We start from the raw sequence: 115,343 nt of genomic DNA, 5'->3' as shown, positions 1-115,343 counted from the left end.
AAGAATAACGGGACGGACCCCGTCCTCATGGCCGGTGCGGCCGAGTCTCCGGCCTACAAGTGGATCCACGCGGACTTTGGCAGCAACGCACGGATGACCGAAGTACAAAGTGCCATCGGGCGTAGGCAGTTGAAGAAGCTGCCCTCGTGGGCGGCGGTCCGGGCACGAAACGCCGACTACCTCATGGACCGATTTCGTCAAATAGCTGGGCTTCGTGTTCCGAACCCGCCGGCGCACGTCGGGCCCGCGTGGTACAAGCTGCACGTCTATCTAGACCCAAGCGCGCTCAGGCCGGGCTGGGATCGCGACCGGGTCCTTCAGGGCGTCAAAGACAGGAACGCACCTTGTTTCGGCGGGAGTTGTCCGGAGATCTACCGCGAGCCTGCCTTTGCGGCGCGCGGGTGGTCCTTGCCGGATCCGCTTCCCGTCGCCGCCGAGCTTGGACGCACGAGCTTGATGTTCCAGGTGGATCACACGCTCGACTTGGATGACATGGCATACGTCGCAGATCACGTCGAAGCCGTGATGGTGGAAGCGACGGAGTCCTAGGCTTTCAACCAAAGAAGGAAGCCCGCCAACTCGTCCGGCGCGGTGTAAGCGCCTGGGAGCGAGATGACTTCGGGAAGGTGCGCTCCAGGCCTTCCTGGGCGTCTTAGCGGACTACCCGTACTTCGCTGACGTCCACAACAATGCCGTCTCGCCATCACACACGCGCACTTAGGGGACCTCTACCCAGGGGGCGGTCCGAGCGTGGAAGCAGTGTGCCGCGGAAGATCCCGAGGATGTGCTCCCCCGCGCTTACCTGGCATCTGCGGGGGTCAGCTTTCCGTGCGTCCACGAGTCCGAGGCCAGCAAAGAGGCAGGGTAGGCCCGATCCTTGCTACTATTATTCTGAACTTAGGCCTGCGGGCCGCTGATCTCCCCCCGATTGTTTGAAGCCTACCATGCGTAAACTCCTCTTGATGGCTGTTCTGGCCACCGCCACCGTGGGTGCGTGCACCACACGTGGGACGGAGGAAACCGCCGTAAGGCGTGGTGACGAGGCTTTCGCCATGGGGAATTACGACGAGGCGTTGGCTGAGTACCGCCTCGCTGTGCGGCAGGGCGCGGAAGATCCCCTAGTCGTGGCACGGGTTGCGCACACGTATGCGACGATGGGCCGCGTGGACGACGCAGGCGACTTCTACGAAGAAGCTGCGTCGAAGGACCCTGGCTTGGTCGACCAAGCCGTCTCGGACCTCATGTACTTGGCCCGTGACGCTCAGTCCACCGACGATCGATTCGCGATGGCTACGGCGGTCGAGACGGCCCTTCGCCTGCGGGCAGGAATCGGCGTCGGCACGATGTCACTGCCGCTTGCCCGCCACTATTTCGAGAACGGCGAATACGGTCGGGCGCTGCCTTTTTATCAGAAGGCGATGGCCGAGGCAACGGATTCGGCACCTGAGATCGTCTTCGAAGTGGGGAACGCATACGAGGAGATCGGTGATTGTCAGCATGCACTCATCTACTTCGAACGTTTCCGTGAGATGGTTCGCCCGTGGCAGCGAGGAGAGGTCGATTGGTACATCGGGACGTGTGCGTTTACGCGAGCCCGAGACCTGCGCAGTCGGTCCTCTCTTGAGCCGGAAGAGCTCGAAGAAGCGCTCTTGTTGATCACGCGAGCCGTCGAAGTCGGGGAGCCCCGTAACATCCAAGGTCAGGCCTGGTTCGAGAAAGGCGAGATTCTCGCTGAGATGGGCGAGTGCGAACGGTCCATGGAGGCGTACGCTCAGGTGCGTTATGCAGATCAGGCCGGTTCGCTGGTGGACCGAGCACAGGCTCGCTTCGATGAAATTCGCTTCGGCCGAGGCCTAGAACGGCTTCGTGATGGCCGGTGCAGGTAATAGGAAACCCACAGACACGCGCAGTGTATCCACCGCCGATGCTAAACATGACCCGACGTTTCGGAATTCTCGCCCTTGCCCTCGCGCTGGCCGCGTGCGGTAGCACTGCGTCTCCCTATCAGGGGATGGACGCTGAGGCGCTTTATGCCACGGCGACCCAGGAGTATTCGGAGGGTGGGTACCTCAACGCCGCTGAAGCCCTCGACCGCCTGCTGCTGTCCTTCGGAGATTGGGACCGTGTGCCTGAGGCGCGACTCATGCTCGCCCACGCACACTTCGGTGCCCAGGACTTCCTAACGGCTCGCGCCGAGTACGTCCGTTATTTAGACCGCTATGCAGGTGAGGGTGACGCCCCTGTGGCAGCGCTTGGCGTTTGTCGCTCGCTCGCGTCGTTGTCTCCTGTTATGCCGCGTGATCAGACGTTCACGAACGACGCCATCCTCGTCTGCAGGAACGTGGTGGTCGACTATGCGGGGACGCCTCAGTCTGCTGAAGCGGCTCAGCTATCGAACTCGATGCGCGTGAAGCTTGCCGAGAAAGAGTACATGACCGGAGATTTCTACTTTCGGCGCAAACTCTACGACTCCGCGATCAAATACTTTGAGTTTGTTGCGAATCTCTACACCGAGACTGAGTTCGCGCCGATGGCGCTGGCAGGCGTGTACCATTCGAACGTGGCCATTGGGTACCAGGATCTAGCGGACGAGGCGAAGGAGTTGCTCCTGAGTCGCTATCCCGATTCCGCAGCAGCAACCTTGCTCCAGAGTAGCGGTGGTTCCGGCTCCTAGTAGCGCCGCTGCCGTACCCCTCCGGATCGGTCTTTTTGGGGGCACCTTCGATCCGCCCCACATTGGCCATGCCACGGTTGCGGGCGACGTGGCGGATGTGCTGGCCTTGGATCGAGTGTTGTGGATTCCGGCAGGCGATCCTCCCCATAAGTCGCGTCAGGATCTGACTCCGGCACCGCTCCGCCTCGAGATGGTGCGCGAGGCGATTGTGGACGACGTCCGCTTCGCGGTGAGTGCAACGGAGATCCGCAGGGAAGGTCCTTCGTACACGGTCGACACGGTGAGAGAGATTCGGGAGGTGTACCCTGAGGCGGAGCTCTTCTTGATTCTCGGGGCAGATCAATTCGCGTCGTTCCAGAGTTGGCGCGCGCCGGAAGAGATCTTACGCATGGCGACGCTCGTGGTGATGGACCGGAACGGTGTCGCTGCACCGGACCATGTGCCTGATGTGCCCGGAGCGGAACGCGCCCAATTCGTGCCGGTCACTCGCGTGGACGTTTCCTCTACGCAGATCCGAAATACGATTGCTCAGGGGGGGCATGCTGTCGCCGACCTGCAGCCTGAGGTTGCTGCCTTTATCGATGCCGAGGGGCTGTATCGCAAATGAGAACCGCTAGATTCCGCGGAGCGATTCTGCCCAGCCGCCACCGACACCCAAAGCCATGACGAAGCTTTCCTACAAGTCCTTTCTGGTGACCGGCGGAGCCGGTTTCATCGGATCGAACCTCGTTGAGCGACTTCTCGATGCAGGTGCGAGGGTCCGAGTCATCGACGACTTCTCGACCGGCAAGCGCGAGAACTTGGCAGACTTCGCGGACCGTATCGACCTGCACGAGGCTTCGATCACGGACCGTGCCGCGTGTGACGCGGCGTGTGCCGACATGGATTATGTGCTGCATCAGGCGGCCATCGGCTCTGTCTCTCGCTCAGTTGATGACCCGTTGTTGTCGCACCACGCGGCGGCCACGGGCACGCTCAACATGCTCACGGCGGCGCATGCTGCAGGTGTGAAGCGTTTCGTAGGCGCGGGATCGTCCTCGGCATACGGGAACACGCCGACTCTGCCGAAGGTCGAGACGATGCCGTCGCTGCCGCTCTCACCTTATGCGGTCGCGAAGCTCGCTGGAGAACACTACGCACAGGTCTTCCCGAAGCTATTCGGGCTTGAGACGGTGGTGCTCCGCTACTTCAACGTCTTCGGTCCCCGCCAGGATCCTAAGTCGATCTACTCCGCCGTCATCCCGCTCTTCATCACGGCGGCGCTCGAGGGCCGTGCCCCCGTGATCTACGGGGATGGGGGCCAGACCCGTGACTTCACCTACATCGAGAACGTCGTTCAGGCGAATCTACTCGCAGCGACGGCCCCGGCTGACGGTGTGAGCGGCGAAGTCTTCAATGTGGGATGCGGCGACCGGATCAGCGTGACGGGTCTCTGGGAAGCGATTCGTGAAGCGCTCGGTGTTGAAGGTGAGGCCGAATACGGTCCTGGCCGGGCAGGGGACGTTCGCGACTCGCTGGCGGATCTGACCAAGATCCGGGACCGGCTCGGATATCAGGTGAAGGTCCCGCTCCATGAGGGACTCAGGCTCACAGCCGATTGGCTCAAGGGGTTTCCTGCCAAGGCATGAGGCAGTTCCAGGGATGAGGCTCGACGAAGCCAGCCTCGCGCGTTGGGGGCACCGTATTGGGTCCACGAGCGTGACGCCTATGGTCATCGGGCTCCGCGGTGAGCTCGGGGCGGGGAAGTCGGTCCTGGCCCGAGCGATCGGTGAAGGTGCGGGTGTCTCCCAAGCGATGCCGTCGCCGTCCTACAACCTCCTCTTCCGATACCCGGCGGACGATGGCCTCGAGATCGTACACCTAGACCTTTATCGGTTGGAGTCGCCGGATGAGCTTTGGGAGCTCGGGTGGCAGCAACTCGGCGCCGATCACGAGATCGTGCTGGTCGAGTGGCCGGGCCGTGCCGAAGACCTGATGCCGAAGGACTATTGGATCATCGACCTGACGGTGCCTGACGACGACTACAAGGTCCGAGAAGTCGGAGTCGATCGTGTCGGGTCGCCTCCGGATTTGGCGGCGTTCCCGATGTCGGTATCTGGGTCATGACCTCCTTTCATTTAGATCGGTTCTATCTCGCGTTCGACACCTCGGGCTCCATCGGCTCCGTGGCCGTGGCTCAAGGTGGCGAGGTGATGGCTCGTATAGTCCTCACCGAACGGGCAGCACACGCGTCGCGACTCATTCCGGCGATCGACGAGGTGCTCGAAGAAGCGGGACTCGATCGCGAGGAAGTTGCCGGCATCGTGGTTGGTGAGGGGCCGGGTTCATTCACTGGCGTACGCGTAGCCGCAGCGACGGCGAAAGGGTTGATCTACGGATGGAAGTGCCCGCTCTGGGCCATCTCGAGCTTGGCCGCCACTGCGCTGGCCTTGGATGGCGGGGGCGTTCGCTACGTTTTGTTCGATGCCAGGGGCGACCGGGTGTACGGCGCCTGTTATGGAATCGGGCGCATAGGGGTCGAGACCCTCGTGCCGCCTCACGGCGGTTCGCTTCGAGATGTACTCGACGCTGAAGTACCCCCGGGTTCGATTTTCCTCGGGGACGGGGCGGACCGCCATAGGGCGGCGATCGTTGGCGCGGGATTCGAGGTCGCCCCGGAACCGGCGACGCACCCGACGGCGGATGCGCTACTCCGATATCTGGCCCTGCACCCGGACACTCAAGCTGTCGAGGCAGTGAAGGATTGGGAGCCGAGGTACATCCGCGAATGGCAGCCCGACAAAGCCTGGAAGGGCTGACGTGGCAGATGCCGCGACTTCCGGGGCGCCGCACAACGCCACGATCCGGCCGATGCGCCGGGAGGACATCGACGGTGTCCTAGGCATCGAAGGCCAGCAATTCTCCGTGCCGTGGAGTTCCCGCACGTTCGAGGGGCTCGTGGACCGCCCTGGCGCAGAGCTGTGGGTGGTGGAACATGATGACGCCGGAATCATCGCCTACGGGGTGATGTGGTGCATTCTGGATCAGGGTGAATTGGCCAACGTCGCGGTCCGCCCCGAATTTGCCCGCCAGGGATATGCCCGACGACTCCTGGATCAAATGTTCGCGCTTGCGAAAGACCAGGGTGTCGAGACGGTCTACCTCGAGGTGCGCGCCTCGAACACGGCGGCGGCGGACCTGTACCGGTCCTTCGGCTTCAGTGAAGTCGGTGTGCGGAAGAAGTACTACGAAGCGCCGAAGGAAGACGCTGTTGTGATGCGGATGGTCGTGTAGGTCTCATTCCGCCATGTCAGCGACGGTCGCCTTATGTGATCGTCGTGGGTGCTTACTTCAGACCCTGATCGACCCCGTGAACGTATTCGTTCTCTCGGCCCTCGCGGCCTGACCGTAGCAGAGCTGCTTGCCGCCGTAATCGGGACCGGCACTTCGAGCATGTCAGCTCAAGAGGTGGGAAGGGTTCTCTGGGACCGAGCCGATGGATCGATGAGACGGCTGGCGGCGCTCGATGTCTCAGAACTCGAGGCCATATCAGGCGTGGGACGAGCCACGTCAGCGCGGATTGTGGCGGCGCTAGAACTGGGTCGACGGGCGGCCGCTGAGCCCGACTCCGCGAGCGACCATATCAGAGGCCCCTCAGACGTGTTTCGCAGAATGGGCCCCCGACTGCGTGATTTGTCTCAGGAGGAGTTTCACTCCCTCCTTCTAGACACGCGTCACCGGGTCGTTCGGGAGGTATTGGTCACGCGTGGAATACTGGATGCTTCACTGGTCCACCCTAGGGAGGTGTTCCGAGCGGCGGTCGCTGAAGGTGCGTCAGGGCTCGTGCTGGTTCACAACCATCCTTCGGGAGATCCGACCCCCTCCGCGGAAGACAGGGCTGTTACGAGGCAGCTTGCGGATGCCGGGCGGGTCCTCGGGATTCCTGTGCTGGACCACGTAGTGGTGGGGCGGGGAAGGTGGGCGTCGGCAATGGAGGACCCAAAAGGCGCCACGAGGTAGCGCGGCGCCTTCTTGATTATGTCAGTCGTCCGTAATGCCCCGTTGTCGCAGCGCGGCGTCAGGTCCTCTCCACGGCGGCTCGGCATCGAAGTGGCCGCGGGCTCCCTCTGCGATCGACCCATCGTGCTTAGGGTCGACCGCCGGCAGGTTGGCAACGCTCCAGTCGCTTGCGCCGGAGACCCAACTGCCCTGCGTCGGAAATCCGCCCACGAGGGTCTTGTCTCCCACGGTGGTCGGCAGTGAGTCCAGCAGGTTCACGCTCGTCGCGGTGCCCGCTCCGTTGTTTGTGACGGTGATCTCATGCTGAACCGTCTCGCCTTCCTGAGGAGAAGCGTTCGTAACGGACATCGTGACGTCGACGTAGCCCCCGTAGGTGGGGTTAACCGTCACGCTGTCCATGTTGTTGGTGGTCTGAGCGTCCGTCTGGTCCGGTGAGCCCCACGCCCGGTTCCAAATGGTGGTCCCGCTGGCTCCGATGGCTGGCCTGAGCGTCACGTACAGCCAGGCCGTGTCACCGGGATTAAAGATCGTCGAGCCGAGGTCCCAGAGGCCCGTCGTGTTGTTCCAGTCACCGTGACTCGTCGACCTGGAGACGTAAATCAGACCAGCCGGGATCGAGTCGTAGACGTCCACGTTCTCGAGTTCGGACGGCCCGATGTTCCGGAAGATGACCGTGTAGGTGAAGTCTTCTTCCACGGCCGGGTAGGCGTTGTCTACGGTCTTCGACATCTCGAAGAGGTCCGCGTTGTGCACCGTGACAGCGACCGAGTCCATGTTGTTCGCGGTCTGCCCGTCCGTCTGGTCCGGTGAGCCCCAGGCCCGGTTCCAAATGGTGTCTCCGATCGAGCCCGGATCGGGATCGATCGTCACGTTCAGCCAGGCCGTGTCACCGGGATTAAAGACCGTCGAGCCGAGGTCCCACAGACCCGTCGTGGGGTTCCAGTCACCGTGGCTCGAACTTCTGCTCACATAGCTCAGACCAGCCGGGATCGAGTCGTAGACGTCCACGTTCTCGAGCTCGGACGCACCGATGTTCCGGAAGATGACCGTGTAGGTGAAGTCTTCACCCTCGGACGGCGTGGCGTTGTCTACGGTCTTCGACATCTCGAAGAGGTCCGCGTTGTGCACCGTGACAGCGACACTCGACGTGTCGTTCACGGAGTTCGCGTCCAGCGGGGTCGCCAAGGTCGCTGTGTTCTGGATCGTTGTACCGATCGAGCCCGGATCGGGATCGAGCGTCACGCTCAGCCAGGCCGTGTCACCGGGATTAAAGACTATCGAGCCGAGGTCCCACAGACCCGTCACGTGGTTAAAGGCACCGTGGCTCGAACTTCTGCTCACATAGCTCAACCCGGCAGGAATCGGGTCGTTCAGAACGACATCGCCAACCGGCAGAGTGCCGACATTTCTCATGATGGTCGTGTAGGTGTGGTCCTCACCTTCCGAGGGATTCGTGTTGTCCACGGTCTTCACGACGCTGAGGTCCGCCACCCTTTGTTGGTGCACTACGAACGCGCTAGCAGTGTCGTTGGTGGGATCGGTGTCGAACGCGCCATGGGAAGTCACCACAAAGAAGCTGTTGCGCAGCGTGTCACCGGGGACGGACATACCGACCTGGAGCTCCATCGCCATGAAGAGCGTGTCCGTTCCGCCCGGCACTATGGAGTCGATAGCCCATACCGAGCCGTTCCACGTGCCGGTCGTTGGCGCGTTCGCGTAGGGCTCGCTAAGCGTGCTGTCGTGCGTTTGGCTGATTTGCACGTCCTTTACGACGACGGGGAAGGACCCGTAGTTATGGAGCTCCACGAAGAACGTGACCGTGTCGCCCTCGAACGGCATCGTGTTGCCTACGCCCATGGACAGGGCTAGGTCCGAAGTCTTCTGGCCCACCACGGCGGATGCGCTCGCATAGTCATTCGTGGTATCGGACTCCGCAGCACCGAACAGTGCGGACACACGCGCGTGGTTGACTATAGTGTCCGAGACCGTGCCTGAGTCGATCCGGAACGCGAGCCGGAGAGAATCCGTTTGTCCGGGTGCCAACGGTCCAACGGTCCACACGCTCGTCAGCGTATCGAACGTCCCGTTGGTCAGGGTCCTACTTGTGACCGTGAGGTCACCGTCGAAGAAGGCTTGGAGCGAGTCATAAATCTGTACTGAATCTGCCGTGTGGGTCCCGAAGTTCTGTAGCTCGATGGTGTAGGCGATCGTGTCACCTTCGTACGGCATTGCGTTGTCGACGAACTTGTTTAGCGCGACGTTGGCCACCTTCTGGCCCACCACGGCGGATGCGCTCGCATAGTCATTCGTGGTATCGAACTCCGCAGCACCGAACAGTGCGGACACCCACGCGTAGTTGACTATAGTGTCCGAGACCGTGCCCGAGTCGACCTGGAACGAGAGCCGGAGAGAATCCGTTTGTCCGGGTGCCAACGGTCCAACGGTCCACACGCTCGTCAGCGTATCGAACGTCCCGTTGGTCAGGGTCCTACTTGTGACCGTGAGATCACCGTCGAAGAAGGCTTGGAGCGAGTCATAAATCTGTACTGAATCTGCCGTGTGGGTCCCGAAGTTCTGTAGCTCGATGGTGTAGGTGATCGTGTCACCTTCGTACGGCATTGTGTTGTCGACGAACTTGTTTAGCGCGACGTTGGCCACCTTCTGGTCCACCACGATGAATGCGGAGTCAGCGTCGTTCCAAGATGCGGAGTCGACCTCATCCAAGTGATCGACTAGGACCCGGTTCCAAAGCGGGTCGCCGGCCATCTGCGAATCGGCCATCTGCGAATCCAATTGCATCCGCAGCTGAAGGGTGTCCGCTCCGCCGGAAGGAATCGTCCCCACTGTCCATGTCTCATAGTCTGTCGTGGAACCTTGGGTGGTGGTTACAACGGAAGGTCCGGTTGTTCGAATGCTGTCGGATATGCCTTTCAACCGGACATTGTTCGCATCGTGAGGACCGAAGTTCTCGACCACGATTGTGTAGACGATGGAGTCGCCCTCGGACGGTTCGTTGTCGCTGACGGTCTTCGTGATGTTGAGGTCCGCGTACCGTTGCTGCACGAAGATGAAGGTCGAGTCAGCGTTGTTCGTCGAGTCCGGGTCGATCTCGGTGGTCAGCGGTTGAACGCGCACCCGATTCCAGAGCGTGTCGCCGACTTGTCCCACTTTCGCGACCGATCGCACCAAGAGGGTGTCCGAGCCGCCGTCCGGGATGGACGGGATCGTCCACACCCCGTTCACGGTGTCGACTGTTCCGGACGTGACCGAGAAGGACTCGATCATGATCGAGTCACCCTGGTCCAAGACCGTCACATTCTTCGCCGTGTACGGGCCGAAGTTGTCGATCACGATCATCCAAGTGGTCGTGTCGCCGGGGAAGGGCAGTGTGTTGTCGGCCGTCTTCGTCACGTTGATGTCAGCCGACTGCACGTCCACGGAGAGCCACGCCGACGCCGCGTCGTTCGACGTAACTGTATCGAGCTGTTCCGTGAGACCGACGCTCCACGCGTAGTTCGTGAGCCTCTGTCCGACGGTGCCGGAATCGATCTGGGCGGCCACGACCAACGTGTCGCTCATACCCCCAACGATTGAGTCCAACTCCCACGTGCCGGTGCCGATGTCGACGAGGCCGCGCAGCGGGCTCAGTGACACGAGAGACATTCCCGACCCGAGAGAGTCGCGCAGCGCTAGGAGCGTTGCGGTCGCGGGACCGAAGTTGTCCACGATGACCCTGAACTCTACGGTGTCGCCCTCGAAGTACGTCGCGCTGTTGTCCACCAGAGCTTTCGAGACGTTGAGGTCAGCGTTGGTGTGGCTGACCGAGACCGAGACTGAGTCGGCGTCGTTGGTCGGATCCAGGTCGACCTGGTTCGTGAGCCCCAGGCTCCGTGCCCGATTCCATAACTGCACTCCGGCCGTACCGGAGTCGATCACGGCGAAAAGGCGGAGAGTATCGCTAGCTCCGTTCTCTAGAACCCCCACCGTCCACACGCCGGAAGTGACATCGAACGGAGCGGCGTCTGCGACATGGCTATAGGTCAGGCCCTTGTCTAAGGAATCGAGGGCCTGGACAGCGGTCGCCACTCCGGGACCGAAATTCTCAACGGCAATCATGAACTCAACGGTGTCACCCTCGAAGTAGCTGCGAGTGTCGTCCGCGAGCTGCTTTGTGATGTTCACATCGGCTTCGGGCTCGACGACGTGGATTTCCACGGAGTCGACATCATTGCCGGCAGCCGTATCCACTTGGAGTGGAAGGCCCAGGTGCCGCGCACGATTCCAGAGCGCCTGCTCCACCGTTCCAGCATCCACACGCGCCAACACAACGAGTGTGTCAGTGGCTCCATTGACTATCGAATCGAGCACCCAGACACCCGAGACGACATCGAAGGTCCCCGATGTGACCTGGCCGGACAGGAGCGTCAGCCCAGCATCGGCTGAATCTAGGACTTGGACGTTGGAGGCTGTCAGCGGCCCGAAGTTATCCACCACCACGGTGTAGGAAATTGCGTCGCCTTCGTTGAAGCTCGACTGCTCCTCGTTGGTGAGACGCTTCAGGATGCTCAGGTCTGCGAAACCTTTGAGCACCAAGATGGCGGACGTGTCCGCATGTAGACCTGCTGCGGCGACGATCCGGGCACTCCCGTCGAGGACAGCTGTAACGGTTCCGTTGTCAGAAACCGTGGCGATGGTCGGGTCCAGAGAGCTGAAGAAGATCCTATGAGAATTAGAAGCGTCGGCGGGCGTGGTCGCGGCACTCACACTCGTGGAGCCGCCGATCACGAGGGTATCACCCGTCGGTTCGATCGTGAGGCCCGTTACGCCCAGGTTCTCGATGGTCCCGCGGCCGACCGGAACTTCTCTGGCTTGAGTGGGGGCCCCGGTCGTCAACGAGATCGGCTGCGTCTGGCCGCTGAACTCGACGGTCTCTCCACCATCACTGGCCACGCTCACGAGCTCGATCGTGAGCACGGCCTGTCCACCCGAGGCCGGGACCTGTATCTCAACGGTCAACGTCCACTCGTTGGCGGCAGGGTCCACGTCCTGCGTGAACGTTGCCAGGACCTCCGCGGTACTCTGCAGTCTTGCCGTCACCCGGATCCGGGTGATGTCACCGGCTTGGGCCGCGGAAGAGGCGACGGCGCCCGAAAAGGTCGGCACCACCGCGAAGGTGGCGGTTCCAATTGGCGTCTGTGCCGTCGGCGATACCTCGGCGTCCACACACGAGGATACGAGTGCGATCACCGCGAAGGTGGCGAGGGAAATGAGGCGCCGAGTGCGCATGGGTCTGGTGCGTTCGGGGTGAGTGGTGCCGACAAAGGAGGTTAATGATACTAACAAGAGTTTCCCCTCCAACGGCTCCTCCGCAAGTCGCTTCGCCGCCGCCCGGGTGCCTGTATCCGGTATCAGAAACCCCTTCCGGACTCAGGATTCCGCCTGCGCGCCGGCCTAGTCCCGGCTTCTTCGACTCGATGCGTCAGGGAAACATTTGAAGTCAACTTGAAAAAACGCGTTGACCTCAGACGGTAATGGTGAATATCTTGGGCAAGTATTCACCGGGCGAAAAGCCCCGTACTACTTGCCGAAGGAGCGCATATGGCCCGCTCGGCAGCGGCAGTTCTCGCATTTCTAATTCTGCCTGAAATTGCCCTCGCCCAGCAGGCGCAGGGGACCCATACCGTCGTGGACGGCAACACACTTTGGGACCTGTCGGCGACCTACTATGGGGACCCATTCGACTGGCGTCGGATCTGGGAAGCAAATCAGGCACAAATCGACGATCCGAATCTCATCGAGCCGGGTCAGGTTCTGGTCATACCTGGGAGAGCGCCTGAGGCTCCGGTGACTGAGCATGTAGCGCCGGCCGAGCCTGAGCCGGAGCCCCAACCGACTGGGGACGGCTTAGATATCCGGACGATCTTCTTCCAGGATACAGCTGTTGCTCGTGCCGGTGTGATACGCGGCGTCGAGTCCGATCACATCGCTGTGCCACGTGATCAGGTCTATTCGTCTCCCCGCCTGACGGGATTCGAAGGGGATCCTTGGCATACGGGAACCCTGACCGGCGAAGCTAGTGGCCGGACCCGTGACGCCACCGTTCGCGGACACGCTCGTGTTCATGTGGCCATGGAGACGGCGGCCCGGGTGGGCGACCAGCTTCAGGTCTTCGCGGTGACCCGGACCATCGAGGACGTCGGCCGAGTCGTCGTCCCGACGGGTGTGATCAACGTGTCTGAGATCGTCGAAGATGGGATCATCGGTGTGATCGTGAAGGAATACGGTCGTATCGTCCCAGGTCAGTTCATTGCTCCGTTGCCGGAGTACGACTTCGAAGCGGGTGAGTACGCTCAGCCCGTGTCGAATGGTGCGCTGGCCATGGTGATCGGCACTGCAAACCGGGCCATTCTCCAAGATCTTGGTCACATCGTTTTCCTCGATGTTGGTAGTGAGGACAACGTCGGGCTGGGTGATGAATTCACGTTGTTCAACCAAGTCGACACGGACGCTGCACAAGGACGCCTACAGGTGGTGGGTGCTCAGGCCGGCATGGCCGCTGCACGGGTTGTGCATATCGCGAGCCCGGTGTTCGAACAGGGCGTTGTGGTGCGCCTCACCAAGAAGATGCGATGACGTTTGACGCGACGAGGCTCTTCGCCCCTCGCATCTCCTCTGCAGAATCAGAGTTTCTACCGGCTTCGTCCGGTGGGGACTTTTCGTTGATGATGAGCTTATGAGCGAAATGAAGAAGCGGGTGCTGGTGACCGGCGGGGCAGGTTTTATTGGCAGCCACATCTCCGAGGCGTATCTGGCGAAGGGGTATGACGTCTGGATTGTCGACAATCTCTCGTCGGGCAAGCTGGACAATGTCCCCGACGGGGCATCGTTCGTGGAGTTGGACATCCGAGACGCCGAAGGCGTGCGCAACCTCTTTCGGGAGTTCCGCTTCGATCTCGTGAACCACCACGCCGCGCAGATCGATGTTCGGATCTCGGTCTCTGATCCTGCCAAAGACGCATCAATCAACGTAATGGGGCTCTTGAACCTGACCGAAGCGGCGATTGAGATAGGGACGCAACGCTTTATTTTTGTGAGCAGCGGGGGCGTCGTGTACGGCGAGCCACAGGAGATCCCGACGCCTGAAACCGCCCCCAAGTCACCCCTTTCTCCTTATGGGGTCACGAAGCTGGCGGGCGAGTTCTACCTGGACTATTACCGGCATATTCGAGGAATCGACTACGCAGCCATGCGCTACTCGAATGTGTATGGCCCGCGCCAGGATCCACATGGTGAGGCGGGTGTAGTAGCGATCTTCTCGACCCGGCTCCTAAAAAACCGAGGCCTCACCATTTTCGGCGACGGCGAACAAACCCGAGACTACGTGTACGTGGGTGACGTCGTGGCAGCGAACATGCTCGTATCCGAGATGGAATTGTCGGAGTCTAAGGCGCTCGACGACCGCGCCTTCAATGTGGGCACGAACGTCGGGACGAGCGTCGTCGGTCTCGCGGACGCTCTCGAGTCTGTCGCCGGTGTGTCACCGGGCCGCAAACATGAAGACGAGCGCCCCGGTGAGTTGCGACACAGCACGCTCAATACGGCCAAGCTCCGGTCTCATGGATGGGCTCCTGCCCATTCTTTGGAACAAGGCTTGCACGCTACATACACACATATCAAAAATCAGGCTGCTGGAGCCTCTGAATGACGCCTGCCGTGCTGCTTCTCCAAACTAGAGCGCCGACATCCGTGATGGGCATGATCTTCGGGGGAACGATCTCCACGAAGCTCATTCTGCTCCTTCTCGCGTCGGCTTCGTGCGTGTCTGCTTACATCATCTACCAGAAGTGGAAGCAGTTCCGAGAAGTGCGCCTCCAAGGTGATGAGTTCTTGGAGCATATGGAGCGGGCGCAGCGTCTCGAGGATGCATACAAGGCGATCCTGTCGTTGCCGGAGTCCCCGTACGGACGGGTCTTTCGTCAGGGAGTGAACTTCTTCAGCGAACTTCGCCCTGGAGCACTGCGTGAAGGTTCTCAGAACGCTCCAGGTCTGTCCCTGATGCAGCTGGAGGCCCTGAGGCTGGTGCTGGAGAAATCAGAGGCGGAGGAGCGGGACGAGTTGGCTCAAGGCGTTCAATGGCTGGCCATCATCGGCTCTGTGTCGCCACTTCTCGGGTTGATGGGAACGGTGATCGGAATCATGAACGTCTTCCTCAACATCACGTCCGCGGGCGGCAGCAACATCATGGCCGTGGCTCCGGGTGTGGGTCAGGCGCTCATCACGACGGTGGCGGGCCTCTTTGTCGCCATTCCGGCGGTGATCGCATACAACCACTTCGTGTCCCAGCTGAATCTGGTCAGCGGTGAGCTGGAAGGTTTCTCCAGCGAGTTCATTGGGACGCTCGCTAGGGAAAGCCGCGTCTAGTGTCCCTCGGCACCCGCCGCCGGATGCGCGGTGGCCGCGCAGATCTCCCCCTCAACGCGGAGATCAGCGTCACGAGCCTGGTTGACGTCGCGTTCACGCTGCTCGTCATTTTCATCATCACGGCACCGATCATGCAAGGTGGGATCGAAGTGTCGATCCCGGAGGCCGATGTCCAGCCGCTCACCTCGCAGGACGAGCCGTTCTTCATCACGGTGGCTGCGGACGGGACGATCTACATGGAGGAGACCGTCGTGACGGCTGAAGCGTTGCAGAGCGGATTGGGCCAGCTCCTGGGAGCAGGCACCATCGAGCGTGTGTATATCCGCGGGGACTCGCTCGCGCCGTTCGGACCCGTCGTGCGCGCGATGGCGAGTGCGCAGAACAGTGGCATCAATTGGTCGATCGTCGCCGTGCCGTACCCGGGGAACTGATTTAGATGTCCCGACGGCACGATCCCTTCGACCGCCAGAGCGCTCTTGCGTCCGCGGCGTTTCATGTCACGCTCCTGTTGGTGGCCTGGGTGACCTCGTTGGGCAGCACGCCGCAAATGGAGTTCATCACGTACGAGATCGAGTTGGTTTCGCCGCCGCCGACCCAGCAGGCTGAGGAATTCGCCCCGGCCGTCGAGGAAATGACCGTCGAGACGCCCGATCCGACTCCGCCCAAGCCTGAGCTTCCGGCACCAGAGCCTGAGGAGGAGGTCACGATCGAGCAGGAGGACCCGCCCGAAGACCCTCCCGAGCCAGAAACGGACCCGGTTACTGAAGTGGCGGACGACCCGACACCGGCGACAACCACCGAAGAGCCCGTGGAAGACGCGACGGAGTCCGGAGAGGACATCAACGTCCGAATGGAAGGCGTTCGCCGCGACTACCCGGCATACTACGGCAACATCATCCGACAGATCCAGAACTGCTTCCGGCCTCCACAGGGCCGCAATTTGATGACGACAGTGTTCTTCTACATCGAACGCGACGGCTCCGTGACTGACATGGACTTTGTCGGTCGTTCAGGAAACTCAGATTTCGATTTCAGTGCCTTGGGCGCCGTTGAATGTGCCGGTCGAGGGAGATTCGGACCTCTCCCCGACGACCTGCCATACGAGCGACTCCCGATCCAATTCAAGTTCGAGCCGCGAGGCGAAGTATCATGAGCATGAACGTGTGGAAGGGAATGAGAGGTGGAGCCGCGTTGGTCGTGGGTCTCCTCTCAACGGCGGCTCTCGTCTCAGCCCAGGAGGAAGAATCGATTCCGGGTGTGAGTTTGGGGTTGGTCTACGAGAACCAGCCGCAGCCGGCATTGGCCATCCAACCGTTCACGGGACGGTTCGGCGGTGGGGGCTTGGCCCCTGAAGTAGAGGCCATCATCGGGCGTGACATGCGCAACTCGGATCGTTTCGAGGTGATGGACTCCCTACCGGCCGGCCTCGTGGGCGATGTCGTGGACTACAGGCTCTGGGATCGCCTTGGTGCGGTATGGCTCGTGACCGCCCAGGTCGAAGGCGCAGGTGACGGCTACGTGCTCATCGTGGAGCTCCACGATGTGATCTACGGGCAGGCGAAGGAGAGAGGGCGCTTTCGGCTCCCGGATCCTTCGGACGACGATTTCCGCATGGCGGTGCATCGTATCTCGGACGAAGTCGTACGCTGGGCCACGGGCGACCCGGGCATGGCGGCGACGCGCATCGCGTTCACGATGTTGGACAACGACTACAACAAAGATGTCTACGTCATCGACTCCGACGGTGAGAACCTTCGCAAGGTGACGAACTATAGAAATCTCTTGTTGTCACCGGTTTGGTCGCCAGACGCTAAGAAGATCGCCTTCAATTCCATGAAGTCCGGTGACTGGCGGATCTACCAGCTGGACCTCGCCACCGGCGCGGAGACACAGCTGCCGGACGTGAGAGGCGGTGGCGATTACATGACGCCTGCCTACCACCCGGACGGCCAGACGCTGGCGTTCTCGGTGACCGGTAACGCGCGCAGCGGAATCTTCACATACAACGTTGGGCGGGACTGCTGCCTGGAGTTCCTGACCGGTGGCAACCACTACGACCTGTCACCGTCGTATTCGCCAGACGGCGACTGGATGGCGTTTCAGACCAATCGTTTCGGCTCCTCTGTGCCCCAGATCATGTTGATGCCCTCGGCAGGCGGTGAGGCGGAGACGCTGTCACCGTTCGAATACGGGGGGCGCGGCTACTACACGTCACCGGACTGGTCGCCGGAGGGGGATTTTGTGGCATTCCATGGCCGAATTCGCCGCGGGACGTACCACATTCTGGTGGCAGACATGGCCAACGATGGTCGTCGCCTGCGCCAATTGACATGGGAAGGCACTAATGAAGACCCCAGCTGGGCTCCGGACGGGCGTCACATCGTATTCGTGGGTGAGCGGCGCTGGGGCTTTGGCCTCTTCGTGGTGGACGTGGCCTCCGGCCGCCTCCGGCCTCTCTTGGCGGGCAGGCGGGTCGGCGTTCCAGACTGGTCCCCGTCGGTGGGTACGATCAACTGATCGGCGTTGCGCTCGCTCGGGTTTTGGCCTATATGCCTAAAGGCCTTTCCAAGGTTGGAAAGCGCATTACCTTCGTTGCGACGTCCTAGTTTGCCTGTGGGCGTCGCTCATATTGAGAACTAAAGTTCGTTCTACCCGGGAGCAGGGATGATCGTCCGTCGTTTTGCCGTAGCGGTCTTGGCCGCCACACTAGCCGTGGGAGCCTGTAAGGGTGACCCACCCCCGATGCCTGAGCCGCCTACGGCTGATCAGGACTCACTTCAGGCGTACCGTGACTCCGTAGCCAATGCCGAGCGTATGGCGCGTGAAGCTGCAGCAGCAGCAGCAGCCGAGCGTGCAGCAGCAGCTGCCGAGCGTGCAGCCGCGGCCGCCGCACGCACCACGCTCATGGAGCGGGTCCTCTTTGACTATGACGAGTCGGCGATCCGTATGGATCAGCAGAGCCTTCTGCGTCAGAAAGTCGCGATCCTGCGCGCCAGTCCTCAGGTCCAGATCCGTATTGCTGGTCACGCGGATGAGCGTGGATCGACCGAATACAACCTCGCGCTTGGCACCAGCCGGGCCGCGGCGATTCGGGACTACCTGACCGACTCCGGACTGCCGGCCAGCAGGTTCTCCATCGTTTCGTACGGTGAAGAGCGCCCGTCAAACCGATCCTCGAGTGAGATGGCTTGGTCGCAGAACCGTCGGGCCGAGTTCGAGATCACCGCAGGCTCGAGCGCGATCAACCCGGGCAACTAGCGGCATGACCCTTGCGGGACCCCTCCCCCGGGACAACCGGGGAGGGGTCCATGTATATGATGACTGACAGAGTCAGGTATCCGGCGGCTCGCGCAATCTTTGCGATGGCCGCCCTCGTTGCGCTCGGTGGCTGCGCCACCAAGGGCGACATTCGGAATCTCCAGACAGAGCTCATCGCGCTTTCCGCGCGTCAAGACTCCGTGCTGTATCAGTTGCGTATGCAGGCCATCTCCACGCAGGACACGCTTCGCACCCAGTCGAATCAGATCTTCGACTTTCGGGGTGACATCACGCGCCAGCTGCGCTTGATCGGGGAGAGCCTCAACCAGATAGAAGCTCTGGCTGGCGAGAACCAGCGTGGTATTCGTAGCATACGCGATCAGGTTTCGAACATGCGGACGCAGACGCAGGCCGTGTCTCGCGGCCCTGTTTCGGACTCGTCCGCGGTGGTCGGTGGGACTGCGCCTGGTGGCGGAAACGCCGACCAGTTATACGAGACCGCACGCGATCAAATGAATCGCGGCTCGATGACAACCGCGCGCATGGCGTTCGAGGAGTTCCTGCGAAGCCACCCGAATCACGAGTTGGCGCCGGATGCTCAGTTCAACCTCGCGCACGTGCTCAAGGAACAAGGGGAGTTGGACGAGGCGCTGGCAGCGTTCGGCGAGGTCCAGACACGCCACCCGACGGCTGAGAGAGTGCCCGATGCACTCTATCGTATGGCGCTGATCCATCTCGAACGGGACGATGACGATGAGGCGATCGACCTCTTGGAGCGTGTCATCAACACGTACCCGGATGCTTTGATCGCCGAAATCGCTGCGGAGAAGCTCGCCGAGATCCGATGAAGAATCGGACGCATTCCGGGTACTCTAAACAGGGAGGCTGACGCATGCGTTGCCCGCAGTGCGATGCCACGGAGAACCGTGTGGTCGACACGCGGGCGAGCCGAGGTGGACGTGCGGTTCGCCGCCGTCGTGAGTGCACCGTCTGTGATGCCCGATTCACGACCTATGAATACGTTGAAGAGCGGCCCATTCAGGTGCTCAAACGTTCGGGTGCGGTAGAGGACTTCGACCGCACGAAACTCCTCAGTAGTGTGAAGATCGCTTGTGCGAAGAGGCCGGTGTCGGCCTCACAAATGGAAGCGCTCGTGGACGATATTGAGGACGGACTCTCCCGGCAGGCCGGGCTCGAAGTGCCCAGTGTTCAGTTGGGCGCTCTGGTGATGGAACTCCTCAGTCCAATGGATCGTGTGGCGTATGTCCGCTTCGCGTCCGTGTACCGGAACTTCCAAGACGCCGGTGAGTTCCAAGAGTTCGTCGATGAGATGACCGCGGCTCAGGAGCGTGAAGAGCTCCGCAAGAACCAGGTCGAATTGCTGTTCTGATCTGCCGACCCCATAGATGTCACCTATACGCCAAATCCGCGGAGAAATGCCGTTCCTCGATCACCTCGAGGAGCTTCGTTGGCGCATTCTCTGGTCTGTGCTCTCGATCATCATCGCGGCCATTTTCGGATTCTGGCTCGTGTGGCGATTCAATGTCTTGGAACTCCTCGTAGATCCAATTCGCGTCGTCTACGATGACCCCGATTTGAAGCTCCAGTATCTCGCGCCAGGCGATGCGTTCTTTGTTACGCTGAAGCTCGGGATCTATACGGGCGTCATCATGGCGTTCCCCATCCTCGCCTACCACGTGTGGTCGTTCCTATCGCCCGCACTGGAGAAGCGAGAGAAGCGAGCCATCGTGCCGGCGCTTTATCTGGGAATGGTCCTGTTCGTTGGTGGCATGGCCCTCGCCTACTTCGCGGCGGTGCCTGTCACGCTCGAGTTCTTCAAGGCGTTCCAAGCTGAATCCTTGAATGCGCAACTCGAGATCAACAAGACATTGGGTTGGATCGTGAAGATGCTCTTGGCGTTCGGAGCGGTGTTCGAGCTCCCTATCGTCATCATGATCCTGAGCGTCATCGGGCTTGTGACGCCGAAGTTCCTGCGCAGCAAGCGCCGGCACGCGATCGTAGGAATCACGATCTTGGCCAGTGTCATCACGCCCGGTGACGTACTCGTCCTCACCGTGATGATGATGATCCCTCTCGTCTTCTTGTACGAGCTGGGCATCTGGCTTTCCGTGATCATCTATCGCGCCAAGGACAAGCGCCGTGAGGAGCTTGAAAAGGAGCTCGAGCCTGACCCGACGCCGCCGACGGGGTCCGTAGAGGTCAGTGAGCCGCCGAGGCATGAGGAGTAACGCTCTTCTTGTCGCGGGCTTAGCGCTCGCGGCTGCAATAGGCCCTCTAGGTGCTCAGGAACAAGTCGACTCGGCGCGACTCAAGGTGATGGAGCGCCTTCAGCGCTTGGGCCGTCCACCCGGGTATGACAGCATCCTGTTCGTGCAGGACTCTGTTCGTCTCGAAGATGCGCTTCAAGGCAGACGACCGAGTGGGGGAGGGGGCGATTCCATCACGGCTGCCCTCTTCGGGATGCCAGGCTTTACGTTGACTGAGTATCAGTCCGAGACGGCGAACTTCGATGCGGCCCAGCGGATCCTCGTTCTCACTGCGGCGGATGGCAGTCGGGCCCGAGTTAGCCGTGAAGGCATGAACGTGGAGGCCGATTCGACGATCACCTTCAATGATGCGAGCGGACGTCTCATCACGACCGGGATGACCACGTTCACGCCGCCGGACCAGGACCCCGTGGAGTCCGTGAGCCTGATCTATGACATCGAGGAACAACGTGGATCCGCGTTCGACGCGTCGACGTCGTTCAGTGAAGGCGGCGGGCGATGGAACGTGACCGGCGACATGCCCTATGCGGCTCCGGACTCTTCGTTCATGTCGCACGCCCGGTTCACGTCGTGCGAACTCGAAGAGCCGCACTACCACTTTGAAACCGACCAGATCAAGATCATCGGCGGGAGTGTTTTGGTCGCGCGCCCGGTCCGGCTCTACTTCGCGGATGTCCCAGTGGTCTGGCTCCCTTTCATTGCTCAGAGCCTCTCCCAAGGGCGCGCATCGGGGATCCTGACGCCACGTTTCAGCGTCAACGATATCGTGCGGACTTCCGGCGGCTACAGGCGCAGGGTAAGCAACATCGGATTCTACTGGGCCATGGGCGATTACTCGGACGCTCTTGTGGCCATGGACTGGTTCAGTGACAACTTCCTCAGCTTGACGAGTTCTGTGCGGTACAAATTCAACAAGCAGTTTCTGGACGGTGACCTGAACTTCCGCAGGTATTGGCGGCAGGACGGCTCGAGCGAACTCGCGCTCGACACGCGTCACAATTGGGACATCGACGAGCGGACTCAGTTGCGGATCTCCGGTCGATATGCGTCGAGCAACGACTTCGTACGAGAGAATTCGTTCAACCCCGCCGAGGTTACCCAGTCCATCGATTCAGAGGGTGGCATCAACCGTCGCTTCGATTGGGGGTCACTCTCTTTGGGCGCCAATCGCAAGCAGTATCTGTCAGACGACCGCACGGAGTGGACGCTTCCTTCCGCGAACCTATCGCTGTCTACGATCACGCTCTTCCCAGCATCGTCGACTCGCGGTCGGTTCTACAACAACATGACGTGGTCGGGGAGCGCCAACCTGACCCGACGCACCGTGGACAAGGTGCAGCCGACCGAGTTCGATTTCTCGGGGGCCAATACAGCGAACATGACGAGCGCAGCTCGCAGCAGTTTGAGTCTCGGTAGTTTTTCGTTCGCCCAGTCGGTGAAGTTGACGGAGCGCACGACAATGGGTGTGCCCGACGCGCTCCTCATGCTGGGTGACTCGGCCAGCCCCATGGACCTCATCATCGGCTCGCCGGCGACCGACATCGCTCAAGCCGACCTGACGTGGAACGCATCGCTCGACTACCAGAAACAGATCATTGGGTCGACTACGTTCACGCCGCGCCTCTCCATTTCCGGGAGTATGGAGAGAGCCGATACTTCGTTACTCGCGAGGGACTTCGTGTCAGCTCCCATGCGCGTGTCGTTTGGGGCTACGCTCAAGGGTGACCTGTACGGCATCCGGAACAACGTGCTCGGCTTCGAGGCGATCCGTCACAAGATCTCACCGTCGATCACTTGGGACTGGAGTCCGGAGAGCGCCCCCACCCAACTGCAACGCGACGTGTTCGGGGTACGCGCACTCCAGCCGAAGAACGCGGTTGCTGTGACGATCAATCAGACGTGGGAGGCGAAACGGAAGCCGGAGGAGCCAGACAGCACTGTGGCGGCGGCAGACACGATCGCTGTCGCGGACTCCATTATGGCGGCTGCCGTGGAACGGGCTGAGGCCGACTCAGCGTCGCTGGTGGCGGACACTGCGTCCGGCCCTGCACAGCTGGTGACCTCCCCGCCAATTAGTCTCCTCGCCCTCCGCACAAGCGTCGTCCGATATGACTTCGTACAAGCCGATTCTATTGGGAGTTTCCTGTCCGGCTTCGAGACGACCCGTCTCTCCAACCAGATCTCGTCGGACTACCTCCGAGGACTCTCGATTTCTGTCGACCACGAACTCTTTGATGAAACACCGGCCGAAGGCGAAGCGCCGAGGGTTTTTGCCCCTCATCTGGCGCAGGTAAATTTCTCGTTCGCGCTCAGTTCCAACTCACAGATCTTCCGCTGGCTCGGATTCCTGGGGACCGACGAAGAGGAAAGCCCCGCCGACCAACAGGACGACGAGGAACTCCAGGATGTGGACCCGTTCGAGGCCATGGGCCCGACCGATGAGTCCTCGATCGTGCCCGGGGGGCGGCGAGAGCCACGCGCGCCTCGCGCTCAAGGGTCGGGCGGAGGGTGGAACGCCAATTTCTCATACGCGCTGCAACGCCCGCGTGGGGAAGGGGCTCTCGTAAATCAGATGCTGACGGGCACCGTCACGCTTCGACCCACGGAGATGTGGGACGTGAGCTGGCGGACCGCGTATGACCTGGAACGGAATGCGTTCAATGACCATACGATTCGCCTCACCCGAGACCTGCACCGTTGGCAGGCCAACTTCGATTTCCTGCAGACCGCGACAGGGAACTGGTCGTTCCGGTTCGAAGTGAGCCTGATCGACAATTCGGACCTCAAGTTCGACTACCAGCAGCGCAATCTCGATGTTGGACTCCCGTCCAGCAGGCGCCGGTAAGGACGCTCTTTTGAAGCGGACCCCGTTCGCTCGAAGTGTCTTCACACGTTGTCTCGATGCGTCCTCTCTGGGTGACACTTTTCCTACTTGAATCTTACTTAAGCTGTTGGATCACAACAACTTACAGTTTGGTATGCCCTGTGCATATGTTCTGGTCGACACGAGAACGGGGCGGAGCCGCCCCCAGGGTCGATGGAGGAAGGGACGATGAGACGCGCGGTGATGGGATCTCTACTGATGGTTTTGGCGCTAGCCGCCTGCGAAGACGACTATTTCGTGCTGATCGACGAAGGGCCTGCGGCCCCTCGCGACCTCGTGGCGAGCTACTACGGGGGTGTGGTTACGGTGGGGTGGGAACTCGGATCGGGGTGGGACGGTGAGTCCTTCCGAGTCTATTCCCGGCGTGTCACGGACTCCGACTATTTCTTGATTGCCGAGATCACCAGCTGTACTGGGGGCTCTTGTACATATGAGGACGCGAACGTGCTCGGAGGGGAGACCTACGAGTATTACGTGTCAGCGTACGACTACTACAACGACATCGAGACGGCGACCGACTATTCGGTTGACGTATCCGTGCCCGTCGCTGAGGGGCCGCCCCCACCCGGTGTTGTCAGTGTGATTGCACTCGACAACGCCATCTACCTGAGCTGGGACCAGATGTCCCGTTCGTCGAGTGACTTCGCGTTCTACCGAGTCTACCAGGACGCCGGGAACGAGACAGATTTTCTGCTCGGTGAGACCGATTCTGAAGGATTCCTGGACTTGCTCGCCGTGAACGGCGAAACGTCGTGGTACTTCGTGCGTGCCGTGGACTCGGACGGCCATGAAGGACTCGAGAGTCTTGTCGCTCAGGGCACGCCTCGCCCGGACTACCACGGCGAGTGGGTGTTCGACTTCTTCGGGGAGCCAGCGTCTTCAGGCTTCCGGTTCCAAGAGAGCGAGGACACAAATCCGGTCATGAGCGGGACATCGTCGGATCGGCATTTTCGACTCGAAGTCGACCAGGCCGGGTGGTGGCTCGTACCGGGTCCCGGGACCGGAGTCTACCCGACCGGATTCGAGACGACGGCGCTCAAGTGCCAGGTCGCGGCGGACGCGGGTTGCTCCGATGTAACTAGCGCTCCGGGCTCGGGCTACGTGAGTTCAGATCAGTTCCTGGAAACGCAGATGAGTTATGTGCTGCGCGTCATCGGGGACGACGGTGCCACGCACTACGGTGTGCTGCGGGTCGAGCTACTGGGGTACGATCAGAACGACTCAGCGCTCATGATCTTCGACTGGGCGTATCAGATCCAAGCAGGAAATCCAGACCTGGTGAGTGGGATGGGTGGTTGATGGGGTAGGGCAGAAGACTTCCAGGGCCTAGATGACCCGGGCGCCAAAAGGCGTCCGGGTTTTCTGCCTTCAGGCGTGCCAAGCTAGAATATGCACATGGTGAAAGTCCTCGAGGCAGTTCCGAATTTCTCCGAGGGGAAGGATCTTTCGAAGATTCAGGCCCTGGTCGACACGATCGCGCGAGCGGGTGTTGAGGTCCTGGATTGGTCCGCCGACCCCGATCACCACAGATGTGTGGTCACATACGTGGGGGATCCGGGTGCTGTCGCGAAGGCGTCGGTTGATGCGGCGCGATTCGCCCGAGACCACATCGATCTGCGTGGGCACACAGGGGTGCATCCCCGGGTAGGCGCGCTGGATGTGATGCCGTTCGTGCCGCTCCATGCCATGGACATGGCGGAGGCCGTCACCGTCGCGCATAGGGTCGGGCAGGGGATCGCGGATCTCGGGGTTCCGGTCATCTACTACCGCGCGGCGGCCGATCCGCCCGGACGTGGGCTTGGCGATCTCCGACGTGGGGGCTTCGAGTCGCTCGCAGAGGGCTTCCCTGAAGGCCAGGAGCCTGATCTGCCTGTAGGCACCCAACGTCCCCATGAGAGTGCCGGTGTGACATGCGTGGGAGCCCGAGAAGTGCTCCTGGCCTGGAACGTCTTTGTTGAGGGAATCGAAGTCCGCGACGCCAAGAGTATTGCTGGGTCGATTCGTGAGCAAAACGGGGGTTTTCCGGGCCTAAGAGCTCTCGGATTGCACCTTCAAGGCCAGAATCGTGTACAGATCTCTATGAACCTCGAAGATCCAGTAGTTACGCCGCCTATCGCGGTCTATGAGGCCATTGTGCGCGAAGTCGAGTCATTGGGGGGCAGAGTCCTCGAAACTCAAGTGATTGGGATGATCCTTGACGCCCTTGTGCTTCCGGCCATGGCGGGCAAATTACACCTTCCTGACCTAGAACCAGCCCGCGTTTTGTCCCTCCGTCTCGACCAGCACGTACAAGACCGTCAGGGCACGAAAACGCAGACTCCGGACGACTCATGAGCATAGAATCGCTCAAAGGACAAGCCCGACGCCACGAGCAGAAGGAAGAGTGGCAGAAAGCGCTTGATCAATATTCGCAAGCCATTGCGCAGCTCGTCCAAGACGACCAGCCGGATTCCGGACTATACAATCGTGTAGGCGACCTCTGCGTACGAGTCGGCAATCTCGACGCAGCTGTAGAGGCATATGGGCAGGCCGCAGACCTTTACATGGAGGCCTTCTTACCGAACAACGCCATCGCAGTCTGCAAGAAGATCATCCGGAATGTGCCGGAGCGGCATCAGGCATATCTGCGCATGGGCCAGATCCGTGCCGAGCAAGGGTTCCTGCCTGACGCGCGCACCAACTTCCTGACCTACGCCGAGCGTATGCAGCAGGCGGGTGAGATGGAAGAGTCCTTCCGGGCCTTGGTGGAATTCTGCGACCTCGCCCCGGACGAGACCGACATGCGGGTCGTGGTGGCTGAGCAGATGGCTTCGCATGACCAGGTCTCGGACGCCGTTGAGCAGCTCTCGATCGCGTACGGACACCTGATGGCGAAGGGTGACCCAGGAGCGAGCGTGGTAGAAGGCAAGATCCGGGAGCTCGATCCAAGCGCAGATCTTGGCGCACCAGCGGCCGCGATGGCTCCGCCTTCGGGCGACATCTCCAATGCGGACGATCTGATGGGTCAGTTCGCTGATGTCGGTGGCGGGGACGACGATACTGCCGAGGCCGAGGCCGGCGTCGCTGTGGCCGACGTCGATCTAGGCGGCTTTGACATCGACATCGGTGCTGAAGACGCCGCCGACGAAGACGCGGTCGAGTTGCCGACCTTCGACCTGGGCGACGATGCCGAAGAAGAGGCCGGCGCTGAGTTGCCGACCTTCGACATGGGCGACGATGCCGAAGAAGAGGCCGGCGCTGAGTTGCCGATGTTCGACATGGGCGACGATGCCGAAGAAGAGGTCGGCGCTGAGTTGCCGATGTTCGACATGGGCGACGATGCCGAAGAAAAGGCCGGCGCTGAACTGCCCACGTTCGTCGTCGACGTCGATGCCGAGCCAGCCGAAGCGGATGAACTCGTCGAGGCCGCGATCGAGGAAGTCGCCGAGGAAGTCGCCGAGGAAGCTGCCCCGGCCGAGGAGGAAGCGCTCACCCTTCACGCCATCCGAGTACAGATTGCCTCGAGCCCTTCCGATGTGGGGCTTCGCCAACGAATGGTCGAGCTCGCATATGGTGTGGCCGATGACGCTGTTCTCGCCGAAGCCTTCATTGGTTTGGCGCAGGCGCTGGACGGGGCGGGCGAAAGTGCCAGCGCCCAGGGGGCGTATCAGCAGGTTCTTCAGGCGGATCCGAACAACGAGGTAGCGTTAGCGGTGCTAGGGTCGGCACCGACGGCCCAGCCGGTGCGTGAGGTTGCGGCGAACGAGGACTACGTCGACTTAGGCGCGATGATCTTGGGTGACGAGCCCGAGAAGACGACCCGCTTCACGGTTGCGTACGAAGAACCGTCAGGTGATGAAGAAGCCGATTTCGCGAACATGCTGGCGCAGTTCAAGGAGAAAGTCTCCGAGAACCTCGATGCCGGTGATGTTCGCGCGCATCATGACTTGGGCACCGCGTACAAAGAGATGGGCTTGCTCGACGAAGCCATCAGTGAGTTCCAATCTGCGCTGCGAGCGTCTCCAGATCACCTTCCGACGTATGAAATGCTCGGCCAGACCTTCATGGAAGTCGGTCAGCCGGAAGCTGCGGTGAACTCGCTCACGCGTGCACTAGGGGTTGGGCACGGCATCGAGGACGAGCTGATTGGCATCTACTACTACCTCGGCCTCGCCCAAGAGCAGGTGGGCAACAACGAGTCGGCCGTCGAGTTCTTCCACAAGGTCTTTGCCTTGGACATCAACTTCGCGGACGTGACGGAACGACTGCGGAAGCTGCGTTAATGGCCTTGATACAGCCCTCCACCCAAATCGACCCCGGACCGTCCGTCGCCGGACGCGGCCTCGACCTGGAGTCGATCCAGGCCCCGGTTCGCGAGGATCTGAGCCGAGTTGGGGATGAGTTGCGCCGGATTGTGGTTTCCGATTTTTCCATGATCAAGGACGTCAACGAGCATCTCCTCTTCTTGCAAGGCAAACTCTTCCGCCCCACGCTGCTCCTGCTGTCGAGCCGAGTCGGCGGAAAGCCTGAAGAAGACGCACTCACGCTGGCAGCGGTCGTGGAACTGGTCCACCTCGCTACGCTCGTGCATGACGATGCGGTAGACCACTCGGTGTTACGACGAGGGCTCCCGACGGTGAATGCGCTTTGGACGCACCAGGTGGCGATCATCATGGGGGACTATCTGTACTCCCGCGGCGTCACAGAACTGGCCCAGCGCGGCCACTTGGACGCGTTGACGGTTCTGGCGCGTGCGGCGAATGAGATGTCCGTCGGTGAGATGCGTCAGTTGACCTCGTACGACGCGCTCGACTTTACTGAAGACGATTACTACCGCCTCATTGCGGCGAAGACGGCATCGCTGATGTCTGCCTCGTGTGAGATGGGTGCTCTTGCCGGTACCGGTGAATACCGCACTCAGCTAGCCCAGTACGGCCACAATCTGGGGATGGCCTTCCAGATTGCGGACGATCTGCTGGACTACACGGGGACGGAAGCCGCCACCGGAAAACCGACTGGGCACGACCTTCGTGAACGGAAGGTTACGCTTCCTTTGGTGGGCGCGCTGGCGCACGCCACCGAGGCTGAAGAACAAGAGATTCGTACGTTCTTCACCCGTGTCGACCCGACGGACGAGGAGATCGACCACATCATCTCCATTGTCTCAGCGCGCGGTGGGCTGGAGTACGCGCGGGAGCGGGCAGACGCTTACGCGGGCATGGCGCTCGAGGCGCTCGAGGGTCTTCCTGAAGGTGAGTCCTTCGACGCCCTCCGCGACGCCGTGTCCTACGCCGTGGATCGCCGCCGATGAAGGAGCCGTATGCTCGTTGATACGAGAAGGCGGAGCACGATCCGTCTCATGTCGACCTTGGCCCTCGGGCTGTTCCTGGGCGGACTATTCACGAAGCTCTCTGAGATCTTCATGCCCGACAGTGTTGCCCGCGACTTTCTGACCATGTCTGTAGACGCGGAGATCGGGGGGCTTTCCATAGACCTCGTCGCTATGGCCTTCACACTCGGACCGATAACCTTTACGCTGAACGTACTGAGTCTGGTCGGGGTCGCGATCACAGCGATGATCGTGCGCTCCTGGATCTAAAGAGAGCTCGACCTGAGCCGACAAGAAATTGGGGTGTTCCCCCGCTGGAGGATTTGAGAAATGGGTTTTGGTGGACTCGGCATGGCGGAGATGATCTTCATCTTCATGATTGTTCTGCTGCTCTTCGGTGCGAAACGCCTTCCGGAGATCGGCTCGTCCCTGGGTAAGGGCATCCGGGAATTCAAGAGTTCGGTGAGTGAAATCGAACACGAACTCAAGGCGCCGGATCGTCAAATTCACCAGTCGTCGCCGCCTCCGCAGAGTGCGGATGCGACTGCCGGTGCGCCAGAAGATGGTGATGACGATGACGGTGAGCCGCGGAGCCTCAATACCGACTGAGCTGCGACGGAAACCATTGGGCAATAAAAGAGGGCCGGGGCGCATAGCGCCCCGGCCCTCTTCGTTTCTGCCGGAAGCGGTCTAGAAACCCCTCGGCATTTGAAGCGGTGCATCTTCGTCCACCGGAGCGAGTACTTCAGCCCGACGGTCGATAATCCGGGCCGATGCTCTGAGCGCTTCGATCCACTCTGCGAGTCGCGTCTGTTCGACCACCGCGACCTGCGTCTGACGCTGCTGGAGCGTCTGTGAGAGCCACGCCGCCGAGTCCGCGACTGCGTAGTTCATTTGCTGGATGATGAACGCGTTGGCTGGTGTGGTGACGACACCACTGATTTCACCCGGGCGTAGCCCGAACGCTGCACCGATGGCGCCGTTCTGACGGCCCATGCCAGGAACAAAGTCGTTTCGGCTGAAGAACTCGGTCTCGGTGATCTCGAGTCCCATCTCTGAGACCACGGCGTCGAACGTCTCGCCAGCGGCGATACGGTCAACGATTTGTTGGCCGTCAGAGGTTGCCCGCTCCATCTTCATCGCGAAGCGCAGCGTGGCTTCGATGGCTACTGTCGCGTCTCCGAGCGGAAGGAATCCCTCCTCCTCCGCACTGATCAACTCCAGCGCATAGAACGCCTGCTGCGTCTCGAATACCGGACTCACGTCGCCGGGCTCGGCGTCTTGGAATGCCCAGTCCGCGCCCTCGGAGACCTGCCCCGCACCCTGTACGAAGGGGAAATTTTCAGCAAGCTCGATCGTGGCGCTGGTAAGCCCCGCATTGGTTGCGGCCTCAGCAAGTGACATCGTTTCGGCCATGTCTTCGAGCGAGTCCGCCAGCATGAGGAGCGCGAACTCGCTGTCGTCGGTCCGCTCGAACGGAATCAGGATGTGACGCGCCTGGGCGCTGTCCTGACCCCAACGATCCGTGACCTCGAGAAGGTGATACCCGAAGGATGTGCGAATCGGCTCACTCAAGGTGTTGAGCCCGATCGAGAAGGCGACGCTGTCGAACTCGTTGACCATGCGGTCCTTGGGGAAGACTCCCAAGTCACCGCCGATCTGTGCACTGCCCGCATCCGACGATTCGCGAGTCGCTACCTCGGCGAAGTCGCCGCCGTCCAGGATCTCCTGGCGCAGGGTGGTGGCTTTGTCTCCCATGGAGACCGTGTCTGCGGCCGTGGGTGTCTTGTCGAGCACGGTGACGACGACGCGGGCAAGCGCGGGAGTGGCGAACTCGTCCTGGTTCGCATCGTAGTAGTCCGCCACATCGTCTGCGGCCACCGGGAAGTCAGCGTCGTCGTATCGTGACGAAGGATCCAGGGGCGCAAACCGAATCTCGACCTGGTCGTTCTCGTCGCGGAACTGCCGCCACAGGTCGCCATCGGACATGAAGATCCCGCTCGCGATCTGCCGGAGGAGCTTGCCCCTCGGAATCACGTCTCGGTAGTACGCCTCGAGCAGAACCAATTGATCCGGGGGAAGCGTCGCCAGGAACATCTGATACCCGACTGCGTCGAACTGTCCGGCCGCGCTCGTGAATTGCGGTCGGAGGTCGGCCGGCGGACTGAGCTGAGCAGCCTGACTGATCTCTGCGTTGGTCACGGAGATGCCGCGCTTACGCAATTCTTGACGGATCAGGAGCGCGTTGACGACCTCGTCGAACGCAGCATCCTCGATCTCTTTGATTTGCTGCGACGTGATCGGGAGTTCCTGACCACGTTGCACCTGGTCGTAGAGGTTGCGGTACGTCGCCATATAAGCGTCGTACGTCACGGACTCGCGGTTGACCGAGCCGATTTCGCCCAGACCACCGGAACTTTGACCGCTGATGTCCATCCCCCACTCGAAAATCATGAGACAGACGAAAGCGAGTGCTGCAAGCAGCATGATCGGCTTCGTTGCCTCTCTCATTTGACGCATCATAAGAACGGCGTCTCCCTACGACCCTGGTACGGGCGGAAAAAACGTTGCTGGACAGACGGGGAAGGATAACTGCTACCTGATCTGCTCTCAACGGACGGGAGCAGGTTGATTCTGCGATACCTTCGGATACGTCGGTCAGGGCAGGTGGTTCCCGTTTCGTTGACACTATTTCGCGGACTTCCGTATGTTGCGCCCTGACGATGCGTTAACTGATACCCCCTATCCTGTCTGTTCCGGAGCCCTCGTGATCGAATCCCTCGAAGGGGAAATTCGCACCCTACGGTCTCTTTTCTGGTCCGACCGCGACCCGGAAGGCCGGGGCTTCGTGCCTCTCGCAGACGCCTATAGGCGCGCGGGTGACCTGAAGCAGGCGCATGAATTACTAAACGATGGCCTCGGTCGGCATCCGGATTTCAGTCCAGGACATGTGGTTGCCGCTCGTTTGTATGGTGAGCAAGGGCTCTTTGCTGAGGCGGAGATCGCGGCCCGAAGCGCACTGGAGTTAGACCCGGAGAACGTCGACGCGATGGGTACGCTCATTGTCGCGCTAGAGGAACGAGGTGAGGTGGACGAGGCGAGAGGCCTACACAATCATTTGTCCGTTCTGGATCCAGAGCCGGGAGACGAGCCCGCGTCTGTGGCTGAAGAAGAGGTCGCTGACTTCGCTGCACTCGCGCCGGACGAACCAGGGGACGCCGTCGCTGAAGCTGACGCATCTCTCTCCGATGATGACGTAACCGACTTCGGGTCTCTGGCCCCGGACGAGCCACCGATCGAGGAGCCCGAGCCTGCTGCGGTCGACTCTGAGGCTGTGAGCGGCAGTGAGGACGAAGTCGTCCACGACTTTGTGGCGCTCTCTCCTGAAGACCTGTCCACCGGTGTTGAAGAGCCCGCTGCCGAGGAAGAAGTCCTTGGGGTCGATGCATTGGCACCGGAGGACATCGAGACGGAGATGGTCGACCTCGATCCGTTCGAGCCTGGAATGCTCGCCGAGGAGGTTCAGGACTTCGCGGCCTTGGCGCCGGAAGCGTCGGAGTTCGACGTTCAAGACTTTGCCGCTTTGGCACCCGACGAAGTCGAGCTTATGGAGGAGTTGGCGGCCAACGCTCCCAATGACACGGATGTTGACGACGAAGGGGCAGCGACTGCAGAGGAAGAAGCCATGGCTGATGCTCCGGCGGAGCACGCCCTGGCCGATCCCATTAATACCCGAACGATGGCGGAGTTGTACGTCACCCAGGGACTGTGGAGTCGGGCGGTTGAGGTATACCAGAACCTCGTCGACGCCAGTCCGGACAAGGATGCCCTCCAGATGCGATTGGACGAAGTGGTCAGACTCCAGAAAGAAGCGGCCGCCGCCGGCCCCGAAGAACTACAACAAGCGCCGATCGACCCGGTGCCCTCAACCTCGGAACGTGAGCCCGCCGACGAGGTTGAAGCCCTGGCTCGGGATCTTGCCGAGGCCGGAGACCATGAACACGACGTGGACACACCGTTCGCCTGGGCGGAGCAAGAGGCAGGCGAGGACGTCGACGTGAACAAAGGGCCTACGATGGGTGATTTCTTCGGCCGGATGCTGACTTCGAACGACGAGGACGACACATGAGGATCGGAATCATCCACGGACCCAACCTCCGGCTGCTGGGAAGACGAGAGCCTGAGGTATACGGGTCCGAGACCCTAGACGATGTGAATACGAAGCTGACGTCGCTCGGGGCTGAACTCGGCGTCGAGGTCGAGACCTTCCAGTCGAATCACGAAGGGGAGTTGCTCGACCACGTGGAGGAGGCCTCCGCCCGGGTAGACGGATTCGTCATCAACCCTGGTGCGTACACCCACACTTCGATCGCCCTGCGTGATGCGCTCGTGGGTGTGGAGACGCCGTTCGTCGAGGTTCATCTCTCCAATACCGCGGGCCGCGAACGCTTCCGGCGGCACTCTTACCTTTCCCCAGTTGCCTCGGGTGTGGTTTATGGCTTCGGGGTGGAGGGCTACCTTCTAGGGCTTCAGGGCCTGGTGGCCCGTTTGCGCGCGTAACGCAGCCAATACCTAAGACCCCTAAAACACGCGAGACCGCATGGCGAGCACCGCGGATTTCCGCAACGGATTGGTCATAGAGATTGATGGTAGTCTCTGGGCCATTACCTATTTCCAGCATGTGAAGCCCGGCAAGGGCGGCGCATTTGTGCGTACCAAGCTCAAGAACGTCCTGACGGGTGCAGTCGTCGAGAAGACGTACCGCGCTGGTGAGAAGGTGAATGACGTTCGGCTTGAACGGCGCCCGGTGAACTACAGCTACATGGATGGCGACCTGTACTACTTCATGGACGCCAACACGTACGACATGATCCCCATTGCCGGTGATCTCCTTGGGGACGATCAGCTCAAGTACCTAAAGGAAAACATGGCGTGCGAGGGGCTCGTCCACGACGAGAAGATCATCAGTGTAGAGCTGCCGAACTTCGTGGAGCTCTTGGTCACTAGGACCGATCCCGGCTTCAAGGGTGACACAGCACAGGGCGCCACCAAGCCTGCCACGCTCGAGACCGGCGCCGAGATCCAGGTGCCTCTTTTTGTGGAAGAGGGCGACGTGCTAAAAATCGATCGGCGTGACGACAAATACATGTCCAGGGTTTAACGAATGATTGATCTCGATTTTTTAGATCGCCTGATCAAGGCGTTGGACGACAGCAGCGTCGACTCGCTTGAGATCGAACGTGGTGGAACGCGCGTTCACTTGTCGAAGACGCCTCTGCATGCTGCCGTACCCATGGCAGCTCCAGCCATGATGCACGCCCCGGTCGCTGCGGCGTTGCCGGCACCTGAAGCGGCACAGCCGGCGAGTGGTGACGCGGCACCAGGGCCATCGAATCCGAATCTGCTCGAAGTGACCTCCCCGATGGTCGGGACGTTCTACCTAGCCCCGGCCCCGGACGCTCCTGCCTATGTGGAGGTGGGTACACGTGTGAAGAACGGCGACACGCTGTGCATCATCGAAGCCATGAAGCTCATGAATGAGTTCAAGTGCGAAATAGAAGGCACGGTGGTCGAGCTCTGCGTCGAAAACGCGCAGCCGGTCGAATACGGGCAAGTCCTTTTTCGCGTGGATCCGGCCTAGTCAGGCCGAAGAGACTCCTTTGTTCAAAAAAGTCCTGATCGCCAATCGTGGCGAGATCGCGCTTCGTATCATCCGCGCCTGCAACGAACTCGGCGTAAAAACGGTTGCTGTGTATTCCGAGGCAGACCGAGAGTCGCTCCACGTTCGTTTTGCGGACGAGGACGTGTGCATTGGGAAGGCACCGGCTACAGATAGTTACCTCCAGATCCCAAGGATCATGGCCGCCGCAGAAGTGACCGGCGCAGAGGCCATTCACCCGGGCTATGGCTTCCTAGCGGAAAATGCCGAGTTCAGTGAGATCTGCACTCGCTTGGACGTGACCTTCATTGGGCCGACTCCGCACCAGATTCGATCGATGGGGGACAAGGCGACCGCGCGCGCCACGATGATGGATAGTGGCGTGCCGACCGTGCCCGGTTCCGAAGGCATCATTGAGGACATGGACGAAGCCATGCGGGTGGCCAAGGAGATCGGCTTCCCCATCATGGTGAAGGCGTCTGCGGGGGGTGGTGGTAAAGGAATGCGCATTGCCGCCTCCGAGGAGGTCTTCGGGAAGCAGTTCGTGGCGGCCCAGACCGAGGCTCAGAACGCGTTCGGGAACCCGGGTGTGTATCTCGAGCGATGCATCCTCAAGCCGCGGCACGTCGAGATCCAGGTCTTCGGCGACCAGCATGGGCGTGTCGTCCATTTGGGTGAACGGGAGTGTTCCATCCAGCGCCGCCACCAAAAACTCCTCGAGGAGGCTCCGTCTCCCGCTGTGACGCCCGAACTGCGGGCCGAGATGGGTGCAGCTGCGGTGAAAGCCGCAGAAGCCATCGACTACGTCGGCGCGGGTACGGTAGAGTTTCTGCTCGATCAGGACGGGTCGTTCTACTTCATGGAGATGAACACCCGCATCCAGGTCGAGCATCCGGTCACTGAGGTCACGACTGGCTTCGACTTGGTAAAGGAGCAAATCCGGGTCGCTGCCGGCGAACCGCTGACGTTTCCGGAGATGTCAGAGCATTTCCAGCATCGGGGTCACGCGATCGAGTTCCGGATCAACGCTGAAGACCCGGATCGAAATTTCGCTCCAGGGCCGGGTGTGATTCAGACGTTCCATCCGCCAGGGGGGCCGGGCGTCCGCCTCGATACACACGTGTACACTGGGTACATCGTGCCGCCCAACTACGATTCTCTGATCGCGAAACTGATTGTGAGTGGCGCAACGCGGGCGGAGGCGATCGTGCGAGCGCGCCACGTCTTGGATCAGTTCATCATCGAAGGAGTGCCTACTACACTCCCGTTCCTGCGTCGGATCGTCGATGACCCTGCCTTTATTGCGGGTGATGTCGATACAGGCTTCGTAGAACGCATGATGGCGGAAGACGGAAACGACTGATGCGGATCGACACGTATTTCACGCTGCCGGAGATCGATCCTGCTGTCCTGTCGGAATCGACTGTGGTGGTCATCGACGTCGTCCGTGCCACTACGTCCATCGTCGAGGCGTTGGCGAACGGCGCCGGTGGCATCTATCCAACGGAGTCCACTGCAGAGGCCGTTCGTCTGGCCCAATCGCTCGGTCGGGAAGACACGCTCCTGGTCGGTGAACGGAAGGGGGTGAAGATCGAAGGCTTCGATCTGGGCAACTCTCCCTCCGAATTCACGGCCGAGGCCGTGGGCGGCAAGAAGCTCGTGATGAGCACCACGAACGGGACTCGGGCCCTCAGCGCAGTGTCTGAGGCGAGCCGCCTGCTGGTTGGCGCGTTCACAAACCTCGGGGCCGTCGCTGGTGCATCAGCCGATGACGACGCAATCGTGATCGTCTGTGCAGGCCGCGATGGGGCCTTTGCGATCGAGGATGCGTTGTGTGCGGGACACCTCATCTGCCGCATCGCGGACGGTGCGGCTTCGCCGCTGGAGATGAACGATGCTGCGCGGGCGGCGGTGGTTCTTGCGAAGTCCCGGAAGCCCTCCCAGGCTTTCTTTAAGGTGACCAAGGCGGGCCAGGCGATTTCCGACATCGGACTCGCAAGCGATCTTGATGTTTGCGGTGACGTGGATCGTCATGACATCGTTCCGGTAATGAACGACAACACCATCACTTTGCTGGGAGACTGGAGACCACTTGCTGAGCGCTGAGCAGCAACGGGAGATGTTCGCTGTGGGCCTGCTGGCCCTCGCACTCTTCGTTCTCCTGTCTCTGCTTCCAGTGACGGTCCCTGGAGAGCGAGGCATCGAGTGGTTCCCGTCGGGCAACATGGTGGGCCCTGTGGGTGGTGCGGTCCGTGGCCTGCTCACGGCCTTTCTAGGCGGTTCTGCGTTCATCGTCCCGGGGCTCCTGACGTTTTCCGGGCTCCGCTTTGGTGGTTGGCTGTCTGACTATTGGACCCCTCGCCTGACGATCTTCACCGGCGGATTGGTACTCTTGGTACCGGTTCTCGTATGGGTGCTCACCACCGAGCCCACGGCCGCGGGCTGGCTCGGTACTAACGTCGGAGATCCGCTGGTCAGTTTGGTAGGGTGGTTGGGAGCCCTGCTCATCACGGGGGTCGCCGTCGTCGCACTCTCAGTCGGCACGCTGGGTTGGAATCCGCTGCGTTCCATGGGCCGGGGAGTCCTGGCGGGTGGAGATGCCGCGGGCCGCACGGCCAAAGCGCTGGCGGAGAAGGGCAAAGAACTGGCTGAAGCTCGGGCGGTGGCCAAAGCAGAACGAGCTGCCGAACTCGAGGCGGCGGGCGCTATGGAAGGCATGGAGCCCGACTGGATGACCGGCGAGGCTGAGCCTGAGCCTGAGCCGGAAGAACCAGAATCCGAGCCCGAAGCCGAGGCTGAGCCCGCAGTCGAGCCAGACGTGGATGACTCTACCTCGGCGGACGGTGAGGAATCTGAAGAGCCTGCCCACGACATAGGCTCGGACGAGGGACACCTCGAGGACCCGAACGAGGGTGATGAGGTCGAGCACGAAGTCCCGCCTATGGACCTGCTCTCCGAGGCCGCGGTCCGCGACCGGGCGAGCATGGAACGGCAACTCGACGAACTCGGCCATGTGCTCGTGGAGAAGCTCGGGACCTTCAACGTCAGCTGTGAGTTGAGTGGGCGAACGATCGGCCCGGTGGTGACTCGGTTCGAGGTCGTCCCGGCACCAGGCGTAAAAGTGAACCGAATTGCTAACCTCGACGCCGACCTCGCCTTGGCGATGAAGGCCAAGAGCATCCGCATCGTCGCTCCGATTCCGGGGAAAGGCGCGGTTGGCGTCGAGATCCCGAATCCGACTCCCGAGATCGTGAACCTGCGCGAGATCTTGGAGTCCAAGGAGTTCAAGACCGCCAAGGGTGATCTGCCGTTGGCGCTTGGAAAGTCCCTGGACGGTAAACCCTACGTCGCGAACCTCACCAAGATGCCCCACGTGCTCATCGCGGGTGCGACGGGCGCGGGTAAGTCAGTGTGTCTGAACACGATCGTCACGAGTCTGGTCTACCGACACACACCAGAGACGCTCCGACTCCTCATGATCGATCCGAAGATGGTCGAGCTATCGGTCTACTCGAAGCTCCCCCATCTGCGCCACAACGTTGTCACCGACCCCCGAGACGCTGCCGGTGTACTCAAGTGGGCTGTGATGGAGATGGAACGCCGCTACGCGTTACTCAAGGCGAACTACGTGCGTTCTCTGGCGGAGTTCAACAAGAAAGTCCGTGATGACGTGGTACTGAAGCGCGCAGAAGCGAAGGGGCCGGAGGGGGATGAAGATCGATGGATCTACGATGACGGGATCGTGCCCTACATCGTCGTCGTCGTCGACGAGCTCGCCGATCTGATGATGACCGTGCAGAGCGAGGTGGAGAGGCCGCTCACACAGCTTGCTCAGAAGGCGCGTGCGATCGGGATCCACCTCATCGTGGCTACGCAGCGTCCCTCGGTGAACGTGATCACGGGCCTCATTAAGGCGAATTTTCCGACGCGCATCGCGTTCCGGGTCGCCTCGAAGACCGACTCGCGCACCATTCTGGATATGAACGGAGCGGACGCCCTTCTTGGAAACGGCGACATGCTGTTCTTGCCACCGGGGCAGAGCGAGCCCGAGCGGGTACAGGGTGCGTATCTCCCGACCGAGGACACGGAACGGCTCATGGGTTGGTATGTCGAACTGCTGGAGAAACGCGGAGAAATCCCGGACCCGGTCGTTGCCGGACTGGAGACGGACATTCTCGAGGAGTTGCGTGGGCAGGAGCTGGAGGACGCGGCGATCACCGCGGAGGACATCGTGGGAGACTGGGACGACCTTTTCAAGGCGGCCGCCGATGTCTGCATCTCAAACGGAACGGGCTCGACTTCGCTTCTTCAGCGCAAGCTGAGTATCGGGTACGGCCGTGCGGCCAGGATCGTCGATCAGCTGCAGGATGCTGGAGTCATCGGAGAGTCGATCGGGTCCAAGGGTCGGGAAGTGATGATGAACATGGACGAACTCGACGCGATGTTCCCGTGATGCGGGTCCGCGGCCTTCTCCTAGCCGCTGTTCTGATGATTGCGGTAGCGCCTGCGGCAGTGCCTTCGGCGGTGACGGCCCAGCAACCGGACGGTCTCGGAGTTTTGGAACGCGTCGCCGCACGGTATGCAGGGGTCACCTCGCTGTGCGCTGACTTCGTGCAACATCTCGAGGTGGAGATGATCTCCCTTGAGCGCACGGGGTCGGGACAAATGTGCCAGACTCAACCCGATCGGTTCGCCATGAGGTTTTCCGAACCGGCGGGAGATGCGGTCGTCATCGATGGTGAGTCGATTTGGCTGTACTACCCGAGCAACGACGAAGCAGTCGTCATTCGGATTCGTGTGACCGGGCCCCCCGGAGGATATGATCTTCACCGCGAGTTCTTGGATCGCCCGGCGGAAAAATACACGGTCGAATACGAGGCCGAAGAAGTGATCGATGGCCACGAAACCCAGCGACTTCGTCTCACGCCGAAACAGCGCTCCTCGTATGTCTCGGTTGTTCTTTGGATCGATGCAGGAACTCCGGTCCTCCGTCGAATCCGGATTCATGAGGACGGAACGGTGAGGACCATCACGTTGTCGGACGTCCAGCTCGGTCCCGCCGATCTAGACCCGGCGTTCTTCACCTTTACCGTGCCACCCGGTGCGGATGTGATCTCCAGATGAGCCAAGCTCGCACGCGCGATCTTCCGGTTTTCCCGCTGACGCCGGACCCTGTGCGTGGCGACGCCTCCCGTGATGCGGCCCCCGTCCATCACCAGATTGAGGCGACGGGTGCCGAAGACGGGCCGCGCATCGCGCTCATTACCCTGGGGTGTGACAAGAACACCGTCGACTCCGAGCGCATGATGGCCGCGCTCGTAGGCCACGGAGCCCACGTATCGTCCGAAGTCGACGGAGCCGACGTGGTGATCGTGAATACGTGCGGCTTCATCCAAGAAGCCAAAGAGCAATCCATCGAGACCATTCTCGAAGCGTGTGATTTGAAGGCCGACGGTGGTCTCAAGGCAGTGGTCGCGGTTGGCTGCCTGGTCCAGCGTTACAAAGACGACTTAGTAGAGGAAATCCCCGAGGTCGATCTCTTCATGGGGCTGACAGAACTCCAGGGACTCGTCCCCGAGTTGCGCCAGCGTGGGCTACTGCCCGACGAAGAGGTTATCCCGACCATGGAGCGGCCCCTCCGGGTGCTGTCCACGGCGACTTCACACACCTCCTACCTGAAGATCAGCGAGGGGTGCGATCACACATGTGCGTTCTGTGCGATTCCGCTCATGCGCGGGTTGCATCGCTCTCAGCCGGTTGATCTCCTCGTCCGCGAAGCGGCCGGGCTCGGTGAAATGGGCGTGAAGGAAATCAACATCATCTCCCAGGACACCACCTGGTTCGGGCGCGATCTGAAGCGGAAGGACCAAAGTGCGCCGCTGCTTCGCGAACTTCTGCAGGGCCTCATAGAGGGGACCGATGTCCCGTGGTACAGGCTGTTCTACATGTACCCGTCCGGAATCACGCGGGAGATGGTGGACTTCATGGCATCTGAGGCACGGATCCTGCCATACCTCGATATGCCGATTCAGCACGGCAGCGATCGGGTGCTCGGGCTCATGCGAAGACCGGAGCGCCAAGCGACGATTCGTGAACGTGTGGGTTGGCTCCGGGAAGCGATCCCGGACCTCACATTGCGCACGACTGTGATCGTGGGCTTTCCAGGCGAAACGGACGCAGACTTCCGGGAGATGCTCGAGTTGCTCGACGAGATTCAATTCGAGCGCGTCGGTGCCTTCACCTACTCGGTGGAGGAAGGGACCCGCGCGGCCGACATGGACGGCCAAATCGATCAACAGGTGATGAACGAGCGCCTCGAGGAACTCATGGAGCTCCAACGAGGCATCAGCTTCGACAAGAATGCAGCGCTCATTGGACAGACCATGACTGCATTGGTGGACCGGGTCATTCATGACGATCCGGAATTCGGAGCGGTCGCCCGCACCGTCGGGCAGGCGCTCGATGTGGATGGTGTGACCAACATCCGGAAGGCTGACGCGCTCGCGGTGGGTTCGCTCATTGATGTCGAAATCGTAGACGCGCTGGATTACGACCTCGTGGCCGAACTGAAATAGGTCGGTCCATGGTCGCGGTGAGGCTGAAGACGTGGTTGAACCCCAGGGGGGAGAATGAGGATGGGACTCAAGACACTGGTGCGGGTGAGCGCACTCGCGGCGTGCCTGGCGGGGCCGGGCGCCCTTCAGGCGCAGGACCTCGCGGACTTCGACTACGAGAATCTGTCGTTCCGTGGCTTCGGTTTCGAGTACGGGCATATCTACCCGAGCCGAGTCGATGAGGTAGAGAGCTACAGCGTCCGTTTTGATCTCGGCTACCTTGGGCCGGGGCTCAGAATCGTCCCGAGTTTCAGCTACTGGAACGCTCCCTTTAAGGCGGCTGAAGTCACCGAACTCGAGACCCGTGTCGCGAGCCTCGTCGCGAGGGAAGCGGGAGTTCCCGTTCCGAGTGTCGATCTCGGGAGTATCGAATGGACCGACATCGCGTTCGCCCTCGACGCCCAAGTGGTTTGGAAGGTCCCGCTCGACATTTTGACGTTTGCGGGCCTCGGGATCGGGGTGCACTCGCTCAATGGCGACGGTGCCGCGATCAACGGAACCTTCATAGAAGACCTGCTTGATTCAGTAGCAGCCGGCTTCAATTTGCACGCGGGACTCGAATACCCGGTGACGGACTGGTTTCGGCTGACGAGCCAGGGACGCTATGAGGTCTTGGGTGATCTCCAGTATTTTCAGGTGAGAGTTGGAGCACAGTTTATGATTGGCGATAACGCACCAGGGGAGGAACGCGGGGGATGACGGAAGGGGCCGCTCCCATTCGCTTGGCCGTAATTGGCACGGGCGCGATCAGTCAGATTGTCCACGTACCCATCTTCGCAGACCGCGAAGATGTCGACTTCGTCGCTCTGGTGGATACAGATGTCCCCAAGGTCGAGACGATTGCTCGCCGATTTGGAATTTAGGAAGTGATCGATCCGGAAGAGGCTGTGGACCGCGAGGACCGATACTACGCACGGGTCAGGCCACGGGACGGCTCGGGGTCGCTTCCTCCGTTGGAGATCGACAAGCAGTTGGGTGGCCGGTGTGACGCGGAAAAGCCGGTGGGCCAGGTCGCTCTGATGCGGCTCATCAAGGCCGCGTATGCCTTGGCCGAATCCGGGAAAGAGGTCTCGCTATAACGTCGGTTCGGGATGCTGGGGGACGTATTCAGGGGTTGAAAGCGCTACTGATGCCACGCCCTGGTGAGCGACTCTTGCCCGCTGTGTCCGGAGTGGTGTTGGCACTTTCCTTCCCGCCGCTTCACCCACTCATTCTCCCGTTCGTGGGACTTGTACCGTTTGTGCTCTGGCTGGATGGGCTGCCTGCCTCCTCAGCCGGCCGTCAGGCCGCTGTCCGTGGATCTGCGGTTTTTGGCGCGACCTATTTCGGGATCCTTCTCTACTGGGTCTTCGTGGCCCTCGCCTGGTTCTCCAAGTTGGCCATCCTCGCGTGGGCGGGAGTCATGTCGATTCTAATCGGTGTGGCCATTTTGTTCGGCTGGATGCTCCACCGCATGATGCATGCGGTGAGAGTCCCGATGTGGCTCGCCGTGCCGGTAGCCTGGACAGCGGCAGAGTGGTTCCGAGCGCACCTGCCCGGCTCGCTCGCCTTCCCATGGCTTGGTCTTGGAACATCGCTCACTGCATTCCCGGAGCTGATTGGGGCCGCGGAGCTGGTGGGGGCCAGAGGGCTTACGTTTTGGATCGCCCTGGTCAACGGACTCGTGGCAGGCCTCGTGCTGGCGTTGCGCGACCGGAGGCCCTGGATGCCCCGAGCGGCGATCATCAGCGGGGTAGTCCTGCTACCCATGGCCTGGGGAGTGTGGCGCGCCAGCACGCTGGAGATGCGGGATGTCGCGACCGTCGCTGTGGTCCAGCCGAACATCCCAGAGCACATCAAGCTTGACCGGGAGGCGGTCTACGACAGTACGTATGCCTCCTTGAACCGGCTGGTAGCGCGTATCGCACCGGGTTCGGTCAGCGCGGTCGTGCTGCCTGAGGCCGTGCTGCCCACGTATCCGATGACCGGGGGTGCATTCGAAGACATGCTTCGGATTCAGGCCCTCAGCCGAGAGGTGGGTTCTCCGATTCTTTTTGGTGGCCTCGGAGTTCGTATGGGTGAGGACGGAGAATCGGTGCCATACAACTCGGCCTTCCTGATGGAGCCCCAGGGCCTGACGGACTTCCAGTATCACAAGCGCTACTTGGTGCCGATGGTCGAACGGATTCCTTTCCTGCCACCGAGTTGGAGAAGCGGCGCCCGCCACTTTGGTGCCTACGGGGTAGGCGAGGGCTGGCCGTTGGCTGAAGTGGACGATGTCCTGTACGGCGTCCTGATCTGCTACGAATCGAGTTACCCCGAAGGCTCCCGACGCTTCCGGCTCGCCGGAGCCGATGTGCTCCTGAACATCACGAACGACGCTTGGTACGGCCGAGAACCGCTGTATTCGCGGACGACGGCGCTTTGGCAGCATCCGGCGCATATGATCATGCGTGCGATCGAGAACCGCGTGGGCGTCGCGAGGGCGGCGAATACCGGTATCTCGATGTTCGTCGACCCGTTGGGGCGGGTATACAACACCTCTGAGCTGTTTGAGGCCGATGTGAGGATCGATGTGGTACGGACCACAGACGAGATCACGTACTTCACGCGATTCGGAGACCTGGTTGGGAATGGGGCGGCGTTTGCGGCGCTCCTCCTCGTCGGTGCGTCACTTGGGATGACCCGGTCGAGATCGACTCTGGACCCGTCTGCATAAGGCTTTTAGCTTTTCTGGGCTGTACAGGAAGGATCCCTAATCGGGGCCGCCTTCCCAGCCAACTGGGCCGAGGCGAGAAAGTGCCTCAGGCCCGTTCCCATCTGTACCTGGAGCAGGACAATGAAGCAGGGCATTCATCCCAACTATGATGCGACGACGGTCGTGTGCGCCTGTGGTCATAAGTTCGAGACCAAAGGCAGCGTGGAAGACATCCACCTCGATATCTGTTCGGTGTGCCACCCGTTCTACACCGGCAAGCAGCGTCTTGTCGATACGGCGGGTCGCGTGGACCGGTTCAAAAAGAGGTACGGAGAGGTCGCCAAGAAGTGAGGTGTCGGGCCGGGTGTACGGCTCGGCCCATCGCCCACGGCGATTTTCTGCCCGACTCTTTGAGTTGAGGCTCACATTATGAAGTCTCTGACCCTCGACCCCCGTCTTGAAGATCGGCTCCGTCACGCGGAACGCCGCTTCGGGGAGGTCGACTCCGAGCTCGCGAGCCCCGAGGCACTCGCCAGTCCCGATCGTCTCAGGGAATTAGGTCGGGAACGGGCGCATCTCGACCAGTTGGTCACGGCCAGTCGAGAACTCTCGACAGCCATTGAAGAGCACCAGGGTGCCGGAGAACTCCTCGGCGAGACGGACGATCCTGAGATGAAGGCGATGGCCGAAGAGGAAATCGCCGACCTCGAAGGGCGCATCGAGATGCTCATTCTTCGGGTGCGCGAGCTCCTGATCCCACCCGACCCTCTCGCAGATCGCGCGGCGGTGGTCGAGATCCGGGCTGGCGCCGGGGGGGACGAAGCAGGCCTGTTCGTTGCTGATCTCATGCGAATGTACCGGCGGCTCGCGGAGCGAGTCGGCTGGAAGCTCGAACTCTTGAGTCTATCCGAAGGAATCCCGGGCTCCATCAAAGAGGTGATCTTCACCCTGAATGGGCGCGGAGTGTACGGCAGGCTGCGCTACGAGTCCGGAGTGCATCGAGTCCAGCGTGTACCGTCCACGGAGAGCCAGGGACGCATTCATACCTCGGCTGCCTCGGTCGCCGTTTTGCCTGAGGCGGAGGAGGTCGATTTGAAGATCGACCCCAGCGACCTCAGGATTGACGTCTTCAGGTCTTCCGGGCCAGGTGGCCAGTCGGTGAATACGACGGATTCGGCGGTGCGGATCACGCACCTCCCGACCGGTACCGTAGCCACCTGTCAGGACGAGAAATCGCAGCTAAAGAACAAGGTCAAGGCGATGAAGGTCCTCCGGAGTCGGATCCTGGATAGCATCATCGCGGAGCGCGAAGCAGAACGCTCCCGCGAGCGGAATTCTCAGATCGGCACCGGTGATCGCTCGGCTAAGATTCGGACGTACAATTTTCCGCAGAGCCGCGTGACGGATCACCGCATCGGGCTGACGCTTCATAGTCTCAGCGCCGTCCTCGACGGTGAGTTGGATGAGATCATTGCCGCACTTCGGCTCGCAGAGGAGCAGGAACGTCTCGAGGCAGCCGAGGCGTGAGCGAAGAGAATTGGACCGTTCTCCGCATGATGGAATGGAGCGGAGGGTACCTAGAAGGGAAGGGAGTCGAGCGAGGTCGACTGGATGCCGAGCACCTATTGGCGGACGTGCTCGGCCTCGAGCGACTCCAGTTGTATCTGCAGTTCGATCGGCCGCTTCAGCCGGCAGAGCTGGATCGGTATCGTCCGCTTCTGAAACGACGCGCGCAAAGAGAGCCACTTCAGTACATTTTGGGCCGGGCCGCTTTCCGGGAGTTGGAACTTGAGGTAGGTGAAGGTGTGCTGATTCCGCGCCCGGAAACCGAGATCCTCTTGGACGAAGTGTTCGAGTGGGCTCGAGGCGAGGAGTCGACTGAGATGGCTGCGCTGGATCTCGGCACCGGATCAGGAGCGATCGCGTTGTCGTTGCTGCACGAGGGACCGTTTACGCGTGTGGTGGCCACAGATGTATCGGACACGGCGCTGGCCATGGCCAAGAAGAATGCCGAAGCCAATGGGCTGGCAGAGGCTGTCGAGTTTCGCGCCGGGCCGTATTTCGATCCGGTCGGAGAAGGGGAGGTGTTCGACCTTGTCGTATCGAACCCGCCCTACGTGGCAGAGGCCGAAGCGGCGACGCTTCAGCCGGAAGTACGGGACTGGGAGCCGGGTGAAGCGCTGTTTTCGGGACCTGACGGATTGGACGCCCTGCGTACCATCACTGCGCAAGCGAGAGGGTATTTGAGGCCGGGCGGGATGTTGGCCCTCGAGGTTGGATCGGGTCAGGCAGGGCTTGTATTGGGCCTGCTGGAGGACACTGAAGAATACACGGACGTAAGGGTGCGGCGTGACCTGACGGATCGCGAGCGAGTAGTTCTTGCTCACGTGGCCCTGACGAACTAATGAATTGACATAGCTTTTGGGAGCGAAAGATGGCGAGTATCTACGAAAAGGCGCTGGAACTCGGGAACGCACTGGCGCGGACCGACGAGTATCAGGCACTCAAGCGGGCGATGGACGCCGCGGACGAAGACCGTGAATTGGTTGAACTCCGTAACCGTATCCAGGCGCTCGAAGAACGTATTGAAGCAGCGATGCGTACGGGCCAAGAGCTCGAGGATGATGTGAAGCAGGCGTACGCTGGAGCTGCTGAAGAACTGCAGTCGAAGGATGGATTCCAGCGTTTGATCGCTGCGCAGTCCAACTTTGAGAAGATCATGATGAAGGTGAATGAGACTGTGGCGAAGGGCATCGAAGAAGGTGCCACCAGCCGCATCATCATGCCTTGATGACCACATACGAAAACCAACCTCAACACGAGACCCATCCGTGAATCAGCCTTCTGAGATTCGACCGGCCACTGGCAAACTCGGTATTCTTCTCCCCGGCTTCGGCGCCGTAGCCACAACGCTCGTCGCGGGTGTGGAGGGTGTCCGTAGGGGCATTGCGTCTCCCATCGGCAGTCTGACCCAGATGAACAGGATTCGTCTGGGCAAGCGTACGGACGAAAGAAACCCGCTCATCAAGGAATTCGTGCCGCTCGCTGGGCTCGAGGATCTCGTTTTCGGGTGCTGGGATCCGATCGCCGACAACGGGTACGAGAGCGCGCTCAACGCTGGGGTGCTCCACAAGGAGAACCACCTCGACCCGATCAAGGACTTCTTGTCCTCGATCAAGCCGATGAAGGCCGCGTTCAGCCCGGACTATGTGAAGAAGCTCGACGGTCCGAACAAGAAGACTGGAAGCAAGTTCGAGCAGGCCGAAGAGATCCGTGGCGACATTCGTCGCTTCATGGAAGAAAACGACTGCGAGCGTGCGGTGATGGTCTGGTGTGCGTCCACGGAAATCTTCCTCCGCCCGGGACCGACGCATGAGACCTTAGAGTCGTTCGAGGCTGCCATGAAGGCCGACGACCCGACCATTGCCCCGAGCATGCTCTATGCGTATGCGGCGATCATGGAAGGGATCCCGTACGCGAACGGTGCCCCGAATTTGTCGGCGGATGTCCCGGCGCTCGAGGACCTGGCCAAAGAGAAGGGTGTGCCGATCGGTGGTAAGGACTTCAAGACGGGTCAGACCCTCATGAAGACCATCCTCGCCCCTGGCTTCAAGACTCGCATGCTCGGTGTGTCCGGCTGGTTCAGCACGAACATTCTCGGAAACCGAGATGGTGAGGTCTTAGACGATCCCGAGTCGTTCAAGACGAAGGAGGAATCCAAGCTCGGAGCACTCGAGCACATCCTCCAGCCGGAGCTCTATCCCGAGCTGTACGACGAGATGTACCACAAGGTGCGGATCAACTACTACCCGCCGCGTGGGGACAACAAGGAAGGCTGGGACAACATCGACATCTTCGGATGGATGGGGTACGGCATGCAGATCAAGGTCGACTTCCTGTGCCGCGACTCGATTCTCGCGGCCCCGATCGTCCTCGACCTGGCGCTATTCATGGACCTAGCGAGCCGTGCCGGGTTCGGCGGCATCCAAGAGTGGCTGTCGTTCTACTTCAAGGCGCCGCAGACCGCACCGGGTCTGTACCCTGAGCACGACATCTTCATCCAGCACTGGAAGCTCAAGAACACGCTTCGCTGGATGATGAAGGAAGAGATGGTGACCCACCTCGGCGTCGAGTACTACGACTAAGAGATGAGCCGATGAGGGCAGGACGTTTCATCGTATTGGAGGGCGGTGACGGTGTTGGTAAAAGCACCCAAGCCGCCCTCCTTTCGTCCTTCATGGATGCGCGAGGCATCCCGCACGTGCTTACGCGGGAGCCCGGAGGGACGCCCGTGGGAGAGGCAATTCGGGAGCTTCTGCTCGGTCGCGCCGACTTCGATATGCCGGCAGAAACCGAGCTGCTCCTGATGCTCGCGGCGCGTGCGACGTTTGTGCGCGATGTGGTTCGACCTGCCTTAGCGGAAGGGAAGGTCGTCTTGGCCGACCGTTTTTCTCTGTCGACTCTGGCCTATCAGGGGTACGGACGTGGTTTGGACTTGGACGACGTCCGGGAGGCTATTCGTATCGCCACCGGCGGCCTCGACGCAGATCTGTACGTCGTACTCGACCTGCCTGCCAGAGAGGGCACCGCCCGGCAGCAACGGGATGGCATGCAACCGGATCGAATCGAGCAGGCGGGAGATGCCTTTCTGGGCCGTGTCAGGGAAGGATATCTTGAGCTGGCGGAGTCCGAGGTGACGGTGCGCACCGTTAGTGCCCGAGGGAAACCAGAAGAGGTGCACATGCGTATTCGGGAGGTCCTGGCCAGGACCTTCCCCGAAACCTTCGGCGAGGACGTGGTATAAGTGAGTGAGGTTGGACCCATTGTGAGGAGATGGCTGTGAGGCGAGGGATCTTTGCACCGGTAGCCGTTGTCGCGTTTGCCATCATGGCCGGCGGGTGGTTGCTGCAAGAAGGGGTCGACCGAGCCGAGAACGTCTACGTGCGTGTGCGCGTGCTCCAAGAGGTCGTCGACCGGGTTGAGTCCAGCTTCGTGGATGAGGTGGACGCCACCGGCCTCTACGATTCCGCCATCGACGGCCTCATCCGGGATCTGGGAGATCCCCACTCGTCGTTCTTGCCCGCAGACGGCTACGAGAATCTCCGCATTCGCACTGAAGGAGAGTACGGTGGCGTCGGCCTCGAAGTCATCGATCGAAATGACCGTGTAACCGTCGTCAGCCCGATCCCCAGCACGCCCGGTGAACGGGCCGGGATTCGTGCGGGTGACCAATTCCACGAAATCGACGGGATTCTTGCGGACACGATGGTCACCGACCAAGCCGTCGAGCTCCTGCGTGGGCGTCCTGGACAGTCCGTCACGGTCAAGATGATCCGGCCTGGAGTCGAGGAGCCGATCGAGTTCACGGTTGAACGAGCGACAATTACGCTGAGGGCGGTTCCTTACGCTTTCATGCTCGAGGACGGCATCGGTTACGTGCCGCTTCAAACAGTGCGCGAGACTTCGTCCCGCGAGGTCCGAGCCGCGGTAGACTCACTTCAGGCTGAAGGCCTAGAGAAGCTCGTGCTCGATCTCCGTGGTAACCCTGGGGGTCTGCTCGACGAAGGGATCGCGGTGTCGGATCTCTTCCTGGACCGCGGACTGTCGATCGTGGAGACGCGAGGCCGGGAGGAGCGTCAAAATGACACCTATGCAGCTTCGGGCCCCGATCGCTACGAGGGCGTCCCCATCGTTGTTCTCGTGGACGGCACCAGCGCGTCCGCTTCCGAGATTATTGCTGGAGCGATCCAAGATCATGATCGGGGAGCTGTGATCGGTGAGACGAGTTACGGCAAAGGTTCTGTGCAGACCCTCTATCGGCTGACGGGTGGCGACGTCCTGCGCCTGACGACCGCTCGCTGGTACACGCCAGTGGGACGCTCCATCACACGTGAGCCCTCCGAAGGGCCAGATTCGCTCGAACGCCTGGTATCGATCTCAGGACAGATGATTACTCCGACGAATCTCTATGAGCGTCCAGAATTCGAGTCCACAGGTGGCCGAGCGGTCTACGGCGGGGGTGGCATCACACCGGACCTTTTCGTAGCTCCGGAAACACTTTCGCCCGCGGAGACCACCGCGGCTTTCAGGATGTTCAGGCGCTGGGGTGCCGTCACGGTTGCACTGTTCAACTACTCAGTCACGTATGTCGCCGACCATCCCGAGCTCGAGCGGGGATTTTCCGTGACAGATGCTGACTTGGACGCGTTCTATTCGACGCTTCCGGAAGGGGGTGCGGAAATCGACCGAGATGACTTTGCCGGGGCGGCGAGGTTCATGCGCTACCATCTCGAACGCGAGATCGCGCTGCAGGCATGGGGCACGGAGGGGCAGTTCGATCACTCATGGAGAGGCGATCGTCAGATCACGACAGCCGTCGAGATGCTTCGTGGGGTGTCGACGACCGAGGAACTCCTCACCGCAGTGTCCGCTGCTGAGATTCGGCAAAATCAGGACCAATGACACCCATGCCCGCGGGTCGCGCGGATATGCGTCCCATTGTGGCATGGATCAGCCCAAGGTTGAGTCCCAAGCTTCAGGGATGTCACCTGGACGAATGAGGCCCGGATGGGCGTAGTCGAAGTCGTACGCGGCGCCGCGGTCGAATCACGGCACAACGTGCATGTCGTTGTTTCGGATTCCCAGGGCGCCGTCGTAGCGAGCGTGGGAGATCCCACCGGGTTGACGTACTACCGGTCAGCGGCCAAACCCATCCAGGCGCTCCCACTGGTGGAAGAGGGCATCGCGGACCGGTTCGGCCTGTCGACTGAGGAGTTGGCCCTGTGCTGCGCATCACACGAAGGTGAGCCAGCGCACGTGGCTGGGGCACGTTCGATCTTGGAAAAAGCGGGGGTGAGTGAGGACCTGCTCCGCTGCGGACCGCACCTGCCGTTTTCGCCTGCTGCCTCACGCGCCGTGATCGAGTCCGGTGAAGCCGCTGAGAGAATTCATAACAACTGCTCGGGGAAACACGCCGGCATGCTCGCGCTCGCGGTCGGGATGGGGTGGGACCCCGTGGACTACCACGAAGCGGCGCACCCCGTGCAAGCACGAATGCTGACAGAGGTGGAACGGTGGACCGGCCTGGACGCCTCTCAGATCCCATCGGGTATCGACGGGTGCGGCATCCTTTGTTTCGCAGTCCCGCTGAACAAGATGGCAGAGTCGATGGCGCGCTTCTCCGACGCTGCCCGGCAGGGTGAGCCCGCGGCGCGTATCGTGTCGGCAATGACTGAACACCCCTTCATGGTCGGGGGAACAGGCCGGACCTGTACAGACGTGATGGCCCAAGCGGATGGCCGAGCTTTTGTGAAGCTCGGAGCAGAGGGCGTGTACGTGGGGGGGATTCCCGCCCAGGGACTCGGCTTTGCGATCAAAGTGCAGGACGGCGGCCGGCGTGCGGTCGAGGTTGCTCTGATCCAAACGCTCGCGGATCTGGATGTGCTCTCCGGTGACGATGTGGCAGCACTCGCGCAGCATGGGAATCCGGATGTCTCGAACACGTGCGACGAGGTGGTCGGTGAGGTGCGTTCTGCGTTTTCGCTCCGGGTGGGCGGGATATGATTTCGTCTTTGACGTCGGACCAGGCAGCCACGGTACGCCTCAGCGCAGCCGTCGCTTCCCGGAACGAAGGCTCTATCAGAGAGGCGATGGGCGTGGCAAAGTTCGTCGCCCCTGCAGTGATTGAAGAGGTTCTCCTGCAGAGTTACCTCTTCCTGGGTTATCCCTTGGCGTTGAACGCGATTGCGCTTTGGCGCTCAGTAAGTGGCGCGCCTGCCCCAACCCAGGCTGCAACGGATCAGGACGTCTGGGCGGAACGCGGACATGACGTGTGTTCGACCGTATACGGCGGTCAGTACGAGGGGCTGAAGAACAACGTTCGTGCGCTGCATCCCGACCTGGAGCGTTGGATGATCGAGGAGGGGTACGGAAAGGTGTTGGGACGGCCGGGCTTCTCCTTGGTAGACAGAGAGTTGAACATTGTCGCACTGTTGGTGGTGTTGGGTGTTCCGCGACAACTCTACTCGCATTTGCGAGGTGCTCTGAACGCAGGTGCGGCGCCCGCGCTGGTGTCCGAGGCATTAGACTTGTCGGCCAACTTCGCCTCCGACGAGAATCGTCGGATCGCTGTAGAGACGTGGGAAGCTGTGCGCGCCCGCTCCAGAGGAAATTGACGTGTTCGTCGACCGTTCCGTAATTGAGATCAAGGCCGGGACCGGAGGTTCGGGTTCGGAGGCCATGCGCCGTGAACGCGGAGTGCCACGTGGCGGCCCAGCGGGTGGTGACGGCGGGAAGGGCGGCGACGTCATCCTGCTAGTGGACGACCAACTCACGACTCTTCTCGACTACTCGTACCGACGACACTACAAAGCGGATCGTGGCATGCACGGCGAGGGGAAGAGCAAGACCGGAAGGTCCGGCGAAGACTTGGTGCTGCGAGTACCTCCCGGGACACTCGTTTACGACGCTGATACCGACGAGTACATCGGTGAACTGCTCGAACCGAGCGCACAGGTCGTGGTAGCCAAAGGGGGGCGAGGCGGTCGAGGGAACACCCACTTCAAGACAGCGACCCAACAGACCCCGCGCAGATGGGAGGCAGGGGAGGAGGGTGAGGAGCGCCGACTTCGCCTGGAACTCAAGCTCATCGCAGACGTCGGACTCGTCGGAGAGCCGAACGCCGGTAAGTCGACCTTTCTGGCCGCTGTGACGGCGGCTCGGCCCAAGGTCGCCGATTATCCGTTCACGACCTTGGCGCCAAATCTCGGGGTCGTGCAACTCAGTGGCTTCCGATCGTTTGTGATTGCGGACATTCCCGGGATCATCGAGGGTGCTCACGAAGGAAAGGGTCTTGGGCATCAGTTCCTTCGCCACATCGAACGGACGCGGACGCTCGCTTTGATGGTCCCGCTGGACTCAGAGGACGTACAGGCCGAGTTCGATGCGCTACGCTCGGAACTCGAGGCTTATTCCGCCGAACTCGCACGCACACCGTTCTGTCTGATCTTGACCAAGACCGACCTGCTCGGTCCGGACGATGAGTTGCCAGAGATCGACGTCGGAGACGCTTGGGCGGTCTTGAGTGTCTCTTCCGTAGCGCGACGAGGACTCGACGAACTTCTCGATGCTCTTTGGACCCAGAGTCGGCTTGCCGAGGCGGCCGACCGTGTCGACGACGACGAGGAGTGGTGGACCCCCTGAGCCGGGCCGGCGATCTGCAAGAGGTGCGCGCCCTTCTTCGTTTGGACGCGATGCCCGACCTGGGCCTACGCACGATCCTTCGGCTTGTAGAAGAGTTCGGGTCCGGCCGCCGTGCCCTGTCTGCACCGGCGAGTGTCTTCGACCAGGTCTGTGGACGAAGGCTCTCCGGAGGACGATGGGATCCAGCCCTCGCGGATCGTGTCGATGCCGGACTGCAAGAGGCGGCGCGTTTTGGGATGACCGTCCGTTCGTGGCGGCACCCTAGGTATCCTGAAGCCTTCCATCACCTCGCCGACCCTCCGCCCGTTCTGTTTCTCCGTGGGGACGAGTCGCTGCTTTCGGCACCTGCTGTCACGATCGTCGGAGCGCGGAGGGTCACCGAGCGCGGACGCGATGTGGCGCATCGGTTAGGTGCCGCCCTGGCTCGGGCGGACGTCACCGTAGTCTCTGGAATGGCCCTTGGGGTAGATGGGGCGGCGCATCGGGGTGCTTTGGCCGCGGGTGGGAAGACCGTCGCCGTGCTGGGCCGAGGTGCCGACCGAGCCTACCCGCGCTCCCACACATCACTCTTCAAGGACATCCTGAAGACGGGACTCATAATGTCGGAGTTTCTCCCCGGGACGCCCGCGCTGCCGCATCACTTTCCTCGACGGAACCGACTGCTGGCCGGACTCGGACACACAGTGGTGGTCGTGGAGGCCGCCAAGCGTAGCGGTTCGCTCATTACCGTGGAGCACGCGCTCGACTTGGGGCTGGATGTTTACGCCGTCCCGGGGCCGATCGAAGAGCCGAATTGTGAGGGGAGTAATGCTCTCTTGGGGGACGGCGCGCTCCCGCTCCTCTCGATTCAGGACTTCGTGGGTCCCTTCGCGAGTCAGGGCACTCCGTCGGAACCGGAGCCCCTGGACCTCGATGAGACGCAGGGCCGAATCTACGACGGACTACAAGGCCAGCCCCTGCATGTGGACGTGGTAGCGGCTCAGGCCGGAATCCCCATCCCCGAAGCACTCGCGGTTCTCGCTGCCTTGGAGATCCTGGGTTTCGTAGAACAGAGTCCCGGCCTTCGCTTTCGTCGCGCTGCCTAGTCGATGGCTACCGAGACCTCGTTTCTGTATGTACACGCGCCGTTCTGCGCGCGCCGCTGCAACTACTGTGACTTCGCCGTTCACGTGAGCCGGACTGGGGACGTCCAAGCGTGGCAGTCTGCGATCGCGGGTGAACTGGCAGCGGTGGAGAACGAGGGGTTGTTTCGACTCTCGGACGAACTGGACACGCTCTACGTTGGAGGAGGTACTCCGTCCCTGCTCGGGGCGGAGGCGATGAAGCGGCTGGCCGAAGTGGTCGGGCCACATCGGTTGGAGGCGGATGGGCTCGAGTGGACGTCCGAGGCCAACCCCGAGAGCCTCACACTCGAACTCGCAAAGGCATGGCGGGCCGCTGGTGTGAACCGGTTGAGTCTCGGGACGCAGACCTTCCATGAGCCGACGCTCAAGTGGATGGGGCGGCTTCACGGATCCGAGGGTGCCACTCAGTCTGTGAAGACGGCCAAAGCTGCCGGATTGTCGAACCTGAGCATCGATCTGATTTTTGGACTGCCCCAGCGGCTTGACCGTGACTGGGGTTCTGACTTGGATCAAGCACTGGCGATGGATGTCCCCCATGTGAGTCTCTACGGACTGACCGTCGAGTCTGGAACGCCGCTCGGGAGGGCCGTGGCCGAGGGCCGGGAGACACCCATCGACGAAGAGCGATACCGAGATGAGTACCTGCTTGCGGCCGAGGTGCTCACCGCGGCGGGCTACGAACACTACGAAGTCTCGAACTTCGCGCGGCCGGGGCGCCGGTCCCTGCACAACACCGCCTATTGGGACGGGTCGGCATACCTCGGCCTGGGTAACGGAGCGCATTCTTATGCTCACCCGGTGCGGAAATGGAACGAGCGCGACTGGCCGATCTATGTCGTGAAGGCCGTGGCTGGGACCTCGCCTGAGGCCGATCGTGAGCGAATTGGAGAGGCTGAACAGCGGCTCGAAACGTATTGGCTTGGGTTGAGGACGGATGCCGGACTCTCGGTCGACGGGCTCGCGCCGGCGCAGCAGGCGCTTGTCGCCAGTTGGGCTGCCCGAGGGTGGACAAAGCGCGTAGAGCCAACGGTGGCGCTCAATGCAGAGGGTTGGCTGCTCCTGGATCGGCTTGCAGTCGAACTCGATGAGGCGGCCACGGGTTGACGGTGGAATCGACCATTTTCGATCTTACCCGATGGATGATCTAGAACGAAGCGGCCTGGTTGGCGCAGAATTGTCGGATCGCGAGCGCAAAGTGCTAGAGGCCGTCGTGCGCACCTACGTCGACACCGCGGAGCCTACGGGCAGCCGGACGGTGTCACGTGGCTTCGGTTTGGGGGTCTCTGCCGCGACGGTTCGAAACACAATGAGCGACCTGGAGGAGAAGGGTTATCTCTTCCACCCGCACACGTCGGCAGGACGCGTGCCCACGGACCTGGCTTATCGGTTCTTTGTGGATCGTCTGATGGAGCCGCGTATTCTGACCCAGGAACAGCGGGTGAGTCTGGAGCGGGAGCTGGACGTCGCGGGTGGCTCGGCAGTGGAACGGCTCGTGCGGCAGGCGACGCGCGCGTTGAGCCTTCTGTCGAACGAACTTGGGGTGGCGGTCGCACCGCGTTTGGACGAGGCCATCCTGGAGAAGCTGGAGTTCATTCAGGTGTCCACGAACAAGGTCGTTCTGGTCGCATCGATTCGAGGCGGGGTCGTTCGGACCGTCTATGTCGATCTTCCGGGCGAAGTGCCACAGGACACACTGATTCGAGTCACTCTCGCCCTCAACGAGCGGCTCGCCGGCCTGTCGCTGCCGGAGATCCGGCGGACGCTGCCGGAAAGGCTGCGGGATTCTCACGTAGGCGAGGATGGTGCTGCTGAGCTCTTGAATATCTTCGTGCAGTCCGGAGCAGAACTCTTCGACCTGCAGGAGCTCGACAGTGCGAAAATCCACCTGGGTCACGCGAGCGTGCTTGCTGCTCAACCCGAGTTCGAGAGTGGGGACCGTCTTAAGAGCCTCATCGAGCTAACTGAGCAAAGGGATCTTCTGGCCCAGACCGTGGGTAATCGCGAACACCGGGGACGAGTCATGATCACGATCGGTGGCGAGAACGCCACCTCCGAGCTCGCCGATTTCACGCTGGTCACCGCGGAATACCGGGCGGGTGACCTTTCCGGCGTCATAGGGGTGATTGGGCCTACGAGGATGCCGTACGAGAAGGTCGTGACCATCGTCGACTACACGTCGTCGCTCGTTACGCGCATGTTGCAGTCGTAAAGAACGAATTCTCTCATCCGTACCCATCCTGGGTGCGGGTTCCGAAGGTTTGAAGGCATTAGATGGTGGACTATTACCAGCTGCTCGGCGTTCCACGGGACGCAGACGGCGAACAGATCAAGAAAGCGTACCGGAAGCTCGCGCTCGAATTTCATCCGGATCGGAACCAAGGCTCGAAAGACGCCGAGGAGAAGTTCAAGGAGGTCACCAAGGCGTACGAGGTGCTGCGCGAGCCTGAGAAGCGCTCCATGTACGACCGTCATGGCGAGCAGGGAGTGCGGGGCGGAGGCGGCCACGGTGGCGGTCAGGGTTTCGACTTCAACGACGCCATCGACATCTTTATGCGGGATTTCGGAGGCTTCGGTGGGGGGATGGAAGATCTCTTCGGAAGGGGTGGCGCGGGCGGCCAACGAACAGCGTCGCGCAAAGGGCAGACGGTTCGCATCCGGCTGCCGCTTACCTTACCCGAAGTCGCCCATGGAGTGACACAGAAGCTCAAGGTCTCTCTACTCGATGAATGTGGGACCTGTGAAGGGAGCGGTGCCAAGGCAGGTACGGCTCCCACGGTCTGTGGCACGTGCGGTGGCGCCGGCGAGGAACGTCATGTACAGCGCTCGGTCTTCGGGCAGTTCGTGAGTGTCCAGCCATGCCGGAGTTGCGGTGGGGAAGGTCGGGTGATCGCCGAGCCGTGTGCTGCGTGCCGAGGTGAGGGACGGGCGCGTTCCGAGAAGGAGATCGAGGTCGAGGTCCCGCCAGGTGTGACATCGGAGAACTTCCTGACCCTACGCGGTCGGGGCAGCGTCGGGCCCCGCGGCGGGCCGCGAGGAGACCTGGTTGTGCTCTTGGAGGTCGAAGATGACCCCCGCTTCGAGCGCGAGGGTTCGAACCTCGTTCACGAACTACCGATCACGTTCGGACAGGCCGCCTTGGGTGACGAGGTCGAAGTGCCGACGATCGACGGTACCGCCAAGGTCACGATTCCGGCCGGGATCCAGAGCGGCGACCTCCTGCGTATGAAGGGGCTGGGACTGCCCGAGCTGAACGGGTATGTGCGGGGGGACCAGATGCTGCAGATCTTCATCTGGACACCGGATGAGCTCAGTGCGGAACAGGAAGAGCTCTTCCGCCGAATGAGAGAGATCGAAGCTCCGGCTCCAGCTGAAATCAAGCGGCGGGCGCACAAGGGCTTCTGGACGAGGGTGAAGGAAGCCTTCTCAGGCGGATGACGTCAGACGGACGGCGCTGGCTGGAGATCGCGGCCCGGTGTGAATCCGTGGTCGGCTCAGACGTCGTAATCGCCGATGCCCTCTTAGCGTTGGGGGGGCGGGCTGTTGTGCAGCAGCACGGGTGGCAAGTTACGCATCTGGCCGAACCCAACGCGACCGAGGGCATCGAGGCCCTTCTTGGACACCAACTGGCGTCGATGACGGGACTCTCGGGCCTGGATGTGAGGATCGGTTGGCAGCCGCATGAGGACTGGGCCGAGTCGTGGAAACGTGGCCTGGCGCCGCGGCGCATTACAGAGCGCCTCGTCGTTCGGCCGTCATGGACTGAATTCGAGCCGGAGCAGGGTGATCTCGTGATTGTGCTCGATCCCGGTATGGCATTCGGTACTGCGGAGCACGGAACTACGAGAGGGTGCCTCAGGCTCCTCGACGGTGTCGTCTCGCCCGGCGAGAATCTCCTCGACGTTGGAGCTGGCTCCGGAATCCTGGCGGTTGCCGCTGCGATGCTTGGCGCGAGCCGCGTAGTCGCCGTGGAAGGCGACTCTCTCGCCTGTGAAGCCCTCGAGGAGAACGTGGACCACAACGGTGTCCGGGACCGCGTCTCCTGGCTTGTGGAGTGGGCGGACAAGAAGAAACTCGCTACTTGGGGTCCGGTGGACGGGCTCATTGCCAACATCGAGAGCGGGATGCTTCGCCCTCTGCTTTCCGGCTTTCGCACAGCGGTAGCTCCAGGTGGTTGGCTGATTCTGTCTGGCATCCTCGCAGAAGAGTGGGACGCGATGCGCGCAGAAACGGAAGCCTATGGCTTCCGTTTCCAGTCACTCGACACCGACGGCGAATGGTGTTCAGGACTGTTCCTGCTTCCAAGCGCCGACTAGGCAGCCTTTTTTCGCACTGCCTCGCGTACCTCACGCTCAGCCAAGGCGATCGCGTACCAACGGCTGATGTCGTATGGCGACGTCAGGTCTATTCCACGCGCGATCCAGCGAACACTCTCTCTCAGCCGTGCACCGGCGGCGGTGGGAGCACCGTCCGGAGACGGATCGGTAGACATCAAGACCCAGGGGTCCACAGAGTACCCGGCAGCTCTGGGGCCGTCGTGATCCCGCCAGGGGCCGGACCAGGGGTCCAGGAGTCGAAAGGTCTCCGGGTGTTCTTCCAGCAGCGTGCGCAGCCGTCCGGGGTCGAGCCCTCGATCGACACGCTCGGCGACGAGTTGCAATAACTCGGAGAGGCGAAGGGCCGGGTGTGGATGGTGCAAGAGGGTCTGTGCTGCGCATTCCGCGATCGGATTCATGGAGCCTCCAGTCTTGAATTACACCCCGGGGGGCGTGAGAACGCTGCAAAGTTCGAGATTGTTCAGCCGTGGTGACATGACGGATGGGGACACATTTCGTGACTGGGGCGTCGGGCGTCACATCCTCGCATTGCGCGGGCTTGGACGCGCAGACAAGATCGGAAGGATGGGAAGCGTGCCGTCCAATCATCCCTAGCCAGGCCGCCTGAGCTATGAGTCCAATCGACTGTCTCTTTTGCAAGATCGTCGCAGGTGATATTCCCGCTGAGGTTGTCCACCGGGACGAACGGGTCGTCGCGTTTCGGGACATCAGACCACAAGCGCCGACCCACATTCTCGTCATCCCAACGGAACACATCGCGTCGCTCGCGGAGGCTGATGATCATCACAGGGATGTGCTCGGAGATCTCATGGTCGTGGCCCGTGACTTGGCTCAGGCAGAGGGTGTGGCCGAGGAGGGGTATCGGACCGTCATGAACACGGGTGCGGACGGAGGGCAGACGGTCCATCACGTTCATCTCCATCTACTCGGAGGGAGGGCCCTGCGTTGGCCACCGGGTTGATTGACCGTTCCTCACGGTGAGGGGTAATCTTCGACTCCTCGTCACCCCCAAACCCGCACGGAGGGACTCCCAGGCGTGTCCACTGATCTTAAAAGCCGACTTAAAGCCGATCTGATTACGGCCCGAAAAGGCCGTGACAAACTTCGTACGCTGGTGATTTCCACGATGCTGTCCGACGTACGCAACATGGAGATCGATCAGCGCGTGGACGTTGATGACGACGGCGTTATCCAGATCCTTTCGAGGGGCATCAAACAGCGGAAAGACGCGTCGGAGCAAATGCGTGCCGCGGGCCGCGACGAACTTGCAGATGTCGAAGACGAGCAGGCCGCGGTCCTCAAGGGCTATCTACCGGAGGGTCTGTCGGAGGACGATGTGCGAGCGATCGTACGCCAGGCCATCGCCGACGGTGCTGACCAGATGGGGCCCCTCATGGGTCGTGTGATGCCGCAGATCAAGGGTCGCTTCGATGGAAATGACGCGAACCGAATCGTGCGCGAGGAGCTAGCCGCGGGTTGAGTCAGCACGCGCTCAAGGTCCTCGAATTCACCAGGGTGCTCGAGCGCGTCGCCACCCGAGCATCGAGCGAACTCGGACGTCAGAAGATCCTGGCGCTTCGCCCCACCAGTGACCCCGACTCTGCCAGAACAGAGTTGGCACGAGTTGCCGCCTCCATGCGTTTCGTAGAGGGCGCCCCGGACTGGGGCATGCTTCCAGTCCCCGACGTCAGGGGCGCGCTTGGGGTCATGACGGCCGAAGGGGCGGTGCTGGAACCGATCCAGCTCTTTCGGCTGGGCGTGCTGCTGAATTCATCGCGTCGACTTTCTTCAGACCTCATAGGCCACCCAGATGGGCTTCCAGAGTTGGGCGCGTTGGTCGCGCTGTTGGTGGAAGACCGTGACCTGGAGAAATCGATCGAACGTGCGGTGGACGATGAAGGGCACGTCCTAGACAGTGCGTCCGACGACTTGAAGAAGATCCGCAACCGACTGCGCGGCGCTCACTCGAAGATCGTGCGTAAGCTCGAGTCCTATCTCTCGACGATCCCAGCACGTTTCGTCGTGTCAGACGGCTCGGTCACGATCCGAGAGGGTCGGTACGTGGTGCCCGTCCGCCGCGAAGGGAAAGGCGAGGTGGGCGGTATCGTTCACGACGTGTCACAGTCGGGTGCCACGCTCTTCGTCGAGCCTCCGATGGCCATCGGCCTCATGAACGAGGTCCGTGACCTAGAGCGCGAAGAGGGCCAAGAGGTCCGGCGCATTCTGGGCGAGCTTACGGCGGAGGTAACGCCCCTGCGCGAGGCGATCAAAGGTGCCCTGGGCGCCCTCGTGGACTTCGACACACTCAATGCTCGTGCTAGAGCTGCCCTGAAGTGGCGAGCGTTCGTGCCGGCACTGGGTGGCAGAGAAGTGCGCATCAGCGAGGGGCGGCACCCGCTCCTCCTCGAAGCGGACCCCCAGGGCGTCGTACCGTTCGAGTTTGATCTTCTCGAGGATGAACGAACGATCGTGGTCTCCGGTCCGAACACAGGTGGAAAGAGCGTCTTTCTTAAGGCGACGGGACTCCTGTGTGCGTTGGCCCAGAGCGGTGTTGTGCCGCCTGTGGGGAAAGGGACGAGCTTGCCCGTGTTCGGCGCCTTTTTCGCGGATATCGGAGACGAGCAGTCGATTTCCCAGAGCCTGTCGACCTTCTCGGCACATCTCGCGAATCTGTCCGAGATCGTTGCCCAGGCGGATGACCGGTCACTCGTCCTGATTGACGAGATGGGCACCGGAACCGACCCCGCGGAGGGCGCGGCCCTGGCCAGATCAATCCTGGAGGAGTTGGTCGCCAGGGGTGCGACCACCTTGGTGTCTTCACATCTAGGGGACTTGAAGCGTCTGGACGCTGAAGGCAGTGGCATCGTGAACGCGTCGATGCAGTTCGACTCGGAACGCATGGAGCCCACGTATCGTTTTGTGAAGGGACGCCCTGGGCGCAGCTACGGTCTTCAGATCGCTCGTCGAATGGGATTCCCGGAAGACCTAATGGACCGCGCAGAGGGATATCGAGACGATGACGAGGGTCGTATGGAGGAGATCCTAGCCAGTCTCGAGCAGCGTGAGAGTGAAGCCGAGCGGTTGGTTCAGGAGTTGGATTTCGAACGTGGTGAAACGACCCGCCTCAAGGCTGAGTTGGTCACGCGCGAAAAGGCCGTGCGCCAAGCGGAAAGGGAAGCGGAAGGGCGCGCTCGGGACGACGCCCGCAAGCTCCTACTCGAGGCGAGGGCCGAGGTTGAGGAGGCGATCGCTTCGCTGCGCCACGCGGCGGAGACAAAAACGGACTTTGATGAGGCGGTGAGGCGTGCCCGAAGCAAGGTCGAAAAGGCTGCCCAGAAACAGCGACAGGCCCCCATGCGGCAGCGCACGCGAGACGCTTCGCCGGTCGCAGCGGGAGACCGTGTTCGTATTCAGGCGAGCGGGGCGCGCGGGACCGTCGCCGAGGTCCGTTCAGGCCGTGCCGTCGTGGAGGTCGGGGCCCTTCGTATGGAACTCTCACTCGCGGACCTAGAGATCGTCGATGCGCCGCAGCGGGCTGCGAGTCCCAAGCGTGATGGGGGCGGCTGGACTGGCCCCGACCGGGGCCAGGCTCGAATCGAGGTGGATCTCCGGGGGATGCGGGTAGACGAGATGGAGCTCGAACTGGTGCGTGCGTTGGACCAGGCCTTGATCGAGGATCTGTCCGAGCTCCGCATCATCCATGGAAAGGGCACCGGAGCACTGCGGGCGCGGGCGACGGAGATGCTGAAGCTGGACGCACGTGTCCAGGAGTTCCGGATGGGCGGTCCCACGGAGGGTGGCGCTGGAGTCACCGTCGCTCAGTTCAGGAGTGGCACATGATTCCGGACGACATGGTGGAAGAGGTACGGGCGGGCGCTGACATTGTCGATGTCATCAGCGAGTTCGTGCCTCTGAAAAAGGCGGGCCGTGAATTCAAGGCCAACTGTCCCTTTCACGAAGAACGAACGCCCAGTTTCTACGTCGTGCCGGATAGGGGCTTCTTCAAGTGTTTCGGGTGTGGGAAGTCGGGTGATGTCTTTTCGTTCCTGATGGAGCGCCAGGGACTCGACTTCGTGGAGGCGGTAAGACACGTGGCCGGCCGAGCGGGCATCGAGGTCCGTGAGGTGCAGCGGAACCGCGAAGAAGACGACCCGAACCGGCCGCTCTACGAGATCAACGGGTTCGCACGGGACTGGTTCCGCGGCCAACTCACCGATGAGGACGGGGGAAAGGACGCCCGGGAGTACCTGGAGGGTCGAGGCGTCAGCCCCGAAGTCGCCGAGCGGTACGGACTCGGCTTCGCTCCGGATGAGTGGCGTGGGTTGCGTGAAGCGGCTGCGAAGCATGGACTCGACGAAGCGCAGATGATGGAGGTTGGACTGCTCAAGGACAGTGAACGGTCTAAAGAACCCTACGACCGTTTCCGGTCCCGCATCATCTTCCCGATCGAGGCTCTATCCGGTCGGGTGATCGCGTTCGGAGGGCGGATCATCGGGGCCGACCACAAGGACGCTCCCAAGTATCTCAACTCACCCGAGACCCCGATCTACCACAAGGGACAGAACCTTTATGGCCTGTCCTGGGCGCGGCACGCCATCCGGCGAGAGGAAACCGTACTTGTGGTCGAGGGCTACATGGACGTGGTGTCCCTCGCGGCCCACGGATTCGAAAATGTCGTCGCGCCGTTAGGGACGGCGTTGACGACCGAGCAGGCCAAGCTCCTCGGACGGTACACCACTCGCGTCTTACTACTCTTCGATTCTGACGCGGCCGGCTTGAAGGCGACCTTCCGAGCTGGGGATACACTGCTCGAAGCGGGACTGCATCCCGCCGTCGTAACGTTACCGTCCGGGGAGGACCCCGACACGATCGTGCGCTCCGGAGGGGCAGAGGCCCTGTCGACGTATATCGATCAGGCCCTCGACGTCCTCGACCGGAAGCTCCAGATCCTCGACGAGAAGAATCACTTCTCGTCCATCGAGCGGACCCGAGGGGCGGTCGATCGTCTTTTTCCGACCATAAGAGCTGCAGCTGACCCAGCACTCCGAGACATCTACGTGGCGAAGGTCGCGGACCGGACAGGGGTGCGGCGCGAGACGCTCGAGGCGGAACTGAAACGTGCGCGATCGCCGTCCCAGGCGGTGCCTCAGTACACGCCGGCTCCGCCTCCTGGGCGCTCGGCGCCGAGGGTGCCGAAGCTCGGAGCGGAGCGGACGCTTCTTCTGCTCATGACGAAGAACCCTGACTTTGTCGAGAGAGCCGGAGAGCGGATGGGTTCAGAGGACTTTGTAGATCCTGCGCACAGGGCCATCTTTGAAGCTCTTCTCGACGACCCGGAACTGCGTGCTCCGCCGGTATCGATGGATCCTGTGGCCGCTCAGCGGTTGGAAGAGGTTCTGGCCGATCCGGAAGAGTTGGCGCATGCTGGAAGGGTATTCGACGAGTCAGTCGCTCGCATGCGCGTTGGAGCGCTCGACCGTCGTAGCCAGGACCTCGATCAGCGGATTGAGGTTGCGTCGGGAGATGACGAGAAGCGAACTCTGATCGAGGAAAAGGCGCGAGTGTCACAGGAACGACGTGACCTTGCTCCGGACGATTGGACCACGACGGCCCGCAGACTGCGGGGCGACAAAATTTGACCGAGCCTAATAGATGACGGAGCACCGCCGCACCGCCCTGAAAGAACTTCAGACGCTTGATATGCAGGTCGTGGAAGCCCAAAAGGCGATCCACGCTTTCGATCCGAAGTTCGAGGCAGTCGAACAACCCGCCCTCGCGCTGGAGAGCGAGTCCGAACGGACCCGCGCCAGGTTGAAAGAGATGGAGCTCGGAGAGAGCCGACTCGAGCTCAGCGTCCAAGAAAAGAAGACGCGTCAGCTCCGTCTCGATGAGCGCGTTGGCTCTGTCCGTAACCTCAGGGAAGAGGCTGCGGTCACGTCGGAACTGGAGATGGTCAAACGTGCGTTGCAGTCGGATGAGCAGGAGGCTCTCGCACTCCTTGATCAGATCCAGAAAATGAAAGAGCGCCTCATCGAGGTCGACGAAGGACTCGCTGCGGCCAAAGCTGAGTTCGAGCCAGCCATGGCTGCATTGGTCACAGCCCGGGACGAGGCAAAGGCTACGTTGGAGTCGCTCAACGGTGATCGCGAAAGGTATGTAGCAGACATGCACCCTGGTGAGTTGAAGCTTTACGACGCCATCCGGCGGGGTGGGCGCACGATTGCTGTCTCCGAGATAACGGAGGACGGCGCGTGCGGGCATTGCTTTGGCGTGGTGCCGTTGCAGTTCCAAAACGAAATCCTCCACGGGACAGCTCTCATCCGCTGTGAGTCGTGCGGGGTGATTCTCGCGGCCCCGGATCCAGAAGCAGTAGCTGCCGAAGCGGCCGCCGCAGAAGCTGCCGAAGCCGAAGCTGCCGCTGCTGCCGACGATGCGACGGAAGCGTCTGATGACTCCTCTGAAGCATCGTCTGACGAAGAGGACACGGCCGAGAAGTGACGGACGCCGGGTCGAACGGATCTTTAGCACGACTCCGTCCGCCCGCTCCTGATTGGGTTCTTCCGGACCCGCCGGAGGCTGCGCTTGTCCGGGCGCTCATGGAGGCGCTTCGTCTACCGGAAGCCGTCTGCGCAGTTTTGGCCGGACGAGGAATAGATGACCCTGAGACGGCCAAGCACTTTCTACGGCCACGCCTGGACGGCTTGTATGACCCCGCGCTCCTCGCGGACGGTGAGGTAGCAGCACGCCGCATTGCGACCGCGATCACGGGTGCTGAGACGATCCTCCTTCACGGGGATTACGACGTCGATGGCATCTGCGCCACGGCGCTTCTCACGAGGTGGCTGACTCGCCTCGGGGCTCATGTGGTTCCATTCGTGCCCCACCGCATTAGGGACGGGTACGATTTCGGCGCAGGAGGTCTGGCTGCGGCGCGAGAAGCCGGAGCGTCCCTGGTGGTCACGGTCGACTGCGGGACGATGGCTCACACGACAGTGAAGGAGGCCGCCGAGGCAGGAATCGATGTCATCGTCACGGACCATCATACCGTGGGGGCAGACTTGCCACCCGCCATCGCAGTCGTGAATCCACACCGTTCGGACTGCCCGTATCCCTTCAAGGATCTCTGCGGAACGGGACTCGCGTACAAATTGTGTGAATTGATCTCGCGCGCCTGCGGGGAAGAGGTCGAGGACTTACCGGAATATCTTGCTCTCGTGGCGCTGGCGACGGTCGCGGACTTGGTGCCGCTCCAGGGGGAGAATCGAGTGCTCGTGCATTTCGGCCTCCGTCAGTTCGCGAAGACCCGTGTGATGGGATTGAATGCCCTGATGAAGACAGCTGGTGTCACCGCGAGTGACATCACCGCTGGAAAACTCGGCTTCGTGGTTGCTCCTCGCATCAATGCCGCTGGGCGCATCGGGGAGTCCGCGGAGGCGCTTAGCCTCCTTCTCACGGATGATCGGTCGGAGGCAGCATCGCTCGCAGAACGTTTGGACGTTACCAACCGGGCCCGACAAGAAGAGGATCAACGCACATTGGCTGAGGCCCTCGATCAGCTCGAAGCCACGTACGACCCAGCTACAGACTTTGGTGTGGTCGTGGCAGCAGATGGTTGGCACCCAGGTGTGATCGGCATCGTCGCCTCGCGGGTCGTCGAGCGAATCCACCGCCCGGTAGTGATGCTCGCCATCGAAGGGGACCGGGCCAGAGGGAGCGCTCGTTCGATCCCCGGCTTCCACTTGTATGATGCGCTGGCAGAGTGTTCAGAGCATATGCTGCGTTTTGGCGGTCACAAACAAGCGGCCGGCATGGACGTGCCTCGAGAGGCGATCACCGCCTTCCGCGACGCCTTCAACGCGGCGGCTCGGCGAAGGTTGGAGTCGAAGGAGCTACGCCCGACGATCCGCACCGACCTCGAGGTACACCTCGGTGATGCGGATCTCCAATTGGTACACTGGCTCAGCTACCTCGGCCCGCACGGGATGGGAAATCCCGGGCCGAATTTTGTCGCAAGAGGAGTACAGATTGAACAGGCCAGGATCGTGGGAAGTGACCATCTGAAAGCCACGCTGGTACAGGGGACCGGACGAGTCGATGGAATCGGCTTCGGTCTCGCGGCTATACACGACCTGGAGGACATCCAAGCGCACACGCAGGACGTCGTGTTCAAGCTAGAGCGCAACGAGTGGCGGGGATCATCACGCCTGCAGGCTCGGATGATCGCACTGCGTCCGGCTGTATCTGCTTCCGAGACCTCCGAGGTTCAACCTTGAGGATCATCGGAGGTGCCTGGCGGGGACGCCGGTTGAAAGCTCTGAAAGGCAAGAATGTTCGCCCGACCACGGATCGAGTCAGGGAAGCGTGGATGTCGGCGATGGGGGGGCGATTCGACGGACTGAGTGTGCTCGACCTGTTCTCCGGATCGGGCGCCCTTGGCCTGGAGGCGCTCAGTCGTGGTGCAGAACGTGTCGTCTTCGTCGAGCAGTCACGGGCCGCCAGAGACGTGATCCGCGCGAACATCGAGTTGCTCGGGGCGGAGGCAAAGTGCCGAGTCGTGTCCACGGACGTGTTCCGCTTTCTCCTGGGGCGACCGGGGGACTTCGATCTTGCCGTAGCGGATCCGCCATACGCCACGGGCGACGCGGCTAAGCTGGTGGCTCATTACCTCGAATCACCGTTTGCGCGCGAGCTTTGGTTGGAGCATCCTTCGCGCGAGACGTTGGACGTACCGGAGACCGCGCGCACCAGGCGCTACGGTGACACGGCCCTCACGACCCTTTCAGAGTCATGACATCCAAGAGTCCACTTATAGCGATCTACCCCGGCTCCTTCGACCCAATTACCCGCGGGCATGAGGACATTGCGAGGCGTACCCTTCGTGTCGCCGATCGCGTGATCATCGCGGTGGCGCACACGGCGAGCACCGACAAGACGCACCTCTTCAACGTAGAGGAGCGAGTGGACTTGATCGACGAGGTATTTGCGGAGGAAGATCGGATTCAGGCGATGTCCTTCGGGGGGCTACTCGTCGACTTCGCGAGAGAACAAAACGCGCATGTGGTGGTGCGAGGTCTCCGAGCTGTTTCGGACTTCGAGTACGAACTCCAGATGGCCCAAATGAACCAGGAATTGTCACCCGAGATCGAAACGTTGTTTCTCGTTCCCGAAGTGGATTACTCGTTCTTGTCGTCCTCTTTGGTCCGACAAGTCGCCTCGTTGGGCGGTGATGTGTCTCGTTTCGTTTCCCCTTCCGTTCTCGCAAAGCTGAAGGAACGGTTTCATAGCTAGTGCGGATCAGTCCGTGACCCCGGGGGCCGTGGGGTCCTCCTAAGAGCTGCGAGCCCGTGCTCGTGACCGGTGCCTCGTGTTCCCGGAAGGCGAAGATGTCAGGGTCCAGGCAGCTGCCGTGTCATCGGGGTGTCACCGATTCAGAAGCACGGGCCTTTGTGCGCGACCCTCTTATTCAGGGAGCGCTGACCGTGCATCTCGGCGAGGCGGACGGCTCTGTGGCAGGATGTGTCCGCACGACCGGTGACGTCATCCTCGCCGGACTGTGGGGAGTGGGAGTAGACGACGGATTCGAGGCCGTGAGTTCTGCGTTCTACACAGTCTTTCCTGAAGTGCACCCGCGTGCCTCCGAGGTGCTCACTTTCACCGATGCCGGTGTAGTGTCGAAGCCGGCACCGCGCCAGCTTGCGGAGATCGCGGTCGCCGCTGCGCGGTCGTGACGGCTTGTGGTGGGTGAGGAGCCGCGAGTCGCTTTCTTGTCGTACTCCACGCTGGGTTCGTCGGCCGGCCCGTCAATCGAACGGGTGCGGGAAGCTGCGGCGATGTTTCGGACTCTGATGCCCGGTGTCACCGTGGAGGGCGAGATGCAGGCAGACGCCGTGCTCAATCAGGACGTTGCGATTCGAAAAGCCCCGGAATGAGCCATTTTAGGCGACGCGAACGTTCTCGTATTCCCGGACTTGAATGCGGCGAATATAGCGTACAAGCTGGCCGGACAGTGGGGTGGAGCGCAGGCTTTGGGGCCTGTGCTGCGGGGGTTTCGACGTCCGTGCAACGACCTCTCCCGCGGCGCAAAAGTCGACGATAATTGTGGCTATCTCGCTCATGGCTCCATAGGCTGTCGTGAGTCTGCGCCTTGCTTGAACATTTGTTCTTTTTTTAATTTCGATGCGCCGCTGTGTGGGGAGTCTCGTCTCCTGCCTAGGCGGCCCGCGAATCCAACTCCGGAGCAAGAAATCATGGGCTTTCAGGTGTCACAGAGCGGTGGTGTCACGCTCGTCGAGGTCGAAGGTCAGCTAATCGTTGGGAACCGCCAGGAGTTGAAGCAGCGGGTCCTGGAGCAGTTGGAGGGCGGAGACCGAAAGTTCGTGGTCGACTTCTCGAGCACGGGCTATATCGACTCATCCGGACTTGGTGTCCTAGTGAGTCTCTCGAAGAAGATCCGGGAGCAGGGCGGAGAGCTTCGGCTTTCGAGCCTCAATGAGGACCTGCGGACCCTATTCGAGCTCACCAAGCTCGATACGCTGTTCCGCATCACGGATACGAAGGAAGAAGCCCTAGATGGCTTTTGATCGGGACCCGTCTCGGCTCGCAGACTCCGGACGAGCCTCTGAACTAGATGGCTGACGACCTGGTACTCGAGTTGCCGAGCGATGTCCGTTCTATCGAACATGTCGTCGACTACGTCATGTCTGCGTGCAAGACGTGCAGTTGTGATGCCCGCCGGATGCGTCTGAACTTTCGCGTAGGGCTCACCGAGGCCCTCTCGAACGCGATGACGTACGGCAACGGTGATGACCCTGCCAAACGTGTCAGGGTCGAAGTGACCATAAAGGGTGCGCGTATCGAAGCGCGCATCACAGACCAGGGTGTCGGATTCGATCCCGGATCCGTACCCGATCCGACCTCGCCCGATAACCTGCTCAAGTCGGGCGGTAGAGGCCTATTCCTTATGCGTCAGCTGTGCGACGAAGTGTTGTTCAATGACCAAGGGAATCAGGTCACTTTGGTTCTTTGCCTTGAGCAAGGCGTTCCGCTTGAGGGCGGCGCCCAGGCGTGAGCGCTTCGGGTCGGCTCGTCCTAGGGACGTTGCCGCCACCTGTTGTTCAGACCCTCCACGATTTCGAATCGGCGTTCGGGGTGTCGATTCGGTTGGTCGTGCCTCCCGCGGAACCCGGCGCGGCTGTTGAGATCGTCTACTCCAGTGACGTCTTCGATCCCACGGCTCAGAAACAGAGCCGGCTGGTTGTCGCGCATCATGGGCCAGAGTTGGAGTTGCAGGTTGCAGGGTCGGGCACGCCCACGGAGACGGTTCTGGCGGTTCTAGCGCCCGCGTTGGAACGCAGCTTTGAAGCTGCTCGAGAATTCCACTTCTTCACCTACGAGCTATCGGAACGATTCGAGGAGATCAACCTCCTCTATTCGATCAGTGAGACGCTCGGGGCGACGTTGGATATCGGTGATGGCGCACGGAAGATCCTAGGCGAGGTCCGTGACGTTATGGGCGCCAAGCGGGGGTCGCTCTGGGTTTACGAGCCGGATGGAGACGAACTGCACCTCGCGGCGGAGGTCGGTGATGATGGTCGATCCGGGCCGCTTTCCGCCGCACACCCTGACGCCGTCACCTCCATGGTCTTCCGAGAAGGACAGGCGATCATCGCATCTCGGCGTCCTACTGGAGAAGAGCGAGCGACAGGAGAGAGCGAAGATTCGTTCTTGTCGGTTCCTATCCGCTATACGCCGGCCTCGGGAGAATCTCGCACCGTGGGCGTCGTGAACCTCATCGGGCGTCACGACGGGGGCCGGTTCAGCGCTGCTAACCAGAAGCTGCTTGCTGCCATCGCTTCGCAGATTGGCGCGGCCCTCGAGAACAATCGCTTGGTGCGCGAGAGCCTCTCCAAGGAGCGGATGGCTCGCGAGATGGAACTCGCCAACGATCTCCAAATGAAGCTTCTGCCGGTGCCGGAGCGATTCGACTGGGTTGAGGCGGCAGGTCGGGTGCAGCCGGCAGAGCAGGTAGGGGGTGACTTCTACCAGCTATTTCAGCTTGCCGAGGGACGGGTTGGGGTCATGCTCGGCGATGTGTCGCTCCATGGATTCCCGTCGGCGCTCATCATGACGCTCACCATGAGCGCCGCTGGGATCTATGCACGGGAGGGCTCGTCCCCCGCTGAGGTATTGCGCTCCTTGGATGACGCTCTAGCCGAAGAGCTCGAGGCCACGGAGATGTTCCTCACGGTCTTCTACGGTGTCCTGGACCCGGCCGCGGGTACCCTGACGTATTCGAATGCTGGGCATCCCCACGCGTTCGCGATGCGGGACGATGGTGACTCACTGCGTCTCACCGCCACCGATCCACCGGTTGGCTTTGCGGGCCCAGACGCGTTCGATGAGGTGACAGTCGAATGGGATTCAGAGCGGGATTTACTTCTGCTGTTCACGGATGGCCTTTCGGATATGCTGGCGTCATCGACTCGCGGGGACGGAGAGAGCTTGATTCTGGACACTGTGGCTACGCTCAGGTACCGCAAGGCAACGGAGATCGTGGAGGCGCTGTTCTCGCTCTCTCCCGGGGACAGTGAGGCGAGTAAGCTCGGGGACGACCGTGCGGCTCTAGTGGTCCGTGTCTGACGAGCGACACAGAGCCAAGAGATCTCTAGGCCAGAACTTCCTCGTCGATCACAATCTCCAACGAAAGATCGTGGCCAGCCTGGGTGCGAGCCCTGACGATGAGGTGCTTGAAATTGGACCCGGCAGGGGCGCTCTGACCCGACATCTGGTGGGATCAGTACGCCGGCTCGTTCTCGTCGAGCTCGACAACGACCTGGCCGCTAAGTGGGCTGAGGAGTACGCAGATCGTGACGATGTCGTAGTTGTCCACGGCGACGTGTTGGCTACGGACCTCTCCGCGGTGTTGGACTCTCCCGAGAAGGCGTTGGTCGTCGGAAATATCCCCTACAACATCACGTCGCCGATCATCTTCAAGCTCCTCGAGCCGCCGCGCCCCAGGGACGTGGTCCTCATGGTCCAGTCCGAGGTGGCCGACAGGGTTGCAGCTCAAGTCGGGACAAAGGCGTATGGCGCGCTCTCAGTGGGTGTCCGCAGCGTGGCTCGAGCGAAGCGCCTTTTTGGGGTGGGTCGCGGAGCGTTCCGGCCCGTTCCGGGTGTGGACTCGGCGATTCTCCGAATCACGCCGGAGCACCCCGCCCCAATGGATACCGGTGAGGAAGCTGCCCTAAGGGTGCTGGTGCGTGCTTCATTCCAATGGCGCCGAAAACAACTGCAGAAGATTCTGCGTGATCACCCCGATCTCAGAGTCCCGACGGACTCGCTCGACCGTCTGGCGGAGATAACGGAGATCGACCTGTCCGCGCGGCCCGAGACGCTTTCGCCGCAGGTCTTCATGCGGCTATCGGCCGCGTTGCCGCGGGCGTAGCTCTGGCCTAACTTTTTTTTGAAGAATCTCACAAGCGGCGCCTCTTCCGTCGTGCGGACCTCATTTCTTGCCTGTGTCTAGACGCATTTCCCAATCGACGGTCCGCCGTCTGTCCCATTATCTCAGGGCTCTCGAGGGTTTCGAAGGCGAGGGCGGTGGGACGGTTTCGAGTGAAGAATTGGCCTCTCGCGGCCAAACGACGGCCGCTCAGGTCCGCAAAGACCTTTCGCACTTCGGTTCGTTTGGGAAGCGTGGGCTCGGCTACAACGTTGAGGAGCTTCGTGACCGCCTGAAAGCGATCCTCGGCGTGGATCGCGTTTGGAGGGTGGCCCTCATTGGAGCCGGCCGGATCGGATCTGCTCTCTTTGAATACCCCGACTTCAAGGAACGCGGCTACGAGTGTGTCGTGGTTCTCGATAACGACCCCGAGAAAGTCGGAGTCAAATGGGGAGAGACGACGATCAGGGACGTACACGAGCTGGAAGCTGTGATCACTGATGAACGCATCGATCTGGTCGTCCTGGCCATACCCGCCACCGCCGCTCAAGAAATTGCGGAACGTGCCGTGTCTGTTGGCATCAAAGGCGTCCTCAACTTTGCGCCAGTCCAGATCAATGTGCCCGCCCACGTCCCTGTCGAGGACGTGAATCTCGTGATGGAGCTGGAAGCACTGTCCTTCCAGATCACGCGGCGCGGGGCGGCGGAGTGACGGGAACTCGAGATGCATCGCTCCTTCGCCGGGCAGCGGAAATTCTCAAGGACAACCCTACCCACACGCTCGACTTGGCCCAGGCGGTGCTTGGGCTCTCTGGACATCCGGGGGCCGCTTCAGCGGCAGTATTCCAACTGCTTGGGGCCGATCCGCGGTTTTTGGTGGACGGTGAAGGCATGTGGACCCTCGATCCGACCTTGGCGCCGCTTGGGGTGTCCTTAGGGGAGGTCTCCTTTGCGGTTGTAGATGTGGAGACGACCGGTGGCCGGGCATGGGACGGGAGCCGTATTACGGAGATCGCGATCGTCGAGGTGTGCGGCGGCACGATCGTGGACGAATACCAGACCCTTGTGAACCCGGCCATGGGCATACCGGCGATGATTACATCACTCACCGGTATCACAGGAGCCATGGTCTCGGGAGCTCCCTATTTCGAACACATCGGCGAAGAGATTACGCGCAGGCTAGAAGGGCGGGTCTTTGTGGCGCATAACGCCACCTTCGACTGGAACTTCGTGTCGGCTGAGCTGGTGCGTGCCAACCTCGATGTGCCCACCGTGCCGAAGCTGTGCACTGTTCGCATGGTGCGTAGGCTCGTGTCCACCGTGAGGCACCGGAACCTCGATGTTGTGACCCGGCATTTCGGCATCGAGATCGATGGACGACACCGTGCCTACGGAGATGCGTTCGCCACCGCTCGTGTGTTACTTCGACTCCTGGACGAAGCAGCGGGACGGGGAATTGAGGATCTGGCCACGCTCCAGTGGTACTTGAAGCGCCGCCGCCAGGGGAAGGCGTTCGATCCTGAGCAGTTCTCACTCGAACTTCTCGGACCCGAATCACAGACCCGAAAGAGGCGCCCATGACGATGCCTGACTCTCCTGACTCTCCTCGGAGCACCCAGGTGGGTGGAATCCGCATCCATGCTATCGAAGCGGGACACCAATGGTTGGACGGCGGCGCGATGTTCGGCGTGGTGCCGAAGCCGCTCTGGGAGCGTCGAATCCCTGCGGACGAACGCAATCGTATTCCGTTGGCTCTCCGATGCCTCCTCGTCGAGGCCCCCGGCGCGCTCGTCCTGATTGATACGGGAATCGGGAACAAAGAGAGCGACAAGTTCCACGACTTATATGGCGTGGAGAACGAGGGCACTCCCTCCATGCTCGAGGATGGCATTCGGGCTGCCGGCTTTTCCCCGGACGATGTAGACATCGTACTCAACACGCATCTCCACTTCGACCACGCGGGAGGGAACACATTCGTGGACGCAGAAGGGCGTGTCGCTCCGTCATTTCCCCGTGCTCGTTACGTCGTGCAGAAGGGTGAATTCGACTTCGCTCATGGAGGGAACGAACGTGTTCGCGCCAGCTATCTGGCGCGAAATTTCGATCCGATCGCTGAAGCCGGTCTTTGGGATTTCGTCGAAGGGCCGGCGCAGGTGACGGAGGGAATAAGGGTCGTGCCCAGCCCTGGGCACACACCGTTTCACCAGTCTGTCCTTATCGAGAGCGAGGGTCGAACGGCGTGTTATTTGGCGGACGTCTGTCCGACGGCAGCCCACGTGCCTTTGCCGTGGATTATGGGCTACGACCTAGAGCCGTTAGTGACGCTCGAGTCGAAGCGAGGCCTGTGGACGCAAGCGCGAGAAGAGGATTGGCTGCTCGTGTTTGAGCACGATCCACAGGTAGCCTGGGGGCGACTGGATCCTGGATCAGACCGGCCAACGCTCGTGTCGCAATAAGTAGGCGGCGGGACGAGTAAGTCCCGTGACCACTATCTCCTTTTTCGGTATCTTGAAGGGCTTACGGTCGGCGAATCTTTTGGTGCCTGCCGGTGAGGCTTACTCGCGAACTCGGCGTCATGACCGATAAATCGAAGATACCCGTGATTCTTAAGGGAGGCGCCCGCACTCCCATAGGTCGTTTCCTTGGTGGCCTGAGCCCGCTGACTGCTGCCCAGTTGGGTGCCGTTGCGGTCCGCGCGGCCATCGAGCGCTCTGGCATAGACGCCTCCGAGATCGATGAAGTGATCATGGGCAACGTCGTCTCGGCCGGAGGCGGTCAGGCCCCCGCGCGGCAGGCTGCGGTTCACGGTGGAGTACCGCCCACGATCCCTGCTGTCACGATCAACAAGGTGTGCGGCTCTGGACTCAAAGCTGTCATGCTCGGCGCCCAGGCGATCCGGGCGGGAGATGCACGGCTCGTTCTCGCCGGCGGGATGGAGTCCATGTCCAACGTGCCCTACTACGCACGGGGCATGCGTAGTGGTGTGAAGTTCGGGAACCAAACTCTTGAGGACGGTCTGATTCACGACGGCCTGTGGTGTTCCTTCGGGGATTGCCACATGGGCGGTCACGCCGAGTACACGGCGACGAAGGCGGGTGTCAGCCGTGAGGAGGCAGATGGATTCTCGCTGCGCTCGCACCAGAAAGCGGTAGCCGCTATCGAAGCCGGCCGATTCAAAGACGAGATCGTGGCCGTCGAGGTGAAGAACAGGAAGGGTGTTACCGTGGTGGATACGGACGAAAGCCCCCGGGCCGACACCTCTGTTGAAGCCTTGGGCAGGCTCCGGCCCGCATTCGTGCGCGACGCCCCCGACGACATCGACGTACATGTCGTGACCGCTGGGAACGCGCCCGGCCTCAATGACGGAGCCGCTGCGATCATGGTCGCGTCTCTCGAGTACGCTGAGGCGAACGGACTCGCCATCGACGCAATCATCTCGGGCTACGCGACCGGAGCTACAGAGCCCCAAGATCTGTTCTTTGCTCCGATTGCAGCCGTGAACAACCTCATGGCCAAAGAAAACAAGGCCATTGGGGACTACGACCTCGTGGAGGTGAACGAGGCTTTTGCTGTGCAGGCCATTGCCGATATGAACGCACTCGGGATGGACGAAGCGCGCGTGAATGTGAACGGAGGTGCGGTTGCGCTCGGGCACCCCATCGGTGCATCAGGCACCCGTATTCTGATCACACTTTTGAACGCGATGGACCAACAGAGCGCGGGGACGGGCCTCGCGACGCTTTGCCTCGGTGGCGGAAACGCCGTGGCTCTGTCTGTCGAGAAAGCCTAGGAGTTGGCCCCTGGAACGAGGCTTTCGTTTGCCTGAAGGTGCCTCGACCGGGTCACCGTTCACGCAGGAGAATGGGCGGGTCCGGGTCGGATGGCGGATTTCGCTCTTCGTGTTGATCACGATGGTGGTCACAGGGCTGGCGGGAGTCGTACTCCCAGCGGGGCTTCAGTTTGGCTCCTTTGCGCTCCTGTTGGGCGCGCTGTTGGGGGGCTGGAGCATGTTGGCGTTGGACGGGAAGTCGCCTGATGCCCTCGGTTTATACGTCGAACGTTCTACGGCGAGAGAGATGGCGCTGGGGACGACGATCGGCGTCGGGATCGCGTTGGTGGTAGTAGGTGTGATGGCAGCGGCGGGAGGCCTGACTTGGTCGGCTCAGCCCGGCTCTGCCGCCGAGTGGGTTAAGGGGGGCGTAGGCGCTCTACTTTTGCTGACGGTGCCCGCAGCTGCGGAGGAAGCGCTGCTGAGGGGATATCCTCTTCAAGCGCTTGCAGAGGCGGTTGGGGCTCCGCTGGCTTTGGTCGCGACTTCCGTCGCGTTTGGCATGATGCACATGGGGAACCCGGATGTGACGGCGCTGGGGTTGGCCAACGTCACGGCGGCGGGACTCCTCCTGGGTGCGGTGTACCTCCGGACCGGGAGCCTGTGGTGGGCGACCGGCGTGCATCTCGGTTGGAATTGGGCGCACGGGTATCTCGTGGACCTGCCGGTGAGCGGTTTAGAGATTCTCGATGCGCCGTTGTACGAAGGTGCTTCTGCTGGGCCTGACTGGTTGGGCGGAGGAGCCTTCGGGCCGGAGGGTAGTGCGGTGACGACTGTTGTCGTTCTGGCCGCCAGCGCTCTCGTATGGTGGGGCGGCTGGTTGAAACCGAGCGAAACGGCGTTGAGGTCGGAGCCGCTGGTGTTTGACGGACGAAACGAATCAATAGGGTCATGAGACCGGAGGAAATAGAGAGCATGAGTATCGATCGGATCGCTGTTGTCGGTGGAGGCACGATGGGCAACGGCATCGCCCACGTCGCCGCGCAGAACGGCAAGTCGGTGCGCATCTTAGACCTCTCCAGCGACGTTCTCGAGAGTGCGCTCGCGACCATCGCCAAGAATCTCGATCGGCAGGTCAAGAAGGAGCTCATCGACCAAGCCGCTCGCGACGCGACGCTCGCGAGGATCGAGACCACGACAGATGTGGCCGCTGGTGCAGAGGGTATGGACCTTGTGATCGAGGCGGTCCCCGAGAAGGCGCAGCTCAAGTACGATATTTTTGAAACGCTCGATCGGGCAACGGGCCCTGAGACGATACTGGCGAGCAACACTTCGTCGATCTCCATCACCGAGATTGCCGCACGTACAGGTCGCCCCGACAAGGTCATTGGGATGCACTTTATGAATCCCGTTCCGGTCATGAAGCTCATCGAGGTCATTCGTGGCCTCGCGACGAGCGATGAAACGACCCGGAAAATCTTTACGTTGTCTGAGGAACTCGGGAAGACTCCGGTGGAGGTCAACGACTTCCCTGGTTTCGTTGCGAACCGGGTCCTGATGCCGATGATCAACGAGGCCGTCTTCGCACTCATGGAGGGCGTCGCCGAGCCTGAGGCCATCGACACCATCATGAAGCTCGGGATGAACCACCCGATGGGTCCGCTCGAACTCGCGGATCTGATTGGCTTGGATACGTGCCTCAACATTCTCGAGGTGCTGCACCGAGAGCTGGGCGACGACCGATACCGGCCTTGCCCGCTCCTCCGGAAGTACTGTGCAGCCGGATGGCACGGCAGGAAGAGTGGGCGTGGGTTCTACAACTACCCGTAGGGGACGACGATGATGTGGACGCAGGAGCAGGAAGAAACTGGCCTGAGAGTTCGCCGAGGGTGAACTCCTCGTGTCCACGTAGGTGTCGTCCTCGAGGAACTCGCCTGGGGCGACGAATCGGTGGCTCTTTCGGTGGCCTTCACAACGGGCGCTCGACTCCTCGCACACGACGTAGCAGCAGCCATTTCTGCCACGAACGACGGCGCGGGGCACCCACGAACCGGAGCCGACGGCGTCACCTCCCGAGCCGCCAGCGCAAAGCTGGCTGCGTCTGAGGCCGCTACCTGGTCCGCCGCCGAAGCTGTCCAGGTCTTTGGCGGATACGGATACATGCGACATTACCCGGTGGAGCAATTGCTCCGAGACGCGAAGGGTACCGAGATCTAGGAAGGCACGAACGAGATTATGCGACACGTGATCGCCCGTGAGGTCCTACGGGATGCTTCACAAGGCTGAGTCAGTCGCACTTCCAAATAACCGTGAAGGAGAGCATGGAAATTTTTGAATTGATGTCCGAGCGTGACCACGAGCAGCTCATGTTCTGGAACGACCCGGACCTCGGTTACAGAGGGATCATCGCCGTCCACGACACGACCATGGGCCCAGCGCTCGGTGGTACGCGTTTTTGGAACTATGACAGCGATCGCGCTGCCGTCATCGATGCGTTGCGTCTATCTCGCGGAATGACCTACAAGGCTGCGATCACAGGGTTGAACCTGGGCGGCGGCAAATCGGTCATCTGGGGCGACAACAAGACGATCGATCGTGAGATGATCTTCCGTGCGCACGGCCGGGCTGTCGATTCACTGAACGGTCGCTACATCACCGCTGAGGACGTCGGCACGTCTCCCGACGACATGGAATTCGTGTCCATGGAGACCGAGCATGTGGTGGGCTTGATCGGACGCTCCGGAGATCCTTCACCGGTCACCGCATACGGCGTCTACATGGGCATCAAGGCATGTGCTCAGGCCAAGTACAGCGATGACTCCTTGGCGGGGAAACACGTCGCCGTCCAGGGACTCGGGCACGTCGGTTACTACCTATGCAAGGACCTCGCTGAAGAGGGCGCCAAGCTGACGGTGACGGACATCGATCAGGACCGCGTGAAGCAAGTGGTCGACGAGTTCGGAGCGGAAGCAGTCGAGCCGGATGCCATTTATGCCGTGGACGCGGACATTTTCGCTCCCTGCGCGTTGGGTGCCATCGTGAACGACGACACGATCGACGTGCTCAATGTCGACATCGTCGCCGGTGCGGCGAACAACCAACTCGCGCGGGGTCCGATCCACGGGCCTGCGCTCGACGAACGCGGGATTCTCTACGCTCCTGACTACGTGATCAACGCGGGTGGTTTGATCAACGTGTACGGGGAGATCGAAGGTTGGAGTCCGGAACGGAGCAAGCGAAAGGCGGGGGATATCTACAACACCTTGATGCGCACATTCGAACTGGCCACCACTGAAGGACTCGCGCCGCACGCCGCAGCGAACAAAGTCGCAGAGACGCGCATCCGTGAGGCCCGCCACCTGCAGCGGACGTACCTGTCATGATGGACAATCTGCGCCGAGCAGATCCAGCGATTTTCGATTCGATTGTCGCAGAAGCTCGCCGACAGGCCGACGGCCTCGAACTCATCGCGTCAGAGAATTTCGTGTCTAGGGCGGTCCTCGAGGCCGCGGGCACGGTGATGACGAACAAGTACGCCGAGGGTCTACCCGGCAAGCGGTACTACGGTGGTTGCGAGTTCGCCGATATTGCTGAGGACTTGGCACGCGATCGGGCCAAGCAGCTGTTCGGCGCTGAGCACGCGAATGTTCAGCCGCACTCTGGGGCCCAGGCCAACATGGCGGCCTACTTCTCCTTCCTGGATCCGGGAGACAAGATCCTAGGAATGAGCCTCAGTCACGGTGGACATCTCACGCACGGGTCCCCGGTGAACTTCAGCGGCCGACTCTTCGGCGTGGCGGCCTACGGAGTGCGGGAAGAAGACGGGCGCATCGACTACGATGCGCTCCGCGACCAAGCGTTAGCGGAGCGCCCGAAGATGATCATCGCCGGTGCGAGCGCCTATCCACGGGTCCTCGACTTCGAGGCCTTCCAAGCGGTCGCACGTGAAGTCGACGCCACCTTCGTGGTGGACATGGCACATATCGCGGGTCTTGTGGCGACAGGGCACCATCCCTCGCCGATTCCTCACGCGGATGTGGTGACCACCACGACCCACAAGACATTGAGGGGCCCCCGTGGTGGCTTGATTCTGTGCCCTGAAGAGCACGCGAAAGCCATCGACAAGTCGGTCTTCCCGTTCATGCAGGGTGGTCCGCTCATGCATGTGATCGCCGCAAAGGCGGTCGCGTTCCTAGAAGCGCTTCAGCCCGAATTCACCGACTATGCCGGACAGATAGTGGCGAACGCTAAGGCGCTCGGCGAAGGTCTTGTCGAACGTGGATTCAACCTCGTGAGCGGCGGTACCGACAACCACGTGCTCTTGGTCGATCTGCGAAAAAGCCATGACGACCTCACAGGTAAAGCTGCGGAGGAAGCCCTCGAAAGCGCGGGTATGACGGTCAACAAGAACACGATCCCGGGGGAGGCGCGCTCGCCGTTCGTCACCTCAGGTCTTCGGATCGGCACACCCGCACTGACGTCGCGGGGCATGAAAGAAGCGGAGATGGCGCGAGTGGCTGGATGGATCGACCAAGTCCTCCAGGCTCCGAGCGACCAAGCCCTCCTCGGATCCGTGAAGGCTGAAGTCAAGGAACTGAGCGACGCATTCCCGCTCTACGCGGAGTTGGCGGGGTAAGAGGTGCTGTGCGCCCGCTTGGACTAGCGAACGCACGGACCGATCCGCACATTTGCGCGCATGACGGAACTTCAATTCGCCGACGAGATTCTGGAGCAACTCCAGCAACGAAACCCCCGATTCGATACACGGGCGTATTTTTTTGTGCTCGCGGCGCTGCATTCCGTCATCCACTCTCTGGACGAGCCAAGACACATTTCGGGGAAGGAACTCGCTGAAGGTGTCAGGCACATGGCGTTGGAACGATTCGGGCCGATGGCTCGTTCGGTGCTCGAACACTGGGGCATTCACGCGACGGAAGATGTTGGAGGCGTGGTGTTTGCGCTGGTGGAGCAAGGGATTTTGATCAAGCAGGACGGAGATCGACCGGAGGACTTCGCGGACGTCTTCGACTTCGAAGAAGTATTCGAGCTGAACTACCCATGGGAAGCTCGGATCTGATCACGACGGTGCGGCATGCGGCCGAGCCTAAAGACTTGAACGACCCGGCAAGACCGGGTGCCTGTGCGGCACTCGCTGCCGCCACGCCCATGAGAGGGGATGAAAATGGACGATCACGGATTTCCGCGCTGCCTAAAATGCGAGGGTGGAATCTTGTTGCCTCTCTCGGATTATGGCAGAGAGGGGGCGCCGATTCGCTACAAGGCGTGGGTGTGTTCCAGCCCGGAATGTGGATTCAACATCCGGATCGACAACGGGGAGATCACAGTGGGGCGCCAGATCGGGCAGAGTCACAAATAGCCCGGGGCTTTAGCGCCCCTACCCCCCAATACTTTGACCCTTCGCGAACCACGTCGGCCGTGACCTCGGCCCGGCTGTTGTCGCGAGCAACCGGTCCCCAATGACCGATCCCTACCCGCGGCTGAGCCCGTTTGGACCGGTGCATCTTCCGGCCCCCACTGGGGCGGAGTCGGCGGAGTGGGACCGTGTCGCCATTGAAGACATCGGCGTGCCGCAGGCCGTGCTCATGGAGAACGCTGGGCGGGGTACTGCGGAGGTGGTCCAACGACTGTTTCCGACCGGTCCGGTGCTGGCGTTAGTGGGTTCGGGCAACAACGGTGGTGACGCGCTGGTTTGCATCCGCACTTTGGTGGCTTGGGGCAGGGAGGTGCGTGCGATCCTGGTTTCGGACCGTACACACGAGGACCCTCTTTTTCATGGATGGGCCGTCGAAACGGTGACCGACCGTGATCTTTCCGATGACGAGTGGACTCGCCTCTTCCAAGAGGCAGATGTCGTGATCGACGGGGTGTTGGGCACCGGGGTGCGGGATCGTCCGCGTGACCGACAGGCAGACGCGATTTTGAGGGCCAACCGAGCGGAGTGCCCCATCCTCTCGATCGACGTGCCTTCTGGTATCGACGCCAACACGGGTGCTGTGCCGGGGGAGGCGATCGAAGCCAGTGTGACGGTGACGTATGGAGCCCCGAAGCTGGGAAGCCTCCTGCACCCTGCACGTCGGAACGTGGGGCGATTGGTCGCGATCGACATCGGATGTCCGCCAACTGAAACGTCGATGGCCCACATGTTCTCAGGTCAGATCGTGACGCCCGCGTGGGCGTATGCCCACCGGCCGCTTCGCTCGACGGACACGCACAAGAATGCCGTCGGTCGTGTGCTGGTGATCGCAGGTCAGGCGGGCATGGCAGGTGCGGCGCTGCTCGCGGCACGTGCAGCGTATCACGCCGGTGCCGGCTTTGTGCGGGTGTGCTCCCCTGAGGAGAATCGCGCAGTGATTCAGTCCTCGCTTCCCGAGGCGGTGTTCGTTGCTGCCGAGGACGTCGAGGGGCTGCGAGAGGGCCTCGAGCAAGCGGATGCGGCGCTGATCGGGCCCGGAATGGGCACAGAGGCTCCGGGGCGTGTGCTTCTCGACGTTGTGGCCGAGGGGCCCTCGGTTCCCCTCGTCGTAGATGCGGACGGACTGAACCTCGCTGCCGAGGGTGCCATCGACTTGGCTGCGCTCGCGAAAGACAGACCGATCCTCGCCACCCCGCATGTCCGAGAGATGGCCCGCCTGCTTCACACCGAGCATGACGTAGTGATCGAGGACCGACTGGCTGCCCTTCGAGAGGCCGCGGACCGATTCGGGCACGCGGTTCTGTTGAAGGGAGCTCCATCCTTAGTGACCGGCGTGGGGCGCCCGATACTCGTAGACACGCAAGCCACCTCAGATCTAGCCGTCGCCGGTATGGGTGATGCGTTGGCAGGTGTGTGCACGTCGTTGATGGCGCAGGGTGTTTCCGACGTGGATGCAGGCGCGCTCGGGCTCTTCTTCTCGGGTCGAGCCGCGCGCATCGCCGGGCGAGGTGTTTCGTTGACACCCAGTGATGTCGTCCGATGGCTCCCGGCTGCCATGAATGAGTGCGGAGCCTCGGATTCGGACCTGGCCCTTGGGGGGCTTCTGTTCGACGCCGAGGCGGCCCGATGATGGACGACCTGCCCAAGCGCCACGTGCGGCTGGGCCCAGGGCCGGAGTTCGACCGGATCCGGCGAGCCATCGCAGGAGGACGCGAGCTGCCTCAGGCCGTGCGAGTCGGACCCGGCGACGACGCTGCGGTGATCGAGGGTGGGTGGGTGATCAGCACGGACATGAGTGTTGAGGATGTCCACTTTCGTCGAGCCTGGCTCACGGACGAAGAGATCGGCTTCCGGGCTGCCTCCGCGGCGTTGTCGGATTTGGCTGCCATGGCAGCGACACCGACTGGGTTGTTCGCGTCGGTGGCGCTACCCACGGACGACTCCGTGAACTGGGACGCGCTTCAGGCAGGAATCGCCGAAGCCGCGGACTCGGTGGGGGCGGCACTCCTTGGGGGCGATCTCGCTCGCTCACCTGGACCGCTCGTGCTGGACATTACGGTGCTTGGTTGCACGTCGTGGCCTGTGCTACGGAACGGCGCAGAACCCAGCGATGAGGTGTGGGTCACAGGTGACCTTGGGGCGAGTGCGGCGGCGGTTCAGGCGTGGGCTCGTGGAGAGGAGCCCCCGAAGGCCGCTCGAGACGCATTCGCACGTCCGGAGCCCCGCGTGAAGGCTGCGCAGTGCTTGGTCGAGCACGACCTGATTGACGCGCTCATGGACATCTCTGACGGTCTCGCGGGAGATGCGAGCCACATGGCGTCTGCGTCGGGCGCCCAGATTATCCTCGATGCCGATGCGATCCCGGTCGCTCCGATCGCAATCGAGATCCTCGGTCCGGAGCAGGCGCTCGAAGCCGCGCTGTACGGGGGTGAGGACTACCAACTCCTCTTCGTCACGGATCCTGGTGTCGTGGACGTTGAATACTTCCAGAGACGTCACGGTCTAAAGCTCACACGCGTCGGACGCGTCGAGGCGGGCGAGGGCGTTTTGTTGGAGCGCGGTGGTGAACGACTTGCTCTCAAGCGTGGGGGCTTCGACCACTTCGGCGGTGAGATATGATTCGATTTTTGTTGGTCATCATTGCCGTAGTTCCGGCGACCGTGTACTACGCGATCCGCACCGGGTGGGGCGTATTTCGCGGCGGGGACAAGGCGAAGTGTGTATGCGAGTACGTGCCGCGGGCCTGGTCGAAGCTCATGCTACGGGCAGCAGGAGTGCGGGTCGAACTAGAAAACGCTGAAATGATCGACCCGGAGGCTCCTCAGGTAGTGGTGGTCAATCACGTGTCGTGGTTTGATGTTCCCGCTCTGGCTGCATTCCTTCCCGGCCCTTACCTCTTTGTGGCCAAAAAAGAGATCGAGAGGGCACCGCTGTTTGGGCACGCGCTGAAGTCGTGTGGGCACATCTTCATCGACCGGAAGGACCGAGGGCAGGCCATGGCATCACTCGGGAACGCTCGTCAGAGGTTGGAAGATGACGGGCCTAGCATCATCATGTTCCCTGAAGGGACTCGCTCGGACTCGGGCGAACTCCAGCGCTTCAAGAAGGGTGCGTTCGTTCTCGCCATCCAGGCCGGTGCTGATGTCGTACCCACGGCGATCTTCGGATCGAGGGACATCATGCGTAAGGGTTCGTTTTGGATTCGCCCGGGTGTGATCCGGGTGAAATTCGGAGAGCCCATCTCGGTTGGGGAATACACGGTGGACGGGCGAAACGAACTTACGGATAGAGCTTGGGATGCCATGAAGGCACTTCAGGCTTCGGACCAAACCAACTAAACAAACTCAGGAGGTTTCTGTGTCGGCCATCGTCGACGTGCGCGGTAGAGAGATTTTGGACTCGCGAGGTAACCCCACTGTAGAGGCGGAAGTAACGCTAGAGTCGGGCATTCGCGGACGCGCTTCGGTGCCGTCCGGTGCGTCCACCGGGGCACACGAGGCCGTGGAACTACGCGACGGGGATCGCAGTCGATTCCTGGGCAAGGGCGTCCTGAAAGCCGTCGGGCACGTGAACACAACGATCGCGGGTGCAATTCGAGGGTTCGAGGCTCGCGAGCAGCTTGATATCGACCGGGCGATGCTCGACTTGGACGGAACGCCGAACAAGCGGAATCTCGGTGCAAACTCGATCTTGGCCGTCTCCATGGCGGCGGCGCGAGCGGCTGCTCAGGAGAATCACATGCCGTTGTGGCGCTACCTCGCTGGGGCCGGATCTGCTGACCTGCTCCCTGTGCCCATGATGAACATCCTCAATGGTGGAGCACACGCGCCGAATAACGTGGACATCCAAGAGTTCATGGTGATGCCCATTGGCGCCGAGACGTTCTCGGAGGGCCTGCGTATGGGCGTTGAGATTTTCCATCACCTCAAGAGGGTGCTCAGCGATCAGGGCAAGAATACGGCGGTTGGGGACGAGGGCGGGTTCGCGCCCGACCTTGGCAGTAACGAAGAGGCCGTGGAGGTCGTGCTCCAGGCCATAGAAGCCGCGGGTTACCGTCCCGGAGAGGACGTTGTCCTGACGCTGGACGCGGCAGCCACCGAGTTCTTCGAGGACGGTGAGTACGTCTTCAAGTGGTCGAGCGGCGAGCGCCGAGATGCGGCCGGAATGGTCGAGTTTTGGAAGGAGTGGGTCTCGAAGTACCCAATCCGTTCGTTGGAGGACCCGCTGGACGAGAACGACTGGCACGGATGGAACCAACTCACGAAGGAGGTCGGCGACGACGTGCAGATCGTGGGTGATGACCTGTTCGTGACCAACGTGGAACGGTTGGAGCAGGGAATAAAGGACGGCACGGCGAACGCGATTCTGATCAAGGTGAATCAAATCGGGACGCTCACAGAGACTTTGGAGACGGTCCGGGTCGCGTCCGAGGCTGGATACAAGAGCGTGATCTCCCACCGTTCTGGGGAGACGGAGGACACGCTGATTGCTGACCTCGCCGTGGCCACCGGCGCGGGCCAGATCAAGACAGGCTCTGCGAGCCGCACGGACCGCGTGGCTAAGTACAACCAACTGCTGCGCATTGAGGAAAAGCTGGGCGAGCGGGCTCGTTATCCTGGCCGGGGGCTTTGGTCGTAGTGAGCGGCCACCTGAAGAAGGTTGTCTTACCAGGACTGCTTCTTCTCGCAGTCTACTACGCAGTTTTTGGCGGCGAGTACTCGTGGTTCGAATTACGAAACGCGCGAGCTGCTGTGGCGCAGGAGGAACTGGAGCTCACTGAGTTGCACCGGCAAATCGACTCCTTGAGGGCTTGGGCTGACTCGTTGCAGATCGACCCGGTCACGTTGGAGCGAATCGCGCGGGAGCAGTTCGGCTTGGTCCGGCCCGGTGAAGTGTTGTATCGGTTCACAGAGCCGAGTGATGCCGTCACCGCCCCGCCCGATTCTGTGGGTAGTACAGCACGATAGGCCCTATTGGACGCGTTCGTTGGCGGCACGGAGGAGTTCCATCGCGAGCTCCTCCAGTCGTATCCGGGCCTTGTTGTCCGAACGCCTCCAAAAGGGTCGGGCCAAGACCACCGGGGTCAGGAGGAACAGGAGGGCTCCGGTCAAAGGCCCCAGCGATAGCGGGAGAGCGGCGCTCGCCGCCGCCCACGCCAGGAGGCCCCCGAACCAGTGTGCCAGGTAGTCCCCAGCTCGATCGAATTCGACTCGTAGGCCTGTGTTGGTGGCCGTGACGGTGGTACGTCCCAGCCCGTGATTTTCGTGCCATCGGTAGGCGCCGGTTTGGTCGGTCATGACTTCTCCCTGGCGACCGGTGACGCGTTGAGCAGCCTGGGTGATGGCGCTCCAATCTGCAGGAACACCTGAGAAGTCCGCGGACATCGCGAGCGTGGTTGGTGCACCGATAATGAAGTCGGTGCCTCGACCCGCCTGTACCGGGCCCACAGCGGCGGCCCGGCGAATGGCGTCGACGTCGAGCCCGACCTCGCGCGCGGCTTCTACCAGATCAGAGAGCGTTGGACCGTCTCGGGTGGGCAGATGCGGCGACGTCTCCGCGTTAGAGGCACGCCGGAGGATGACTTGGACCTCGCGATCCGTGAACCTGCGCTCTTGACTACTCGTCGTCGTCGATCCGAACGGGCACGGCCTCCACCGAAGCCTTTCCGACAGCGACCGCTCCCTTGATCACAGCCTCGAGCTCGCTCGGGTCTGCACCCGCGGGAAGGGCCTGGAGCATCGTCTCTGCAGCAGCTTGGAGTGCCCGGTTCTTCGCTTCCACACTAGGTGTCTTGCCCTTCTCGATGAACGAAGAGAAGAGGTCGATGGGTACAGGGAATAGGGTCGTGGAGTTGTTCTCGGCGGCGACCTCAACCACGGTCTGGAGGAAGCGGAGCTGCATGGCACCTGGAAATTCGGCGATGATCTCCGCTGCTCCGGCCAGCTTCGTTGAAGCCTGGTACTCACCCTCTGCGCTGATGACTTTCGCCCGCCGTTCGCGCTCGGCTTCGGCTTGCTTGGCCATCGCGCGCTTCATCTCCTGAGGGAGGTCGATGTCCTTGATTTCGACACTCGTGACCTCAATGCCCCAAGGGTCCGTGCCTTGGTCGATAATGTCCCGGACCACATCGTTGATGCGCTCGCGTTCCGCCAGGAGTTCGTCCAACTCTGACTGCCCGATCACGGATCGCAGGGTCGTCTGAGCGAGCTGACTCGTGGCGAAGTAATAGTCCTCGATCTCAATCACTGCCTTCGTGGGATCCGCCACGCGGAAGTAGACCACCGCGTTGACCCGAACACTCACGTTGTCCTTCGTGATCGTGTCCTGTGGAGCGATGTCGAGTGCGATGATGCGCAGGTCCATTTTGCGCATTCGTTCGAGCCCGAAGGGTACGAGAAAGATCAGGCCTGGGCCCTTCGCTCGCGTGAGTTTTCCCAAGCGGAAGATGACGCCTCGTTCGTATTCGTAGAGAACTCTGAGGCTGGTCAGTATCGCGATTCCGCCAAAAGCGATCGCGCCGATAATAATGACTGCCGGATCCATTCGAACCTCCGAAAGAGTACGGGGAAGGCCACACACCGAATACGAGACTCGCATTGAGCGTCGCGCCGTCCTACACCGGACGCAAGCCGGTTGACAGCGTCAGAGCCCAAGATGAGCTTTTCCACCCTATGCCGGAGTAGCTCAGCTGGTTAGAGCAGCGGAATCATAATCCGCGAGTCGGGGGTTCGAGTCCCTCCTCCGGCACTCAACAGCCGCAAGGCTTTTTGGGTTTGGCCCCTCCTTCGGGAGGGGCCTTTGTTTTGCCTGGTGTGCAGAAGGTCGACCGCAGCGTGGGGTGGGGGCAGGAGTAGCTCGTGGTGAGGTCATAGCCCTCCTTGCACACAACCTGGCGGTTGAGGACTTTCCGTTTTTCTATAAGGATGTCGCACGCCCACTATCCCGAAGGAGACCCGAATGCTGCAAGGCGTCGCCGCGGACACGGCGCTCCGAGAGCGGCTCGCGGGCGTCGAGGCCCCTCCCCCTCCTTCCCGCGCCGGTGCCCCTCGTGGAATCGTGACGAGCGCCGGCGATGCGGGTATGCGTCCTGAACGCCTACCTGATGCTCCACCGAATCCGGTTCCTTAGGGTGCGAGCTCCCTGCCGTGGTCTTCCACACCGCGGACGAAGTCGTGCCAGACGTCGTCAAGGCAGTTTTCCCGTCCGACACGACGTTTCAGCGCCTGCCCGACGATGTGCCCGGAGGCTGGCACCTCAAACCGTTCGCGCTGTACCTCGCGCCTTCCGCGCGCGCTCTCTCTATCGCTGGGAGATCGGGCCACCGATCTCGGTCGCATAAGCTACCCGGAGTGCTTCGTGGTATTGGTCGAGCAGCCCGGCCAGCGTGGTGTGCTCCTGACGTACAGCTTCACGCAGTTCCGGCCGGGTTGCGAAGTCGTAAAGAACCGACGTCATGATTTCGGCGCTGACCCGGAAGCCCGCGTGTCCGATCTCGCTGAAGGTGTCCTCGAGCATCCCGCGAGTGTGGTTGGCTCCTCGCGAACTGAACACACTGATTCCGATGCCCGGGATGTCTTTGGTGACGACACCGGTCTCTTCGTAGCCGGATGGGCGCCTCGGCTCGGGACTGATGTTCGGCGCGTCCAGTTCCTCGGCATACGCGAACGACAGCTCGTGGAGCGTGCCCAGCGAGACGCCGTCCCGGTACTCTCCATATCGGTCGATTTCCACGGTTGTGCCCGTCGCCAGTGCTGCGCCTCGGGCGGCGTTGTCCATCATCTCGTTGATGTGTTCGAGATACACCGGGTCCGGATAGCGGATGTAGTAGTCTACGACCGCACGCTGAGGCACCACGTTCGGGGCATCTCCGCCTTCTGGGATCACGCCCTGGATCGATGCCTCCGGACGCAGCGTAGACCGCAGTCCGTCGACCATCGTGTAGAAATGCACCGCCGCTTCGAGTGCGTTGCGGCCGAACCACGACGACATTTGGTGTGACGGCCTTCCGCGGAACGTGTACTTCACCTCGTTGATGTTGAGGCAGCAGCTTCCAAAGCCGGCTTTGGCACGCGACGTCTGGGTCACGCCATGACTGCGCACGAGGAGGTCCGCGCCATCGAACACGCCAGCCTCGTGCATGATGACCTTCGCCGGCGGGCCCACTTCTTCCGCGGGTGTCCCGTAGATACGGATCCTTCCGGGCATGCCCTCGGCTGCCATGTGCTCGGCCATCGCGAATGCCGACGCGAACACGATCGGCGTCTGAGCGTTGTGTTGGTCTCCGTGGAACGGCCCATCCGCGTCACGAAGCGCGTCGTACTCACCGATCAGGCCGAGCATCAATCCCTCAGGCCCCGCGGGTGAAGTCCACGTGGCTACGAATGCGGTTTCGAGTCCGGCGGCCCCTACCTGGACGTCCCAGCCGCGCCCGCGCAGAACAGCCGTGAGCGTGTCGACTGCGAGATACTCCTCCCACCCGACCTCCGGGTTGTGCCCGATGAAGTCGCTGAGAGACTGCATCTCAGACGTCCACAACTCGGTCGTGCGACTCACTACCGCATCGCGCGCCGCATCGCTGCGACTCGCCAAATCCTGGCCCATGTCAGTGGGTGCAAGGCGTGCCTGCAACTCGTCGATCTGGCGCACGATGTCTCTAGCGGCCGCTCGTTCAGTGTCGGTTGTTTGGCCCAGCAGCGGGAGGGGCAGGGCGAGTAGCACTAGCAGGAGAAGGTGTCGGGATACGTACATCGTTGAACTCCGAGTTGGGCGTCCGTCGAGGGATTCAAGCCCAACATTAGGGACGAGCGGTGGTTGCGTCGACAGAACACTCAAATTGCTCGTTCGATTGGATGACCACCGATCGTCGCATTCTCGCGGCGCATGGTGTCCGGACTGGATCCTTCCGACCCCGAAGGACGATCTACGAATTACGCTGAGTCTTCGTGCGAGGTACGGCGAGGTACGGCGAGGTACATTACTTAGCGAGCGTGGGGTCTGTCCCTGTACTCTTAGGTAGTCGTACAGCGTACGCCCTTCTCAGAAGGAGGTCCCGGTGAGCACCATAGGAAGACTACGCAACAAAGGCGCGCTCCGGAGAATCCTCTTTCTCGCCTTGATGGGCGTGGGTCATGTTGCGTCGGCAGCTGCGCAAGAGGTCGTCGCATTCCCTCTGCCCGGGGAGGCCATCTATGAAGTCCGTCTCACGGACGGCTCCCTGATCTATGGTCGGGTTACGGACGTCTCGGGTGATCGGGTTTCCATTACTACGAGCGCCGGGGTGGAGCTCGACCTCCAACGGTCCCAGATCCGGCAACTGAGCGCCGCGGAGGGCCGGTTCGTGGACGGTGAGTTCTGGCGAGAGGACCCGAACGGGACGAGGCTCTTCTTTACCGCGACAGGGCGTGCGATACCGGCCGGCGAAGCGTACCTCGGGACCTACTTTCTCTTCCTGCCCTTCGTCGCTGTCGGTGTCTCGGACGACTTCACGCTCGCGGCGGGAGCGCCCGTCCTGTTCGGCAAAGTCGAGCCGTTCTATCTGGCCCCGAAGGTCCGCATCGTGGACACGGAGGCCGCAGACATCTCGCTCGGAACGATCGTCTTCTTCTTAGACAACGAGAATGTTGGGATCGCCTACGGCGTGGGCACGTTCGGAAGCAGGGATCGGGCGCTGACCGCCGGTTTGGGTCTTGGTTATTCCGGTGTGGACTTCTCGAGCCAGCCAGTGGCCATGATCGGAGGCGAGACGAGGGTGAGTCGCCGGGTGAAATTGATGACCGAGAACTACTTCCTGCCGGGCGAGACAGGCCTCGTCTTTTCCGGAGGAATGAGGATCATCGGGGAGCGCTTCTCGACGGACCTGGGGGTCGTCGGGACCGCAGGTGCCGCAGGAGGCACATGCTGCGTGCCCATCGTGAACTTTTCCTACTCTTTCGGACTCGCCCGCTGAGGTAGTCCGCGTGTTCCTTCGGGACCGGCTGCCGAAGTGGTTTTTGCCGTCACCCACAGTACCCAGCTGCCCACGAACAGTGACGTGGCCATGGTGATCTTGCCAGCTGATTGCATCGATCCCCCAATCTCTTCGGCACGCGACAACGTCCCGAACTTCATGAGCATGGAAGTCCAGTCGTGGCTTCCTGCGTCGACCGGTCCGAAGGGCGATACCAATGGGAGTTCCTGAACCAACGCGTCCGCAGCGTAGATACCTGCGCCGACGAACGCGGTCCCAAGCCAGAAGAGACATACCGACGCCCCGAAGGGGTCGTGTTGTTTGTAGAGCAAGTACAGACCCGCGGCGACAGGGACGCCGAGTTCGAAGATCGTGCCCCCAGCAATCGACCAGAATCGGCTCCCGAACCACATGAACGCCGCGTGTCCTGCTTCGTGGAATCCCAGGTTTACGCCATCGAAGATGGAGCTGTACGTCGGGTCTGCGAAGTGGTTCTTCAGGATCCACGCCAGGATGAGAAGCAGGGGGGCTCGATAGTACCAAGCGTGCCCCGATACACGCTCGGCGACCCATTCGTGCGGCCCGCCCGCACCGCCCGCCCGACTGTCGGGCGCTGGCTTCGGAGCATCGACCGGCTTCTCTCGATGGGCTCGGAATGGATCGGTTTCCATAGTGACGACGGTATTGGACCCACAGGCTCGGGACAAGCCATCCCGCTTTTGACGCGCGCGCGCATTCCCAGAGGCGTTTTTCGGCCGTATCTTGCCCTGACTGTCCACTTACTCGGCCTATTGAGGCATGACATGACGGATCGCGCAGGCACAATGCTGAGCGGGCGCCGCGAGCAGATCGAACGCGTTCTAGCACGGGAACTCACTCCCCCGGTGATGAGCCCGAGCGGGCCGACGCCGCCTGACGTCCGGGCGTTTCTCCGCGAAGAGGCTGAGGACCTTTATTGGAACGAGCTCGAGTGGGAGCACATCACCGACGAAGAGGCCTTGGAAGGAGGGCCGCTCACCGAGTTGGCGTTCCCCGGGTTCCTCGCATTCATCCGTGGATTGCTTCTCCGGGAAGTGATGCCGGACGCGCTCGCGCCCGCGAGTCCGCGTCCTCAGGTCGTTGAAGACGTTCTGGGATTCTTGTGCGACCGCGTCGTGGAGTTGCAGGACTCTCTGGCCGGTGACGCAGATGGAGATCGCGAGCAGCAGGAGACCGAGATGCAGATGTCCAACCGTCTCGTAGATCTCGTGTTGTACCGTTACCACGAATTGGCGCCGGAAGATATCGAGCGACTCGAGTCGGAGGCCCGCCCCTAGGCCTAGCGGCCCATGTGGCTTCGGATCTTCAGATGGGAAGGCGATTGAGACCCGGAAGGACGTATCTCTCCGGTCCGCCTATGCTGGTAGCCCATCGGGGGGGTTCGAAACTGGCGCCCGAGAACACCATGGTTGCGTTCCAGCGGGCGATCGACTGGTGGGCGGCGGACATGCTCGAACTTGACGTGCGACTCACGAAGGACGGCCAGGTAGTGGTCATCCACGATGCCGATGTGGCTCGAACGACAGACGGCCAGGGGCTCGTCGCGGACTTCACCTTGGACGAACTCCAAGCTCTCGACGCGGGATTCCACTTTCGGTCTCCTGGTGGTGACCGATCGTTTGCGGGCACGGGTGTTGTCGTGCCTACGCTCGGTGAGGTGCTTGCTGCCTTCCCTGGGACACGCATAAACGTGGAAGCGAAAGAGCCCCAGGTCGCACGCCCCATGGTCGACGTCATTCGCGAACACGACGCGGAGAGTCGGACGCTGTTGGCGGCTGAATTCGAGCGGTCTCGGGCCAGCGTGCGTGATTATGCCGGACCGTGGGGCGCGAGCAGGCATCATATCTTGAGCTTCTGGATCTCCCATCGCCTTCCGGGTGGGGGGCCGTACACACCGAGCGCCGACATTTTTCAGGTCCCCGAGGCTTGGCAGGGCCTGCGCATCGTTTCGCCGCGTTTCATTTGGGCGGCCCAGGCCCGGAACATTCCGGTGCATGTTTGGACCGTAGACGACACTGACGACATGAAGCGACTCGTTGAGTGGGGCGTCGACGGTATTCAGAGCGATCGCCCGGACCTGTTAGCCAAGGTGCTGACAGAGACCGTCGGGCGCACCGCGGCACCAGGTTCCGTGCCGGCATGACCGACGCCCGAGGTGCACTCGGCCCTCGTTTCTCCGAGGTGCTAGGCCGTGACGCGGGACTCTTGGGCTCGAAGCCGATTGTGGCGGCGGTCTCCGGCGGAATGGACTCGGTGGTGCTCCTGCACCTTCTCCGGTCTGGTCTGCGTAATTCCGGGATCGCGCTGCACGTCGTCCATGTTGACCACGGATTGAGACTTGGCTCCGAGGCGGACGCTCGGTGGGTGTCAGGGCTCTGTCGCGCTTGGGGACTCCCTCTACATCAAACGCAGGTCGCCGTCGTGGGAGGGTCCGAGGAGGCCGCGAGAAACGCACGATATACCGCGATCGAGAAAGTGAGGCGGGCCGTTGGTGCGTCTTGGGTTGCACTGGGCCATCATGCTGACGACCAAGCCGAGACCGTGCTTCACCGAATCGTCCGTGGAACCGGTATTGAAGGGTTGGCTGCGATGGCGCAGTTCCGGGAGCCGGGGATCTGGCGGCCGCTCCTCTCCTTCTCGCGTGACGAATTGGAGGCCTATGCCACGGAGAACGGACTGGCGTGGCGGACGGACCCGACCAACACAGATCTCTCGTTCGCGCGGAACGCGATTCGCCATGTCGTGATCCCCGCGCTCGAGTCTGGTGTTTCGAGCGGTGCGCGGCGAGCATTGGTGCACCTCGCGTCGCTTTCAGGAGAAGAAAGTGAGGCGTGGGTCGCGGCGATGCCGATCCTTCTCGCTCAGGTGGGAATCGAGCGGGAAGACGGCAAAGTGTCCCTGTCGATTCGAGCGCTTCAGAACTTCGCGCCCCCGCTCCGTGCGAAGGTCCTCCGGTCTCTCGCACGTGGCCTTGGCGTCTCCCTGGATCGGGTCGGAACTCGGGTGGCCACCGAGTTCACTAGCTCCGGCCTGAGCGGCCAAGAGGTGAGCGTCACAGGTGGCCTGCGGGTACGCCGGGAGTTGGATCGGTTGGTGGTGGCCCTGGGATCGGAGCGAGAAGAGGACATCCCGCTTGTGATCTCGAACCAGAGCTCGGGCTCCGGAACGGTTCGGTTGAGCGGCCAGACACTGAGGGTCGATTGGGGGGTGGGGGAGGACGACGCGGGGGCCGGCACACGCATCACCGTTCGGGATCCGCGCTTTCCGCTCACCCTGCGTGCTCGACAAGATGGCGACCGTATCCAATTAGCATACGGTTCTAAGAAGCTGAAGAAGTTATTTCTGGAGGCGCGGATTCCTGAACCCAAAAGGAGGGCTGTCCCCGTATTGGTTGACGCGGACGGCCGTGTGCTCTGGATCGTCGGCCTAGCCGAATCGGCATTACCTGCCTCGAATGAGGCCGCTGCGTCATTAGAGATCGGAATCATCGATGCCAACGCTGACTGAGGACACCCAGCTCGGGGGGCAAAAGCTCTCGAGAATCGTGTTTTCCGCCGAAGAGATCGCATCTAGGGTTACCGAATTGGGTCAAGAAATCAGCGAGACTTATTCGGCCTCCGATCGGCTCTTGGTACTCGGCCTACTGAAGGGGTCGGTCCTGTTCATGTCTGATCTGGTCCGGGCGATTCACCTCCCGCTCCACGTCGACTTCATGGTGGCGTCGAGCTACGGTCGTGAGAAAGTGTCGAGTGGTGACGTGAGGCTGCTCTACGACGCCCGAGCCTCACTGAAGGGGCGAGCGGTGGTGCTCGTAGAAGACATCATGGACAGTGGGGCAACGCTTAGCCGGCTGCTCCCGAGGCTGGAAGCGAGGGGGCCGAAGAGCCTCGAAGTTTGTACGTTATTGCATAAGCGCATCGCGACATTGGAACCGCCGGCCCGCTGGGTCGGATTCGATGCACCCAATGAGTTCTTGGTGGGGTACGGACTCGACTACGCGGAAGACTTTCGTCATTTGCCATATATCGCGAGCCTGTAAGCGGCCCTTGGCCGCAGACGCATCGCGAGAGTGAAGGACTAGCATGCCAGAAGAACCGATTCGCCCCGACGACGAAAACCGTCTCGGACGTCTGTCTAAGAACTCTGCGTTCTTGATGATGATGGTCCTCATGCTCCTTTTGGCCGTGCAGTTCGTCAAAGGGACAGATCAGACGGTCCAAGAGATCACGTTTACAGCGTTCCGCAGCCAGCTGAACTCTGGGAACATCCATGAGGTCACGGTCATCGACCGCCGCATCGAGGGCGAGTTACGTGCCCCGTCGGCGAACGAGAATGGTGAGTTCATAGAGTTTGAGGTGACGCTGCCCGGTGACCTGACCGATGGCCTCCTTGAGTCACTCGAGTCCAACGACGTCATTGTGAAGGCGAAAACTTCGCAGCCGGGTTGGGGCACCTTTCTGATTGGAGCTCTCCCGTGGCTCCTGTTCATCGCGTTCTGGATCTGGATCTTTCGGACCATGCAGGGTGGCGGGAACAAGGCGTTCCAGTTTGGGCGGTCCAAAGCAAAGCTTCTTTCTCCAGATACTTCGAAGGTCACCTTCGCGGACGTTGCTGGCGCTGACGAAGCCAAGCAGGAACTCGAAGAGACCATTGATTTCTTAAAGGACCCGGCCAAGTTCTCGCGCCTGGGTGGCCGTCTCCCCAAGGGTGTCCTCTTGGTGGGTCCTCCGGGAACCGGAAAGACGCTGTTGGCTCGAGCGGTTGCCGGCGAAGCCGAGCGCCCCTTCTTCCAGATGTCCGGTTCGGACTTTGTGGAGATGTTCGTCGGGGTCGGTGCATCTCGCGTTCGTGACTTATTCGAGCAGGGGAAAGCACAAGCCCCGTGCATCATCTTCGTGGATGAGATCGACGCCGTAGGGCGGCATCGCGGTGCTGGCTTGGGCGGCGGTCACGACGAGCGCGAGCAGACCTTGAATGCGTTGCTCGTCGAGATGGACGGCTTCGAGTCCAATGAGGGCGTGATCCTCCTTGCGGCGACCAACCGTCCGGACGTCTTGGACCCGGCGCTGTTGCGGCCGGGCCGGTTCGATCGTCAGGTGATCGTCGATTTCCCAGACGTGAAAGGCCGGGAAGGGATTCTTCGCGTACACGCGAAGAAGCTCCCACTGTCGGATGACGTCGAACTCTCGCTCGTCGCGCGTGGTACTCCGGGAATGAGTGGGGCGGATCTAGAGAACATCTGTAACGAAGCCGCACTTCTCGCCGCCCGCCGCGATGCGGATACGGTGACGATGGTCGATTTTGAGCAGGCCAAAGACAAGATCATGCTGGGGACCGAGCGTCGCAGTCTCGTCCTGAATGACGAGGAGCGGAGACTGACGGCGTACCACGAGGCGGGGCACGCCGTGATCGGTCTCAGACTCCCGGGACTGGATCCGGTGCATAAGGTGTCGATCGTTCCGCGTGGGAGAGCACTAGGTATCACTGCCAGCCTTCCTGAGCAGGATCGACACTCGTACCGCAAGGAATGGATGGAGGGGCAGCTCGCCATGTTGTTCGGCGGACGCGTTGCGGAAGAGATGCAGTTCGGCCCGGAGAGTGTCACCACCGGTGCTGGAAACGACATCGAGCGCGCCACGAGCATGGTGCGCAAGATGGTGACCACGTTTGGCATGAGCGAGGTCATCGGACTCGTCGCGGTCGGGGACGCTGAGTCGGAGGTGTTCCTGGGTCGCGAGATCGGTCATCGCCGGACCGTGTCGGAACACACGGCACGGTTGGTTGACCAGGAAGTGAAGCGCAAGTTGGACGAAGCTCACGAGAAGGCCCGTGAGCTCCTAGAGAAAAACAAAGACCTCCTAGAGACCATTGCCCAGGCGCTCCTCGATCGCGAGACGCTGGATCGCACGGAACTGGAGATCCTGGAAAGCGGAGGCACGCTTCCTCCACTTCCGAATCTCGATGACGAGCCGATCACCCTGGCTGAGCCCGCGCGACCTAACCCGGTAGAGCAGTCGGCCCCCTCGTTTGGGCTGCCCGGCGGCGAGGGACTCCTGCCGGGACCGGCTCCTGGGTATCATGAATCCGATGGGGTGTCTGACGACGACTGATGCTGGACTAGAGGCGGATGAACGGCAGGGGAGTGGCACCGAGACGGTGTCACTCCCCTGTCTCATTCTGGCCAGAGGGTCGTATGTCCTCGTCTACGTGTGCGGCCCGCGCCTTTCCTCAGGCATTGGTTGACGCGATATCTTTTGACGACACCTGAGCCCACTTAGAAGGAGCCGACACGTTGAGCCGGATCTGGGAACAGTTCCAGTTCTTCAGACCAGGATGGATGGACCTGGTCGAGATCGTCATCGTGGCGTTTCTGCTGTATCGCATTTTGCTCGTGATTCAGCGGACGCGGGCGATGCAGATCACGTTGGGTGTGGTCCTTCTCGCGTTCTCGTACGGCGCGGCCCGGCTTTTCGACCTCATTCTGATCCGAACGTTGCTCGAGGCCGTCTTCCAGTACGGAGCCATCGCTACCCTGGTGGTTTTTCAGCCTGAGCTTCGATCGGCTCTGGCGAGGCTGGGACGGAGTCGTATGATCCGCGTCTTCCAGCGCCTTGAAGGTGGAAAAGTGGCCGAGGAGGTCGTCGAGGCCGCGATCCGCCTTTCGCGTGCTCGCCACGGCGCCATTATCGCGATCGAGCAGGAGATAGGGCTGGACGAGTATGCGGAGACCGGGAGCGCGGTGGAGGCTCGGGTCTCCGCGGAGATGCTCACCACAATTTTCACGCCTTATTCGCCATTGCATGACGGTGCGGTGTTGATTTCGGGAGACCAGATCCGGACGGCTGGTGCCATTCTGCCACTGACCCAGTCTTCCGTCGCGGACCGATCGTTAGGTACTCGGCACCGAGCCGCTTTGGGGTTGAGCGAGGAAACTGACGCGGTGGTTATCGTCGTGAGTGAAGAGACTGCTCAGATTTCAGTGGGCATGGGCGGGCGGCTAGAGAGAGACGTAGATGTAGGTCGTCTGCGCGAGATCTTGGTGGGGTCGCTTCCGCAGCACCAGCCCCCGTTGGCTCCTGCTTCAGTTCCCAACTGAAAGGGGCGACAAACCTTGCCGTAATCAGGTATCGAGGGGTGCGTTGACACCTTGGCCGGAGCGCTTCTAGATTGCGCGGATCTTAGTCCTAGAGGGACGCCCCTAACTGGGGCGGAAACCAAATTCAGGAGTATGCCTCAGTGGGCACCCAGTACAGACTGTTGACGCTCTTCGCGGACGGCGGGTGGATGATGTATCCCCTCGTCCTTTGTTCTCTGATCGCGGTCGGCGTGATCCTCGCGAAGATGTGGACCCTTTGGGTTGCCCACGCTGGGACGGCTCGGGTGCTACGCGAGGTCCAAGAAGCTGCTGAGAGTGGCGACTTGGATGCAGCGTACGACATCGCTCGGGACACGCCCGGACCGGCCGCTGCGATCGTGCTTGCCGGGCTGCGCCGTGTGCGGAACGGAAGACTCACCAAGGGTGAGTTGGAGACGGCGGTCGCGACGACGGGCGCAATCGAGCTCAGCTTCCTCGAGCGTGGCCTGGTCATTTTGGCCACGATCGCGAATGTCGCTCCACTAATGGGCTTCCTTGGTACCGTTGCCGGGATGATTCTGGCGTTTGCTGCGATCGAAGAGGCGGGTACTGTAGAGCCCAGCCTCGTTGCTGGTGGTATCAAAGTCGCTTTGCTTACGACGGCTGCTGGCCTGATCGTCGCAGTGCCGATCAACATTACGTACAACTTCTTCGTAACCCGTATCGACAGGTTGATCGTGGATATGGAACAGGGTGCGCAGAAGATCATCAACCTCGCATGGGATCTCGAGCGGGACGGTAAGATCGAGGTCATAGCAGCGAAGAAGTTGTAGGAACCTTTCGAGCGTAACCCCGGTACCTCTGAAATAACCCAGAGAGAGCAGAGATATGGCGGTTTTAGGTAAAAAAAAGAAAAGGGTCAGTGACGGCGTTACGACGGCCGGAACGGCAGATATCGCATTTCTACTCCTGATCTTCTTCCTGGTGACAACGACCTTTCCGAAGGACAAGGGTCTTTCCATCGTGCTTCCGGAGCCCGGTGAAGAGGCGCAGGTCAGCCAGAAGAATATTCTGCACCTCATCATCCAGCCGACGGGTATCGTCGATGTGAAGCGGGGTGAGAGCCAGCAGGTCCAGCAGATGCGTCCTTCCGAGATTGACGGGTTGTGGCGGCAGGAAGTCACCGCGAACCCGAATTTGATCGCGGCCGTGAAGACCCATCCTGACGCGTCTTACAAGTACATGATCGACGTGCTGGATGCGCTCCATAGCGCGAACGCTGAACGAATCTCGCTTCAGGTCTTGGAGAACAGCTAGCCATGTCAATCAAGGGTGGTGGTTTTCAGAAGAGCTCGAAGGCGTCCGAAGAAATCCCGGCGTCGTCGCTAGCCGATATCGCGTTCCTTCTCCTGATCTTCTTCATGGTCACGACGGTGTTCCAGTCGGACAGACAGCGGCCCATTGAGTGGCCCGCCGCTGAGGCAGCCGCGAAGATCGATGAGAAGCAAAAGAACATCCTGAACATCTGGATGGAGCGGGATGGGGTGGTCTACATCAACGATCAGGTCCACACCATGGAGGAGGTCACGACGGTTGTGGCGCCGCTTTACGCGGCCTCACAGCGTGCTCTCGTGATTTCAGTCCGTGGTGACAGAGAAGTGCCGTACCGGTTCATGAACCAGGTGCAGGACGCCTTGGTAGCTGCAGGCGTAGTCCGTGTCGTTTTCGCTACGGACCTTGAGCAGAGCATGCAAAGGGAGAGACGATGACCGCTGAAGCCCTACCGTCAACCGACAGTGGCGAGAGCGCCAATGATCGGCTGAAGCGCTCGTTCGATTCGTGGTTCTGGGGTTCGATGATCGTCGCGACAGTGCTGCACTTCGGGACGTTCGCCTTCTGGCCGGAATTCACGGCTGTGGACGTTTCGATCGATTCGACGGAGTTGGAGACCATCGAGCTTCCGCCGGAAATTGAGATTCCACCGCCGCCGCAGCAGATTTCTCGTCCGGCTACGCCTGTAATGGCGGCTGCCGATATCGACGAAGACATCACGATTGCGCCGACGACCTTCGAGGATAACCCTATCGAAGACCTGCCGCCGCCGCCTGAAGAGGTTGGGACCGACATCTCGGCAGCGCCTACGTTCACTCCGTTCACGGTGGCTCCGTCCATTCAGAACAGGAACGACGTAGTGCGTGCGATGGAGCGAGAGTATCCGCCGCTTCTTCGTGACGCCGGAATCGGCGGCACGGTGCGCGTGTACTTCTTCATTGATGAAGAAGGGCGTGTTGGGGACCGTCGGATCGACCAAAGTTCTGGTCATCAGGCACTCGACGACGCAGCCATGTCCGTTGCCGAGACCTACCAGTTTTCGCCAGCGCTGAACCGTGACAAGAAGGTGCCGGTCTGGGTGTCGTTCCCGATTACCTTCCAGGTCCGCTAGAACGGAGCCTGAGAGGAACCATTAAGGGACCCCGCCGGCGCTCCGGCGGGGTCCCTTTCGTATGTTTAGGACTTATTGAATCGAGACCACGATCGTTACGAACGATGCGACGATGACGACAGGCTACAGTGAGCGGTTAGTGGAGACGCTGCCGCGCGTGCGAGAGCGCATAGCGCGTGCGGAGCTAGATGCTGATCGTGAGGCTGGCGTTGTCCGTCTGATCGCGGTCACGAAGTCACATCCTTTCGCGGCTGTTCGAGCCGCGTTGGACGCTGGCTTACGGGACCTTGGTGAAAACCGAGTAGAAGAGCTCGACACGAAGGTGGCCGAGTTCGGGAGGGATGGGGTGACGTGGCATATGATTGGCCATATACAGGGTCGTAAGACTGCGAAGGCGGCGGAGCTTTCGGACCTGATCCACTCCATTGATTCGGCGAAGCTGGCTGAAAGTGTAGCGCGCCGAGCTTCTGAAATGGACGTGGAATGTCGCGTGTTGCTCCAGGTGAATACGTCCGGGGAGGCGTCGAAGAGTGGGTTGTCAGTAGAATCGGCGGTGGAGGACGTTGTCCGGCTCGCAGATTCGCCGGGGCTCCGGGTGGACGGACTCATGACGATGGCCCCGTTTGTTGATGATGAACGAGTATTAGGGAATGCGTTTCGCAGGTTGCGCGAGATTCGCGAAGTGGCGGCGGGGCACTCCGATAACGTGGGCCCGGAGTTATCGATGGGTATGACGAACGACTTACACATCGCCATTCGGGAAGGAAGTACGATGGTTCGAATCGGTACGGCACTGTTCGGTCCTAGGTAGCCGTCAAAGGCTTCAACAGGAGTTCGACATGATCGACCTGACACCGCTCGACGTTCGTAACAAGCGTGGCGATTTCAAGAGGATCCTCAGGGGATACGACCCCCAAGAGGTCGATGTCTTCTTGGAGATCGCCGCCGAACGTCTGGAGCAGATCGTGCGAGAGAATATCGGGTTGCGAGAGAAGTCTTCGGTGCTCGAACAGCAGGTCACGTCGCAAACGGGCCGTGAACAAGCCGTGCAGGAAGCGTTGGTTACCGCTCAGGAGCTGCGGGCGGACATCCATGACCAGGCGAAGCGGGAGTCCGACCACCTTCTCCACGAGGCCGAGACCGAATCGCGACGCCGGATGGCCGAAGCTGAGGCGAAGGTGCGGAAGATGCTCCGCGATGCCGAGCGCAAACTTCAGGTCGGACAGGACGGACTCGAAGAAATGGAGCGGCGCAGGACTCGCTTTCTCAAGGGGTTCAGGCAGCTCTTGGAGCGGGAAATGGACGTCGTCGAGGTCGAAGAGGAGGGAGCTTCTTTAGAGGATCGACCCATTGATCTCGACTTGGGGAGCGGGAGGTTCAGCCGGCCGGCACTCTCGCTGGATGGGGAAGGGACCCAGACAGCCGCGTCTGACGGGTCGCAGGACGGGGATGCGGAACCCGACGGACGTCGGGCAGATCACGATTCGGCAGACGTCGACGAAGGGACGGAAGACCCATCGCTCGACGCGCCCGTCGATGAAGTGGCCGAAACTTTGTCCAGTGACGAACCCGTCGAGTCCGGCGAAGAGGACGAGGTTCGCGTGGGAGCGTCCGTGGACGATGCGGAGGTGGGCCACGCGGCGGCTGAGTCGAACGATGAGGACGCTCCCGCGAGCTATCCGGCCTTGGTGGAAGACGCCGCGGAGGAGGACCCCGCGGTGAGCCGTGTTTCGTCTTTGTTCGACGCGAGCCCGTCGCTCCCCGACGTGCCGACGCTTGATGAGGTCCTCTCGGAGAGCGACTCGAACGACGAGACTCTGGCTTCCCCCTTCGACTCGGACGAGTCGGATGGGGACCGCTGAAGCTCGACTCCAGGCGCCTGTGTCCACTGCCGTGACTGCGCGTTCTGACCTCAGGCGCCGTGTTGATGCGGCGATCGGTGTGATCCGTAGCCACACGGACTTTGCCCCGCGTGTGGGCATTATCCTTGGCACTGGACTCGGAGCGCTCGCGGATCAGATCGAGGTGGTCGCATCCGTGAATTATTCCGTGATCCCTGGTTTTCCTGTCCCGACCGTTGAGACCCATTCCGGCAGGCTTGTGTTCGGCCTTTTAGGAGGCACGCCTGTTGTAGCAATGCAGGGTCGATTCCACGTCTACGAGGGCTATTCGTTGCAGGAGGTCACGTTTCCCGTTCGGGTTCTGAAGGCACTCGGAGCGGAGACGTTGGTGGTGTCGAACGCGTGCGGCGGAATGAATCCCGATTGGGCGGCGGGTGACCTGGTACTACTGGATGACCACATCAACCTGCTTGGTGGAAACCCTCTGTCTGGCCCCAATGCCGATGACTTTGGCCCCCGATTTCCCGACATGTCAGAGCCGTACGACCGTGGGCTGCAGAGACTGGCGAAGGACTTTGCCGCGGAGTTGGATATCACGCTCCGCTGTGGTGTTTATGTGGCATGGACCGGGCCCGCCCTTGAAACACGTGCCGAGTATACGATGCTTCGCCGCCTAGGGGCGGACGTTGTGGGTATGTCTACGGTTCCGGAGGTGATCGTCGCTCGACACATGGCGATGCCTGTGTTGGGCATCGGCATCATTACCGACGAGTGTTTTCCGGACACGTTGGAAGCTGTAGACCTATCCAAGATCATCGCAACGGCGATGCAATCCGAGCCTGATTTGACCCGGCTTATTGCCGGGGTCGTGAAAGAGTTATGAGCTATCCTGAACTTCCGAAGACCCGACTCGATATCGAGACCGAGATGCTTGATCAGTGGCGTGAGGAGGATTTGTTCAAACAAACCCTCGACGCCAACTCGGACGGCGAACAATTCGTCTTTTATGAGGGCCCCCCCACGGCGAACGGACGTCCCGGTCTGCACCACATCATCAGTCGGACGATCAAGGACATGATGTGTCGCCACCGCGCGATGCAGGGGTTCGCGATCACCAGAATCGCCGGGTGGGATACGCACGGGCTTCCGGTAGAAATCGAGGCTGAGAAGAAGCTGGACATCAGCGGAAAGCCGGAGATCGAGGCCTTGGGCGTTGCCGAGTTCAACAAGGTCTGTAAAGACTCCGTCTTCACGTACAAGGAAGAATGGGAGCAGCTGAGCGAGCGCATCGCTTACTGGCTGGAGTACTGGCGCCCCTACGTGACGTTCCACACCGACTACGTGGAGTCCGTGTGGTGGATTCTTAAGACCTTCGCGGAAAAGGATCTGCTGTACCGAGGCCACAAAAGTGTGCCGTATTGCCCACGGTGTGGGACGACGCTGTCGTCACATGAGGTAGCACAGGGCTATAAAGACGTGGAGGACCCATCGCTGACCTTTGTCGCGTTGGTCGTCGATGACAACGGGGTGCCCGACCCAGACGGAAGGGCGTTTCTGGCTTGGACGACCACCCCGTGGACCGTCCCATCCAACGCGGGGTTGGCCGTACATCCGGACTTGACCTACGTCGAGGTTGCCCAGGATGGCCGTCGCTACATCGTGGCGCAGGATCGTGCCGAGGCTCTCTTCGGGGAAGACCACGAGGTGGTTGCCACTGTGAGCGGAGCCGACCTGGTTGGTATGCGGTACGCCCGTCCGCTCGACTTAGTGGCGATGCCAGAAGATCCACAGAATGGCTGGACGGTGGTGGCCGAAGACTTCGTCAGTTCCGGGGACGGTACCGGCATCGTGCACATGGCACCCGCGTTTGGTGCTGACGATTACGCAGCAGGACTCCGGCACGACCTGCCGATGCTGAACCCGATCGACGACGCAGGATGTTTTACGGCGGACGTGGGGTTGGTGGGTGGTCAGTTCGTGAAGGATGCTGATGCTGCTTTGGTCGAAGAGCTCAGAACCCGAGGCGGACTCTTCGATATCGGACGTCTGACGCACAGCTATCCTCACTGTTGGCGGTGCAGTTCACCGCTGCTTTACGTGGCTCGAGATTCTTGGTTTGCTAGGACGTCCAGCCTCAAAGACCAGCTCCTGGCCAACAATGATCAGGTGTCTTGGTATCCACCTGAGGTTGGTGAGAATCGGTTCGGTGAGTGGCTACGTGGGAACGTGGACTGGGCGCTATCTCGTGATCGGTATTGGGGCACTCCGCTCCCTGTCTGGGTATGCGAAAACGACCGTGATCACGTGCACTGGATCGGCTCTCGTGCCGATCTGGCCGCCGCCGCAGGCGAACTCGGCGACGACTTCGATCCACATAAGCCGTACATCGATGAGATCACCTGGGGTTGTTCCGAGTGTGACGGCACCATGCGCCGCACCCCGGAGGTTATCGACGCCTGGTTCGACTCCGGTGCGATGCCATTCGCGCAGTGGCACTACCCGTTCGAGAACGAAGACGAATTCGAACGTCATTTCCCCGCGGACTTCATTTGTGAGGGTCTTGATCAGACGCGTGGCTGGTTTTATTCGCTCATGGCGATCTCCACGCTTCTCGGCAAAGGGCCTGCGTTCAAGAATGTGATTGTGAACGACATGATCTTGGATGCGGAAGGACAGAAGATGTCCAAGTCCAAGGGCAATATCGTGAATCCTTGGGACGCCATCGAAGAGCATGGGTCAGACGCGCTCCGGTGGTACCTCATCACGTCGTCGAACCCGTGGGTGCCCAAGCGTTATGACTCGGATGGTGTGAAAGAGGCAGCGAGAAAGTTCTTCGACACGCTCCTCAACACGTACAAGTTCTTCGCGCTCTATGCGTCCGTGGAGTCATGGGCACCATCCGACGCCGATCCGGAGCCCGAGGACCGACCGTTCTTGGATCGATGGCTCTTGTCACGTCTCGACTCTGTTGTGTCCCTGGTGGGGTCTGAATTGGATGCATATCAGCCCACGAGGGCCTATCGTGCGTTGGGTGACTTCGTAGTCGAGGATCTGTCGAATTGGTATGTGCGGCGTAGCCGGCCGCGCTTCTGGGGGAACAGTGACGAAGCGGACATGCGTGCTGCGTTCCGCACGCTGTGGGAGGCGTTGAAGCAGGTATCGCTACTGGCGGCGCCGTTGGTACCGTTCTCGGCGGACTGGGTCCATCGCGCGTTGTCGGGGGAAAGCGCTCATTTGCAGAGTTACCCGTTGCCGTCGGGCGCATCGGATGCTGAGATGGAGGCTGACATGGCTGCTGCGCGCACTGTGGTGTCGCTCGGGCGTGCAGCACGCGAGGACGTAAAGATCCGTGTTCGCCAGCCCCTTCGGCGGATCCAGGTCGTGTTGCCACATGAACGGACGTTGACCGGCGAATTGCTCGACATCGTCCGCGAAGAACTGAACGTGAAGGAAGTTGGCTTCCTATCCACGGCAGAAGGTCTGGTCACTCTCGTGGCCCGCCCGAACTTCCGCGGATTGGGCCCACGCTTCGGGAAGAGCACCAACGATGCCGCTGAGGCGATTCGTGGGCTGTCTCAGGAGGACCTTGGGGCCTACCGGGACGGGAAAAGCGTAACGTTCGAATTGGCCGGCGAGACGCATCCTCTGGAGGAAGGTGACATTGAGATCATTCAGCAAGCCTCTGGAGAACTCGTCGTAAAGGGTGAAGGGGCGAGTACCGTCGCCCTAGATCCGGAATTGGACGACGAGCTGAGGGCCGAAGGTATGGCTCGTGAATTGATCAACCGCATTCAGCGCCTGCGGAAGGACTCGGGGCTCGAGATCACCGACCGTGTGGCGCTTGTGCTCGCCGGCCCAGAGAGTGTTCAGGCGGCCGCCAACGCTCACGTCGATTTCATTGCGGGCGAGACCTTAGCGACGAGTGTGATCGTGAAGGGTGATTTGGAGGACGACACCTTCACCCACGTCAACGAGGTCGATATCGACGGCACGCCCGCCACGATCGGACTCTCAGTGGATGAGTAACGTGGATGCCTCCAATTATGAATTGGTCGTCGCGCCGGGCGAAGAGAACCGTCTAGACAGTTTCTTGGCGGACCGCCTCGATTGTTCACGAACACAGGCGCAAAAATTTCTAGCGAAAGGTCTCGTGACCGTAGACGGGCGGGCCGGCAAGAAATCCGAGCCGGTGACGGAGGGCATGGTGATCCATGCCACAGTTCCGGCACCCGAGTCGGTCGATATTGAGGCTGAAGATCTTCCGCTTGAGATCGTGTACCAAGACGACGCGATTGTCGTGGTGAACAAGGCGGCCGGCATGGTGGTTCACCCGGCACCGGGGCATCGCTCGGGGACCATGGTGAACGCCTTGATGTATCACGTACGCGATCTTTCAGGTGTTGGGGGGCGGCTCCGACCAGGCATCGTTCACCGCCTGGACCGTGGAACATCCGGACTGCTCGTAGTGGCGAAAAACGATGTGGCGCACCATACGCTTTCGGACGCGCTCAAGCTCCGGAAGGTGAAGCGCTTGTACCAAGCCGCGGCTTGGGGGCACCTGTCGGAGCCTCTATTGACCATCGAGGCGCCCATTGGACGCGACGCCAGGGACCGAAAACGGATGGCGGTGTCGGAGGACGGGCGTCCGGCGTTGACCCGGGCCAAAGTCACGGAACGATGGGAACGAGCCGATTTTCTCTCCGTGGCTCTCAAAACGGGGCGAACGCACCAGATCCGTGTACACCTGACTCATATTGGACACCCGGTTGTGGGTGATCCTGTGTATGGGCTGGGTTGGGAGCGGGGCATGGGTGGCCCGACCCAGTCCTGGGCTGTGAAGCTCTCAAAGAAAGTGGGTCGTCAGTTCCTTCACGCCGCAGAACTCGCCTTCGACCACCCTGTCACGGGTCAACCCATGCACTTTGAAGCGCCGCTGCCGGACGACTTGGCGGCGGCAGCGGCTTGGGCCCGTGGAGAAGCCGAATAGCGTTGTAGTAAGGCTCTTTTGTTGGTAGGCTGTCTCCCCGATACTTACGGCCCCCTTCATACGAAGGCCTATCGCAACGGTGGCTATGACCGACCTCGATCCGAAACTGACATTCGACGCGTTTGTAGTCGGGCCAGCCAGCAGGCTCGCCTCGGCCGCCGCGCGTCGTGCTGCCGATTCGCCTGGGACGAGCTACAACCCGTTGTTCATATACTCCGCCTCAGGATTGGGGAAGTCACACATTCTGGCCGCCATTGCCCATCAGGCGCCAAAGGCCGGAAACGAGGGCAGCGTCGAGTACATGGCGCTGGAGAAGTACTTGGAAGAACTCGCGTCAGCGCTCGAAGCAGGCGACCGCGACGGATTCCGGGATCGCTTCTCCCATTTAGAAATTCTGCTTCTCGATGACGTGCAGTTCTTGACGGGTCAGCCCGAGGCGCAGGAGATGCTTCTGCGCACCCTGGATGAACTCTCCACGGCCGGAAGCCAAATTGTCCTAGCAAGTGATCGCCCTCCTGCAGACATCAACGGTTTGGACGCGCGCCTCCTCTCCCGGTTCTCCGGGGGGCTGATCGTGGATATCGGGGCTCCTGAGTACGAGACCCGCGTGGCGATCATCCGGAAGAAAGCTGAAGAACGAGACCAGTCGCTTCAGTCTGGGGTGGCTGAGTCGTTGGCGCGCTCGCCCTTCAAGAATGTCCGCGAGTTGGGAGGCGCCCTCAACAAGGTGTTCGCCACTCAGGAGTTGGAAGAGCGACAGGTCACCGCCGAAGAAGTCTCGCAGATGTTGGGCGATAAAGGTGGCTCGGCGCCTGCAGTCGAGTCCCTAGGCAGTGAATTCGGCTCGTTCTTCGAGGATCTTGTGGAGACCGTTGCGGTGACGGTTAAAGAGAAGGAAGTGCCGTGGCGAAAGGCGATGCGAGAGGCGATCGACGGAGCCGAGCGTGAGGGCTTCGTGGTCAAGCGTCTTCATGGGTATCAGGACGGCGAAGAGCCGGATGGATGGGAAACGATCGTAGAGGCGTACAAGGCCGATGTTCAGCGTCTGCGAGAAATCGACGAGGAACTCGACCGACTGGGGAACCCCTGGCCTGAGGCTGCTGAGGGAGTCTTGAAGGACCCTGACCGGATTGAAAAAGCCGAAGCGCTGCTTACATCGGTCAGAGAGCGGCAGCGCCCCTTTCCGAAGCTTGGTGCGGGCATGCTCTTGGGCGACTTGGACGACTTCCCGGCGATGGCCGTGAAGGCCGCACAACAGCTGGTCGCCCAGGAGAAACCCCAGTACAACCCGATTTATGTATGGTCTGGAAAAGCGGAGCTCGGACGGACCCTCCTGGGCGCTTCGGGTCGCACGCATCAGGAAGCTCATCCAGAGGCCAAGATGGCGGTCACATCTGTGGCGGAGTTCGCCGAGGATTTCATTCGAGCCCTCGGTGAGGGGGTCGCCGGCGCCTGGCGAGAGCGCTGGTGGACGGTTGATCTGCTCCTGGTTCACGGGGTCGAGGCTCTTTCGGAGACGGAGCGGGCCCAGGACGAGTTTTTCCATCTCTTCGAAGCGCTCAAGCGACGAGGCGCTCGCATTATGCTGGCAGGTGATCGAGCCCCTAGTGGTATTGGCGGTATCGACGACCGGCTCCGCTCGCGGTTCGAGGGCGGTCTGGTGTTGGAGGTCGATGCGGGAGACGGGAAGGGAGATCTCGCTCTTGTGGAGGAACAAGCCCCGGACGTGACGGGCTCGTTCGTTCCACAGATGGAAGAGACGGCCGCCCTGGCATCAGCGCCTGAACGTCCCGTGGCCCAACTCGTCGCGACGTCCGCACCTGCGAAGGGTGGGGCGTGGTTCCCCTCCGCGGAGAACGTCGTCCTGATGTGGCCCAAGATCGATGACCTATTGATCGAGGAACTCGACTAATGGCCATCGAAGGCGCGCTCCAAGACGTTAGCCTGGCCGATATTTGCCAGCTACTCGGGATGGGTATGAAGACGGGGTGTCTTAGCCTGACGGACCGCTCCAACTTTGGATACATCTATTTCGGAAAGGGACGGGTGATTCACGCTTCGGTGTTGAATCGTCCGGATCGACTGGGAGAACTCCTGGTCCGAAACCACGTGATTACGCGGAAGCACCTCTCGGCGGCCATGGAGCAGCAGGCGCTCGAGAAGGGGAAGCGCTTGGGCGAGATCTTGGTGGAGCAGGAGAGCATCACCGAAGAGAAGCTGCAGCACTACATCCAAACGCAGATCGAAGAGGCGGTGTACAACCTCTTCACTTGGAACCAGGGCTCCTTCCACTTCGACACCGGCCAGGCGCCAGACGAAGACGGGGTCTTTCTCGTCAGCATCCCGCCGGAAGCACTTCTTATGGAAGGTGCTCGGCGTGTGGACGAGTGGAGTTTGGTCGAGAAGAAGATCCCCTCGTTCGAGGTCGTCTTCCAATTCGATCGACATCCGGACGATTCCGAGGAAGAGGTCGAGCTGACCAAAGATCAGAAGAAGATCCTCCCGTTCATTGATGGTGTCCGCACCGTCGACGAGATCATGAACGAGGCGGGACTGGTTGAGTTCGAGACCGGGAAGGCTTTTTACGGGCTCATCCAGGCCGGCTTCGTCAGTCGTGCCGGAGAACGGAGCACAGAAGCAGAGGCGGGGGGCGATGAATCGCTCCAGCAACACCTGAACGTCGGGGTCGCGTTCTATCGTTCAGGTATGATGGAGGACGCCACTCGGGAGTTCGAACAGGCACTTGAGATCGACCCTAAACAGGCTCGAGCGAACTTCATGCTTGGGTTGATGGCCTTCCGTGCTGGACGTCTCGACGAAGCGCTTCAGCACTTCGGATCCATGCCGGAGTCGCACCGTGAGGGGTATGCGGTACAGCGGAATCGGGCTCTCACGCTCGAGCTTCTGGGAAGGTATCCCGAAGCACTCGAAGCTCTCGATACGGCGAGCCTGTCAAAGCCCGATGACGCTGAACTGCATTTGGCCCGGGGGATTCTCTTCCTGAAGGCACGGGATGCCGCTCGGTCGCTCGACTCGCTGCGCCAGTACCGGACCTCTCCGACCATCAAGAAGCCGTCCGCGGCCTATTACGCATACACGATCCTAGCTTCTGCTGTGGCAGGGGACACCGACTATGCGGTTGCGGTGGGCAGAGAGGGAATGGGCCTCTACCCCGAGTCGGGTCCCGTCTTGGTCAACACGGGCGCCGTGCTCGAGCGGCGCGGTGAAGTAGAAGCCGCAGAGGCGCTCTACAAGCGAGCGGTCGCCGTTGCTCCAGTTCCGCCTCAAGCCCACAAGAATCTGGGTGACCAAGCTTACGCCCATGGAGATCACGAGGGCGCCCGTGTTCAGTACGAAAAGGCGGTGAAACTCTCGCCCCGTTTGGGTGATGACATCTACCTGCGGTTGGGCACGATGGCATACAAGTCCAACGACCGTGACGTGGCACTGCTTCTTTGGCGGCGAGCCTTGGGCCTGAACCCACACAACGATGCGGTTCGCTCCAACTTGGATATGATCTCCGGAGAGTGATGCCGCGCTGGTGTGTTCTGACCCTCTCGGCACTGGCGGCTGCGCTGGCCACTGGGCCGGCCTCCGCCCAGGAGATCTTTCCCGAACGCCTCGACGGCGAGGTGTACTCCGAGCGGGTCGGTGAGCGCGCCTCGGTCTTTTTCTCGAGGCAGGATTCCTTGGTCGCGATTGCGGTCCTGTCCTTCCTCGATGAACAGATACCGCTCCCCGGGCTTCCGGATTCCGTCCCTGGAGGGGTGCGTGCCTATTTGGCGCACACACCCGCGGCGTTCGATGAGTTGACCGGGGGGACCGTGCCCGAGTGGCGAGCCGGGGTGGCGATTCCTTCACTCGGTGTAGTGGTGGTGCCCACCGGTGAGGGCATGAGCATCTTGGATGTTGACGGCCGACGCACGCTCAGACACGAATGGGCTCACCTGGGCCTGAGCGACGCGATCGGCGGGATGCGCTCCCCGCGCTGGTTTACGGAAGGGTATGCTCAGTGGGCGTCAGTGGGGTTTGACGCGAGTGAGGCATGGAAACTGAGGGTGTTGATGGCAATGGGGCGGACACCCCCGATGGACTCACTCACCTTGAGATGGCCGACGAATCGTGCTCAGGCGGAGATCGCATACTTGCTGTCGGCGAGTGCGGTCACCTACTTGCTCGAAGGCAGCGGTGAACGAGGCCTTGAGATTTTTGTGGAACGATGGCGGACCGACCGTTCGTTCGAGTCCGCATTCCGGAAGACGTTCGGGGTTACAACAGCCCGCTTTGAAGAGGATTGGTCCAAACACGTGAAGAGCCGCTACGGCTGGCTCTTTGTCTTGAGTCACTCGGCAGTGTTTTGGGGCTTGATGGCATTGGTCTTGCTTTTCATAGTGAGCATTCGGCGAGGCCGCGGTAGAGAGCACATGGCGCGCCTTAGAGCGGGTGAGCCACCGGATCGCCCCGCGTACTGGATGGGTGTGGAAGACGAAGGTGGACCCGAAGACCCCCCGCACGGGGTATATGAGAAACCATGAGCCAACGGATATTGGTCGTCGACGACGACACGGATGCCCTCGAGGTCTACAAGACGAGGCTGACGCATGCGGGTTTCGAGGTGGAGACCGCCGAGAGCGCGGAAAAAGCCCTCGGGCGTCTCAAGGCGTTTGACCCGACCCTGATCATCACGGATGTGCGCATGTCCGGCATGACTGGGCTCGAACTGTTGGACAAGGTCCGGACAGCCACAGAAGGTGTCGATGTGGTCGTGATGACCGGACACGACGACATGGAGACGGCAGTATCTGCGATGAAGTCGGGCGCGTTCGACTTCCTGGTGAAGCCGGTAGACCCTAAGGCGCTGCAAGGCATCGCCGAGCGGTGCTTCCGCGAGCAGGACCTCGCCGCGGACACTCCCGAGATGGACGATCCGGACGGGGAAGGCGCGCTTCCGCAGGGCAAGCTCGTCGGGCGCGATCCGAGCATGATCGAGATCTACAAGACGATCGGGGTCTTGGCGCGGAATCGGGCGACCGTTTTGGTGAGGGGAGAGACCGGCACAGGAAAGGAAGTCATCGCGCGAGCGGTGCATGAACACTCAGCGCATTCGACTGAACCGTTTATTGCCGTGAACTGTACTGCGCTCACAGACACTCTTCTCGAGTCGGAGCTCTTCGGGCACGTGAAGGGTGCTTTCACCGGGGCTGTCGGGTCACGGAAGGGGTACTTCGAACTCGCGAGCAAGGGGACCATCTTCTTGGACGAAATCGGGGACACGAGTCCCGATTTCCAAACCAAGCTCCTCCGGGTGCTTCAGGAGCGACAGTTCTATCCGGTAGGGGGGGAAGAGCCTCGCACCACTCAAGCCCGAGTCATCGCGGCGACGCACCAGCCGATGGAAGATCTCATTCGTGAGGGTACCTTCCGCGAGGATCTGTACTTCCGCTTGAAGGTCGTGGAGATCTCGGTCCCGCCGCTTCGGGAGAGACCCGCTGACATCGAGGTCATGGCCAATGCCCTGCTTGGACGGATTCGCGAGGAGACGCATCGCGATGTTCGCCGGATCTCGGACGACGCAGTGGCCATGCTGACCGAATACGAATGGCCGGGTAATGTACGCGAGCTCGAAAACGCTCTCATGCGCGCGGCGATCGTTGCTCGTGGGACCGTGATTGGCCCGGATCACTTCGTGCTCGGTGACTCGCGTCCGGTGGGAGACAGCGAAGACCTCTCGATGGCCACGGCCATGGCGCAGCATTCGCGCCGTGTGCTTGAACGAACCGACGGTGATCGGAAGGCTGCTGCGAAGCTCTTAGGGATCACTCAGAAGGAACTGGATTCGCACAGTAAGTAGTTCGACTCACCGGGCGGCAACCGTTGCGACGGCCCGCTGACATCTAACGGTCGTGCTGTACCGAGTCCAAGATTCCGATTAACATTCGCGCCATGTCAAAGAAGAACGAGAAAGCCAACCGCGGGCAGCAGGCTGCACTGAAGTTCACCAAGGTCAATGCGATCCTTGGAGCGGCCGGTGTCGCTTGCCTTGCGCTTGGATACGGCTTGCTCGCGCAGGGATCGATTACTGCCGCGCCGTTGCTCCTCGTGTTGGCATATGTTGTCCTGATTCCGATGGCGATTATCAAGTAGCTCGCCGGTGGATGCGTGGATGGACAGACGCCTCGGCATATCCCGTGGACCTGATGGCGAGCTCGTGCAAACCGACGAGCCGCCTAAAGGTCTGAAAGACCCGCGTCCCAGGTAGAGGGCTCAGGCTCTCTCTGCTGTTGCGCCTGATCCTGCCGCACAGTGACACAATCGGAAAGAAGCTCCGGCGTGACTCCCATGGATCATCGTGAGGGGTTGGTGTTGTTGTTGGGGCTGCCGTTTCCTATTCCACCGCCACTGACGCTGAACCTATAAACAGTGTTCTGCTCGGGTACTTGTTAATCTCTGGAGTTAGCAAGATCTCCGGCCGAAGGCTATGCTCTACCGATACTATTAGCCCAAGGACAACAAATGAGAACTATCAAACTACCACTGCTCGTTGGGGGCCTGTTGAGCGTGGCGGCGTGTGCCCAGCCTGCCGCAGAAATGACCACTGATGAGAACCAGGGTCTATATGGAGGATGGATCGTCTCAGAATGGGTCATGCCAGAGGCGGAAGTAGTCGCTATGCCTGCGGAACAGGGCTTATTCTTGTTCACGGAGTCTGGTCACTACAGCATGATGTGGGTTCCGTCCACAGACCGCTCCCATTTACCAACGTCTAACAGCGAACCAACAGACGCACAGTTAGCGGAAGCATACATGAGCTTTGTTGCTAACTCGGGCCGCTACACGGTGACAAATGGTGTGATCACCTATGAGGCTTCTCTAGCCAGAGATGCAGCGTACATGTCACGTTTCGAGCCGTTGGGTGGCGAAGGAAATGCTCGTAGTATGAGTTATACCCTGAACGAAGATGGTACGCTTACTATAGAATTTATGTCTGGAGATGAGTACAGCTCTGGTGTGATGGCAACACTTAGAAGACCTGTAGATCTTGATCCTTACTACATGGATGAGTCGGAAGGGGAACACAATTGAGTGCTGCGTGACGTGCCCCCCACTTCGGTACCACGCCTTATGTTAGACGTTGGGCCATCGGAGGACCTTGGAGTACTGGCATCCGAAGGAACCAAATTGATGGCTTAATCGCCTCCGGGGCCGCGGGGTGGACCGGCCCCAGGCGCTGGTGGTCGGACGGTATTGTACAGCCGCCGCCCCCCCGTGGCACCCAGCCACACCGCGCTATCCACTGTTCTGCGCGTCCTGAGGTGCGGGTCTGAGAGGTGCGGGGCAGAATCATGGCATGAAGAGAACCCTGCTGTTCGCGCTCGCTCTAGCAGCCACTCCCTGTTGGGAGTGCTGCATCGGTTTCCTGTGAGGGCCCTTCAGCAGAGTCACCAGTGGAGGATGTGCGTCCCTGCGCCGAACAGGGCAACGCCAGTGCTCAGGCTGGCCTCGGGCTCATGTACGCCAGCGGTATGGGCGTGCCCGAGGATCTTGTTCTCGCGCACATGTGGCTCAACCTCGCGGCTGCGCGGGGAAAGAGATCGTGAATGAGACCGCGAGAGAACTGGAGGATCTCACCGAGGCTCGGATGACCCGTGACCAAATCGCGGAGGCCCAGCGCTTATCGCGGGAGTGGATCGAAGCGCATCGTTAGAGCCCGAGTGGAGCGAACGTGGCACTCGCGTTAGAATTGCCCTTCGTTCACCGTATAACGTGAGTGAAGTTCCAGACTGAGGCTGAGGTGACTTATTGGTGACTCGGCTTCCTGCGGGATCTGGAAACTGTTAGGGCGCTTAGCTCAGCTTGGTTAGAGCACCTGCTTTACACGCAGGGGGTCGGGGGTTCGAGTCCCTCAGCGCCCACTTGGGCTTTGATG

110 protein-coding genes, 2 tRNA genes and 1 pseudogene (1 of these 113 running past the window's edge) are annotated in these 115,343 nt (G+C 61.2%); 106 read left to right on the top strand and 7 right to left on the bottom strand.

The window, feature by feature from the left end:
• From P8L30_08515 to radC, 9 genes are all read left to right on the top strand, one after another.
• A protein-coding gene (locus tag P8L30_08515) for a DegT/DnrJ/EryC1/StrS family aminotransferase (protein MDG2240232.1) crosses the window boundary here: on the top strand, positions 1-549 show its end. It extends 639 nt beyond the left edge of the window; 549 of the gene's 1,188 nt are visible here — the last part of the coding sequence; the start codon falls outside the window, past its left edge; it ends in the stop codon at positions 547-549.
• Positions 550-944: 395 nt separating this feature from the next.
• A complete protein-coding gene (locus P8L30_08510) occupies positions 945-1,886 on the top strand; it encodes a tetratricopeptide repeat protein (protein ID MDG2240231.1) in 942 nt (313 codons plus the stop codon).
• Between the two features lie 47 nt (positions 1,887-1,933).
• A complete protein-coding gene (gene bamD / locus P8L30_08505) occupies positions 1,934-2,674 on the top strand; it encodes an outer membrane protein assembly factor BamD (protein MDG2240230.1) in 741 nt (246 codons plus the stop codon).
• Positions 2,658-3,281, top strand: a complete 624-nt coding sequence (gene nadD / locus P8L30_08500) for a nicotinate-nucleotide adenylyltransferase (GenBank protein MDG2240229.1) — start codon at positions 2,658-2,660, stop codon at positions 3,279-3,281. The genes bamD and nadD overlap by 17 nt, the downstream gene beginning before the upstream one ends.
• A 55-nt stretch (positions 3,282-3,336) precedes the next feature.
• Positions 3,337-4,302 (top strand): SDR family oxidoreductase, encoded by a 966-nt coding sequence (locus P8L30_08495; protein ID MDG2240228.1) that lies wholly within the window; start codon positions 3,337-3,339, stop codon positions 4,300-4,302.
• A 13-nt stretch (positions 4,303-4,315) separates the two neighbouring features.
• Complete coding sequence (gene tsaE / locus P8L30_08490) at positions 4,316-4,780, top strand: tRNA (adenosine(37)-N6)-threonylcarbamoyltransferase complex ATPase subunit type 1 TsaE (protein ID MDG2240227.1); 465 nt, start codon at positions 4,316-4,318, stop codon at positions 4,778-4,780.
• Positions 4,777-5,472, top strand: coding sequence for a tRNA (adenosine(37)-N6)-threonylcarbamoyltransferase complex dimerization subunit type 1 TsaB (tsaB, locus tag P8L30_08485; protein MDG2240226.1), 696 nt, complete (start codon positions 4,777-4,779; stop codon positions 5,470-5,472). Before tsaE ends, tsaB begins: the two co-directional genes overlap by 4 nt.
• A 1-nt stretch (position 5,473) precedes the next feature.
• Entirely contained in the window at positions 5,474-5,947 is a 474-nt protein-coding gene (gene rimI, locus P8L30_08480; protein ID MDG2240225.1) for a ribosomal protein S18-alanine N-acetyltransferase, read from the top strand.
• A 48-nt stretch (positions 5,948-5,995) separates the two neighbouring features.
• Complete coding sequence (gene radC, locus P8L30_08475) at positions 5,996-6,673, top strand: DNA repair protein RadC (GenBank protein MDG2240224.1); 678 nt, start codon at positions 5,996-5,998, stop codon at positions 6,671-6,673.
• Between the two features lie 21 nt (positions 6,674-6,694).
• On the opposite strand, the gene P8L30_08470 is transcribed toward radC, so the two are convergent.
• Positions 6,695-11,959: an Ig-like domain-containing protein gene (locus P8L30_08470; protein ID MDG2240223.1), complete on the bottom strand. Its 5,265-nt coding sequence runs from the start codon at positions 11,957-11,959 to the stop codon at positions 6,695-6,697.
• A gap of 312 nt (positions 11,960-12,271) precedes the next feature.
• On the opposite strand from P8L30_08470, the gene P8L30_08465 reads away from it, so the two are divergent.
• The 17 genes from P8L30_08465 (at position 12,272) to P8L30_08385 (ending at position 29,441) form a co-directional block, all read left to right on the top strand.
• Positions 12,272-13,306 carry a LysM peptidoglycan-binding domain-containing protein gene (locus tag P8L30_08465; GenBank protein MDG2240222.1) on the top strand — a complete coding sequence of 345 codons (1,035 nt, stop codon included), beginning with the start codon at positions 12,272-12,274 and terminating at the stop codon, positions 13,304-13,306.
• A gap of 100 nt (positions 13,307-13,406) precedes the next feature.
• Positions 13,407-14,378, top strand: a complete 972-nt coding sequence (locus P8L30_08460) for an NAD-dependent epimerase/dehydratase family protein (GenBank protein MDG2240221.1) — start codon at positions 13,407-13,409, stop codon at positions 14,376-14,378.
• Positions 14,375-15,094, top strand: coding sequence for a MotA/TolQ/ExbB proton channel family protein (locus P8L30_08455; protein ID MDG2240220.1), 720 nt, complete (start codon positions 14,375-14,377; stop codon positions 15,092-15,094). The genes P8L30_08460 and P8L30_08455 overlap by 4 nt, the downstream gene beginning before the upstream one ends.
• On the top strand, positions 15,094-15,525 hold the full coding sequence (locus P8L30_08450) for a biopolymer transporter ExbD (protein ID MDG2240219.1): 432 nt from the start codon (positions 15,094-15,096) through the stop codon (positions 15,523-15,525). The genes P8L30_08455 and P8L30_08450 overlap by 1 nt, the downstream gene beginning before the upstream one ends.
• Positions 15,526-15,530: 5 nt before the next feature.
• On the top strand, positions 15,531-16,247 hold the full coding sequence (locus P8L30_08445) for a TonB C-terminal domain-containing protein (GenBank protein MDG2240218.1): 717 nt from the start codon (positions 15,531-15,533) through the stop codon (positions 16,245-16,247).
• Positions 16,244-17,611 (top strand): hypothetical protein, encoded by a 1,368-nt coding sequence (locus P8L30_08440; protein MDG2240217.1) that lies wholly within the window; start codon positions 16,244-16,246, stop codon positions 17,609-17,611. The genes P8L30_08445 and P8L30_08440 overlap by 4 nt, the downstream gene beginning before the upstream one ends.
• Positions 17,612-17,758: 147 nt before the next feature.
• Positions 17,759-18,352, top strand: coding sequence for an OmpA family protein (locus P8L30_08435; protein MDG2240216.1), 594 nt, complete (start codon positions 17,759-17,761; stop codon positions 18,350-18,352).
• 50 nt (positions 18,353-18,402) lie between these two features.
• A complete protein-coding gene (locus P8L30_08430) occupies positions 18,403-19,200 on the top strand; it encodes a tetratricopeptide repeat protein (protein MDG2240215.1) in 798 nt (265 codons plus the stop codon).
• A gap of 44 nt (positions 19,201-19,244) precedes the next feature.
• On the top strand, positions 19,245-19,742 hold the full coding sequence (gene nrdR / locus P8L30_08425) for a transcriptional regulator NrdR (protein ID MDG2240214.1): 498 nt from the start codon (positions 19,245-19,247) through the stop codon (positions 19,740-19,742).
• Positions 19,743-19,758: 16 nt separating this feature from the next.
• Entirely contained in the window at positions 19,759-20,601 is an 843-nt protein-coding gene (gene tatC, locus P8L30_08420; protein MDG2240213.1) for a twin-arginine translocase subunit TatC, read from the top strand.
• The gene (locus P8L30_08415; protein ID MDG2240212.1) at positions 20,591-23,485 is read left to right on the top strand and encodes a putative LPS assembly protein LptD; all 2,895 of its coding nucleotides are present in this window, start codon (positions 20,591-20,593) and stop codon (positions 23,483-23,485) included. Before tatC ends, P8L30_08415 begins: the two co-directional genes overlap by 11 nt.
• A 207-nt stretch (positions 23,486-23,692) precedes the next feature.
• Positions 23,693-24,823: a hypothetical protein gene (locus P8L30_08410; protein ID MDG2240211.1), complete on the top strand. Its 1,131-nt coding sequence runs from the start codon at positions 23,693-23,695 to the stop codon at positions 24,821-24,823.
• A gap of 96 nt (positions 24,824-24,919) precedes the next feature.
• Positions 24,920-25,858: a glutamate formimidoyltransferase gene (ftcD, locus tag P8L30_08405; protein MDG2240210.1), complete on the top strand. Its 939-nt coding sequence runs from the start codon at positions 24,920-24,922 to the stop codon at positions 25,856-25,858.
• Complete coding sequence (locus tag P8L30_08400; GenBank protein MDG2240209.1) at positions 25,855-27,786, top strand: hypothetical protein; 1,932 nt, start codon at positions 25,855-25,857, stop codon at positions 27,784-27,786. Before ftcD ends, P8L30_08400 begins: the two co-directional genes overlap by 4 nt.
• A complete protein-coding gene (locus tag P8L30_08395; GenBank protein ID MDG2240208.1) occupies positions 27,786-28,814 on the top strand; it encodes a polyprenyl synthetase family protein in 1,029 nt (342 codons plus the stop codon). Before P8L30_08400 ends, P8L30_08395 begins: the two co-directional genes overlap by 1 nt.
• 48 nt (positions 28,815-28,862) lie before the next feature.
• Positions 28,863-29,102 (top strand): hypothetical protein, encoded by a 240-nt coding sequence (locus P8L30_08390; GenBank protein MDG2240207.1) that lies wholly within the window; start codon positions 28,863-28,865, stop codon positions 29,100-29,102.
• Positions 29,103-29,183: 81 nt separating this feature from the next.
• Positions 29,184-29,441, top strand: coding sequence for a twin-arginine translocase TatA/TatE family subunit (locus P8L30_08385; protein ID MDG2240206.1), 258 nt, complete (start codon positions 29,184-29,186; stop codon positions 29,439-29,441).
• An 81-nt stretch (positions 29,442-29,522) separates the two neighbouring features.
• Here the strand turns inward: P8L30_08385 and P8L30_08380 are convergent, their stop codons facing one another.
• Positions 29,523-31,343: a peptidylprolyl isomerase gene (locus tag P8L30_08380; protein MDG2240205.1), complete on the bottom strand. Its 1,821-nt coding sequence runs from the start codon at positions 31,341-31,343 to the stop codon at positions 29,523-29,525.
• 256 nt (positions 31,344-31,599) lie between these two features.
• Here P8L30_08380 and P8L30_08375 point away from each other — a divergent pair, with 256 nt between their 5' ends.
• From P8L30_08375 to P8L30_08240, 28 genes are all read left to right on the top strand, one after another.
• Complete coding sequence (locus P8L30_08375; protein MDG2240204.1) at positions 31,600-32,961, top strand: tetratricopeptide repeat protein; 1,362 nt, start codon at positions 31,600-31,602, stop codon at positions 32,959-32,961.
• Positions 32,958-33,392, top strand: a complete 435-nt coding sequence (gene aroQ / locus P8L30_08370) for a type II 3-dehydroquinate dehydratase (protein ID MDG2240203.1) — start codon at positions 32,958-32,960, stop codon at positions 33,390-33,392. Before P8L30_08375 ends, aroQ begins: the two co-directional genes overlap by 4 nt.
• Before the next feature lie 40 nt (positions 33,393-33,432).
• Positions 33,433-33,993, top strand: coding sequence for an elongation factor P (gene efp / locus P8L30_08365; GenBank protein ID MDG2240202.1), 561 nt, complete (start codon positions 33,433-33,435; stop codon positions 33,991-33,993).
• Between the two features lie 3 nt (positions 33,994-33,996).
• The gene (gene accB / locus P8L30_08360) at positions 33,997-34,473 is read left to right on the top strand and encodes an acetyl-CoA carboxylase biotin carboxyl carrier protein (GenBank protein MDG2240201.1); all 477 of its coding nucleotides are present in this window, start codon (positions 33,997-33,999) and stop codon (positions 34,471-34,473) included.
• Between the two features lie 19 nt (positions 34,474-34,492).
• Positions 34,493-35,854: an acetyl-CoA carboxylase biotin carboxylase subunit gene (gene accC, locus P8L30_08355; GenBank protein ID MDG2240200.1), complete on the top strand. Its 1,362-nt coding sequence runs from the start codon at positions 34,493-34,495 to the stop codon at positions 35,852-35,854.
• The gene (locus tag P8L30_08350; protein ID MDG2240199.1) at positions 35,854-36,597 is read left to right on the top strand and encodes a 2-phosphosulfolactate phosphatase; all 744 of its coding nucleotides are present in this window, start codon (positions 35,854-35,856) and stop codon (positions 36,595-36,597) included. The genes accC and P8L30_08350 overlap by 1 nt, the downstream gene beginning before the upstream one ends.
• Positions 36,584-38,944 (top strand): DNA translocase FtsK, encoded by a 2,361-nt coding sequence (locus P8L30_08345; GenBank protein ID MDG2240198.1) that lies wholly within the window; start codon positions 36,584-36,586, stop codon positions 38,942-38,944. The genes P8L30_08350 and P8L30_08345 overlap by 14 nt, the downstream gene beginning before the upstream one ends.
• Positions 38,944-39,615, top strand: a complete 672-nt coding sequence (locus P8L30_08340) for an outer membrane lipoprotein carrier protein LolA (protein ID MDG2240197.1) — start codon at positions 38,944-38,946, stop codon at positions 39,613-39,615. Before P8L30_08345 ends, P8L30_08340 begins: the two co-directional genes overlap by 1 nt.
• Positions 39,612-41,066, top strand: coding sequence for a 30S ribosomal protein S12 methylthiotransferase RimO (gene rimO, locus P8L30_08335; protein MDG2240196.1), 1,455 nt, complete (start codon positions 39,612-39,614; stop codon positions 41,064-41,066). Before P8L30_08340 ends, rimO begins: the two co-directional genes overlap by 4 nt.
• Positions 41,067-41,126: 60 nt before the next feature.
• Entirely contained in the window at positions 41,127-41,804 is a 678-nt protein-coding gene (locus tag P8L30_08330; GenBank protein ID MDG2240195.1) for a hypothetical protein, read from the top strand.
• A complete protein-coding gene (locus P8L30_08325) occupies positions 41,801-41,968 on the top strand; it encodes a hypothetical protein (GenBank protein ID MDG2240194.1) in 168 nt (55 codons plus the stop codon). Before P8L30_08330 ends, P8L30_08325 begins: the two co-directional genes overlap by 4 nt.
• Positions 41,969-41,971: 3 nt before the next feature.
• Positions 41,972-42,184 carry a hypothetical protein gene (locus P8L30_08320; GenBank protein MDG2240193.1) on the top strand — a complete coding sequence of 71 codons (213 nt, stop codon included), beginning with the start codon at positions 41,972-41,974 and terminating at the stop codon, positions 42,182-42,184.
• 50 nt (positions 42,185-42,234) lie between these two features.
• Complete coding sequence (lnt, locus tag P8L30_08315; protein MDG2240192.1) at positions 42,235-43,803, top strand: apolipoprotein N-acyltransferase; 1,569 nt, start codon at positions 42,235-42,237, stop codon at positions 43,801-43,803.
• 120 nt (positions 43,804-43,923) lie between these two features.
• Positions 43,924-44,133 (top strand): 50S ribosomal protein L31, encoded by a 210-nt coding sequence (gene rpmE, locus P8L30_08310; protein MDG2240191.1) that lies wholly within the window; start codon positions 43,924-43,926, stop codon positions 44,131-44,133.
• Positions 44,134-44,211: 78 nt separating this feature from the next.
• Complete coding sequence (gene prfA / locus P8L30_08305) at positions 44,212-45,309, top strand: peptide chain release factor 1 (GenBank protein MDG2240190.1); 1,098 nt, start codon at positions 44,212-44,214, stop codon at positions 45,307-45,309.
• On the top strand, positions 45,306-46,187 hold the full coding sequence (gene prmC, locus P8L30_08300; protein MDG2240189.1) for a peptide chain release factor N(5)-glutamine methyltransferase: 882 nt from the start codon (positions 45,306-45,308) through the stop codon (positions 46,185-46,187). Before prfA ends, prmC begins: the two co-directional genes overlap by 4 nt.
• A 29-nt stretch (positions 46,188-46,216) precedes the next feature.
• Positions 46,217-46,573: a YlbF family regulator gene (locus tag P8L30_08295; protein ID MDG2240188.1), complete on the top strand. Its 357-nt coding sequence runs from the start codon at positions 46,217-46,219 to the stop codon at positions 46,571-46,573.
• A 40-nt stretch (positions 46,574-46,613) separates the two neighbouring features.
• Positions 46,614-47,927, top strand: coding sequence for an inositol-3-phosphate synthase (locus tag P8L30_08290; GenBank protein MDG2240187.1), 1,314 nt, complete (start codon positions 46,614-46,616; stop codon positions 47,925-47,927).
• An 11-nt stretch (positions 47,928-47,938) separates the two neighbouring features.
• Positions 47,939-48,586 carry a dTMP kinase gene (gene tmk / locus P8L30_08285; protein MDG2240186.1) on the top strand — a complete coding sequence of 216 codons (648 nt, stop codon included), beginning with the start codon at positions 47,939-47,941 and terminating at the stop codon, positions 48,584-48,586.
• 35 nt (positions 48,587-48,621) lie between these two features.
• Positions 48,622-50,244: a S41 family peptidase gene (locus tag P8L30_08280; GenBank protein MDG2240185.1), complete on the top strand. Its 1,623-nt coding sequence runs from the start codon at positions 48,622-48,624 to the stop codon at positions 50,242-50,244.
• 105 nt (positions 50,245-50,349) lie between these two features.
• The gene (locus tag P8L30_08275; protein ID MDG2240184.1) at positions 50,350-51,345 is read left to right on the top strand and encodes an asparaginase; all 996 of its coding nucleotides are present in this window, start codon (positions 50,350-50,352) and stop codon (positions 51,343-51,345) included.
• A complete protein-coding gene (locus P8L30_08270) occupies positions 51,342-51,956 on the top strand; it encodes a carboxymuconolactone decarboxylase family protein (protein MDG2240183.1) in 615 nt (204 codons plus the stop codon). The genes P8L30_08275 and P8L30_08270 overlap by 4 nt, the downstream gene beginning before the upstream one ends.
• 1 nt (position 51,957) lies before the next feature.
• Positions 51,958-52,983, top strand: coding sequence for a GTPase ObgE (gene obgE, locus P8L30_08265; protein MDG2240182.1), 1,026 nt, complete (start codon positions 51,958-51,960; stop codon positions 52,981-52,983).
• Positions 52,971-54,068, top strand: a complete 1,098-nt coding sequence (dprA, locus tag P8L30_08260) for a DNA-processing protein DprA (protein MDG2240181.1) — start codon at positions 52,971-52,973, stop codon at positions 54,066-54,068. Before obgE ends, dprA begins: the two co-directional genes overlap by 13 nt.
• Before the next feature lie 3 nt (positions 54,069-54,071).
• The gene (gene hemW, locus P8L30_08255) at positions 54,072-55,211 is read left to right on the top strand and encodes a radical SAM family heme chaperone HemW (GenBank protein MDG2240180.1); all 1,140 of its coding nucleotides are present in this window, start codon (positions 54,072-54,074) and stop codon (positions 55,209-55,211) included.
• A gap of 31 nt (positions 55,212-55,242) precedes the next feature.
• Positions 55,243-56,316: a heat-inducible transcriptional repressor HrcA gene (gene hrcA / locus P8L30_08250; protein MDG2240179.1), complete on the top strand. Its 1,074-nt coding sequence runs from the start codon at positions 55,243-55,245 to the stop codon at positions 56,314-56,316.
• A 62-nt stretch (positions 56,317-56,378) separates the two neighbouring features.
• The gene (gene dnaJ / locus P8L30_08245) at positions 56,379-57,542 is read left to right on the top strand and encodes a molecular chaperone DnaJ (GenBank protein MDG2240178.1); all 1,164 of its coding nucleotides are present in this window, start codon (positions 56,379-56,381) and stop codon (positions 57,540-57,542) included.
• A complete protein-coding gene (locus tag P8L30_08240) occupies positions 57,539-58,420 on the top strand; it encodes a 50S ribosomal protein L11 methyltransferase (GenBank protein MDG2240177.1) in 882 nt (293 codons plus the stop codon). Before dnaJ ends, P8L30_08240 begins: the two co-directional genes overlap by 4 nt.
• Here the strand turns inward: P8L30_08240 and P8L30_08235 are convergent.
• Positions 58,417-58,839: a hypothetical protein gene (locus tag P8L30_08235; protein ID MDG2240176.1), complete on the bottom strand. Its 423-nt coding sequence runs from the start codon at positions 58,837-58,839 to the stop codon at positions 58,417-58,419. The genes P8L30_08240 and P8L30_08235 overlap by 4 nt on opposite strands.
• A 212-nt stretch (positions 58,840-59,051) precedes the next feature.
• Here P8L30_08235 and P8L30_08230 point away from each other — a divergent pair, with 212 nt between their 5' ends.
• The 28 genes and pseudogenes from P8L30_08230 to P8L30_08095 all read left to right on the top strand — a co-directional run bounded on the left by P8L30_08230 (position 59,052) and on the right by P8L30_08095 (position 86,052).
• A complete protein-coding gene (locus P8L30_08230; protein MDG2240175.1) occupies positions 59,052-59,402 on the top strand; it encodes a histidine triad nucleotide-binding protein in 351 nt (116 codons plus the stop codon).
• A gap of 75 nt (positions 59,403-59,477) precedes the next feature.
• Positions 59,478-59,921, top strand: a complete 444-nt coding sequence (locus P8L30_08225; GenBank protein MDG2240174.1) for a GatB/YqeY domain-containing protein — start codon at positions 59,478-59,480, stop codon at positions 59,919-59,921.
• A complete protein-coding gene (locus P8L30_08220; GenBank protein ID MDG2240173.1) occupies positions 59,918-62,281 on the top strand; it encodes an endonuclease MutS2 in 2,364 nt (787 codons plus the stop codon). Before P8L30_08225 ends, P8L30_08220 begins: the two co-directional genes overlap by 4 nt.
• Complete coding sequence (gene dnaG, locus P8L30_08215; protein ID MDG2240172.1) at positions 62,278-64,080, top strand: DNA primase; 1,803 nt, start codon at positions 62,278-62,280, stop codon at positions 64,078-64,080. The genes P8L30_08220 and dnaG overlap by 4 nt, the downstream gene beginning before the upstream one ends.
• A gap of 13 nt (positions 64,081-64,093) precedes the next feature.
• Positions 64,094-64,939: a hypothetical protein gene (locus tag P8L30_08210; GenBank protein MDG2240171.1), complete on the top strand. Its 846-nt coding sequence runs from the start codon at positions 64,094-64,096 to the stop codon at positions 64,937-64,939.
• The gene (gene recJ / locus P8L30_08205; GenBank protein MDG2240170.1) at positions 64,936-66,714 is read left to right on the top strand and encodes a single-stranded-DNA-specific exonuclease RecJ; all 1,779 of its coding nucleotides are present in this window, start codon (positions 64,936-64,938) and stop codon (positions 66,712-66,714) included. The genes P8L30_08210 and recJ overlap by 4 nt, the downstream gene beginning before the upstream one ends.
• Positions 66,711-67,232, top strand: coding sequence for a 16S rRNA (guanine(966)-N(2))-methyltransferase RsmD (gene rsmD / locus P8L30_08200; protein MDG2240169.1), 522 nt, complete (start codon positions 66,711-66,713; stop codon positions 67,230-67,232). The genes recJ and rsmD overlap by 4 nt, the downstream gene beginning before the upstream one ends.
• Positions 67,229-67,729 carry a pantetheine-phosphate adenylyltransferase gene (gene coaD / locus P8L30_08195; protein ID MDG2240168.1) on the top strand — a complete coding sequence of 167 codons (501 nt, stop codon included), beginning with the start codon at positions 67,229-67,231 and terminating at the stop codon, positions 67,727-67,729. Before rsmD ends, coaD begins: the two co-directional genes overlap by 4 nt.
• A gap of 95 nt (positions 67,730-67,824) precedes the next feature.
• Positions 67,825-68,526 (top strand): annotated as a pseudogene (locus P8L30_08190) (phosphate acyltransferase).
• A 162-nt stretch (positions 68,527-68,688) separates the two neighbouring features.
• Positions 68,689-69,021, top strand: coding sequence for an STAS domain-containing protein (locus tag P8L30_08185; protein MDG2240167.1), 333 nt, complete (start codon positions 68,689-68,691; stop codon positions 69,019-69,021).
• 47 nt (positions 69,022-69,068) lie between these two features.
• Positions 69,069-69,509: an ATP-binding protein gene (locus P8L30_08180; GenBank protein ID MDG2240166.1), complete on the top strand. Its 441-nt coding sequence runs from the start codon at positions 69,069-69,071 to the stop codon at positions 69,507-69,509.
• Entirely contained in the window at positions 69,506-71,080 is a 1,575-nt protein-coding gene (locus P8L30_08175) for a SpoIIE family protein phosphatase (GenBank protein MDG2240165.1), read from the top strand. Before P8L30_08180 ends, P8L30_08175 begins: the two co-directional genes overlap by 4 nt.
• Positions 71,073-71,885 (top strand): 16S rRNA (adenine(1518)-N(6)/adenine(1519)-N(6))-dimethyltransferase RsmA, encoded by an 813-nt coding sequence (gene rsmA, locus P8L30_08170; protein ID MDG2240164.1) that lies wholly within the window; start codon positions 71,073-71,075, stop codon positions 71,883-71,885. The genes P8L30_08175 and rsmA overlap by 8 nt, the downstream gene beginning before the upstream one ends.
• 73 nt (positions 71,886-71,958) lie before the next feature.
• The gene (locus tag P8L30_08165) at positions 71,959-72,594 is read left to right on the top strand and encodes a redox-sensing transcriptional repressor Rex (GenBank protein MDG2240163.1); all 636 of its coding nucleotides are present in this window, start codon (positions 71,959-71,961) and stop codon (positions 72,592-72,594) included.
• The gene (locus P8L30_08160; GenBank protein MDG2240162.1) at positions 72,591-73,463 is read left to right on the top strand and encodes an exonuclease domain-containing protein; all 873 of its coding nucleotides are present in this window, start codon (positions 72,591-72,593) and stop codon (positions 73,461-73,463) included. Before P8L30_08165 ends, P8L30_08160 begins: the two co-directional genes overlap by 4 nt.
• Entirely contained in the window at positions 73,460-74,338 is an 879-nt protein-coding gene (locus P8L30_08155) for an MBL fold metallo-hydrolase (protein ID MDG2240161.1), read from the top strand. The genes P8L30_08160 and P8L30_08155 overlap by 4 nt, the downstream gene beginning before the upstream one ends.
• Before the next feature lie 119 nt (positions 74,339-74,457).
• Positions 74,458-75,672, top strand: a complete 1,215-nt coding sequence (locus P8L30_08150; protein MDG2240160.1) for an acetyl-CoA C-acyltransferase — start codon at positions 74,458-74,460, stop codon at positions 75,670-75,672.
• A 28-nt stretch (positions 75,673-75,700) separates the two neighbouring features.
• Entirely contained in the window at positions 75,701-76,606 is a 906-nt protein-coding gene (locus tag P8L30_08145; GenBank protein MDG2240159.1) for a type II CAAX endopeptidase family protein, read from the top strand.
• 20 nt (positions 76,607-76,626) lie between these two features.
• Positions 76,627-77,481, top strand: coding sequence for a 3-hydroxybutyryl-CoA dehydrogenase (locus tag P8L30_08140; protein MDG2240158.1), 855 nt, complete (start codon positions 76,627-76,629; stop codon positions 77,479-77,481).
• Between the two features lie 132 nt (positions 77,482-77,613).
• A complete protein-coding gene (locus P8L30_08135) occupies positions 77,614-77,868 on the top strand; it encodes an acyl-CoA dehydrogenase family protein (protein MDG2240157.1) in 255 nt (84 codons plus the stop codon).
• A gap of 104 nt (positions 77,869-77,972) precedes the next feature.
• Entirely contained in the window at positions 77,973-79,034 is a 1,062-nt protein-coding gene (locus P8L30_08130; protein MDG2240156.1) for a Glu/Leu/Phe/Val dehydrogenase, read from the top strand.
• Positions 79,034-80,287 carry a serine hydroxymethyltransferase gene (gene glyA, locus P8L30_08125; GenBank protein ID MDG2240155.1) on the top strand — a complete coding sequence of 418 codons (1,254 nt, stop codon included), beginning with the start codon at positions 79,034-79,036 and terminating at the stop codon, positions 80,285-80,287. The genes P8L30_08130 and glyA overlap by 1 nt, the downstream gene beginning before the upstream one ends.
• Positions 80,288-80,347: 60 nt before the next feature.
• On the top strand, positions 80,348-80,728 hold the full coding sequence (locus P8L30_08120) for a hypothetical protein (protein ID MDG2240154.1): 381 nt from the start codon (positions 80,348-80,350) through the stop codon (positions 80,726-80,728).
• A 400-nt stretch (positions 80,729-81,128) separates the two neighbouring features.
• Entirely contained in the window at positions 81,129-82,715 is a 1,587-nt protein-coding gene (locus P8L30_08115) for an NAD(P)H-hydrate dehydratase (GenBank protein ID MDG2240153.1), read from the top strand.
• Positions 82,712-83,704 carry a thiamine-phosphate kinase gene (gene thiL, locus P8L30_08110; GenBank protein ID MDG2240152.1) on the top strand — a complete coding sequence of 331 codons (993 nt, stop codon included), beginning with the start codon at positions 82,712-82,714 and terminating at the stop codon, positions 83,702-83,704. Before P8L30_08115 ends, thiL begins: the two co-directional genes overlap by 4 nt.
• Entirely contained in the window at positions 83,701-84,423 is a 723-nt protein-coding gene (locus P8L30_08105; GenBank protein ID MDG2240151.1) for a lysophospholipid acyltransferase family protein, read from the top strand. The genes thiL and P8L30_08105 overlap by 4 nt, the downstream gene beginning before the upstream one ends.
• A 19-nt stretch (positions 84,424-84,442) precedes the next feature.
• Positions 84,443-85,723 carry a phosphopyruvate hydratase gene (gene eno, locus P8L30_08100; GenBank protein MDG2240150.1) on the top strand — a complete coding sequence of 427 codons (1,281 nt, stop codon included), beginning with the start codon at positions 84,443-84,445 and terminating at the stop codon, positions 85,721-85,723.
• The gene (locus tag P8L30_08095; protein ID MDG2240149.1) at positions 85,723-86,052 is read left to right on the top strand and encodes a septum formation initiator family protein; all 330 of its coding nucleotides are present in this window, start codon (positions 85,723-85,725) and stop codon (positions 86,050-86,052) included. The genes eno and P8L30_08095 overlap by 1 nt, the downstream gene beginning before the upstream one ends.
• Positions 86,053-86,055: 3 nt before the next feature.
• On the opposite strand, the gene P8L30_08090 is transcribed toward P8L30_08095, so the two are convergent.
• Together P8L30_08090 and P8L30_08085 are read right to left on the bottom strand one after the other, a co-directional pair.
• A complete protein-coding gene (locus P8L30_08090) occupies positions 86,056-86,532 on the bottom strand; it encodes a hypothetical protein (GenBank protein ID MDG2240148.1) in 477 nt (158 codons plus the stop codon).
• A 169-nt stretch (positions 86,533-86,701) separates the two neighbouring features.
• The gene (locus P8L30_08085) at positions 86,702-87,628 is read right to left on the bottom strand and encodes a slipin family protein (protein MDG2240147.1); all 927 of its coding nucleotides are present in this window, start codon (positions 87,626-87,628) and stop codon (positions 86,702-86,704) included.
• 130 nt (positions 87,629-87,758) lie between these two features.
• On the opposite strand from P8L30_08085, the gene P8L30_08080 reads away from it, so the two are divergent.
• Positions 87,759-87,832, top strand: a tRNA-Met gene (locus P8L30_08080).
• Positions 87,833-88,384: 552 nt separating this feature from the next.
• Here the strand turns inward: P8L30_08080 and P8L30_08075 are convergent.
• Complete coding sequence (locus P8L30_08075) at positions 88,385-89,833, bottom strand: peptidase dimerization domain-containing protein (protein ID MDG2240146.1); 1,449 nt, start codon at positions 89,831-89,833, stop codon at positions 88,385-88,387.
• A gap of 304 nt (positions 89,834-90,137) precedes the next feature.
• Here P8L30_08075 and P8L30_08070 point away from each other — a divergent pair, with 304 nt between their 5' ends.
• Complete coding sequence (locus P8L30_08070; GenBank protein ID MDG2240145.1) at positions 90,138-91,031, top strand: hypothetical protein; 894 nt, start codon at positions 90,138-90,140, stop codon at positions 91,029-91,031.
• Here the strand turns inward: P8L30_08070 and P8L30_08065 are convergent.
• Positions 91,007-91,702, bottom strand: coding sequence for a hypothetical protein (locus P8L30_08065; protein MDG2240144.1), 696 nt, complete (start codon positions 91,700-91,702; stop codon positions 91,007-91,009). The two genes, P8L30_08070 and P8L30_08065, sit on opposite strands and share 25 nt — an antisense overlap.
• A gap of 132 nt (positions 91,703-91,834) precedes the next feature.
• Between P8L30_08065 and P8L30_08060 the strand changes: the two genes are divergently transcribed.
• The 22 genes from P8L30_08060 (at position 91,835) to P8L30_07955 (ending at position 115,329) form a co-directional block, all read left to right on the top strand.
• Positions 91,835-92,347 carry a hypothetical protein gene (locus tag P8L30_08060; protein ID MDG2240143.1) on the top strand — a complete coding sequence of 171 codons (513 nt, stop codon included), beginning with the start codon at positions 91,835-91,837 and terminating at the stop codon, positions 92,345-92,347.
• Between the two features lie 80 nt (positions 92,348-92,427).
• Positions 92,428-93,213 (top strand): glycerophosphodiester phosphodiesterase, encoded by a 786-nt coding sequence (locus tag P8L30_08055; protein MDG2240142.1) that lies wholly within the window; start codon positions 92,428-92,430, stop codon positions 93,211-93,213.
• Positions 93,210-94,577, top strand: a complete 1,368-nt coding sequence (gene tilS / locus P8L30_08050) for a tRNA lysidine(34) synthetase TilS (protein MDG2240141.1) — start codon at positions 93,210-93,212, stop codon at positions 94,575-94,577. The genes P8L30_08055 and tilS overlap by 4 nt, the downstream gene beginning before the upstream one ends.
• Positions 94,561-95,109 (top strand): hypoxanthine phosphoribosyltransferase, encoded by a 549-nt coding sequence (gene hpt, locus P8L30_08045; protein ID MDG2240140.1) that lies wholly within the window; start codon positions 94,561-94,563, stop codon positions 95,107-95,109. Before tilS ends, hpt begins: the two co-directional genes overlap by 17 nt.
• 43 nt (positions 95,110-95,152) lie before the next feature.
• Positions 95,153-97,180 (top strand): ATP-dependent zinc metalloprotease FtsH, encoded by a 2,028-nt coding sequence (gene ftsH, locus P8L30_08040; GenBank protein MDG2240139.1) that lies wholly within the window; start codon positions 95,153-95,155, stop codon positions 97,178-97,180.
• Between the two features lie 182 nt (positions 97,181-97,362).
• Entirely contained in the window at positions 97,363-98,166 is an 804-nt protein-coding gene (gene cdaA / locus P8L30_08035) for a diadenylate cyclase CdaA (GenBank protein MDG2240138.1), read from the top strand.
• A 161-nt stretch (positions 98,167-98,327) separates the two neighbouring features.
• The gene (locus tag P8L30_08030) at positions 98,328-98,978 is read left to right on the top strand and encodes a MotA/TolQ/ExbB proton channel family protein (protein ID MDG2240137.1); all 651 of its coding nucleotides are present in this window, start codon (positions 98,328-98,330) and stop codon (positions 98,976-98,978) included.
• Positions 98,979-99,033: 55 nt separating this feature from the next.
• Entirely contained in the window at positions 99,034-99,462 is a 429-nt protein-coding gene (locus P8L30_08025; GenBank protein MDG2240136.1) for a biopolymer transporter ExbD, read from the top strand.
• 2 nt (positions 99,463-99,464) lie between these two features.
• On the top strand, positions 99,465-99,914 hold the full coding sequence (locus P8L30_08020) for a biopolymer transporter ExbD (GenBank protein MDG2240135.1): 450 nt from the start codon (positions 99,465-99,467) through the stop codon (positions 99,912-99,914).
• Complete coding sequence (locus P8L30_08015; GenBank protein ID MDG2240134.1) at positions 99,911-100,588, top strand: TonB family protein; 678 nt, start codon at positions 99,911-99,913, stop codon at positions 100,586-100,588. Before P8L30_08020 ends, P8L30_08015 begins: the two co-directional genes overlap by 4 nt.
• Before the next feature lie 112 nt (positions 100,589-100,700).
• Entirely contained in the window at positions 100,701-101,399 is a 699-nt protein-coding gene (locus tag P8L30_08010) for a YggS family pyridoxal phosphate-dependent enzyme (GenBank protein ID MDG2240133.1), read from the top strand.
• 28 nt (positions 101,400-101,427) lie between these two features.
• Positions 101,428-102,450, top strand: a complete 1,023-nt coding sequence (locus tag P8L30_08005; GenBank protein MDG2240132.1) for a DivIVA domain-containing protein — start codon at positions 101,428-101,430, stop codon at positions 102,448-102,450.
• Positions 102,437-103,312, top strand: coding sequence for a purine-nucleoside phosphorylase (locus P8L30_08000; GenBank protein ID MDG2240131.1), 876 nt, complete (start codon positions 102,437-102,439; stop codon positions 103,310-103,312). Before P8L30_08005 ends, P8L30_08000 begins: the two co-directional genes overlap by 14 nt.
• On the top strand, positions 103,309-106,455 hold the full coding sequence (gene ileS / locus P8L30_07995; protein ID MDG2240130.1) for an isoleucine--tRNA ligase: 3,147 nt from the start codon (positions 103,309-103,311) through the stop codon (positions 106,453-106,455). Before P8L30_08000 ends, ileS begins: the two co-directional genes overlap by 4 nt.
• A gap of 1 nt (position 106,456) precedes the next feature.
• Entirely contained in the window at positions 106,457-107,416 is a 960-nt protein-coding gene (locus tag P8L30_07990) for an RluA family pseudouridine synthase (protein MDG2240129.1), read from the top strand.
• 85 nt (positions 107,417-107,501) lie between these two features.
• Positions 107,502-109,328, top strand: a complete 1,827-nt coding sequence (locus P8L30_07985; protein MDG2240128.1) for a DnaA/Hda family protein — start codon at positions 107,502-107,504, stop codon at positions 109,326-109,328.
• Positions 109,328-110,947 carry a DUF4388 domain-containing protein gene (locus P8L30_07980; GenBank protein ID MDG2240127.1) on the top strand — a complete coding sequence of 540 codons (1,620 nt, stop codon included), beginning with the start codon at positions 109,328-109,330 and terminating at the stop codon, positions 110,945-110,947. The genes P8L30_07985 and P8L30_07980 overlap by 1 nt, the downstream gene beginning before the upstream one ends.
• Positions 110,947-111,951, top strand: a complete 1,005-nt coding sequence (locus P8L30_07975) for a hypothetical protein (protein MDG2240126.1) — start codon at positions 110,947-110,949, stop codon at positions 111,949-111,951. The genes P8L30_07980 and P8L30_07975 overlap by 1 nt, the downstream gene beginning before the upstream one ends.
• Positions 111,948-113,267, top strand: a complete 1,320-nt coding sequence (locus tag P8L30_07970; GenBank protein MDG2240125.1) for a sigma-54 dependent transcriptional regulator — start codon at positions 111,948-111,950, stop codon at positions 113,265-113,267. The genes P8L30_07975 and P8L30_07970 overlap by 4 nt, the downstream gene beginning before the upstream one ends.
• A gap of 92 nt (positions 113,268-113,359) precedes the next feature.
• Entirely contained in the window at positions 113,360-113,560 is a 201-nt protein-coding gene (locus P8L30_07965; GenBank protein ID MDG2240124.1) for a hypothetical protein, read from the top strand.
• Between the two features lie 369 nt (positions 113,561-113,929).
• Positions 113,930-114,499, top strand: coding sequence for a lipocalin-like domain-containing protein (locus P8L30_07960; GenBank protein MDG2240123.1), 570 nt, complete (start codon positions 113,930-113,932; stop codon positions 114,497-114,499).
• 755 nt (positions 114,500-115,254) lie between these two features.
• Positions 115,255-115,329, top strand: a tRNA-Val gene (locus tag P8L30_07955).
• Positions 115,330-115,343: the final 14 nt, after the last annotated feature.

It is taken from the genome of Longimicrobiales bacterium, from assembly GCA_029245345.1.
GTDB lineage: Bacteria > Gemmatimonadota > Gemmatimonadetes > Longimicrobiales > Gaopeijiaceae > CALFPJ01.
The sequence above is the reverse complement of the archived record's forward strand: the minus strand, read 5'-3'. Positions and strand labels throughout refer to the sequence as shown.

Coding starts and splice junctions, on each gene's coding strand:
- bamD (MDG2240230.1), top strand. CDS start 1,934: ATGACCCGACGTTTCGGAATTCTCGCCCTTGCCCTCGCGCTGGCCGCG.
- P8L30_07970 (MDG2240125.1), top strand. CDS start 111,948: ATGAGCCAACGGATATTGGTCGTCGACGACGACACGGATGCCCTCGAG.
- P8L30_08430 (MDG2240215.1), top strand. CDS start 18,403: ATGTATATGATGACTGACAGAGTCAGGTATCCGGCGGCTCGCGCAATC.
- P8L30_08295 (MDG2240188.1), top strand. CDS start 46,217: ATGGCGAGTATCTACGAAAAGGCGCTGGAACTCGGGAACGCACTGGCG.
- ftsH (MDG2240139.1), top strand. CDS start 95,153: ATGCCAGAAGAACCGATTCGCCCCGACGACGAAAACCGTCTCGGACGT.
- tmk (MDG2240186.1), top strand. CDS start 47,939: ATGAGGGCAGGACGTTTCATCGTATTGGAGGGCGGTGACGGTGTTGGT.
- coaD (MDG2240168.1), top strand. CDS start 67,229: ATGACATCCAAGAGTCCACTTATAGCGATCTACCCCGGCTCCTTCGAC.
- P8L30_07975 (MDG2240126.1), top strand. CDS start 110,947: ATGCCGCGCTGGTGTGTTCTGACCCTCTCGGCACTGGCGGCTGCGCTG.
- P8L30_07985 (MDG2240128.1), top strand. CDS start 107,502: ATGACCGACCTCGATCCGAAACTGACATTCGACGCGTTTGTAGTCGGG.
- lnt (MDG2240192.1), top strand. CDS start 42,235: ATGCCACGCCCTGGTGAGCGACTCTTGCCCGCTGTGTCCGGAGTGGTG.
- dnaG (MDG2240172.1), top strand. CDS start 62,278: ATGATTCCGGACGACATGGTGGAAGAGGTACGGGCGGGCGCTGACATT.
- aroQ (MDG2240203.1), top strand. CDS start 32,958: ATGAGGATCGGAATCATCCACGGACCCAACCTCCGGCTGCTGGGAAGA.
- P8L30_08385 (MDG2240206.1), top strand. CDS start 29,184: ATGGCGGAGATGATCTTCATCTTCATGATTGTTCTGCTGCTCTTCGGT.
- P8L30_08455 (MDG2240220.1), top strand. CDS start 14,375: ATGACGCCTGCCGTGCTGCTTCTCCAAACTAGAGCGCCGACATCCGTG.
- P8L30_08120 (MDG2240154.1), top strand. CDS start 80,348: ATGACGGAACTTCAATTCGCCGACGAGATTCTGGAGCAACTCCAGCAA.
- P8L30_08020 (MDG2240135.1), top strand. CDS start 99,465: ATGTCAATCAAGGGTGGTGGTTTTCAGAAGAGCTCGAAGGCGTCCGAA.
- P8L30_08115 (MDG2240153.1), top strand. CDS start 81,129: ATGACCGATCCCTACCCGCGGCTGAGCCCGTTTGGACCGGTGCATCTT.
- P8L30_08010 (MDG2240133.1), top strand. CDS start 100,701: ATGACGACAGGCTACAGTGAGCGGTTAGTGGAGACGCTGCCGCGCGTG.
- P8L30_08380 (MDG2240205.1), bottom strand. CDS start 31,343: ATGAGAGAGGCAACGAAGCCGATCATGCTGCTTGCAGCACTCGCTTTC.
- P8L30_08085 (MDG2240147.1), bottom strand. CDS start 87,628: ATGGATCCGGCAGTCATTATTATCGGCGCGATCGCTTTTGGCGGAATC.
- prfA (MDG2240190.1), top strand. CDS start 44,212: ATGAAGTCTCTGACCCTCGACCCCCGTCTTGAAGATCGGCTCCGTCAC.
- hrcA (MDG2240179.1), top strand. CDS start 55,243: ATGGATGATCTAGAACGAAGCGGCCTGGTTGGCGCAGAATTGTCGGAT.
- P8L30_08130 (MDG2240156.1), top strand. CDS start 77,973: ATGGAAATTTTTGAATTGATGTCCGAGCGTGACCACGAGCAGCTCATG.
- P8L30_08435 (MDG2240216.1), top strand. CDS start 17,759: ATGATCGTCCGTCGTTTTGCCGTAGCGGTCTTGGCCGCCACACTAGCC.
- P8L30_08005 (MDG2240132.1), top strand. CDS start 101,428: ATGATCGACCTGACACCGCTCGACGTTCGTAACAAGCGTGGCGATTTC.
- ftcD (MDG2240210.1), top strand. CDS start 24,920: ATGGTGAAAGTCCTCGAGGCAGTTCCGAATTTCTCCGAGGGGAAGGAT.
- P8L30_08275 (MDG2240184.1), top strand. CDS start 50,350: ATGGGCGTAGTCGAAGTCGTACGCGGCGCCGCGGTCGAATCACGGCAC.
- P8L30_08390 (MDG2240207.1), top strand. CDS start 28,863: ATGTCGACCTTGGCCCTCGGGCTGTTCCTGGGCGGACTATTCACGAAG.
- P8L30_08510 (MDG2240231.1), top strand. CDS start 945: ATGCGTAAACTCCTCTTGATGGCTGTTCTGGCCACCGCCACCGTGGGT.
- P8L30_08210 (MDG2240171.1), top strand. CDS start 64,094: ATGACGGAGCACCGCCGCACCGCCCTGAAAGAACTTCAGACGCTTGAT.
- P8L30_08460 (MDG2240221.1), top strand. CDS start 13,407: ATGAGCGAAATGAAGAAGCGGGTGCTGGTGACCGGCGGGGCAGGTTTT.
- ileS (MDG2240130.1), top strand. CDS start 103,309: ATGAGCTATCCTGAACTTCCGAAGACCCGACTCGATATCGAGACCGAG.
- P8L30_08330 (MDG2240195.1), top strand. CDS start 41,127: ATGGGACTCAAGACACTGGTGCGGGTGAGCGCACTCGCGGCGTGCCTG.
- P8L30_08410 (MDG2240211.1), top strand. CDS start 23,693: ATGAGACGCGCGGTGATGGGATCTCTACTGATGGTTTTGGCGCTAGCC.
- P8L30_08415 (MDG2240212.1), top strand. CDS start 20,591: ATGAGGAGTAACGCTCTTCTTGTCGCGGGCTTAGCGCTCGCGGCTGCA.
- P8L30_07960 (MDG2240123.1), top strand. CDS start 113,930: ATGAGAACTATCAAACTACCACTGCTCGTTGGGGGCCTGTTGAGCGTG.
- rpmE (MDG2240191.1), top strand. CDS start 43,924: ATGAAGCAGGGCATTCATCCCAACTATGATGCGACGACGGTCGTGTGC.
- P8L30_08155 (MDG2240161.1), top strand. CDS start 73,460: ATGACGATGCCTGACTCTCCTGACTCTCCTCGGAGCACCCAGGTGGGT.
- P8L30_07980 (MDG2240127.1), top strand. CDS start 109,328: ATGGCCATCGAAGGCGCGCTCCAAGACGTTAGCCTGGCCGATATTTGC.
- hemW (MDG2240180.1), top strand. CDS start 54,072: ATGGCTACCGAGACCTCGTTTCTGTATGTACACGCGCCGTTCTGCGCG.
- hpt (MDG2240140.1), top strand. CDS start 94,561: ATGCCAACGCTGACTGAGGACACCCAGCTCGGGGGGCAAAAGCTCTCG.
- P8L30_08350 (MDG2240199.1), top strand. CDS start 35,854: ATGCGGATCGACACGTATTTCACGCTGCCGGAGATCGATCCTGCTGTC.
- P8L30_08140 (MDG2240158.1), top strand. CDS start 76,627: ATGAGTATCGATCGGATCGCTGTTGTCGGTGGAGGCACGATGGGCAAC.
- P8L30_08000 (MDG2240131.1), top strand. CDS start 102,437: ATGGGGACCGCTGAAGCTCGACTCCAGGCGCCTGTGTCCACTGCCGTG.
- dnaJ (MDG2240178.1), top strand. CDS start 56,379: ATGGTGGACTATTACCAGCTGCTCGGCGTTCCACGGGACGCAGACGGC.
- P8L30_08340 (MDG2240197.1), top strand. CDS start 38,944: ATGCGGGTCCGCGGCCTTCTCCTAGCCGCTGTTCTGATGATTGCGGTA.
- P8L30_08465 (MDG2240222.1), top strand. CDS start 12,272: ATGGCCCGCTCGGCAGCGGCAGTTCTCGCATTTCTAATTCTGCCTGAA.
- tatC (MDG2240213.1), top strand. CDS start 19,759: ATGTCACCTATACGCCAAATCCGCGGAGAAATGCCGTTCCTCGATCAC.
- P8L30_08105 (MDG2240151.1), top strand. CDS start 83,701: ATGATTCGATTTTTGTTGGTCATCATTGCCGTAGTTCCGGCGACCGTG.
- P8L30_08235 (MDG2240176.1), bottom strand. CDS start 58,839: ATGAATCCGATCGCGGAATGCGCAGCACAGACCCTCTTGCACCATCCA.
- P8L30_08470 (MDG2240223.1), bottom strand. CDS start 11,959: ATGCGCACTCGGCGCCTCATTTCCCTCGCCACCTTCGCGGTGATCGCA.
- tilS (MDG2240141.1), top strand. CDS start 93,210: ATGACCGACGCCCGAGGTGCACTCGGCCCTCGTTTCTCCGAGGTGCTA.
- P8L30_08325 (MDG2240194.1), top strand. CDS start 41,801: ATGACGGAAGGGGCCGCTCCCATTCGCTTGGCCGTAATTGGCACGGGC.
- P8L30_08440 (MDG2240217.1), top strand. CDS start 16,244: ATGAGCATGAACGTGTGGAAGGGAATGAGAGGTGGAGCCGCGTTGGTC.
- thiL (MDG2240152.1), top strand. CDS start 82,712: ATGATGGACGACCTGCCCAAGCGCCACGTGCGGCTGGGCCCAGGGCCG.
- tsaB (MDG2240226.1), top strand. CDS start 4,777: ATGACCTCCTTTCATTTAGATCGGTTCTATCTCGCGTTCGACACCTCG.
- rimO (MDG2240196.1), top strand. CDS start 39,612: ATGAGCCAAGCTCGCACGCGCGATCTTCCGGTTTTCCCGCTGACGCCG.
- efp (MDG2240202.1), top strand. CDS start 33,433: ATGGCGAGCACCGCGGATTTCCGCAACGGATTGGTCATAGAGATTGAT.
- nrdR (MDG2240214.1), top strand. CDS start 19,245: ATGCGTTGCCCGCAGTGCGATGCCACGGAGAACCGTGTGGTCGACACG.
- P8L30_08185 (MDG2240167.1), top strand. CDS start 68,689: ATGGGCTTTCAGGTGTCACAGAGCGGTGGTGTCACGCTCGTCGAGGTC.
- tsaE (MDG2240227.1), top strand. CDS start 4,316: ATGAGGCTCGACGAAGCCAGCCTCGCGCGTTGGGGGCACCGTATTGGG.
- P8L30_08230 (MDG2240175.1), top strand. CDS start 59,052: ATGAGTCCAATCGACTGTCTCTTTTGCAAGATCGTCGCAGGTGATATT.
- P8L30_08445 (MDG2240218.1), top strand. CDS start 15,531: ATGTCCCGACGGCACGATCCCTTCGACCGCCAGAGCGCTCTTGCGTCC.
- P8L30_08075 (MDG2240146.1), bottom strand. CDS start 89,833: ATGTACGTATCCCGACACCTTCTCCTGCTAGTGCTACTCGCCCTGCCC.
- P8L30_08055 (MDG2240142.1), top strand. CDS start 92,428: ATGCTGGTAGCCCATCGGGGGGGTTCGAAACTGGCGCCCGAGAACACC.
- P8L30_08015 (MDG2240134.1), top strand. CDS start 99,911: ATGACCGCTGAAGCCCTACCGTCAACCGACAGTGGCGAGAGCGCCAAT.
- P8L30_08180 (MDG2240166.1), top strand. CDS start 69,069: ATGGCTGACGACCTGGTACTCGAGTTGCCGAGCGATGTCCGTTCTATC.
- P8L30_08395 (MDG2240208.1), top strand. CDS start 27,786: ATGGCCTTGATACAGCCCTCCACCCAAATCGACCCCGGACCGTCCGTC.
- P8L30_08240 (MDG2240177.1), top strand. CDS start 57,539: ATGACGTCAGACGGACGGCGCTGGCTGGAGATCGCGGCCCGGTGTGAA.
- P8L30_08065 (MDG2240144.1), bottom strand. CDS start 91,702: ATGGAAACCGATCCATTCCGAGCCCATCGAGAGAAGCCGGTCGATGCT.
- P8L30_08400 (MDG2240209.1), top strand. CDS start 25,855: ATGAGCATAGAATCGCTCAAAGGACAAGCCCGACGCCACGAGCAGAAG.
- glyA (MDG2240155.1), top strand. CDS start 79,034: ATGGACAATCTGCGCCGAGCAGATCCAGCGATTTTCGATTCGATTGTC.
- P8L30_08150 (MDG2240160.1), top strand. CDS start 74,458: ATGACCGATAAATCGAAGATACCCGTGATTCTTAAGGGAGGCGCCCGC.
- P8L30_08025 (MDG2240136.1), top strand. CDS start 99,034: ATGGCGGTTTTAGGTAAAAAAAAGAAAAGGGTCAGTGACGGCGTTACG.
- P8L30_08060 (MDG2240143.1), top strand. CDS start 91,835: ATGACGGATCGCGCAGGCACAATGCTGAGCGGGCGCCGCGAGCAGATC.
- P8L30_07965 (MDG2240124.1), top strand. CDS start 113,360: ATGTCAAAGAAGAACGAGAAAGCCAACCGCGGGCAGCAGGCTGCACTG.
- accB (MDG2240201.1), top strand. CDS start 33,997: ATGATTGATCTCGATTTTTTAGATCGCCTGATCAAGGCGTTGGACGAC.
- P8L30_08495 (MDG2240228.1), top strand. CDS start 3,337: ATGACGAAGCTTTCCTACAAGTCCTTTCTGGTGACCGGCGGAGCCGGT.
- P8L30_08270 (MDG2240183.1), top strand. CDS start 51,342: ATGATTTCGTCTTTGACGTCGGACCAGGCAGCCACGGTACGCCTCAGC.